This is a genomic window from Sphingopyxis sp. GC21 (genome assembly GCF_025727575.1).
GTDB lineage: Bacteria > Pseudomonadota > Alphaproteobacteria > Sphingomonadales > Sphingomonadaceae > Sphingopyxis > Sphingopyxis terrae_A.
In genome coordinates, this window is record NZ_CP095845.1 from 3,470,048 (window position 1) to 3,584,760 (window position 114,713).

Sequence of the window (114,713 nt, forward strand, 5' to 3'; positions counted from 1 at the left end):
GCCCCAGGCGCCGCCGCCGACGACGCCGAACTTATCAAATGACGTCATGCTGTCGCGTGTCATGCCTTTACTCCGGCGCCGCGAACCGCTTCGGCTGCGGGATCGAGCGGCCAGCGCGGCCGCGCCGCAGTGTCGAGCGGATCGCTGAGCCCCGCGGCGAAGCGCTCGGCGCCCGCCCAGGCGATCATCGCGCCATTGTCGGTGCAGAGCCACAGCGGCGGGGCGACGAAGGACTTGTCGAACGCGGCGGCAAGGCCGGTGAGCGCGGCGCGGATCGCACCATTGGCAGCGACGCCGCCAGCGACGACGAAGGCGGTGGCTTCGGGGCAGGCGGCGAGTGCGATGCGGCTGCGATCGATCAGGCAGTCGACGACAGCCTGCTGGAACGACGCGGCCACGTCTGCGGGTCGGTGCGCGCCCGATGCAACCGCGCGCGCCACCGCGCTCTTGAGACCGGCGAAGGAGAAATGCGGTTCGGCGCTACCGACCAGCGGGCGGGGGAGCGGCACCGCATGCGGATCGCCGTCCGCCGCAAGCCGTTCGACCGCCGGACCGCCCGGATAGCCGAGCCCGAGCAGCTTTGCGGTCTTGTCGAAGGCCTCGCCCGCGGCGTCGTCGATCGTGGTGGCAAGCCGCCGATAATCGTCGACACCGCGCACGAGCAGAAGCTGGCAGTGCCCGCCGGAGACAAGCAGCAGCAGATAGGGAAAGCGAAGGTCGGGGTCGGCGAGCCGCGGGCTGAGCGCATGGCCTTCGAGATGGTTGACCGCGATCAGCGGCTTGCCCGCTGCATGGGCGAGCGCCTTGCCGGTGACCAGCCCGACCATGACGCCGCCGATCAGCCCGGGGCCGGCAGTCGCGGCGATGGCATCGACATCGGCGAGTGTCACCCCGGCATCGGCGAGCACGCCTTCGACGATCGGGGCGAGGCGGTCGACATGCGCGCGCGCCGCGATTTCGGGAACGACGCCGCCGTAGGGCCGGTGCTCGGCCTCCTGTCCCGCCACCCGATGCGCGAGGATGCGCCGGTCGTCGGTGACGAGCGCTGCCGCGGTTTCGTCGCAGCTCGATTCGAGGCCAAGGATGAGAGACATAATGTTGCGCCCCCTTACCCGTGCCAGGGGGGCGGGGGCAAGCGGCGGACAATCGAGTCCCTGCCGAGTCCCTGCGAGACCGTTCGCCACCTTTTCTTTCGCGCGCCGAAGCCCTAGCAGGCGCGCATGGCTTCGATTCCGCTTCCCACGCCCGACCGCCCGCTCCGCCTCGGCACGCGAGCCTCGCCGCTGGCGATGGCGCAGGCCAATATGGCCGCCGCGGCGCTGATCGCCGCCTATGGCATCGCGCCCGAGGCGATCGAGATCGTGCCGATGACCGCTACCGGCGACAAGATCCAGGACCGCGCGCTCGCCGAGGTAGGCGGTAAGGCGCTGTGGACGCGCGAGCTCGACGCGGCGCTCGACGGCGGGCGGATCGACATCGCCGTGCACAGTCTGAAGGATGTCGAGACGCTGCGCGATCCGCGCTTCGCGCTCGGCGCCATGCTCGAGCGCGCCGATCCGCGCGACCGGCTGGTGGTTCGCGACGGGATCGCAGCGGCAGCGATCGCCGACCTGCCGCACGGCGCGCGGCTCGGTACGAGCAGCCCGCGCCGCGCCGCGCAGGTCCGCCGCCTGCGTCCTGACCTCCAAACGACGCTGCTACGCGGCAATGTCGCGACGCGGCTTGGCAAGCTGGCGGCGGGGGAGGTCGATGCGACCCTGCTCGCCGCGGCGGGACTCGAACGCCTTGGCATGCATGCGGTCGGAACGGTGCAGCCGGCGGAGATACTCCTGCCCGCCGCGTCGCAGGGCGCGATCGGTATCGAATGCCGCGCCGACGATGCGGCCACGCGGGCGCTGCTGCGCGCGGCCGATCACGAACCCACCCACCGCGCGGTTGCGGCCGAACGGGCGTTTCTGGCGGCGCTCGGCGGCGATTGTCGGTCGCCGGTCGCGGCCTATGCGCGCTGGCTGGCCGACGGGACGCTGCGCCTCGACGCCGAAATCTATTCCGAAGATGGCGCGGACCATGCGATCGGCGAGACGCTGGTGCCCGATCCGGCCGCGGCCGAAGCGCTGGCGCGGCGTCTGCTGGTCGAGGCGCCCGAATCGGTGCGGCGCCTGTTCGCGGCATGACCGAATCGCTGCCGCTGCTCGTGACGCGCGCCGACCCCGGCGGCGCGGCGACGGTGGTGCGGGCGCGGGCGCTGGGGCTCGATGTGCGCAGCATGCCGCTGTTCGCCGCGCGCGCGATCGACTGGACCCTGCCCGATCCCGCGGGTTTCGACGCATTGCTTGTCACGAGCGCGCAGGCGGTGCGGCTGGCCGGACCCGGTTTGCAGGCGCTTGCCGCACTCCCCGTTCATGCCGTGGGCGGCGCGAGCGCTGCAGCCGCGGAAGCCGCGGGCCTGCGCGTCGTGGAGGTCGGTACGCGCGATGGCCAACAGCTTCTTGATGGCATGACGTCCAGAAATTATCGCCATATCCTGTGGCTTTGCGGCCGCGATCATAGCGCGCTGGCGGCGCGCGATGCCGCGTTGACCCCGCTGCCCTGCTATGCGGTCGATCCCGTCGAGCCGCCCGCCGACTGGGCGGCGCTGATCGCTGCGCCGGCGGTGCTGCTCGCCCATTCGGGGCGCGGTGCGGACCGGATCGCGGCGCTGACCGAGGGCCAGCGCGGGCATTTGACGCTTGTCGCGATAAGCCCCGCTGTGGCAGCAAGGGCCGGGGGGGATTGGAAGGCGATCGCGCTTGCCGACCGGCCCGACGATGCGGCGATGGTGGCACAGGCCCGCGCTTTGTGCCACAAGAGCCCCAGACAGGGTCGTGCGAAAGAATAATATGGCAATCGAAAACGACAAACCCGTGCGTATGGACGATGGCGTCCGCAGCAGGGGGCTATCGTTCCGGACGTTGATAGTTGCGGCGCTCGCGCTGCTCGTGGTCGGGATCGTCGGCGGCGGCTGGGCGATGAGCCGACTGCTGACCGGCAAGGATGTGCCGCCGGTCGCCAAGGTCGCCGATGTCCCCGCGACCGGCACCGCGCCGGGTGCGGCGTCCGCCGGAGCCGGCCCCGATGCGGGGCAGAGCGGGCAGCCAGCGCTGGTCGTCGCGCCTGTCGATGGCGCGAACGCGCTGTCGGCGCGCGTGGCCGAGCTGGAACAGCGGCTGTCGCGCCTCAATCTCGAAGCGGCCTCGGCGTCGGGCAATGCCTCGCGCGCCGAAGGGCTGCTGGTCGCGTTCGCGGTGCGCCGCGCGCTCGATCGCGGGCTGCCGCTCGGCTATCTCGAGGCGCAGCTGCGCCTGCGCTTCGGCGACGACCAGCCCAATGCGGTCAAGACGATCATCGACACGTCGCGCGATCCGGTGACGCTGGAGCAGTTGCGCGCCGAACTCGACGCGCTGGCGCCCGAACTCGTCGGCCGCAGCGACGGCGGCGGCAGCTTCTGGACCGGCCTGCGCCGCGAGGTCAGCGAAATGTTCGTCGTCCGTCCGGCGGGCACCCAGTCGCCGCGTGCATCCGAACGGCTCGACCGCGCGCGCCGCTATCTGGCGGGCGGGCAGGTCGACAAGGCGATCGAGGAGGTGCAGGCGATGCCCGGCGCCGCCGAAGCGAAGGACTGGTTGATCGCGGCGCGGCGCTATCATGAGGCGCGGCGCGCGCTTGACCTGATCGAGACCGCGGCGATATTGGAGCCGCGCGACGGACCGACCGCCGCGATGGCCCGCAAGCCGGGCGATCCGACCTCCTGAGCGGGCCTGTATCGACGGGTCCGCGCTTTTGAAGAAAGCTGACCCATGGCCCTCGCCGATCCGCAGCGCATCGAAGCGCTCGACCCGTTTGATCCTCTCGCGCTCGACGCGCAGCTTTCGGAAGAGGAGCGGATGGTCCGCGATGCGGCGCGCGCCTATGCGACCGGCGAGCTGTTGCCCCGCGTCACTTCGGCCTTTCTCGACGAGCGCTTCGACCGCGAGATCATGTCGGAAATGGGCGCGCTCGGCCTGCTCGGCGCGACGATCGACCCCAAATATGGCGGCGCGGGGCTCAATTATGTGAGCTACGGCCTGATCGCGCGCGAAGTCGAGCGCGTCGATTCGGGCTATCGTTCGGCCTGTTCGGTGCAAAGCTCGCTCGTGATGCACCCGATCAATGCCTATGGCAGCGAAGAGCAGAAGATGCGCTTCCTGCCCGGCCTCGCCTCGGGCGAGCTTGTCGGCTGCTTCGGCCTGACTGAACCCGACGCCGGCAGCGACCCCGCCGGGATGCGCACGCGCGCCGAAAAGATCGCGGGCGGCTACCGGATCAAGGGCGCGAAGATGTGGATCACCAATTCGCCGATCGCCGACGTCTTCGTTGTCTGGGCGAAGTCCGACGCGCACGACGGCGCGATCCGCGGCTTCATCCTCGAAAAGGGCATGAAGGGCCTCTCGGCACCGAAGATCGAGGGCAAGGTCAGCTTGCGCGCGTCGATCACCGGCGAGATCGTGATGGACGGGGTCGAGGTCGGCGAAGACGCGCTGCTGCCGCATGTCTCGGGGCTGAAGGGGCCGTTCGGCTGCCTCAACCGCGCGCGGTACGGCATCGGCTGGGGCGCGATGGGCGCGGCCGAATTCTGCTATGAGGCGGCGCGCAATTATACGCTCGAGCGCAAGCAGTTCGGGCGCCCGCTGGCGGCGAACCAGATCGTCCAGCTCAAGCTTGCCAATATGCTCACCGAAATCGCGCTCGGCACCCAGGCGGCGCTGCGCGTCGGACGGCTGATCGACGAAGGGCATCTCGCGCCCGACATGATCAGCTTCCTCAAGCGCAACAATTGCGGCAAGGCGCTCGATATCGCACGGGTGGCGCGCGACATGCACGGCGGCAACGGCATCTCGGCCGACTATCATGTGATCCGCCACGCGGTGAATCTGGAAACCGTCAACACCTATGAAGGCACGCATGACGTCCATGCGCTGATCCTCGGCCGCGCGATCACCGGCATCAGCGCCTTTGCCTGAGGCATCGTCGCCAGCGCCGGTGGCCAAGCCCCTCGAGGGACTGCGCGTCGTCGAACTGGCGCGCGTCCTCGCGGGGCCGTGGAGCGGGCAGCTGCTCGCTGACCTTGGCGCCGAGGTGGTGAAGGTCGAGCGCCCCGGCGCTGGCGACGATACGCGCCAATGGGGGCCGCCCTTCGTCACCGGCGCGGCGGGCGAAAATCTGGGCGCCGCTTATTATCACAGCTGCAATCGCGGCAAGCGCAGCGTCGCTGTCGACATCGCGACCGCCGAGGGGCAGGCGGCGGTGCGCGCACTGATCGCCGAAGCCGATGTCGTCATCGAAAATTACAAGGTTGGCGGACTCGTCAAATATGGGCTCGACCCTGCGACGCTGCGCGCCGATTTCCCGCGTCTGATCGTCTGTTCGATCACCGGCTTCGGCCAGACAGGCCCTTATGCGCACCGCGCCGGTTATGATTTCATCGTCCAGGCGATGAGCGGCTTCATGTCGCTGACCGGTGAACCCGACGGGCCGCCGCAAAAGGCGGGGATCGCCTATGCCGACATCTTCACCGGCATGTATGCGACCGTCGGCATATTGGCGGCGCTGCGGCGTCGTGACGCCACCGGGGCTGGCGCGCATGTCGATATGGCGCTGCTCGACAGCCAGGTCGCGGTGCTCGCCAATCAGGCCGCCAATTATCTGGCGAGCGGCGTCGCGCCCAAGCGGATGGGCAATGCGCATGTCAATGTCGTGCCCTATCAGCTGTTTGCGACCGCTGACGGCCAGCTCGTAATCGCGGTGGGCAATGACAGCCAGTATCGCAAGCTGTGCGCGATTTTGGGCGCGCCCGAATGGGCAGAAGATCCGCGCTTCGTGACCAATGCGGCGCGGCTCGCCAATCGCGCCGCGCTCATTCCGCTGCTCGCCGCAAGGATCGCGACCTGGGACGCGCAGCCGCTGTCGCTCGCGCTCGAAGCCGAGGGCGTTCCGGCGGGGCCGATCAACGATCTGGCGGCGGTGTTCGCCGATCCGCAGGTCGTGGCGCGCGGCATGCGCATCCGGCCCGACGGCGCCTTTATCGACGGCGTGGCGAGTCCGATCGTGATCGATGGCGAACGCATGGTTGCCGCCGCCGGTGCGCCGCCGCTGCCCTGAACCGCCGAGCCGCGGGGCAGCGACCCAAAGAAAAGGGGCGCCGAAGCGTGCGCCCCTTTCCGTTTTTTTGGCTGTTCGTCGGCAGGTCAGAATTTGACCGTGCCGGTGACGAAGACCTGGCGCGGGTTGCCGTAGAAGGCGGTCAAAATGCCTTCAAGGCCGAGCGTCGAGGCGCCCGCCGCATTCTGATAATTGTAGCCCGAGGTGATATAGCGCTTGTCGGCCAGATTTTTGCCGTGGAGGCCGATCGAATAATTGCCGCTGTCGGCGGTCCAGACGAGGCTGGCATCCCACAGCGTGTAGCCCGGCTGGTCGAGCGCGGGGATCGGCACTTCGAACTGGTGCGTCAGGCTGCGATAGGACAGCGTCGTCGATGCGTCGATATTGCCGCCCATCGCCGGAATGCCCGCGGCGAGCGTGCCCGACACCGTCCATTTCGGCGTGTTCTGGAAGGTGCGGATGTTCGAGACATCGGTGCCGGTGGGGCCGATGAAGCGCTTGTACTTGGCGTCGATATAGCCGAGCGATCCGTTGAAGCGGATGGCCGAACCGGCGCCGGCAAAATCGCGCGCGAGCACTGCATTGGTTTCGGCCTCGACCCCCTGGAGGCGCGCCTTGGCGGCGTTGGTGGTGATGCCGCAGAAGCTCTGCACCCCGCCGACGAGGCAACCGACCGACCCCGGAATCTGCACATCCTTATAGTCCATGTAGAAGCCGGCGAGGCTCAGCGTCAGGCGGCGATCGAGCAGCGATCCCTTGTAGCCGACTTCATAGCTGTCGACCTTTTCGGGGTCGAAGGCGAGGAAGTTGTAGATATCGTCATAGGTGCGGCCCGCCGACGGATTGCTGATCGGTGCCGAGGTGCCCGAACCGCGCGGATCGAAACCACCGCCCTTGAAGCCCTTCGAATAGGAGGCATAGATCATATTGTCCGCATTGGGCTTGAAGCTCAGTGAGGCGCGCGGGGTGAATTCCTTGAAGGTGCGCTCGCCGCGGAAATTGGTCGCCACCGCGATGGCGATCGGGGTCAGCGTGCCGCCGAACTCCGGCGACAGGCCGGTGATGCGGTTCGCCTTGTAGACAAAGGCGTTGCGATTGTCGCTCGTGTAGCGACCGCCGACCGACAGGCTGAGCTGATCGGTGAAGTCATAGGTGAAATCGCCGAACACCGACCAGGTCTTGGTCCGCACGTCGCCCGCCGTATAGCCGTTGAGGCCGGGCAGCGGCCCGCCGAACGCTGGCGGCAGCGCGGCGCCCGTCAGGCCGAGCAACACGTCGAACGACGTCGCGGCCTGCGCATCGAGGTAATAGAAGCCCAGGAGACCTTTCAGCTTGTCGCCTTCATAGAGCAGCTGGAATTCCTGGCTGATTTGCTCGTTGCGGTAGACCGCAGGCACGTCGACGTCGACCGACGGCAGCGAGTCGAAGTCGATCGGGGTGAAGCTGCGGTCCTTGCGCCACGCACTGATCGAACGCAGCGTCAGCGTGTCGGTGAGATTTGCCGTGACATTCATCGCCAAGCCATAGGCCCGGACGTCCTGCTTCGGATCGTTGAGCCCGGCGCGGGTGTCGTAGACATTGTCGAGCACCGGCGCGCCTGAGAAGAGGCCCGGGATCAGGCGATGGCCGTTGCGCGGCGATGATTTGTCGTGGGTATAGTCGCCCGAGATGCGGATAAGCACCGGCGCGCCATTGCCGCCGAATTCCAGCGTGCCGCGGCCGGCCCACACATCCTTGTTGTAGTTTTCGAGGCCGGGAATGTTGAGATTGTCGCCGAAACCGCCGCGCGACAGGCGCGCAACCGAACCGCCGACGCGCAGCATGTCGTTGATCGGCACGCTGGCGGTGACGACCAGATCGGCCTGATTATAGCTGCCATAGGTGCCGCGGATGCGCAGCTCGGGCGAATCGGGGTTGAGCGCGCGCGTCACATATTTGACCGCGCCGCCGATGGTGTTGCGACCGTAGAGCGTGCCCTGCGGGCCGCGCAGCACCTCGATCCGCTCGACGTCGTAGATGTCGAGCACCGCCGCCTGCGGGCGGTTGAGATAGACGTCGTCAAGGTAGATGCCGATACCCGCTTCGAAGCCGGGGACCGGATCCTGCTGGCCGACGCCGCGGATGAAGGCGGTGAGCGTCGAATTGGTCCCGCGCGAATTCTCGAGCGTGGTGTTCGGCGTCATGTTCGCGACATCGGTGATGTCGATCGCGCCGCGGGTTTCAAGCGCTTCGCCCGAAATGGCGGTGACCGCGACGGGAACGTCGATCAGCCGTTCGTCGCGCCGGCGGGCGGTGACGATGATCTCGGCGCTGTCGTCGGCGGAGCTGGCGCCTTCGTCCTGAGCGAAGGCAGCAGGGGTGAAAGCGATCATCGAGAGTGCGGTCGAGGCCAGAACGGCACGACGCAGCGGGCGAGCGAAGGAACGCATGATGTGTCTCCCATGTGACGGGTGACCCCTCGTCACCCTTTGCGTTTTTTTGGGCCGGTCCTTGCCAAGCCGCGCCGCACCCAATAATGAAACATGAACCAAGTTTCAACTTGGAAGTTGTGAAGGCTATATTTTGCCCTCCGGTGATGCAAAAAGGCCACGCAAGGGGGCCGCCGGACTTTCGGGGCGGAGAGGGAAGGCACAAGATGAATCAGCCGCGATCATCGGCACCGCCGAGCGAAGCGGGCGCAGGCCCCGTCGATACTGCGGCGCCGGGCAATCCCGACAAGGCGCCGCGCACCGAACGCGGGCGGCGCACGCTGCGCAAGCTGCTCGACGCTGCGGCGATCGAATTCGGCGAGCGCGGGTTTCACGACGCATCGATCAGCGGCATCACGCGCCGCGCCGGAACCGCGCTGGGCAGTTTCTACACCTATTTCGATTCGAAAGAGGAAATTTTCCAGGCGCTCGTCCGCTATATGAGCGAGCAACTCCGCGACCATGTCACCCCGCTGGTGCAGGCGGCGCCCGACGAAATCGCCGCCGAACGCGTCGGCCTTGAATCCTTCCTGCGCTTCGTGCGCGAGCATAAGGAAATCTATCGCATCATCGACGAGGCCGAATTCGTCGATTATGCCAGCTATCGCCGCCACTATGAAACAACGGTCGAACGCATGCGCCAGCGCCTGGAAAATGGCGCAGCGCGCGGCGAAATCCGCGCCGATGCGGGCGAGGTCCATGCCTGGGCCATCGCCGGCATGAACGTCTTTCTGGGCATGCGCTACGGTCTGTGGGACGAAAGCGCCGACATCGCCGACGTCGCCCGGATCGCCAACGACATGCTGGCGAACGGGCTCAGGAGGAAGGATTGATGCGGACGGCGACGGCGATATTCGTAGAAAACGTTTATATTTCATAGCGTTGTGATTGACGGCTCGCGCCGATGTTCTGCCGTCTGGCACAGTTCGCCATAAAGGATCGTCATGACTTACGCGCAATCCGCCCGGATGACCTTCGCCAATATGCTGGGCACGCTCGATCACCTCGTCAGCAAAGCCATCGATGCCGGAATGACGGATGAGGTGCTCGCGGACAAATTGACTGATGACATGTTTCCGCTCGAACTGCAGTTCCGCGTTGCGCTCAATCAGGTGGTGTTGGCGCTCAATCAAGTCGGCGGACAGGCGCTACCGCTCGAAGAGGTGGCCTACAAGTCGCTCGCCGAGGTGCGCCAGCGAATTTCTGCGATTCGCTTGCTGGTCGAACAGACCGGCCCCGCCGAATGGGCCGACGCCGATGCCCTCGTCGATCTGACCTTGCCCAATGGCGTTCGTTTCCTGATGTCGGCGGAGGAAGACATCCGCGACTGGATCCTGCCGAACTTCTACTTTCATGTCACGATGGCCTATGCCTTGCTGCGCAATGCGGGTTTGCTCATCGGGAAGATGGATTTCATACTCCATATGGCGCGCCACAAGGCATCGACTGCGGAATAGAGCGAATGTTCCGGACTTCTTGACGCCGCGCCTTGCGACTCAGCCGCGCGAAATCAGGAAGATCGCATGTTCGGCGCGCCAGGTTGCGGCGGCGGCGCTGGTCGGCTTGTCGCCCGACAGATACCAGGCCGCCTCGACGCCGATCCCACGCGCGCGCACCAAGTCGCGAAAATCGGCGACAGTGACATGGTGGATGTTCGGCGTTTCATACCATGCAACGGGCAGCAGGCGCGTCACCGGCATCCGCCCGTTCCACAAGAGCGCGAGCCGCACGCGCCAATGCGCGAAATTGGGAAAGCTGACGAAGGCGCGCGGGGCGATGCGCAGCAGCTCGGCAATGACGCGGTCGGGGCGCTCGGTCGTCTGCAGTGTCTGCGACAGGATCGCATAGTCGAACGCATCGTCGGGATAGTCGGCAAGGTCGTGGTTTGCGTCGCCCTGGACCACCGATTGGCCGCGCGCGATCGCCGCGGTGACATTGGCCGCATCGATTTCGAGTCCGCGGGCATCGACGCCCTTGTCGCGGAGCGCCGCGATCAGGTCGCCGTCGCCGCAGCCGACGTCGAGGACGCGGGTGGCCGCGGGGACCGCGCCGGCGATGATCGCAAGGTCGGGACGCAGCGCCATGCTCAGCCGCCGTTCCGCAACGCACCGGCGACGAGGCGGTCGAGCGCCGGGACGTCGAGCAGGAAGCTGTCGTGGCCGAACGGTGCCGACAGTTCGACGAAGCTTGCCGCCGCGCCGACGCTTTGCAGCGCCTGGACGACGCGGCGCGATTCGCTGGTCGGATAGAGCCAGTCGGTATCGAAGCTGACGAGCGTGAAGCGCACGTCGCGCGCCTTGGCAAATGCGCCTGCGAGGCGCCCGTCATGCGGTTCGGCAAGGTCGAAATAGTCCATCGCGCGCGTGATGTAGAGATAGGCATTGGCATCGAAGCGGTCGGTAAAGGCCAGCCCCTGATGGCGCAGATAGGATTCGACCTGGAAATCGGCGTCGAAGCCGAAGCTCTTGGCATCGCGTGCCTGCAGCCGGCGGCCGAATTTTTCGGTCAGCCCGGCTTCGGACAAATAGGTGATGTGCGCCGCCATGCGCGCGACCGACAGCCCTTTGGTCGGGGCGCGGTCGCTGCCGTAATATTGGCCGTCCTGCCAGTCGGGATCGGCCATGATCGCCTGCCGCCCCACCTCGTGAAAGGCGATATTCTGTGCCGAATGGCGCGCGGCGCTTGCGATAACGACCGCCGACGCCAGCCGTTCGGGATAGGCCGCAGCCCAGCCGAGCGTCTGCATTCCGCCCATCGATCCGCCGATGACGGCATGCAGCCGCGCAATCCCCAGATGGTCGAGCAGCATAGCCTGCGCGCGCACCATGTCGGCGATAGTGATGACAGGAAAAGCCATGCCGAGTGGTGCGCCGGTGGCCGCATCGGGCGTCGCCGGACCGCTCGTCCCCATGCAGCTGCCGAGGACGTTGGCGCAGAGGACGAAATAGCGGTCGGTATCGACGGGCTTGCCGGGACCGACCATGCGCGCCCACCAGCCCGGCTTGCCCGTCGCCGGGTGGTCACTCGCGACATATTGGTCGCCGGTCAGTGCGTGGCAGACGAGCACCGCGTTCGACCGGTCGGCATCGAGCGTGCCATAGCTTTGATAGGCGATCGTCACCGACGGCAACGCCTGACCGCTGTCGAGCGGCAGGGGCCGGTCGATCGTCACGCTCTGGTGCCGGATCTGATGGAGGAGGCTCGCCATGCTTTCCGGGGCGCTAGGCCGGTGCGCGAAGGCTGTCAACGTACTGGACTCGGCGCGCACAGCCGCTAAACGGCGCCGCATGACCGGTGACAGCAAAACCCTCGCCCCCAAGCCGTGGATCAGCGGCATCGCTCCCTATGTGCCCGGCAAGTCGGCGGGCGCTGACGGCCGGCCGCTGATCAAGCTTTCGGCGAACGAAAATCCGCTCGGCACCGGCGACAAGGCGCGCGAAGCCTTCCGGGCGTCTCAGACGGCCGCCGACGCGCTCTCGCGCTATCCCGATCCGGGCGCCGACGTGCTGCGCGCGGCGATCGCGGCGAAGTTCGGGCTCGATCCGGCGCGCGTTATCTGCGGCAACGGGTCGGACGAACTGCTTCACCTCGCGGCGGGCGTCTATGCCGGCGAAGGCGACGAAATCCTGTATGTCCGCTACGGCTTTGCAGTCTATGAAATCGCGGCCCGGCGGGTCGGCGCGGTGCCGGTGGAAGCCGAGGACCGCGACTATGCGACCGATGTCGATGCGCTGCTCGCCGCGGTGACCGACAAGACCCGCGTCGTCTATCTCGCCAATCCGAACAATCCGACCGGAACGCTCGCAACGAAGGAAGAGGTTGCGCGCATCCACGCCGGCCTGCCCGGCGACGTGCTGTTCGTGATCGACCAGGCCTATGCCGAATATCTGGATGCCGATCAGGATGATGGCGGCCTCGAACTGGCGAAAAGCGCGCCCAATGTGTTCGTCACGCGCACTTTTTCGAAGATCCACGGGCTGGCGGCCGAGCGGATCGGCTGGGGCTATGCGAGCGCCGAGGTGATTTCGGCGCTGCACCGTATCCGCCTGCCCTTCAATGTCACGCGCGCCGGACAGGCGGCAGCGGTCGCGGCGCTGGCCGATGATGATTTCGTCGCGCGCAGCCGCGTGCATAATGCGAAATGGCGCGCCTGGCTGGCGGGCGAGATCGAAAGCCTGGGTAACCACGGGCTGCGTATCGTCCCGTCGGCGACCAATTTCCTGCTCGTGCTGTTCGAAGGCGCGATCAGTGCCGAGACGGTCTACAACCGGCTGATGGAGGCGGGCTATATCGTCCGCTGGCTGCCTGGACAGGGTATCCCGCAGGCGCTGCGCATGACGATCGGCACCGAAGACGAGACGCGCGGGCTCGCGGCGGCGATCCGCGCCGCGATCGCCGCGGGCTGACTGGCATGGCGCACGCGATCGGGCGGGTGGCGATCGTCGGGCTGGGCCTGATCGGCTCGTCGGTAGCGCGCGCGATCAAGGCGAAGCTTCCCGATGTGGCGGTGACCGGCCATGATGCCGATCCCGATGTCCGCGCCGAGGCGCGCGCACTCGGCTTCTGCGACGCGGTGAGCGACGATGCGGCGGTGGCGGTAGAGGGCGCCGATCTGGTGATTCTGGCGGTACCCGTCGGGCGCATGGCCGCCGCTGCCGCGGCGATCGCGCCGGGCCTGTCCGCGCATGCGATAATTTCGGACGTCGGGTCGTCGAAGGCGGGGGTCGGCGCCGCGCTGCGCGCCGCTCTGCCCGATCATGTCGTGGTGCCCGCCCACCCGGTCGCGGGGACCGAGAACAGCGGCCCGGCCGCGGGCTTTGCGACGCTGTTCGACCGACGCTGGTGCATCGTCACCCCGGCGCCGGACGCGCCCGCCGATGCGGTCGCCGCGGTGACGGGGCTGTGGCAGGCGCTCGGCGCGAAGGTCGAGACGATGGACGCGGCGCATCACGACATGGTGCTGGCGGTGACAAGCCATCTGCCGCACCTGATCGCCTATACGATCGTCGGCACCGCCAGCGAGCTCGAGGAAGTGACCGAGAGCGAGGTCATCAAATATTCGGCGGGCGGTTTTCGCGATTTCACGCGCATCGCGGCGAGCGACCCGGTGATGTGGCGCGACGTGTTCCTTGCCAACCGCGATGCAGTGCTCGCGACGCTGCAGCGCTTCAACGAGGATCTGACGGCGCTCCAGCAGGCGATCCGCCGCGGCGACGGCGACCGGCTCGAAGACTGGTTCACGCGGACGCGGGCGATCCGCCGTTCGATCATCGAGCAGGGTCAGGACGATGCGGCCCCCGATTTCGGGCGCAAACACTGACCGTCGCGCTCGCGAAGGCGGGGCGACGAACGTTATTGCTATTGCTCGGCCGGTTTTTCCAGCAGTGCTTCGGGCGGGTTGAGCGCGTTGATCGCGCGCCAGACGCGTTCTTCGGCTTCCTCGCGCGGCAGGCCGGCGGGGATGGTTTCGCCGATGCGATAGGTGATGCTTCCCGGCCATTTGATCCAGCGGTGCGGCGGATAGGCGATGCCGCTGTTGACGGCGACGGGGATCACGGGGACGCCCAGCATGCGATAGACGCCCGCGAAGCCCGACCGCAGCGGCGGCGCCTTGCCATGCGGCACGCGCGTGCCTTCGGCGAAAAGTACCAGCGGGCGACCGATTGCAAGCGCCGCCTTGGCCGCGTGCAGCATCGCGCGCATCGCCTTGCTGCCGCCGTCGCGGTCGACCGGAATCAGCCCGTAAAAGCGCGCAGCCTGTCCCCAGACGGGGATCGAGAATAATTCCTCCTTGGCGAAGACCGCGGGCCATTTGAACAGCATCGGCTGTTCGATCGTCTCGAACGCGCCCTCATGCTTGAAGACATAGAGGACGGGGATGTCGGGCATCTCGCCCTCGACGATCACGCGGTGCCCCAGGATGAAGCGGCAGATCAGCCGGTGGAACTTCGCCCAAGCGCGCACGAACCCGCGCGTCGCATGGTGCGAGATCGGCAGCGTGACGATCGCGCCGATCGAGCAGATGCTGCTCATCAGGACGAAGGCGATCCAGAACAGGATCGAACGCACGAGGGCGATCGGATAGCTCACAGTCCGAGCAGGCCGCCCGCCAGACCGGCCAGATATTTGTGATATTCGCGAAACAGCGTCGAAAAGCTCGGCTGGCTGCGCACCGCATCGGGAAGGATCGTCACCTTCTTGTCCATCGCGCGGCCGAGTTCATATTCGGCGCGGCGCATGTGCCAGTCGGTGGTGACGAGCCGGATGCTCTTGTAGTTGCGCCGCGCAACCCAGCTTGCGACCTCGGTCGCGTTCGAGCGTGTATCCTCGGCCTCAAAACCCAGCGCGACACAGCAATCGAACAGCTTTTGCGGCCGTTTATATTCGGCGGCGAGTTCCTTCGGCTTCACTTCGCGCGCGACGCCGCTGATCAGGAGCCGCTTGGCGCGTCCCGCCTCGAGCAGTTCCAGCCCGCGGTCGATCCGGCCGGGGCCGCCGGTCAGCACGACGATCGCGTCGGTCGTCTGGTCGCCCGCGGGCAGCGGCAAGAGCAGCGCGAACCACGCGAAGCCCAGCACCCAGGCCAGGAACAGGAGAGAGATCAGCCGTTTGATCATAATATCTTCTTGAGCGCGGCGAGCAGGGTCTGCCGCGCCGTCAGTGCCGCGAGCGCGATAGCCAATAGCGGCAGCGCCAGCAAGAGCGCCCAGCCGATCGGCCCAAGCGACGCGGTCGCGGCAAGTCCCGATGTCACGCGCGACCATTGCCAGCCGATCAGCAGCAGGATGGCGGCGGCCACCGCGGTACCGAGCGCGACACCATAAGCCGTATCGATCGTGATGCGGCGCTGGAACAGGCGGGCGATCTGCTGGTCGGTGGCGCCGATCAGGTGCAGCATCTCGATCGTCGCATAATGGGTGCCCAGCGCGGCACGTGCCGTCATGATGACCACCGCGGCGCTGGCGAGCGTCATCAGGATAACGAGACCGCCCGCGATCCAGGCGAGCGAGCGGATCAACCGCGCGACGGGGCCGAGCCAATCCGCATGCGGGATGACGCGCGCGCCGGGGGCCTCGCGGGCGACGAGCGCGCGCAGCTGGCCCATATGACCCGACCGATCCTCGCCGACGAAATCGACATCGACGAGCGCCGGCATCGGCAGCGAGCGCAGCACCGGATCGTCGCCGTCGGCGGTGCCGAACCATTGGCCGAGCGTCGCCTGCAGCTCGGCCGGATCGACCGCGCGCGCCGATCGCACGAAGGGTTGTGCAGCAGCCGCGCGGCGCAGTGCCGCCGCCTGCTCTGCGCGCAGCACGGGATTGGCGGTAATGATCTGCACCGTGACGCGCCCCGCGATTGCCTCGCCGATCGCATCCGCCGATCGCGCAAGGCCGACGCCGCCCGCGGCGGCCAGCAGGGTGAGCATCATCAGGATCGCGATGACCCACGGTGTCGGGCCCGACAGGCGGCGATCGGGAAGCAGGCGGCGATGCTGGACGGGAACGCGCGCGAAGATCATCGGCCTTCCATCCTAGGCGCGGTTCGGCGGATAGCGCAGCGCGCCGGTGGGATCGGACAGCCGCCCCTTTTCGAGCCGCATCATCTGGGCATTGTCGATGCGGCTGATCAGGTGGATGTCGTGGGTCGCGACGACGACCGTGGTGCCGAGGCGGTTGAGCGCCTCGAACAAGCCCAGCAGGCGCATCGCCATCTCGGGATCGACGTTACCCGTCGGTTCGTCGGCGACGAGCAGTTGCGGGCGGGCGATGACCGCGCGCGCGATCGCGACCCGCTGTTGCTCGCCGCCCGACAGCGTCGGCGGAAAGGCGTGCGCGCGTTCGCTCAGCCCGATCCAGCTCAGCATTTCGCCCACCGGGCCCGACAGATCCTCCTCGCTGACCCCGGCAATGCGCAGCGGCAGCGCGATATTGTCGCGCGCGCTCAAATGCGGGATCAGCCGGAAGTCCTGAAACACGACGCCGATGCGGCGGCGAAAGCCGGGCAGGCGCTGGCGCGGCATCGTCCCCAGATCCTCGCCGAACAGGCGCACGATGCCGCGGCTCGGCCGCTGCGCGAGGTAAAGCATCTTGAGCAGCGAGGTCTTGCCCGCGCCCGACGCGCCGGTCAGGAAATAGAAGCTGCCGGGCTGAAGGTTGAAACTGATGTCGGACAAAGTCTCGGCATCGGGCCCGTAGCGCAGGCCGACGCCGTCGAATTCGACCATTGCGCCGCCGGGTCGGCCGGGGCCGGTCGCCGTCATGACGCCACCATCGCGCGCCGCGATGCGCCTTGGTGCCGGTCGAAAAGGGGAGCCCCGCCGCTCATGTCGCTGCCTGTCGCACGGCTGTTTCGCGAGGACAAGCGCCAAGCGTCGGCTTTTCGACCGGCGCCCGCCATGCCTTGCCGGCACGCCCGGCGCACGCGGCGCTTGCAACACCGCGAATCAGCGTGTTTAGAGAGACGCCATGATCCTGTCCTGCCCGTCCTGCCATACGCGCTATGTCGTCCCCGACACGGCGATCGGACCCAATGGCCGAACGGTGCGCTGTGCCAGTTGCCGCCATAGCTGGTTCCAGGAACCCGCTGCAGCGGCTCCGGCGGCGCCCGCGCCTGCAGCGCCGCCGGCCCCGGAGCCGGTTTCGGCGCCCGAGGCCGCGCCTTCCGCCCCCTCGTCTGTATCCGCACCGCCCGCATTCGATCCCGCACCGGCCGCGCCGCCCGTGGTCGAGGAGTCCGCGCCGCCGCCGCCGCCGCAGGCCTTTGCGGTGCCCGAGGCCGAGCCGCGCGTCATTCCGGCCAGCGAGGCCGAGCCGCCGCTGCCCTTCCGCCGCGCCCGGCGCAATCCCGCCAAGCGCTGGACGATGATCGCCGCTGCCGCCGCGCTGCTGATGATCGGCGCGACCGGGGCGCTCTACTGGTTCGGCCTGCCGGGCTGGGCGCAGGGTCTGGGTATTCCGGGGATGACCGACGAGCCCGATCTGGTGATCGAGCTTCCGCCCAATCAGGATCACCGCGAACTGCCCGACGGCACTATCTATTTCGCGGCGAGTGGGGTCATCATCAACCCGACCGATCGCGAACAGCGCGTGCCGCCGATCCTCGCCGAACTGCGCGATGCGCAGGGGACGATCGTCTATAGCTGGACGATCAAGCCGCCGGTGCGGATGCTGCCGCCCAACGAAAAGGTCAATTTCAGCGAGGCGAAGCTCGATATTCCGCGCCGAGCGACGCAGTTGACCGTCAGCTGGGCGCTCCCGAAAGGCTGAGCCTCAGCTGCGCCGTCGTGACGTCACGGCGTCACAGGCTGACGGCGGCGGCAAGCGCCAGCAGAAAGCTGGTCAGCGTCGCGACGATGATCGGCGCGAAGCTGCGCCACCCCTGATCGAGCAACAGCGCAAGCCGTGCCTTCATCGCCGTCGCGACGATCGCGAGCAATAGCAGCGCCTGCGCCCCGGTCGCCGCCGCGCCCTGCACCGGCTTCGGAACTGCAACGATCGAATTGATCGCGGCGATCAGCAGAAAGCCGGTGATGAACCACGGCAGGCGCAGCGGGATCTTGCGCTTTCCGGCGGGCGCGTCGCCGGCGCGGCCCAGCCACATGGCGACGAGCATCAGCATCGGGGCGAGCAGCGCGACACGGGTCAGCTTGACGATCGTCGCGACCTCGCCCGCCTGCGGCGAAAAGGAAAAGCCGCCGCCGATCGCCTGCGCGACGTCGTGGATCGACGCACCGATCAGAAAGCCGGCCTGCGTGTCGGTCAGGCCGATTTCGGCGGCGAGAATGGGGTAGAGCGACATGGCCAGCGCGCTCGCGACCGTGATGCCGACCAGCGTCAGCGTGAAGCGCGCCTGGTCGACGCGCTTGTCGCCGATCAGCGAATAGAGCGCGAGCGCCGCCGACGCGCCGCAGATTGCGGTCGCGCCGCCCGCGAGCAGCGCGGCGTGACTGTCCTGCCGGAACAGCCGCGCGCTCGCGACGGTGATCAGGATGACTGCGAGCATGATGACGACGAGCAGCGCAAAGGGGAGCGGCCCCAGTTCGACGAGCTGTTCGGCGGTAATCCGGGCGCCGACGAGGACAATGCCGATCCGCAGCGCGGTCTGCGACATCAGGTCGAGCCCGGCGTGGGTGCGCTTGTCCTGCGACAGAAAACTCATCGCGAGGCCGATGAGCAGCCCCATCAGCACAAGCGGGGCGCCATAATGATCGGCGAGCCACGCAGCGGCGAGCGCCGCGATCGCGGTCGCAAAGGCGCCGGGAAAATAATCGTGCCAGCGCCGCGCGGCCGTGGGCGTTGTTTCGAGCTGCAGCTCGCCATAAAGATCGGCGGCCATCGGCCAGCCCTGGTTCGTATCCGCCATCACCGTCCCCGCACCGGCCGCCGCATCGCGGCCCCGACGCCGCTTCGCATATCCGCGCCGCGCGGTCGATAGACCATTGCTGGCAAGCGAAGCTCTTGCTAGAGGCCGCGCTCTACCGGCACCCGTAGCTCAGCTGGATAGAGCGCTGCCCTCCGAAGGCAGAGGTCACAGGTTCGAATCCTGTCGGGTGCGCCAGTTTTCTCCAAGACCATGACCTCGACGGGCGTCCGCGTCGGCGCGCTGGACGCCCGCGCATTTTTTGGTCATGCTGGGCGACATCGGCCAAATGGGAGAGCGATGATGAAATTCCGGGGCATGACGGCAATCGCGCTGGGTGTCGGGCTGCTCTTGGCAACCGCGCCGCTGCAGGGCTTCGCGGCGCTCAAGCCCGGCGTGAAGGCGCCCGATTTCACGCTGGATGCGGCACAGGGCGGGAAGCCTTTCAGCCTGTCGCTGAAACAGGCGTTGAAGCAGGGTCCGGTCGTCCTCTATTTCTTTCCCGCGGCTTTCACGCCCGGCTGCACGATCGAGGCGCATCTTTTTGCCGAATCGACCGACGATTTCAAAAAGTTGGGCGCACGCGTCATCGGCGTCACCGCGGGCAATATCGACCGCGTCGCCGAATTTTCGCGGTCGGAATGCCGCGACAAATTTGCCGTGGCGGCCGATCCGGGCGCGAAGGTCGCCGCCAAATATGACACGACGATGCGCACGGCGGACAACCGGATTCTCTCCGAACGTACATCCTATGTGATCGCGCCGAACGGGACGATCCTGCTCAGCTACACCGACAGCAAGCCGCAGGCGCATATCGAGAAGACAATCGCGGCGGTGCGGGCATGGAAGGCGCGGAAACGCTGATCGCCGCCGCGTGCCCGCGCGATCCACAAGAGATATGTTGACGACAGCGCGGTCATCGTGGCACTCGGACGCCGCATCGCGAGGGCAACTGCAAAACGCGCTTTAAAACAGCACGGCAGGCAGGGGCCAAGTCGTTGAAATGCGGGTGTAGCTCAATGGTAGAGCAGAAGCTTCCCAAGCTTACGACGAGGGTTCGATTCCCTTCACCGCTCCAGCCCTGCCGTAAGAGGCCCGGCGCAGGCCTCCCGCTTCCGACATTCAGGATTTTCTTGTGACGGCAAAGCGCACCATTCCGTTCATTGTGGCGACCATCTTCATCGATGCGATCGGATTCGGCATCATCATGCCGGTGCTGCCGCAGCTCGTGATGGAGGTGGGGCGCATCGACCTCGCGCATGCGATCGAGGTCGGGGCGTGGATCGGACTCGTCATGGCGGTGGCGACCTTCCTCGCTTCGCCGGTGCTCGGCAATCTGTCGGACCGGTTCGGGCCGCGGCGCGTGCTGCTGCTGTCACTTGCCGGGCTTGCCGCCGACTATGCCTTGCTGACAATCGTCGACACGCTGCCCTGGCTATTCGTCGCGCGCGCGCTGTCGGGGATTTTCGGGGGTAGCTATGCCGCCGCGATGGCGGCGATCGCCGATGTCACGCGGCCGCAGGAGCGCGCGCGCAACTTCGGTTTCGTCGGCGCCGCCTTCGGGGTCGGCTTCGTCGTCGGCCCTGCGATCGGCGGCTTTCTGGGCGAGTTGTCGCCGCGCGCGCCCTTTGTGGCGGCGGCGCTGCTCGCGGCGGCGAACATGATCTACGGTGCCTTCATCTTTCCAGAGACGCTGGCCCCCGACAAGCGGCGCGGCTTCGACTGGCGCCGCGCCAATCCGCTCGGCGCGGTTCGAGCGATGCGCGCGCTTCCGGGCATGAGCGGCGCGGCGGCGGTGCTGCTGCTGTGGCAGATCGCCAGCCTCGTCTATCCGATGACGTGGAGCTTTTACTGCACCGCGCAGCTCGGCTGGACGCCGGGGATGATCGGCGCGAGCCTTGCCGCGGTCGGCGTTGCCATCGCGCTCGGGCAAAGCTTCGTCGTCGGGCCGATGGTCGCGCGTTTCGGCGAACGCGATGCGGCGACGATCGGCATCGCCGTCGCGGTCGCGGTGTTCGTCGGCTATGCGTTCGTCACAACGACCTGGGGCGCCTTCCTGTTGATCGTGCCGATCATGTTCCAGGCGCCGGTGCAGCCATCGCTGAGCGCGATCTTGTCGCGCCGCGCCGATGCCGGCGCGCAGGGCGAGGTGCAGGGGATTTCGGCGATGGCGATGGGGCTGGGGCAGATCGTCGCGCCCCTGCTGCTCACCGGCACCATGGCCTGGTTCACGGGCGCGAACGCGCCGGTGCATTTCCCCGGCGCCGCCTTTCTGGTGGCGGCGCTGTTCGGATTGTTCGCGATCGCGATGCTGCGCCGCCTGCCCCGCGCGACGCGGACGAGCGACGCCGACGCGGCCGATCAGATGCCGCCGTCGGTCACCGTATAGCCCGCCGCCTCGAGCGCCGTGCGCACGGCGGCAACGCAGGCGGCGACCCGTTCCGCGTCGGTCGAGCGAAAGACGAAATTGGCGCCGACGCGGCCGTCGCGAAAGAAGGGATAGCTGCCGATCGCGACGCCGGGATGATCCTTTTCGCCCGCGCGAAGCAGGTCGGCGACCTCGCTTTCGGGTGCCCATGCGCCGATCGTGTGCGCGACGAGCGGCGCCCCGCCTTCCAGCGCTCCGGTCAGCGCATCGAGCATGCCCGCGGTGATGTGCGGCACACCCGCCATCACGAACAGATTGCCGATGCGGATGCCGGGCGCGCCCGACATGCGGTTGGGGATCAGCTCGGCGCCCTCGGGGGTGCGCGCCATGCGCAGCCGCGCCTCGGTCAGTTCGCCGCCGCGCGCCGTGTAATAGCGTTCGAGAATCGCGCGCGCATCGGGGTGGACGATGACCCCGACGCCGAGCGCTCTCGCCACCGCATCGACGGTGATGTCGTCGTGGGTCGGGCCGATGCCGCCGGTGGTGAAGACATAGTCGTAACGCGCGCGCAGCGCGTTCAGCGCCGCGACGATCTCGTCCTCGACGTCGGGAACGATGCGCACTTCGCGCAGGCGAATCCCCTGCACGTCGAGCCAGGTCGCGATTTGCGCGACATTCTTGTCCTGCGTGCGGCCCGAGAGAATCTCGTCCCCGATCACCAGCACGGCGGCGGTCCAGATGCGTTCGTCGCTCATCCTCTTGCCTTACCGCGCCCGCATGACAAAACAAGGCTTCTGGATCGCAGACGATGTTCCTGATATGTTCTTTGCGACTCGCAGCAAGGGAGAGCAACCGTGGCCGACGATCTGATTTTCTATACCAACCCCATGTCGCGCGGACAGATCGTCCGCTGGATGCTCGAAGAGGTCGGTGCGCCCTATCAGACGCAAATCCTGGGCTATGACGACAGCATGAAGGGCGCCGACTATCTGGCGATCAACCCGATGGGCAAGGTGCCCGCGATCGTCCACCGGGGCAAGGTCGTCACCGAATGCGCCGCGATCTGCGCCTATCTCGCCGATGCTTTTCCCGATGCGGGGCTCGCGCCGCCGCTGGAGGCGCGCGCCGACTATTACCGCTGGCTGTTCTTTGCCGCCGGGCCGCTCGAAACCGCGGTGACTAACACCCACGCCGGCTGGGTGCCGAGCGCCGAGCAGCAGCGAATGGTGGGATACGGCTCGTTCGAAAAGGCGCTCGACGCGCTCGAAACGGCGGTGGCGGGCAAGGCCTTCGTTGCGGAGGGGCGCTTCAGCGCCGCCGACGTCTATGTCGGCAGCCAGCTCGACTGGGGTCTGCAATTCGGGACGATCCCGACGCGCCCCGCCTTCGAAGCCTATGTCGCGCCGCTGCGCGAGCGCGCGGGATACCGGCGGGCCAAGGAAATCGACAACGGGCTGATCGCCGAGATGCAGGCGGCGAGCCCGGCCTGACGGCATCCGGCCCCAGGGTTGTGGGCCTAGAAAATTCCTGCCGTCAGCCCTTCCGCCAGCGCCGCGCCCAGATCGCGCGCTTCGGCGAGACGGTCCGCCGCAATCGTCTTGGGGGCGAGGATCGCCTCGGGCGTCTGGGCATCGGTGTTGACGATGACCGGGTCGGCGACACGCCGCAGGCGCCAGCCGGTCGCGATGCGATCGAGCTGGCGCTGGGCGTTTTCGCCGTCGGAGCCGGCGCAGATGATCGTCGCATAGGGGCGTCCCTCGATCCGGCCGAGACAGGGATAGTAGCAGCGGTCGAACATCTCCTTCATTGCGCCCGACAGCGCCGCGAGATTTTCGGGGCCGACGAACAGATAGCCCGCCGCCGCTTTAATCATCTCTGGCGTCACATCGTCCGCCGCGACGCGGCGCGCTGCGTCGCCGGCACCTGCCGCCGCCGCCTCGGCGAGCGCGGCGCTGCCGCCGGTGCGGCTGTGCCAAATGATAAGCAATTTGCATTTCATCGCCGCAAGATCCTTTAGCATCGCGCGAAGCCCGCACCGCCGGGCGGCCGCTTGCCAAGCCATGCCACAAGGCGCAAGCAGGACCAAAAGGGGAGGATGCGATGAAGCGTGCGATCTGTCTGATTCCGATCATGCTGTGGGCGAGCGGCGCGGCCGCGCAGGATGCGGCCAGCGAGGCGACCCGCGCCGCGCAGGCCGAACTCGCGCAGCGCCTGCCGCTCGACGACCCGCGCGACGAGGCGAATGTGCTGCGCGGCAAGATCGCCGAGATTCCCGACGGCGTCATCAGGGGCAAGGATGGCCGGATCGTCTGGGATCGCCGACCCTATGACTTTCTGAACAGGGCGAAGGCCCCCGACACGGTCAACCCGTCGCTGTGGCGGCAGGCGCGGCTCAATGCGGTGCACGGGCTGTTCGAGGTTGTGCCGGACAAGATCTGGCAATTGCGCGGCTATGACCTGTCGGTGATGACGATCATTCGTGGCAAGACCGGGTGGATCGTGGTCGATCCCCTGCTGTCCGAGGAAACCGCAGCGGCGGGGTGGAAGCTGTTCGCCGACACGGTCGAGGCAAAGACGGGCGTGCTGCCGATCCGCGCCGTCATCTTCAGCCACAGCCACAGCGATCATTTCGGCGGCGTTGGCGGCATTGTGACCCCCGAACAGGTGAAGAAGGACAAGATCCGCATCATCGCACCGCACGGCTTTTCCGAAGAGGCGACGTCGGAAAATGTCCTTGCCGGCCCGGCGATGGGGCGCCGCGCGCTCTATATGTTCGGGGCGATCCTCGCGCCCGGGCCGACGGGACAGGTCGATACCGGGCTCGGCCCCAAGCTTTCGTCTGGGACGATCGGCTATATGGAGCCGACCGAAACCGTGTCCGCGCGCGGGACGACGCTGACCATCGACGGCCTCCTTTTCGACTTCATGGACGCCGGCGGCACCGAGGCGCCAGCCGAGTTCGTCTTTTACATCCCCGCCTACAAGGCGCTCCACACGACCGAGGTGGTGACCCACAATCTGCACAATGTGCTGACGATGCGCGGCGCGCAGGTCCGCGACGCGCTGCGCTGGTCGAAGGTGATCGACGCGATGCTGCTCAAATGGGGCGGCAGCGCCGAGGTTGCGATGGGATCGCACCATTGGCCGACATGGGGCGCGGGCGAGGTCCGCACGCTGCTCACGAACCAGCGCGACGCCTATCGCTACGTCCACGATCGTACCCTGTTTCTCGCCAACCGGGGCGCGACGCTGCATGAGCTGGCCGACCAGACCCCCGAAGCGGCGGTGCAGGGAAGCGATTTTTCGACGCGCGGCTATTATGGCACCCTCAATCACGACATGAAGGCGACCTATCAGCGCTATTTCGGCTGGTGGGACGGCAATCCGGCCAATTTCAACCCACTGCCGCCCGAAGAGAGCGCGCCCAAATATGTCGCACTTGCGGGCGGCCCCGACAAGCTGCTCGCAGCGGGCAAGGACGCCATCGCCAAGGGCGATTATCGCTGGGCGGCCGAAATGCTGAACAAGCTCGTCTTCGCGGCGCCCGACAATCAGGCGGCGCGCGCGGCGCTCGCCTCGGCCTATGACCAGCTGGGTTATCAGGCCGAATCGGGGGCGTGGCGCAACTATTATCTCGCCGCCGCCGCAACGCTGCGCGGCAATGCGGTCGCTGGCGGCACCAGCAACGGCCAGAGCCGGTCGTTCATCAGCGCGATCCCGACCGCGGTCTTCTTCGATTCGCTTGCTACCCGCTTCGACGCGGTGAAGGGCGCGGCGCAGAAGGGCGTGTTCCAGTTCGTGATGCCCGACAGCAAGGAAAGCGTCGCGGTCGTCGTCGAGGGCGGGGTCGAATTCCCGCGCTATGGCGTCACCGACGCCGCGCCGACCGCGACGATCACGCTCGATCGCAGCACGCTCGACGATGTGATGCTCGGCCAGGCGCAGTTTCCGGCGCTCATGCAATCGGGCGCGATCCGCATCGAGGGCGACCGCATGGCCTTTCTGTCGTGGTTCGCGATGCACCCGCCCGCCGACCCGCGCTTCAATATTGTTGTGCCATAGGGGGCGCTGCGCTTAACGAAGGGCAATGACCGATACCGACGCCGCGCCGCCCATCGACCCTTTCGCACCCGATGCGCTCAACGCGGTGGAGGGGCTCGACCCGGTCGATCCCGCCTATCGCCACGTTCTGCGTATCGCCGCGGCGCTCAACGCCGTCCCGCTGGCGATCGGCGCGAGCGTCGCCGACGCGCTGCTGATCCGCAGCATTGGCGGCCCGTTCGGCCTGCTCACCGCGCTGGCCTGGCTGATCGCGCTCCTCGTCATCGTCATGCTGCCGTCGCGCCGGATGCAGCGGTGGGGCTATCACATCGGCACGGGGCAATTGCGCGTCGCGCGCGGCTGGATGTTCCGCACCGACACCATCGTCCCCTTCGTGCGCGTCCAGCACATCGACGTCGGGCAGGGGCCGATCGAGCGATGGTTCGGCCTGTCGCACCTTGTCGTCCATACCTCGGGGACGCACAACAGCACGGTGACGCTGCCTGGCCTGCGGTCCGATCTCGCCGCCGCGATGCGCGAGACGATCCGCCACCACATCCAGACCGACTTCGCATGAGCGAGGGCGAACCTGCCGCGGCGCCCGCGCGGGCGGCCGATGTCGAACCCGACTGGCAGCGCCTGCACCCGGCGACGCTGGCGCTGGCGATCGTCAAGCTCGGCCCGCGTTCGCTCAATTTTCTGCCCGCGCTGGCGGCGATCGGCTTTGCGGGCAAATGGGCCTATGTCGTTCCCGCGCTGCTCGCCTTTCTGCTGTTGTCGCTGCTCGTCGCGATCGCTGCCTGGCTGCGCTTCCGCTATGCCGTGACCGATGATGCGGTGGTGATCGAAAGCGGCGTGTTCGCGCACCAGCACCGCACCATCCCCTTCGACCGCATCCAGGACGTCAGCATCGAACAGGGGCTGATCGCGCGCGCGCTGGGCATCGCCAAGGTCGATTTCGAAACCGGCGCGGGCGGCGGCAAGGAAGGCGACGGCGATCTCGATGCCATCGGGTTCGACGAAGCGCAGGCGCTGCGCGGCGCGATCCGCGCCTGGCGCAGCGATGCCGCCGACATACAGGTTGCCGATCCCTCGGGCGTCGCAATCGAAGGCGGCTGCGATGCCGCGGAGGACCGGCTGCTCTTCGCAATGGATCCGCGCCGGCTGCTCGTCGCGGGCCTGTTCAACTTCTCGCTCGCCGCGCTCGCGGTTGTCGGCGCGTCGATGCAGCTGTTTGACAATCTGCTGCCGTTCGATTTCAACGTCTTCAACCCCGTCGACTGGGTCGATCTGGCCGAAGGCTATGGCCTCGACAATTGGGTGCTCGCGCATCGCTGGGTCGCCGGTATCGGCGCGCTCCTGTCGCTGCTCGTCATCGGCTTTGCGAGCGGGATCGCGATGATGGTCTTCGCCAACTGGGGCTTTCGTCTCGTGCGCGAACCGCGTGCGCTGCGCCGCACGCGTGGGCTGACGACGCGCACCGACGTGGCGATGCCGGTCAAGCGCGTGCAGGCGGCGATCCTTGTCACCGGCTGGCTGCGACAGCGCTTCGGCTGGCACGAACTGCGCCTGCAAAGCCTGGCGAGCGACGGTGCGAAGGAACCCGACCATCAGGTCGTCCCCTTCGGCCGACTCGCCGAAATCGACCGGGTGCTCGCCGAGGTTGCGATGCCGCGCCCCGGCCCCGGCGAGACGTGGCAACACAGCCACCGCATCATCGCCATCGGTCCGGTGATCGGCGCGGTCGCGGCGGCGACCGGCGGAACCATCGCGCTGATTCTGGGCAATGCGGTCGGCTGGCTCGGCCTGATCGCTGCTCCCCTGCTCGCGGCCGGGGCGCTGTTCGCGACGCGCTTTCATCTGTGGACCGACCTTGGCGAGATGGTGGTGATTCGCCGCGGCTGGTGGAAGCCGAAGACGACGCTGCTGCCGCACGCGTCGGTGCAGAGCGTCGATATCAAGACCGATTTCCTCCTCCGCCCGCTCGGCCTTGCAACCCTCGTTTTCGGCGTGCCCGGCGGCAGCGCGCTCGGCGCGCATGAAATCCCCGCCATCCCGCTCGCCGCCGCGCGGGATTTACGCGCACGCATCCTCCAGGCAGGAACGGCGGCATGACTACGGCCGCCCTCGGTATCACTCGCTCGATCCTCGGCCAGCCGTGGCATTGGCGCCGCACCAGCGCCGAAATGGGCGGCGAAAGCCTTGCACCCGACGATCTCGTCACCCAATTGCTGCTCGCGCGCGGCGTCGCGCGCGACGACCTCGACCGCCAGCGCGTTCCGACCCTGCGCGGTTTCATGCCCGACCCCTCGCTGTTCCGCGACATGGATGCCGCCGCGGCGCGGCTCGCCGATGCGGTCGAGGCGCGCGAGGGGGTAACCATCTTCGGCGATTATGACGTCGATGGCGCGACATCGGCGGCGCTGCTCGTCCGCCTGCTTCGCGCGCTCGATGTGCCGGTGGGCGCTTATATCCCCGACCGGCTGATGGAAGGCTATGGCCCCTCGGGTGCCGCGCTGGTGCGCATCGGCGCGGCGGGGTCGCGGCTCGTCGTCACCGTCGATTGCGGTGCGCAGGCGTTCGACGCGATCGCCGAGGCGAAGGCCGCGGGGGTCGAGGTGATCGTCGTCGACCATCACCAATGCGCGACCACGCTGCCGCAGGCTTTTGCCGTGGTGAATCCCAACCGCCTCGACGAAGCGCCCGATGCGGCCGCGCACGGCAATCTTGCCGCGGTCGGCGTCGCCTTCCTGCTCGGCGCGGCGCTGCTCCGTACGCTGCGCGCGCGCGGTTTCTTCGGCAGCCGCCCCGAACCGCAGCTGATCGAGCTGCTCGACCTCGTCGCGCTCGGCACCGTCGCTGATGTCGCGCGGCTCACCGGTTTCAACCGTGCGCTCGTCACGCAGGGGCTGAAGGTGATGGCGCGGCGCGGCAATATCGGCATGGCGGCGCTGATGGACGCGGCGCGGCTGACCAAGCCCCCGACGGCGAGCGACATGGGCTTTGCGTTGGGGCCGCGCATCAACGCCGGCGGGCGCGTCGGCAAATCCGACCTCGGCGTCCGGCTGCTGACCACCGGCGACCCGCAGGAAGCCGCGGACATCGCGCAGGAGCTGTGCCGGCTCAACGAGGAGCGCCGCGCGATCGAGGCGGCGGTGCTCGACGCCGCGATCGAGGCGAGCGGCGCGACCGCCAACGCGCCGGTGGCGATCGTCGCGGGCGACGGCTGGCATCCCGGCGTCATCGGTATCGTCGCGGGGCGGCTCAAGGAGAAGCTGCACCGCCCGGCGATCGTCATCGCGTTCGACGAGGATGGCGTCGGCAAGGGATCGGGGCGCTCGATCTCGGGCGTCGATCTGGGCGCCGCTATTCTGGCCGCCAAGGAGACGGGGCTGCTCGTCGCGGGCGGCGGACATGCGATGGCCGCGGGGCTGACGGTCGAGCGCGCGCGGGTCGATGCGCTCGGCGCCTTTCTGAACGAGCGGCTGGCCGCCGATGTCGAGCGGGCGAGCGGCGACAGGTCGCTGCTGATTGACGCGGTGCTCGCGCCGCGCGGGATCAATCCCTTGTGGTGCGAAGCGATCGAGAGCGCCGGTCCCTACGGCGCCGGCTGGCCCGCGCCGCGCGTTGCCACGGGGCCGGTGCGAATCGTCGAATCGGGGGTAGTCGGCACTGACCATCTGCGGCTGATCGTCGCCGGCGACGATGGTGCGCGGTTCAAGGCGATCGCTTTTCGCAGCGCCCAAACCGAACTGGGCCAGACGCTGCTCCATGCGCGCGGTGTGCGCAAGCTGTGGCTGGCGGGGCGCGCAAAGCGCGACGATTGGGGCAGCCGCCCTGCCGCTGAACTCCATCTCGAGGACGCCGCCTGGGCAGAATGAAACCGCGCGGCGCAATATTTTTGCGCACGCGCCGCCACCACGGCTTGACCGCACCGACGGGCCCGTCTAAGGCGCCGCTTCACCGAACGACGGCCCCTTCGTCTAGCGGTCTAGGACGTCGCCCTTTCACGGCGAAAACACGGGTTCGAGTCCCGTAGGGGTCACCAAATCGCCGGAAAGGCGCAGAAGTCTCGGTTTTCTGTTCGTTAGTGACTCGGTGGGTACACCAAATGAGTACACAAAGGACGAACGATCATGAATCCGAAGGGACTCTGGCGCGATCCACGCAGCGGCATTTTTTATCTTCGCCGCCGTATCCCGCTGCCGTTGCAAAGCGCCTTCGCTTGCGGCCAACTTTACAAGGTAAGCCTCGGCACCGCCGATCAGCGCCATGCCGAACGCAAGCTGGCGATTGCCAATGGTGAATATGAGCAGAAGTGCGAACAATTTCGCGACGCGCTCGCAAACGACGCTCCAAGATCCTTCACTTCCGACGAGGCGCGTGTCTTGGTTGACCGCCTCCTCACCGCCAGGTCCACTACCGGGTTTGCGAGCGGCGGTATGGATGTCGCCTTCTTGCTCAAGGAGCTCGACGACGCCGTCGCGGACCAATCGGGAGACCATCGGGCCACCGCACAAGACATGAGTCCAACCGAATGGATCGCTTATCGCAAGAGGTTGGCGGGAAGCGACGCCGACGATGAGTTTTCTCCCGAAACACTCGCTCGGATCGAGGCTCACCATGCTTCGGTCCATCGCGACCTTGGCGATCTGTGGTTCAGTTTTCAGAAACGGGTACCGCACCGCCGTTGGCGCCCCCTGCTCAGCTTCGCCGTCGCGAAAATAAAGCGTGAACTAAAACTACCCGAGGAGGCGAATCGCGGGATCGACGAACCGCTCGCCGATGCACTGGCCGATGCGCTGGGTTCGCCGCAAGTCCGCGAACAAGTTCCCGTACTCCCCTCGGCCCGGCGCCGCGCAAATTCGAGCCGGCTCCAACCGGACATGAAGCTCGACGCCCTCGAGGCGAAGTGGATCGCGGCGCGCAAGCCGACGCCGAAGGCGCAGGCCGCGACGAAAACGGCCGTACGCTATTTCAAAAGCTATATCGGCGATGTCGGCATCGGCGAAATCACGCCCAACGATCTGTTCGAATTTCGTGACGCGATAGCGGTGCTGCCAAAAAGTATGCCGCGAGTGCATCGCATGATGGAGTTTGTCGACATTCATGCGCTCTATGCGGACAGATCGGGCGTAGACCGCATATCCCCGCAATCGATCAAAAAATATCTCGGCGCGGTCCAAGCCCTCCTCGGGTTCGCTTTCCAGGAGCGCTTCATCCCTGCGAACACCGGCGCCGGTATCAAAGTCGAAGGATACACAAAAAAGAGCACGCGGCGCCCATTTACCAAGGACGAACTCGCTCAGCTATTTGCGGCCAAGCTGTTCACTGCGGCTTGGTCTCACCCTCTGAGCAAGTCAAAGGTCTCCGATTCGACGCTGCGCTGGTTGTTCCTGCTCGGGCTTTGCACGGGCGCTCGAATTGAGGAACTTGGTCAGATATTGCTCGCGGACATCAAGTCCGAGCAAGGGATCCCTTATATCGACGTCACGGACTACGTCATGGACGAGATTGACGAGCGCAAACGGGTGAAGACCGACGGTTCTATTCGCGTGATACCGCTCCATCCCAAACTGATAGCGCTCGGATTTCTCGACTACGTCCAACGGATGCGGTCAAGCGGAGCAGTACGGCTTTTTCCTGACCTCGAGGCCGATTCACTGGGCGTAAAGACCAAGGAGGCGAGCCGCCGCGCCAACCGCCTGATCGACAATGCCGTCGGCGACGACCCCCGCCTCGTGTTTTATAGTTTCCGACACAGCTTCAAGGATCTCTGCCGCGACGCCAACATTCCCAAGGACGTGCACGACCAGCTTATGGGGCATTCGCCCGCAGATGTTGGCGGAGGCTACGGTTTGGGACGGGCGATCGGCAATCTTGCAGCCCATCTAAAGCGAGTTCGGTTTCTTTTCATCGATTGGGATCCGATTAATGTTGCTGCCAAATAAGCGAACCGCTGCCCGGCTGCTATTCGGCCTGAGCTGGCCGTTGCACGAACCGCTCCGCGGATTGGTGCTAGCCTCGATGTAAAGCGGCCGAGCGAGCGCCGCACCTGATTGAACGTGGGCTGCCGCAGGTGGACCCTCTCGACTCCTTCACCTGAGGAGTCGAACGATGAACGAGCTTATCCAGATTGGCCCGATCAGCCCGCTGCGCCAGCGCCTGATCGACGACATGACCATGCGCCGCTTCTCGAAGGAGACGCAGCGTAATTATCTTCGCGATGTGGGGCGGTTCGCGACCTGGCTCGGACGCTCGCCACACACCGCAGGCGCCGAGGACATTCGGCGGTTCCAGATCGAGCAGCAGCAGGCGGGCGTCCCGGCGCCGACCATGAACAGCATCGTCGGCGCGCTGAGGTTCTTCTTCACGCACACGCTCGACCGCCCCGACCTCGCGCGCAAGCTCGTCCGCACCAGGCAGGTACGCAAGATCCCGGTCGTGCTGACGATGGCCGAGGTAAAGCGCCTGCTCGATGCGACCCGCAGCCTCAAGCACCAGGCTGCGCTGTCGGTCGCCTATGGCGCGGGCCTACGCGTCGCCGAGGTGTCGGCGCTCAAGGTCAGCGATATCGACAGCAAGCGCATGCTGCTTCGGATCGAGCGCGGCAAAGGCGGGCGCTACCGCAACGCCATGCTTCCCGAAGGCCTGCTCCTGCTCCTGCGCGACTGGTGGCGCGCTGGGCGGCAACAGGGCATCCTTGTCCCCGACGGCTGGCTCTTTCCCGGACAGAGCGCCGCGGCGCCGATCAGCACGCGGCAGCTCTACCGCGTCGTCGTCGAAGCCGCGGAGGCGGCGGACATCGACAAGCGCGTCGGACCGCATACCCTGCGCCACAGCTTCGCCACCCACCTGCTTGAGGACGGTGTCGATATCCGCGTCATCCAGGCGCTGCTCGGTCACGCCAAGCTGGGCACCACCGCCTTTTACACCCAGGTGGCGACCAAGACGGTGCGGTCGATCGTCAGTCCGCTCGACAGGCTCGCGCTCGCATCGCCCAGCGAGGAAGCGCCCGACGGCTGAGGCCGATGCGCGCCTCACTCGAGGTCGCCGACGTCTTCCGCGCTGCCGGGCCAACCTACCGCGCCGCCCATGCCGGGCATCTCAGCCTGCACCAGCTCAAGATCATGTCGGCGATCGAGCATTGCCGCACCGCCGCGCTCGGTGGTCATGTCGAGGCCTGTACCGACTGCGGGCACTGGCGGATCGCCTATAACAGCTGCCGCAACCGGCACTGCCCCAGGTGCCAGGGCGCCGCCGCGCGCAGCTGGCTCGAAGCGCGCGAGGCCGACCTGCTCCCGGTCGGTTACTTCCATGTCGTGTTCACCCTGCCTGCCGAGGTCGCCGCCATCGCCTTCCACAACAAGGCGCTGGTCTACGATCTGCTGTTCAAGGCCGCCGCCGATACGATGCTGACCATCGCCGCCGACCCGAAGCACCTCGGCGCCCGGATCGGCATCACCGCCGTCCTCCACACCTGGGGCTCGGCGCTGACCCACCATCCCCACATCCACATGATCGTACCCGGCGGCGGCCTATCGCGCGATGGAACGCGCTGGATATCGGCACGCCCCGCCTTCCTGCTCCCGGTTCGCGTGCTCGGCGCGCTCTTCCGCCGGCTTTTCCTCACCCGGCTGCGCGCCCTCCATGACCGCGGGCAGCTCGCCTTCTTCGGCACCATGTCGCAGCTTGCCGAGCGGCGCGCGTTCCTGCGGCACCTCTCACCCGTCAGGAAGAAGCGCTGGGTCGTCTACGCCAAGCCGCCGTTCGCTGGCCCTGAGGCGGTGCTCGCTTATCTCTCCCGCTACACCCACCGGGTCGCCATATCGAACAGTCGGCTCCTCCGGTTCGACGAGGAAGGCGTCACCTTCCGCTACAAGGATTACCGCAAGGCCGGCGCCGGACGGCAGCAGGTCATGACCCTCGCCGCCGACGAGTTCATCCGCCGCTTTCTTCTCCACGCCCTGCCGCGCGGGTTCCACCGCATCCGCCACTATGGCCTTCTCGCCAGCGCACACCGCAAGGATCATCTCGAACGCGCCCGCCGCCTGCTCGATGTCGCACCTCCGCCGACCGACGAGCCCGTCGTCGATGCAGGGCCCGGGCCAACCTGCCCGTGCTGCGGCGGTACCATGATCATCATCGAGGTCTTCGAGCGCCGCTACCAGCCCCGCGCGCCGCCCCAGCTTGCGGTCTCATCCGGGGCACCTGCGCCGTGACCCGGCACGGCCTGGCACCGACACGATCCAGCGCACACCCGCGCCTGGAAGCGGACCCGCTCAAGCCGACGCTGCCCAAAAGCAGACATCACACCACCAAAATCAGCCCGTCTGCTTTTGCATGTCCGCTTTTGCGACCCATATCCAGACGGTCCGATATCGCGCACGTCTGCTTTTGGGCAGCGCCTGGCTATCCCAACATCAGCGCAAAACAGCTTTCCCCATAGCTCGCACCATGACCACCGCGGTTCGGGCATCGAAGACTTTCCGACGCCTGGCGGCGTCCGAAACTCTCAACGGCAGCAGAAAGGCCGCTTGCGATTAGCGTGGGTGGGAAAGCAGCCGTTCATGGTTAAAGAGAAACGATACGACATTTTTACTCGCGTGAGATTTTTGCTGCTGCCCTAAAGATGCCGAGGGCCCCACAATGCCAAAAAACTACCGCTTCGAGCTGGGTGGTCCGCAGCTTGATGCGGTGGTCGGCATAGAAGCGGGCGCAATTACCCTCTTCCGGCGGCCGTCTATGCCGCCACAATCCCACGCATCATCGAATCTCCTTAGAACGCGGCGCTATTGGTGCCCTCGTCCCTAACCCCGCCTTTACCTGCCAAGTTGTGCACACCGCGCGACGAACGCGCCAGTCTATGGCGCTTTGATGCTATCGGGCCGCGCGGCCAGAGCCTAGCGTCTTCGTCAGGGTTTGCCAAAAAGATCATGCTGCATGGTGCCGTCCCGCCGCCAAGTCGCGCGGGCTTAGTGCACTGGCGCGCCTGCCAAAGTCCCAACCGCTCATACTGCCCGCAGGACCTTTCTGTGGGGGAAGGAGAAGTCATGCCCACGCATCACGGACTCAAAAATTTCACCGGCCTCCATTATTTGTGCACTCACAGCGTCAACCGCAGTGACCGGTTCGGCCGCATGTTCCCCCACGCCCCGCCGCTCTATATCGACCCGCGCGACCTCGCCGCGATCGCCGACAAAGACGGCCCGATGAAATCGACCGGCCCCGCGAAAAAGACCACGAGTGTCCCCGTCGGGCATATATTTTTCGGCCAGTTCGTGGACCATGACATCACCCTCGACCTTACTGATCTGCCCCCTTCTGAGTGGTCCAAAATTGATGATATTTTGGACGACGAAGGAGATATAGAATGCCGAGCAAGAAGCATCGCCCGGAAGAGATTATCGGCAAGCTACGTGAGGCGGAGGTTGTGCTTGCGCAGGGCGCTACGACCGCCGAGGCGTGTCGTCGGATCGCGATCAGCGAGCAGACCTATTATCGGTGGCGCAAGGAATATGGCGGCCTGAAGACCGATCAGGCGCGTCGGATGAAGGATCTGGAGAAGGAGAATGCGCGGCTTCGTCGTGCGATCTCGGACCTGACGCTGGACAAGCTGATCCTGCAGGAGGCTGCCCGGGGAAACTTCTGAGCCCCGCACGCCGCAGGCGCTGTATCGACCACATCAGAATGATGATGCCGGTGTCCGAGCGGCGGCTGTGCCGCGTGCTCGGGCAGCACCGATCGACGCAGCGCAAGGCGCCACGCGGGGCGGATGACGAAGCGGCCCTCACTGAGGATATCATCGCATTGGCGCGGCAATATGGTCGTTATGGCTATCGCCGGGTGACGGCGTTGCTGCGCGATGCAGGGTGGCATGTGAACCGCAAGCGGGTTGAGCGTATCTGGCGCCGCGAAGGGCTGAAGGTGCCACAAAGGCAGCCGAAGCGCGGGCGTCTGTGGCTGAACGACGGATCGTGCATCCGGCTTCGGCCGGAATATCCCGGCCATGTCTGGTCCTACGACTTCGTCGAAGGGCGGACCCACGATGGTCGCAAATACCGGATCCTGTCGATCATCGACGAGGCGAGCCGGGAGTGCCTGGCGTTGCCGGTGGCGCGTAAGCTCAAGAGCGACGACGTGCTCGCGGCACTGGCCGAGCTGTTCGTCACGCGTGGGCCGCCGGCGCATATCCGGTCGGACAACGTCCTATGTTGGGAAGCAGCGGCGGGAACAGGCCAGCAGATCTCGTTGCGCCGAATGTGATCGGCGCTGATGATTTTATGATCCAGATGGCTTCCATCGTCAAGGAAGGCGCTCTCGGCCATAGCAAACATAGGATCCATCGATCATCGGGATCGTGGTCCTCACCGTCCTTAAGATGAGATACGCATGCCAGATGGAAGGCCCGAACATTATCTACAGGGTCGCCGTAGCGCCCTCACGGCACAGCAGAGAGGGGTCCTTCCATCTGGTGTCCGCCCGTTCGACGAACGGGCGGTACTCGGTTCCCGTCTTGATGACGGCGTGCACGACGCGCGCCATCTTGGCGGTGAGAGCGGTCATCGCCTTGCGGCGGCGATCGGGGTCGTCGGCATGGCCATCGACATAGCGGGAGAGCTTGTCACGGAAGCTGTTGTTGGGTTGTCGGATCGCGACCTGCGTTGCCATCCAGAAGGTGCGTCGCAGCCGGGCATTGCCGTACTTTGATAGCTTCGTCCGCCCCCGAAATATCCCTGACTGGTAGGTAGCGAGGTCGAGGCCGCAGAACTTGAGGAACTGGCGATGGTGGCTGAACCGGCGCAGATCGCCGGCCTCGGCCAGGATCGTCAGGGCGTTGATCGGACCGATACCGGGGATCATGCGCAGGAGCTGATAATCGCTGTTCGTCGCCAGCGCGTCATGGGCGATCCGCTCGATCTCGTTACGCTGCTGAATCAGGGTGCGTGCCTGGGCGATGACCATGCGGAACATGGCGACCGCCGTGGAATCTTCGTCGATCGGCAGCGCGATCGATGCACAGGCGGTCTCGTAAATATCGTTGACCACCCGGGCCTTGGAGACCTTGCGACCGATCAGCGGCCAGGCCTGTTCGGTGAACGCCTCGCGTCCGATCGAGGTGATGCTGCCCGGCGTCGGGAAGCGTTCGATCAACGCCAGGAACCAGTCGGACCGGCTGTTGCCGGCGAAACGCTCGATCTCCGGAAAATACAGTGGCAGATAATGCGTGAGGATCCGATGCCAGGTCTGGGTCTTCGCCTTCGATATGGCTTCATGCGTCTTCGACATCTCCTGCAGATCGTTGATCCCTGCCGCCAGCGGATCGACATAGCGCTGGGTCGCGCCGACCTTCAGCATGTGCAGGATGACTTGCGCGTCCTTGGAATCATTCTTGTCCCAGCCATTGTGCAGCGCTTCGCGTGTCCGGGCCAAGGCGACCGACGAAATCAGGCGCAGTTCGCACCCGGCGGACAGCAATCGATGCGCCAACGTGCGGTGATAGTTGCCGGTTGCTTCAAAGCCGACGATCACGGGCCTACCGATGGTCGTCAGATCGTCCGCCAGCCGGTCATAGTCCGCCTTCGTTGCCATGACGGTCATACGGCGTCGGCGGCCACCCTCCGGTCGTTCGAGGAGAACCTCCTGGCGGTGCTTCGACATATCGATGGCTACCAGGACGGCGTCGGGTGGCGTAGAATACAGCTTGGTCATGATCGGTCAGCCTCCAAAGGGTTGTGTCGACAACTTCTCTTTAGAGACCTGCTGGCAGGTCATGACTGCCTTGATGAAGCCGGCGGGCGCTACGCGCCCTTGTCCTCATCAAGGCATTGCGGCCCTCCAATAGGCAGCTTCCCAATGTGCTACGGCCCCGAGTTTATCGCGACGGCGGTGCAGCAATGGCTCGCCCAGATCGGCGTGAAGACGCTGTATATCACGCCCGGATCGCCATGGGAGAATGGCTATTGTGAAAGCTTCAACGGATCCCTGCGCGATGAGCTGCTCAACGGCGAGATCTTCTACTCGCTCGCGGAGGCCCGGATCCTGATCGAGGCTTGGCGGCGGCATTACAACACCGTCCGGCCGCACAGCTCGCTGGGATATCGACCACCGGCGCCGGAGGCCGTTCCATCGCCAGTGTCGCCCGCCGGTTCCGCTTCGCTCCACCTGCGGCCAACACTGGCGATGGACGCGTCAATGCACTAACAATCCCAGCGGACCACTCGGTGGGGGCCGGTAACTTGTTGGTCGAGTGGCGCGGGAACCCCCAGATCATCTGCTGCAGGATACGTTGCCCCTTATCATCGCGCACGACGATGCCGGGATATTGCGGATAGACGTCGGCGGGGGCGTTGAAGCGGTAGGTCGCTGGCGTCCCGAACAGCTTCGCCATCTCCTGGACCGTGCTCTTGTTGGTGTAGAGATTGCACACGCCTGCGATCATGGCGCACCGGCGCGGCCTGTCAATCGGCAACCCGCACGGCGCCTGCGCGTTCGCGATGCGAAGGAGACGCCCCATGACCGCCGATTATGATGCCGCCCGTACCGCGCCCGTCGAGCGGGTCGCGCGCGTGCTCGCAGGGCATGCGCTGAGCCGCAACGCCGAGGGCGAGCTGGCGTCGGCGGGCCGCGCGGTCGACGACCTGTGGCCCGATTATGCACCGGCGGCGCTTGCCGTGTTGCGGGGCTTGCGCGAACCGAGCGGCCGCATGCTTGCGGTTGGCGACGCCGATATCTGGGATCGGATGATCACCGCCGCGATCGAGGACGAAAGCCTGTCCGACTAGGCCGCGTTGACAAAAGGGATTCCCATTTAGCCTGACTTCTGATTCAGAGCTTCTTTTTGAGGAGCAGTCATGGATCGCGGAGATTTGTCGGATGCGGAATGGGCGCTGATCGGGCCGCTGTTGCCGTCTGAGCGGGGGCGCTGGGCGCGTCCGGCGGGCGATAATCGGCGGTTCCTGAACGGGATGCTTCATGTTTTGCGGGTCGGCTGTCCCTGGCGCGACATGCACGAGCGCTATGGCAAGTGGAACTCCGTCTATGTCCGGTTCCTGCGCTGGGCCGAACAGGGGGTCTGGGATGGGCTTCTGCAAACGCTGGTCGATCTGGGGCCCACCGACGACTGGCAGCACATGATCGACAGCACCACGGTTCGCGGCCATGTCTCGGCCGTGGGCGGAAAAGGGGGGATGCTGCGAACGCTTTTGGTCGATCACGCGGCGGCTTTACGTGCAAGATCCACGCCCGCTCGGACAATCAGGGACGCCCTCTTGGCTTCCTCCTGACCGGCGGCGAAGCATCGGATTACACCGCCGCCGAGCCACTGATGCAAATCCCGGTCGCCAAGCCCAAGGCGCTGCTCGCCGATAAGGGCTATGATGGCGATCGCTTCCGCGAAAGCCTGCTGATCCAAGGCATTCTGCCGATCATCCCGCCACGATCAAACCGCAAGGCGCCCGAGCATCCCGACTATCGGCGCTACAAGGATCGCAACCGCATCGAGCGCATGTTCGGCAAGCTGAAGCAGTAATGCCGCATCGCCACCCGGTACGACAAATCCGTCCTCTCCTTTGAGAGCTTCCTCAACCTCGCCGCCGTCCGACTATGGCTGAAGTCTTTTGTCAACGCAGCCTAGGCCATGGGGGCTCCGGCATCGTCGTTGAAGTCGGGAGCTCCGTGACCAAAGTGGCACCCGGCGATCATGTCGTAATGAGCTTCGCCAGCTGCGGCCAATGCGAGAATTGCCGACGCGGGCTCGGTGGGTATTGCCCCGATCTGTACGGACGCAACTTCTCGGGAGCGCGGCCGGACGGTTCAAGCCCTTGTTGCGGCACGAATGGCGAACGGTTGAGTGGCTATTTCTTCGCGCAATCCTCGTTCGGCGATCATGCGCTGGCGAATGAGCGCAATGTGATCAAGATCCGCAAGGACGTCCCAATCGAGCTGATGGGGCCGCTTGGCTGCGGCATCCAGACCGGCGCGGGCGCGGTCATCAATGCTTTGAAGCCGGGCGCCGGCACGAGCATCGCCGTGTTCGGCGCAGGATCGGTCGGCCTCGCGGCAATCATGGCGGCGCGCGTGGTCGGCTGCGCGACCATCATCGCGGTCGATCTTAACCAGAAGCGGCTCGATCTGGCGAAGGAGCTCGGCGCGACCGATGCAGTGCAGGCGGGAGAAGGCACCGGGGACGCGATCCGCGCCCTCACCGGTGGCGAAGGCGTGCAATATTCGCTCGAGTGCACTGGCCTTCCCCAGGTGGTGCGGCAGGCAGTCGATGCCCTGCGCTTGACCGGCGTATGCGGCACGATCGGTGTCGCGCCAATCGGTACTGAGTTCACCCTCGACATGAACGCCATCCTGTTCGGGCGAAGCGTTCGTGGGATCATCGAAGGCGATAGCATTCCCGATATCTTCATTCCGCAACTTGTCGAGCTGTGGCGGCAGGGCCGCTTCCCCTTCGACAGGCTTGTCACGCGTTTTCCGCTTTCGCGGATCGAGGAAGCGGCTCAGGCATCGGAACGGGGAGAGGTGCTCAAAGCCATTCTGCTGCCGGAGCAATGACGAAGATGGCAACCATGGCGACGATGGCCTCGCTCGCATACGACGCCGCGCAGCGTTTTGGAGAGCGGCCGGCCTTGACCATGCTGGGCAGCGAGACGCTCACCTTCGCCGACATCGACGCGCGCGCCGGCCGCTACGCCGGAGGATTGGCGCACGCCGGCATCCGCCCGGGAGACCGGGTGGTGGTATATCTGCCCAACAGCCCTGACTGGCTCATCGCCTATCATGCGATTGCACGGATGGGTGCCGTTTTCGTGCCGGCGAACATCCTGCTGTCAGCAGACGAGGTCGCCTACATCGTTGCGGACTGCGGCGCGCGCGCGGTTATCCTGACAGCCGAAGCCATGCAAATGCCCCAGACGAGGGCGAACGCCGGAGCGGACGGACCTCTGTGGATCGTGCACGGGGACGCGCTAGGTAGCGATGGCATTCCAGCATCGGCAATCCTCGATGGAGAGTGGTTGCCGCCAGTGGCAGCGCGCCCCGAGGACCTGTTCACGATCGGCTACACCTCGGGCACGACGGGCCGGCCCAAGGGAGCGATGCAGTCGCACCGGGCGGTGTTCGACAGCATTGCGACCACCGCCACGATCCACGTCCGCAGCGCGGCAGATAGGGTCCTGACGGCACTGCCGTTCCCCCATGTTTACGGTAACGTCGTGGTCAACACGGCTTTCGTCGCCGGCTTGCATGTCATTGCCATGGCCCGGTTCGATGCCGGGCAGGCCCTCACGGCTATTGGACGAGAAGCGATTACCCTCTTCGAGGGCGTGCCGACGATGTACTACCAGATGTTGGCGGATCCGGCGATCGAAAGGACGGACTTCTCCTCCCTTCGTTGCTGCACGGCAGGCGGGCAGACGATGCCGATAGCCAGTCTCGAGGAAGTGGCGCGGCGTTTCGACTGCCCGGTTCTCGAACTGTGGGGTATGACGGAGCTGTCCGGCCCCGCCACCTCGCATTCGCCTTATTGGCCGACGCGCTATGGATCGATCGGCCTGCCCTTCCCTGGCCTCGACGTCCGCATCGCTGACCTCGATGATCCTGCGCGCGATGTGGCAGACGGCGCCCCGGGCGAACTCTGCGTTCGCGGGCCGCTCGTCACTTTGGGCTACTGGAACAATCCCGAGGCCACGGCCGCGAGCATCGATCCGCGGGGCTGGCTCGCGACCGGGGACATAGCCGTGCGGCAAACGGACGGCTATCTCTCGATCGTAGATCGGCGCAAGGACATGATCATCACGGGGGGATATAATATCTACCCCGCCGAGCTCGAGCAGGTGATCGCGGCCCACCCAGCCGTGTCGATGGTGGCGGTCGCATCCCTGCCCGACGCCGAGAAGGGTGAGCTGGCCAAGGCCTTCGTTGTGCTTCGCCCCGGCGCCTCCTGCGATGCCGAGACCTTGCGGCAGCACTGCCGCGAACGCCTGGCCGCCTACAAGGTGCCGAGGGCCTTCGCCTTTGTCGACGACCTTCCGAAGACCAGCACGGGCAAGATCATGCGACGCGCCCTGCGCGAGGCACCGACCGATCTAAACGAGGAGTCCTGAAATGGCTGTCGATCTATTTTCCGATTACACGATGACGATCAATGGGCGCGCGGTGGATTCCGACCGCCGTTTTGACGCAATCAACCCGGCGACCGAGGAGGTCATCGCGAGCGTTCCAGACGCCAGCCGGGCCGATCTCGATGCGGCGGTGGCCGCTGCCAAGGCCGCGTTCGGGCCGTGGTCCGCCCGGCCGCTCGCCGAGAGGCAGGCGATGGTCGCGCGGCTGGGCCAGATCATCCGCGATCATGCGGAGGACTTTATGCGGCTGCTCACGCTCGAACAAGGTAAGGCCCGCCAGGGCGCCGAGTGGGAGATCGGCGGTTCCGCGATCTGGTGCGACGAGATCGCAAAGCAGCAGCTAGAACTTCACGTAGCTGAAAAGAGCGAGACGCGGACCGTCGAGACGCGGCGGGTACCCGTCGGCGTGGTGGGCGCGATCACGCCGTGGAATTTCCCCCTGCTGCTAGCGATCTGGAAAATCGCGCCCGCACTCGTCGCCGGGAACACCATGGTGCTCAAGCCTTCGCCCTATACGCCGTTGTGCACGCTTAAGTTCGGCGAACTCGCCCGCGAGCTCCTGCCTCCCGGCGTACTCAATATCGTCTCGGGCGGTAACGAACCTGGGGCATGGCTCGTCCAGCATCCCGACGTCAACAAGATCAGCTTCACCGGATCTACCGCCACCGGCCGCAAGATCATGGAATCGGCGTCCGGCAATCTCAAGCGTATTACGCTCGAACTCGGGGGCAACGATCCTGCCATAGTCATGCCCGATGTCGATGTGAAGGAAACGGCAAAGCAGCTTTTCTGGGGCGCCTTCCAGAACAGTGCGCAGTTCTGCGTCGCGGCCAAGCGGCTCTACGTGCACGAGGATATCTATGACAGCTTCGCCGAGGAACTTGTGAGCTATGCACGCACCGTGCAGGTCGGTGACGGATCCGAGCAAGGCGTCGAACTCGGCCCAATCCAGAACAAGATGCAGTTCGAAAAGCTCAAGAATTTGCTCGCCGATGCCCGGGAGCAGGGACTGAAGTTCCGGTTGGGCGGAGAGATTCCGGCAGGCAAGGGATATTTCGTTCCCATTACCATCATCGACAATCCCCCCGAAAACAGCCGCGTCGTTGTAGAGGAGGCGTTCGGGCCGGTGTTGCCGCTGTTGAAGTTCCGCGACCTCGACGATGTCATCGCGCGGGCGAACGACACCGAATATGGGCTTGCGGCATCGGTCTGGTCGCGCGACGTCGAGCAGGCGCGCGCGATCGCGGAGCGGATCGAGGCTGGGACTGTCTGGATTAACGAGATCCACAGCTTTTCGCCGCACGTCGCCTTTGGCGGCCACAAGCAATCTGGCATTGGCATCGAGAACGCGCTTGAGGGCCTAGCCGAATATACCAATGCGCAGACCATCGTACTGAGCAGAGCGGAATGACACGGCGGCATTGCAGACTGATCCCCCGGCTGCTCCAGCGGCACGTTTGATGGCCCCGCTTGTGACCGCCAAGCGAACAGACGGGCGGATTGCCGCGTCGCCAACAACCTGTTCGGGGGGGCGTGTTGGTGTGGGCAGACACTGCCTGGATATGGGTGCCTGTTTCACCGCCAGCGCAGTCGGCCTGTGGCTTGACGGCGCACGCGCCATGCTAGCGATGCAAGCAGCATGCGGCGCCCCGTCGGTCACTCAGCTTGTCGGATACCATATGCTGATTATGCCGATGACTTGCATGGGGATGCTGATAGCCTCGGTTGCCTGCTGTCGGCCGGCTCCCATGTGCTGGTCCTCGCTCCGCACGCCCTTGGCTCTTATGCAATGGGCAGGCCGCGCCCTGATCGGCTTCGCCGCCATGATGTTCGCGATGACGATCGGAATGATGATGGCACAAAGGCTGCTCGGAGGTATAGAAAACGCCGGTCTCGCCCTCGCTGCCACCTGCGCCCTGTCGAGCGCCGCCGTCCTCTGCCTGACCGCTACGATGTATAGGCCGGCTCGCAAAAAACGCCTTTCGTCTTATGGGATTTAAGTCTGGCCGGCGCTGAACAGCGAGCGTGACGCGCCAGAGGACGAAAGCCCCTCTGAGGCTTTGTATGGCAGGGTAGGAAGCAGGAGCAATCGATGAACGGGATGTCCGGGAGCAGGAACTACAATCGCAAGCCGATCCCAAAGAGCATTCTCATCTTCGGAGCGGCAGATCATATAGGAGATCCGCTTGCGGCGTTCCTCACGCGCGACGCGCCGTCAATTCGCCTGAGACTGGCCACTCGCAACGCAGATAAGGCCAAAGGCCTGCGTCTCAAATATCCCGCTGCCGAAGTGGTGCTCGCCGATTACACGGACTTGTCCACTTTGGTCAAAGCCGTAGAGGGCATGGAGGGGATATTCGTCGTCACGCCAGGCGGCCTGGACGAGCGCGCCTGCATGACCAACCTTATCGCTGCCGTCAAAGCGTCGGGCAGTCTAATTCATATGCTGCGCATCACGGGCCTGCACCCCGACGAGAGCCTAAATCGCGTGCCGCGCGCGATGCGACTGAGCGGCGACGGTATCGAAATCCAGCACGTCTGGGCTCGACAAATTCTGGATGAAAGCGGTCTTCCGGTTACCTTCCTCAACTGCGGCGCCACATTTATGGATAACTTCATACGGCTTGGCCTAGGCGATAGTCTTCGGCGGCAACGCAAGCTCATCTGGCCCGAACACCTCGTCCCTTGGATTGATCCCCGCGATATCGCCGAAGTGGCCGCGTGCCTGTTTCTTTCCGACAACCACCGCCACATCGGCCATGTCCACACGATGAATAATGGTCACGATCTGATGCGCTACCACGAAGTGGCGAAGTTGATGAGCGAAACATGGAATGAGCCGATCGCGTACGATGGCTCCAAGGAAGCCTTCTTTGCCACCTATTCGCATCTCGGGCCGCTTTGCCAACATCTCTGGGATTATATGCAGTACGAGCAAGACAACGAGGTGGTCTGGGCTCGCAACGATTTCGTCGAACGCACCATCGGTCGTAAACCGACCACCTTGCTGGAATGGCTGGTCGAGCATCGCGACATGGTGCTCAACGCCGCCGTGTTGCCTGACGCATAGGAATGCGACCGACTCGAGCCATCGGAAATACTGACCACAACCAAGCCCGTCGACTCCCAAAAGCTTAAGAGGGAGCTAGCCGTCAGGGACTGGCTCGCCTGGTTCAAGCCTTCGCTTCTAAAGAATTTTATCAGCGCGCGCCCTTCATGGAGATTGAATTGCCCGAGACGGTGGGTGTGCCGAATAGCCGATTCCAACGGCGCGTGAAAACGAAGGCCGCCCGTCTGCACGGCATGACTGCCATTCACTCTCACCTGTCGAGCGGCAGGGCGGCCTATTCGAAGTTGACGACACGCCCGACGCTGGCGGATTGCTATGCGTGCCGCAGCTGGACAGCGCCGAGCGATACAAGGCGATTTGGGGCCTTCCAAACGACTGCGAGCCGCACGAGCCTCGCCGTCCATCGCCGCGGCACACCCTGCGCCGCAGGAAGGCGCGCCGCACGAACAATGGTCCGAGCCAGCGCCCGCTGCCCATTGGGACGCCCGCCGCATCAGTAGGTGCGGGCGCTCCGACGGAAAGGGAGCGACGCGAATGCGACGCGCTCGATGTTCGCGGCCGAGCCCATGAGATAGCGCGAAGCTGGTCGCCCGCGCGCCACGTCGCGGTGCGTCGCCGAGCGCTCGATCGAATTGACTGTTCGATCGAGCGCCTGGAATCGCCATTCAGGAACAATGGCAATCGCGTTTCGGCGGGACTATGGCGCTATGATGCAGACGCGCCTTGTCGAATATTTCCTCGCGCTCCATCGCGAACGGCATTTCGGCCGTGCCGCGGCAAGCTGCAACGTATCGCAGCCGACGCTGTCGGCGGGGATCGTGACGCTGGAAGCGCAGCTCGGCAAAAGGCTGATCGTGCGCGACCGCAAATATGCCGGACTGACACCCGAGGGCGAAGCGATCCTGCCGTGGGCGCGGCAGCTCATCGCCGCCGCCGACGCACTCGAACAGGTCGCGGGCACGGCGCATGGGCCGCTGAAGGGCGAACTCCGGCTCGGCGCGATTCCGGCGTCGATGCCCGCAACCGGCTATCTGGTGGAGGCGATCCGTGCGCGCTTTCCCGATCTCAATGTTCAGGTCCGGGCCCTCACCTCGCGCCAGATCGAGCGCGAACTCGCGGCGTTCGAGCTCGACGCGGGCATCACCTATCTCGATTTCGAGCCCCCCGCGCACGCGCTCGCCGTGCCGCTCTACAGCGAACGCAGCCGATTGGTGAGCGCGAAGGACGGCATCGCGGTTCCCGAACGCCCCGACTGGCGCGATCTCGCTGACGTGCCGCTGTGCCTGCTGCACCAAGGGATGCAGAACCGCCGCATCCTCGACGCGCGGCTCGCAGCGCTCGGGCTGGCGCTGCGCCCGATCGTCACTGCCGACAGCTATATCGCGCTGCTCGCGATCGTGCGGCAGGGGCATCTCTGCTCGATCATGCCCGACAATCATGCGCTACTGCTCCAGGGACTCGACTGGGCCCGGATCACGCCGCTACCTGAAACCGGCGAAGTGAACCGCATCGGCGTCATCGTCTCCGACCGCACCCCGATGAGCCCGCTCGCGCAAAGCGTGCTCGGCGTCGCGCGCGACCTGCGCCTGCCCGAGGGCTATCATCTCGATTGATAGAGACTGCCTATCAAACATCGGACAGATCGATTTGACCTGCCCGCCGTTGCACGCCACTGCTTTCCCGGAAAAGGATGGCGTTGATGGGATTGGAAGAAGCAAAGGCCCTGATCAAAGGCTGGGTCTGCCACGAGGGCGCCGGGCGCGACCGGCTGCTGCCGCTGCTGCATGCACTGCAGGACGAGATAGGATATATCGATGACGCGCTCGTCCCGGCGATCGCTGCCGCGCTGAACCTCAGCCGCGCCGATGTCCATGGCGTGCTGACCTTCTACCACGATTATCGCCGCCAGCCCGCGGGACGCCATATCGTCAAACTGTGCCGCGCCGAAAGCTGCCAGTCGCGCGGCGGGGCGGCGATCGAGGCCGCTGCCAGTGCGCGATGGGGCGTCGCGATGGGCGAGACGCGCCGCGACGGGCAGGTCACGCTCGAGCCCGTCTATTGCCTCGGCCTGTGCGCGATCGGCCCCAATGCGCTCGTCGACGGTCGCCCCGTGGCCCGGATCGACGCGGCGGCGCTCGACCGCATCGCCGCCGAGATCGCGGCATGACGCGCGTCTTCATCAGCCGCGACATGGCGTCGGTGGCGCTCGGCGCCGACGATGTTGCGCGCGCCTTTGCCGATGCGGGCTGCGAAGTCGTCCGGACCGGATCGCGCGGGCTGTTTTCGATCGAGCCGCTGGTCGAGGTAGAAACCGCCGGCGGCCGTGTCGGCTTTGGCCCGGTTGCGCCCGGCGATGTGGCCGCTGTGCTGGACGGAACGCACGCGAGCCGGATCGGCGATGTCGCCGCCCTGTCCTTCTTCGCCGCACAGCAACGCTTCACCTTCGCGCGCTGCGGGATAGTCGATCCGCTGAGCCTTGCCGACTATGCCGCGCACCGCGGCTGGATCGGCCTCGACATCGCGCGTTCCTCCGAGCCGCAAGCGGTCGTCGATGCGGTGACGGCGAGCGGCCTGCGCGGACGCGGCGGCGCGGGTTTCCCCACCGGCATCAAGTGGCAGACGGTGCTCGATGCTCCCGGCGGCCCCAAATATATCGTGTGCAACGCCGACGAGGGCGACAGCGGCACCTTCGCCGACCGCATGCTGATGGAAGGCGATCCCTTTTGCCTGATCGAAGGCATGGCGATCGCCGCGCATGCCGTCGGCGCGAGCCACGGCTATATCTATATTCGCAGCGAATATCCGTTCGCGATTGCTACGATGCGCGAAGCCATCGCACTGTCCGCAGGCCGGACCGCGCCCTTCACGCTCGAAGTCCGCGCCGGCGCCGGCGCCTATGTGTGCGGCGAGGAAACCGCGCTGCTCGACAGCATCGAGGGCAAGCGCGGACAGGTCCGCGCCAAGCCGCCGCTCCCAGCGCTCGCCGGGCTGTTCGGCAAGCCGACGGTGATCAACAATGTGCTCAGCCTCGCCGCCGTCCCCTTCATCCTCGCTGAAGGGGCGGACGCCTATGCGCACGTCGGCTTCGGCCGTTCGCGCGGGACGATGCCGGTCCAGCTTGCCGGCAATGTGAAGCATGGCGGGCTGTTCGAGATCGGCTTCGGCATCACGCTCGGCGAACTGGTGAACGACATCGGCGGCGGCACGGCAAGCGGCCGGCCGGTGCGCGCGGTGCAGGTCGGCGGGCCATTGGGCGCCTATTTTCCGCCGTCGAAGTTCGACCTGCCCTTCGATTACGAAGCCTTCACGGCAGCCGGCGGGCTGATCGGCCATGCCGGGATCACCATCTTCGACGACAGCGTCGACATGGCGCATATGGCGCGCTTCGCGATGGAATTCTGTGCCGCCGAAAGCTGCGGCAAATGTACTCCGTGCCGGATCGGGTCGACGCGCGGGGTCGAGATCGTCGACCGGATCATCGCCGCGCGTGAAACCGAACCCGCTCGTGCCGCCGCCAACGACGACGCGCTCGGCAAGGCACTCTATTCGCGCGCGCCCGACCGCATCGACGTGAGTGTCGAGGCGCAAACCACGCTGCTCCGCGACCTCTGCGACACGATGAAATATGGATCGCTCTGCGCGCTCGGCGGTTTCACTCCCTATCCGGTGTTGAGCGCGCTCGATCATTTTCCCGAAGATTTCGGTGCGCCCGCGCCGGCTCTCGAAGCAGCGGAGTAACGACATGGGCTTCACCCGCGAAACCGACCATGGCACCCCACCCGCGATCGCAACGGGCACGACCGTCACGCTGACCATCGACGGCGAACAGGTCACCCTGCCCGAGGGCACGTCGATCATGCGCGCCGCGTCGCTGACCGGAACCGCGATTCCCAAATTGTGTGCGACCGACAACCTCGAAAGCTTCGGCTCGTGCCGCCTCTGCCTCGTCGAAATCGAAGGCCGGAACGGCTATCCCGCATCGTGCACGACCCCGATCGCCGAGGGCATGGTCGTGCGCACCCAGACCGAGCGGCTGAAACAGCTGCGCCGCGGGGTGATGGAGCTGTATATCTCCGACCATCCGCTCGATTGCCTGACCTGCGCCGCGAACGGCGACTGCGAGTTGCAGGACCAGGCGGGCGCGGTCGGGCTGCGCGACGTGCGCTATGGCTATGACGGCGCCACCAACATGGGCCAGCCCAAGGACCAGTCGAACCCCTATTTCGATTTCGACCCCTCGAAATGCATCGTCTGCTCGCGCTGCGTGCGCGCGTGCGACGAAGTTCAAGGCACCTTCGCGCTCACGATGGAGGGCATGGGTTTCGGATCGAAGGTCTCCGCGTCGCAGGACGACGCCTTCCTTTCGTCCGAATGTGTCTCGTGCGGCGCCTGCGTGCAGGCGTGCCCGACCGCGAGCCTGATCGAGAAGAAGGTCGTCGAGACCGGCACCCCCGACCGTGCGGTCGTCACCACTTGTGCGTACTGTGGTGTCGGCTGCACCTTCCGCGCCGAGATGCGCGGCGAGGAGCTGGTCCGCATGGTACCGTGGAAGGACGGCAAGGCGAACCGTGGCCACAGCTGCGTCAAGGGGCGCTTCGCGTGGGGCTATGCCCAGCACCAGGACCGCATCCTCAACCCGATGATCCGCGCGAGCGTCACCGAGCCGTGGCGCGAGGTGAGCTGGGACGAGGCGATCGCGCACACCGCGAGCGAGTTCCGCCGCATCCAGGCACAATATGGCACACGCGCGATCGGCGGCATCACCTCGAGCCGCTGCACCAACGAGGAAACCTTCCTCGTCCAGAAGCTGATCCGCCAGGGCTTCGGCAACAACAATGTCGATACCTGCGCGCGCGTCTGCCATTCGCCGACCGGTTATGGGCTGAAGACCACGTTCGGAACCTCGGCGGGGACGCAGGATTTCGACAGCGTGATGCAGTCGGACGTCATCCTCGTCATCGGCGCCAACCCGACCGATGGGCACCCGGTGTTCGCAAGCCGCATGAAGCGGCGTTTGCGACAGGGCGCGCAGTTGATCGTCATCGACCCGCGCCGCATCGACCTCGTCAAATCGCCACATGTCGAGGCGGCGCATCATTTGCCGCTGCGCCCCGGCACCAATGTCGCGGTGCTGACCGCGATCGCGCATGTCGTGGTGTCCGAGAAACTCTTTGACGAGGCGTTCATTCGCGAACGCTGCGACTGGGACGAATTCCAGGATTGGGCCGATTTCGTCTCGGACGCCGCACGCTCGCCCGAAGCGATCGAGCCGCTGACCGGCGTGCCGGCCGCGGACCTGCGCGCTGCCGCGCGCCTTTATGCCACCGGCGGCAATGCAGCGATCTATTACGGCCTCGGCGTCACCGAGCATAGCCAGGGATCGTCGACCGTGATGGCGATCGCAAACCTTGCGATGGCGACAGGCAATATCGGGCGCGAAGGCGTCGGGGTGAATCCGCTGCGCGGCCAGAACAATGTCCAGGGCGCGTGCGACATGGGCAGCTTCCCGCACGAATTTTCCGGCTATCGTCACGTGTCGGACACCGCGGCGCGCGAGATGTTCGAGGCCGCTTGGGGCGTGACACTCGACAGCGAGCCGGGGCTCCGCATCCCGAATATGCTCGATGCCGCGACCGACGGGACGTTCAAGGCGCTGTTCATCCAGGGCGAGGATATCCTCCAATCCGACCCCAACACCCATCATGTCGCCGCCGGCCTCGCGGCGATGGAATGCGTCATCGTCCAGGACCTGTTCCTCAACGAAACCGCGAATTACGCGCACATCTTCCTGCCCGGATCGACTTTCCTCGAAAAGGACGGCACCTTCACCAACGCCGAACGCCGCATCCAGATGGTTCGCAAGGTTATGGCGCCCTTGAATGGCTATGCCGACTGGGAGATCGTCCAGCTCGTCGCCAATGCGATGGGACTCGGCTGGAGCTATCGCCATCCGTCGGAGATCATGGACGAGATCGCGGCGCTGACCCCGACCTTCGCGGGCGTTCATTACGATCGGCTCGACGCCGAAGGCTCGTTGCAATGGCCCGCGAACGACGCCGCGCCGCACGGCACCCCGACGATGCACATCGACGGCTTCGTGCGCGGCAAGGGCAAGTTCGTCGTCACCGACTATGTCCCGACTGACGAAAAAACCGGGCCGCGCTTCCCGTTGCTGCTGACGACGGGCCGCATCCTCAGCCACTACAACGTCGGCGCACAGACGCGGCGCACCGCGAACACCGCCTGGCATCCCGAGGACCGTCTGGAGATCCACCCGTCCGATGCCGAAAATCGCGGGATCAAGGACGGCGACTGGGTGAGCCTGAAGAGCCGCGCCGGCGAGACGACGCTGCGCGCGCTGATCACCGAGCGCGTCGCGCCGGGTGTGGTCTACACCACCTTCCACCACCCCGACACGCAGGCCAACGTCATAACCACCGACTATTCGGACTGGGCGACGAACTGTCCCGAATATAAGGTCACCGCGGTGCAGATCGGCCTGTCGAACGGGCCGTCGGACTGGCAGGAGGATTATGCCGACCATGCCCGGCAGAGCCGGCGCATCGCACCGCTCGAGGGGGCCGAATAATGACGGCTTTCGACGACGAGGGCGGTGTCATGTCGACGCAGGACCGGCTGATCTATATGGCGAACCAGATCGCGCGCAACCTGGCGATCGAGGGCACCGACCGCTCGGTGGAGATGGTCGCCGACCATATTCGCCAATTTTGGGATCCATCGATGCGACAGCGCATCGCCGAGCTTTTCAAGGATCGCCCCGACGCACTGTCGCCGATTGCCGCCGCCGCGATCGCCCGGATCGCGGCGTCTTGAGCCGCGCGCCGTCGGCCGAACAGGCGTTCGAGCGCCTGACACCCGACGGCGGCAAAAGCGCCATCACGCGCGAACTTGCCGAAGAGACGCCGATCGCACTCGAGTTCAACGGCATCGGCTATGCCGTGCTGATGGCAACACCCGCCGATCTCGAAGATCTGGTAGCGGGTTTCCTGCTCGCCGAGCGGCTCCAGTTTTCCGGCGACCCCGTGCTGCCTGTTGCGCTTCACCGGACCGACCAGGGAGTCGTCGCGCGCGCCAGCCTGCCGGCCGATCGCGCGCCAGCCCTGCTCGACCGTATCCGTCACCGTGCTTCGGACTCGTCCTGCGGACTATGCGGGATCGAGAATATCGAACAGGCGATGCGGCCCCTGCCTTCTGTCTCCGACAACTGTAGGGCGAGCGACGATGCCGTGTTCCGCGCGCTAGGCGAGCTCGACAGCTTCCAGCCGCTGAACGCGCGTACCGGCGCGGTCCATGTGGCAGCGTGGGTCGATGCAAACGGCGCGGTGCAGTTGGCTCGTGAGGATATTGGTCGCCACAATGCCTTCGACAAATTGATCGGTGCAATGCGCCGAGCCGGGGCGCAGTGGGACGGCGGCTTTGCCCTGCTGTCCTCGCGTTGCTCGTTCGAACTCGTCGAAAAAGCTGTGCTCGCCGATTGTCCAATGCTCGTAACCATCTCGGCGCCATCTCGCCTTGCGGTCGACCGCGCCGCCGTCGCCGGTCTTGCGCTGCGCGTGCTCGCGCGGCACGATGCGCTGCTCGCGGTGGTGACCTGACGATGCGGATCGGCGGGGTAGTTCTGGCCGGCGGGCAATCGCACCGATTCGGCTCGGACAAGGCGGCGGCGCTGTTTCGGGGGCGCACCCTTCTCGATTTCTCGATCATGGGCCTGCGGCCCCATTGCGATCTCGTCCTCGTCTCGGGCCGCTTCCATCCCGCCCACCCGCTTTCGGCCGATCGTCCGGGCCGAGGCTTCGGTCCGCTCGGCGGCCTTGCCGGCGCGATGCAGCGCGCGAACGCGCTGGGCTTCTCGCACCTTCTGTCGCTTCCCTGCGATACGCCGCATCTCCCTGACGGCCTCCTGGCAGCGCTTCTTTTGCGCGCCGAGGGTGCCTATGCCGCCGCCTGCCCGGTGATCGGCTTCTGGCCCACCCGCCTCGGAGGAGGTCTCGAGCGCTATCTTGCACGCGGTGGCAGCAAGGCGGTTCGGTCTTGGGCCGAGAGCGAAAATATCGCGCCGCTGACCGGATTCGGCGACATCCCCAACATCAACAGCGTTTCCGACTTCGCCCGCATCGTCCGCCGACATGGATGACAAGATATCCGTTGCCGAAGCGCTCGACAGGATCGATCGTCACCTTCTGCTGTCACCACCGGAGCGGCTCGCGGTCGATGCCGACGCCCAAGGCCATATTCTCTCGGCCCCCGTTGCGGCTGCGGCCGACACGCCACGTTTCGATTGTTCTGCCATGGACGGCTTTGCCATATCGAGTGGAGCGACGCGGGATGCGAGGGCGGCGGCACCGGCAATCTTCGCTCTTGCCGAAGACATTCCGGCTGCCGCGACGGCGAGAAGGCTGCAGCCCGGTAGTGCCGCGCCGATCAGTACCGGCGCTCCGATCCCGGCGGATGCCGATGGCGTGGCGGCGAAAGAGCGATGCCTTGTCATCGATGGCGCGTTGCACCTGTCGGAGCCGATCACACCATGGTGCAACGTGCGGCGGCGCGGCGAAGATGCTCCGGCTGGAAAAAGGGTCGCCGAGGCCGGCCACGTCCTGTCGCCCGAGCTCATAGGCGCGCTGCTCGGCTATGGTGTAACCCACGTCGAAGCACGGCGTCCGGCACGCATCGACGTCCTCGCAACGGGTTCCGAACTGGTCTCGCCTGCCGACGCCGTCGGTTCGGCGCGAATGGACAGCAATGGCCCCATGATCGGTGCCATGTGCCGGTCGCTGGGCCTGGAGTGCCGCGTCTCCGCCCCGATGCCGGATGACCTCACGCTGCTTTGCCGCCAGATTGCGTCGCGGGAGGAATTTCCGCCTGCCGACATGCTCGTATCGACAGGGGGCGTGTCCGTGGGGAAGCATGACCTTGTGCGCGAAGCCCTCGACCGGATCGGAGCTCGGATCATCTTCCACGGCATCGCCATGCGCCCCGGCAAGCCCATTCTCTTCGCCTTGCTTCCCGATGGCCGGCCATTCTTCGGACTGCCTGGAAATCCCGTTGCGGCGCTGGTCGGCTTCCGCTTCTTTGTGCTCGCCGCTGTGCGGCGCATGATTGGCCTTCCGCGCGAAGAAGGTTGCCTTATTGCAACGCCGACAGCGGCCAGAGGCGGGACAACGCTTTTTCTTCGTGCACGGCGGGGGCGCACGAATAGAGGCAGCATCAAACTGCTCGACGATCAACGATCGCATGTCATGGGATCTGTCGTCGCGGCGGATTGCTGGCTTAGAATCGACGACACGCAAAACGGACCCGTCGCCGCGCTGTTCGAACAGGCTCCCAAACTGAGGTGATACGCTACACGGGATGCCGAAAATGCTGATCGGCCATCAACCTAACCCGTCATCAATAAAGGGGCTCGGCGTGTCTCCGGCACGGGTATTTCGGCCACAATACCCGAAGAATTCCGGTGGGCCGCAGAGCTTGCATGGGCTGCAAAATACTGTATTTAAATACGAATCGTAGCGTATTTATAGAGGTAGGATCGAGATTTTAACGCACGGGGCAGGAAGGATCGGGTCAGAGTGCGGTTCTGAACCGGGCAGAACGGATCGACCGCGCGGCGATGCCTGGCTTCATGCAGCGAGGATTTGAAATATTTAGGATCCACATGTGGGCTCGTGAACCTCGACGGAAGGAAGCCAACCGGGAGCGGATGAGGGCCGCCCCGGAGATTCAGACTTACTGGCAAGCGGTACGCCCTCTTATTTTGTCATAACGGACGCGGATCATGAAGCCGGCACCATTCTTCAGCAAAACCCTGAAAAATATCGTCGAGATCGCCAAAGCGCGAGGTGTGTGAGAAACTCGGACCACCCAGAAAGATGGGGTTCCGGTATCGGAATCATTGAAATGGGGAGGTTCAGCATGCCGGGGTTCGAAAGATATGTCCGCACCGAAACAATTTTCAGCACGATCGGGACTCTCGTCGTGACCGCCTTTCTCTATAGCCTTATGTTCGGATTTGCTGGCCCGGTTCCTGTTCGCGGCGTCGGAGCTTATGCGTTCGACTTCGTTCCGCAAGCGTTTATGACCGCTTTGATCTGTATCTGGGTGCCCGGGGCTATGACCCGCAAGCGGCTCGCGCGCGGCGCGATTGCCGCGCTTCCCGCAATGAAGCTTCCAGCCTCCCCGCTTGTTCTGCGAGGCTTCACCTATGGAGTGTTGGCGCTCCTGATCGGCAGCGGCAGCGTCATCACGGCGCTGTTACTCGGGGAATATCATGAAATAGACTGGCTCGTCGGTCTGACCGGAAAACTGGCATTCGGCGGAATGGTCGCCGCAATCGCTACACCCATGGGGCTGCGCGCTTTGTTCCGGCAAGCCAGCAACCGTCGATAACTCGCCCGATCCTCCTAGGCGGGCTGAAGTTCCTTCAGCGGGCGGTTCGCATCAGCTAGAATGTCGGGGAGAATTTGCGCGCCGGAAACAACAAGCGCCTTACCTTGGGTATAGTCCTTCGTTGCGTTGACACAATCGAGTGCGATGACACGTCCATCCTTGAGATAGACGACGGAAAAGGAGCCAGTCGCCGGATCGCCCCGAAGAACTGCGGCATCATGGCCCATCGAGAGCCCGACCGTCTGGATTCGCAAGTCGAACTGGTGCGACCAGAACCAGGGGACGGCCTCATAGGCAGCTGCATTCCCCAATATGGTCGCGGACACCGTCTTCGCCATGTCGACAGCATTCTGGACGGACTCAAGGCGAATGACGGCCGAGCCGGCATAGACATTCGCATGGGCCGCACAGTCACCGACCGCAAATATATCAGGGAGACTGGTTCGGCAGAACCGATCGACCAGCACGCCGTTCGGGCAAGCCGCACCGGCTGCTTCGAGCGGCTCGATCGCGGGAACGATCCCGATGCCGACAATCAAGAGGTCGCACGCGATGCGTTCGCCATCGGAGAGCCGGACAGCCTCGATCGCACCCTCGCCTTCGAGGGCCGATACCCCGGTGCCGAGACGTACGTCCACGCCGCGATCACGGTGATAATTTTCGACGAAATGCGCCAGCTCGGCGCCCGCCGCCCGCGCGAGCACCCGATCGAGAACTTCGAGCAGGACCACCTGCTTGCCAGCCTTGCGGAGCACCGCCGCTGCCTCGAGACCGATGTAACCGCCTCCGATCACGACAACCCGCGCCGCCTTCTCGGCCAGCGCTTTTAACCGGTCGGCGTCGGCCAGCGTGCGGATACAGAGGACATTGTCCCGGCCCGACCCGACAAGCGGCAAGCAGCGCGGCGATCCGCCCGCGGCCCAGACCAGCTTACCATATCGCAGACGGCTGCCAGTCCGCGTCGTCACCTGCCTCGCGGCGGGATCGATTTCGATGACGCGCTCGCCCAGGATGAGGCTGATGCGCTTGTCGTCCCAGAAGGCAGGCGGGCGCAGGCGGATACGTTCGACGCTCTTCTCGCCGGCGAAATATTCCTTCGACAGCGGCGGTCTTTCATAAGGAAATTCGGTTTCGTCGCTGACGATTGCGATCGAACCGGTAAAGCCGCCCTGCCTGAGGTTGATCGCAACCTGCGCGCCGCCATGCCCGCCGCCCACGACGAGAATATCGAACAGCGGCTGCTTCATGACGCGGGTCCCACAGCGATCACAGCGCCGGCAGCAAGGCTTGCGAGGCTCATTGCCGATCTCCGTTCAGACGCGCGGCGTGCCATGCGACATGGTCGGCCATGAAGGTCGAAACGAAGTAGAAGCTATGGTCGTAACCGGGCTGCATGCGCAGCGTCAGCGGCTGGCCCGACCGCTCGCATGCTTCGGCGAGCAAATGCGGCTTGAGCTGCTCTTCGAGAAATATGTCGGCATCGCCCTGGTCGACAAGAAGGTCGGGAAGGCGCGCCCCCGCGTCGATGAGCGCGCAACTGTCATAGTCGCACCAAGCCGTCCGGTCGGCGCCGAGATAGCCCGACAACGCCTTTTCGCCCCAAGGGCAGTTCAACGGACTGACGATCGGCGCAAAGGCACTTACTGACCGGAAGCGCGCCGGATCGCGCAGGGCAATCGTTAGGGCGCCATGCCCGCCCATCGAATGGCCGGTAATTCCCTGGCGCGCCATATCGACCGGAAACTCGCGCGCGATCAGCGTCGGCAACTCCTGCTCAAGATAGGTCCGCATCCGAAAGTGCTGCGACCAGGGCTGCTCGGTCGCATCGAGGTAAAAGCCCGCGCTCTTGCCGAAATCATATTCCTCATCGTCGGGAACATCATCGCCTCTCGGGCTCGTGTCGGGGGCCACCAGGATGATTCCATGCTCAGCGCAGGCCTCCCGGAACTCGCCCTTCTCAGTCACATTCGCCGGCGTGCAGGTCAGGCCCGACAGAAACCAGAGCACGGGAAGCCGTTCGTCTGGGCGATGGCCAGGCAGGAAAATCGAAAAGCTCATTGCCGTGCCGGTCGCATCGCTCTGATGGGTGTAGGAACGCTGGACGCCGCCGTGACACTTGTTGCTGCTGGCCAGTTCCATCGTCACGCGGCTCCATGTCCCAAGCCCAAGGCGGCGACCACCCCGCCCTGCGGAGCGCGATCGGCAGCCGAAGGCACACAGCGAAGTTCGAAGCTCCTCATTTCTCTTTCTCCATAGACTGAAAACGGATCGCCAAGCGCAACATGCCGCTCCGACAGCTTTGTCATAGACAAAACGATACGCGGCGTATTATAATGTGTCAACCATGAGACGGGCGGCGATGGAGAGCGCGATACCACTGCTGGAGGAAATGTTGAAATTCCAGCGTGTCTGCTGCTCTGCGCAGTAGAATCGGCCGTTGTTCCGCAGCCCGCCAAGAAAAACTTATCACATTAAGTATCTTGAGGTGCCCATGATGTTAAGATACAGTCCGTTCAGCATCAGGCCGATCTGCCCCGATTCTAAGGGCGGCGACAACGTGCGTGAGCCCGGCAAGGGGCGCGGTAATCGGGAGATTTTCAGATGAGCAACATGCGCAACCTCGCGCTCGAATCGGTGGGGACCCTCAACGCCTTGCATGGCGACGGGGCACTGGGCCATTTTGTCGCGGGCCAGGCGGCTAGCGGAAACGGCCCCCTGTTCGACGTCGTCGATCCCTCGACCGGCGCGGTGCTCGGCCAGTGCCATGATGCGACCGAGGCCGAACTCGACGCTGCGGTTGCCGCCGCGCGCGACGCCTTTGCAAGCTGGAGCGCGACCCCGCCCGAGGCGCGGCGCAAGATTCTCCACCGCATGGCCGACCTGATCGTCGCGCGCGCCGACGAGATCGCCGCCGTCGAATGCCTCGACGCCGGCCAATGCTGGCGCTTCATGTCGAAGGCCGCCATTCGCGGCGCGGAGAATTTCCGTTTCTTCGCCGACCGCGCACCTGGAGCCGCCGACGGGCTCGCGCTTCCGAGCGCGGACCATGTCAATATCACGTCGCGCAAAGCGATCGGTCCCGTCGCAGTGATCACCCCGTGGAACACGCCGTTCATGCTGTCGACGTGGAAGATCGCACCGGCACTCGCGGCTGGCTGCACGGTGGTGCACAAGCCCGCCGAATGGTCGCCCTATTCGGCGCGGCTGCTAGCCGAGATCGGCAAGGAAGCCGGCCTGCCCGACGGCGTTTTCAACTCGGTCAACGGCCTTGGAGAAAGCACGGGCCGGCGCCTTACCGAACATCCCGACATCAAGGCCGTCGCTTTCGTGGGCGAATCGTCGACCGGTTCGGCAATCATGCGTCAGGGCGCGGCGACGCTGAAGCGCGTCCATTTCGAACTCGGGGGCAAGAACCCCGTCATCGTGTTCGACGACGCCGATCTCGATCTCGCGCTCGATGCCGCCGTGTTCATGATCTACTCGCTCAACGGTCAGCGCTGCACCTCCTCGTCGCGTTTGCTCGTGCAGCGCTCAATCTACGACAGCTTCGTCGAGAAGGTCGCCGAGCGGGTGCGCAAGCTGAAGGTCGGCGACCCCTTCGATCCGGCGACCGAAGTCGGACCGCTCATCCATCCGCGGCATTTCGCGAAAGTCGCAAGCTATATGGAGATTGCGACCGGCGAAGGCGCGCGTATCGCAGCCGGCGGCGCACCGGTCCAGGGAACCGAAGGCTTTTTCTTCCAGCCAACGCTGTTCGCGAACGCCGAGCAGTCGATGCGCATCGCGCGCGAAGAGATTTTCGGTCCGGTGCTGACGGCGATTCCGTTCGATGACGAGGCCGATGCGATCGCGAAAGCGAACGACGTCGAATATGGTCTTGCAGGTTATCTGTGGACGAACGACGTGGGCCGGGCGCTGCGCGTGTCCGATGCGCTGGACGTCGGCATGGTCTGGGTGAACAGCGAGAATGTACGCCATCTTCCCACCCCCTTCGGCGGCACCAAGGCCAGCGGAATCGGGCGCGACGGCGGCGACTGGAGCTTCGACTTCTACATGGAAACGAAAAATGTCGCGCTCGCACGCGGTACGCACAAAATCCAGCAACTCGGTATCTGAGCATGCCGGCGCGCCCTTCCCCCGGGTCAGCGATGATCCTGCACGCGATCGGCCTCCGGCGGTGCGAAGCTTTCGAGCGTGTGGACGAGAGCAGCGGCCTCGGCGATGAAACGCTCCAGCCGGTCGGCGCCGAAGGCATCGCGGTAGCGCGCGAGAATATGCGCCGTACGCGCGGCGGTGTTGCGTACCAGCGCGATGCCGGCAGGGGTGATCTTAATGACCGAGCGACGCCGGTCGGCGTCGTCGATCGCGCGGCTCAGAAAGTCGCGATCCACGAGTTCACGAAGTATCCGCGTCACGCTCGGTGGGTAGAGCAGCGCGCGTTCGGCGATACCGCTCGCGTCGAGCGGCCCCGCATCGGCGAGCACGCGCAAGACGCGCCATTGCTGGTCGGTAACGCCGGCATCGCGCAGCAAGGGCCGGATCGGCGCCATCACCGCCTCGCGCGCGGCAAGCAGCGTTCCGGCGAGCGAACGGGGATAGGGCGCGAGAGTCTCGGAGTTGGGCATCGCCCGCTGATGGCACAGAAGTGGGCGGGAAACAAACTTAACGTGTTAAGCATACGGGAGGGTCACCGGTCGTGACGATTGCGGGAAACATCTATGGCGTCGTGCTGAACGACAGTGCCGAGCGCGCGCAGCTGGCGGGGCAGTTCGAGGACAAGCCCTATGGCGCGCCGCCGGTCGCGCCGGTTGTCTATATGAAACCGCTCGCGAGTATCGTGCACGGCCCGATCGGGGTGCCGGCCGACACCGGCCTCGTCGCCGCGGCGACGCTGGCGCTTCTCTTCGCCCGCGATACCGGACGGGTCGACGAGCAAGGCGTCGATGCCTGCCTCGGCGCCGCAGCACTCGCGCTTGACCTGTCGATCCCCGCCGCCAGCTATTACCGGCCCGCGATCGCGCAAAAGAACGGCGACGGCCGTATCGCGCTCGGCGACTTCGTCGCGTCCCGCCAGCCGGCGCAGATCCGCCTGTTCGCAGACGGCGAGCTGCTCCACGAATGGCCGCTCGACCGGCTGGTGCGACCGCTCGAGACACTGGTCGCCGACCTCGGCGCATTTCTCACCCTGAAGGCGGGCGACGTGCTGCTGGTCGGCCTGCCCGGCGATGCCCCCCGCATCCGCCCCGGTCAGACCTTGCGCGTGGAGGCCGATGGCTTCCCGCCGCTCGAAGTCGCAACCAAGGGAGACGCAGCGTGAAGCGCGCGCGAATTTACCATCGCGGCCGCGATGTCTGGGCTGAGGTCGGCGAGGACGGCGCGACGCTTCGCCTTCCCTGCGGCCAGACACTGCCTACGGGCGACGCGCAGTGGCTACCCCCGGTCCAGCGCGGAGCGGCAGTCTATGCGCTCGGCCTCAACTATGCCGATCACAACAAGGAATTGGGCTTTGCGCCCAAGCTCGAAACACCTTTGGTCTTCATGAAGGGTGACAATTGTTTCGTCGGCCATCGCGGTGACACGCCGCGCCCCGCCGACGCGAACCAGATGCATCCCGAATGCGAACTCGTCGCCATCATCGGAAGCCCCGCACGGGGCGTCTCCGCGGAGACGGCGCTGGACCATGTCGCCGGCTATACGATCGCCAACGACTATGCGATCCGCGAGTATCTGGAAAATTATTACCGCCCCAACGCGCGCGTCAAGAATCGCGACGCCACGACGCCGATCGGTCCCTGGATCGTCGACGCCGCCGATGTTCCCGATCCGCAGGCATTGCGCCTGTCGACAAGGGTCAACGGACAACTGGTGCAGCAGGGCAGCACCGCCGACATGGTCATGAGCGTGGCTGACCTCGTCGCCCATCTGTCGTCGGCAACGACGTTGATGCCCGGCGACATGATCCTGACCGGTACCCCGCAGGGCGTGCATTTCTGCGCGGCGGGCGACGAAGTCGTCTGTGAGATCGAGGGTATCGGCCGCTTGACCAATCATCTGGTGGCATCATGAGCCTCTATCAGCTCTCCAAGCTCCTCTACGTGTTGAACCGCGAGGATGCTGCCAAGGCGCAGTGGCGCGAGGATCCCGTCCCGCTCGTCGACCGGTTCGAGCTTACGGAGGAGGAACGCCAGGCGATCCTCGGCCATGACATCGGGCTGCTCTATGTCTTGGGCGTCAACGGCCAGATCCTCATGCATTTTGCCGCGCTCTGTGGGATCGCCTGGGCGGACTATCTTCGCCTGATGCGCGAGGGCGTCCAGACCTATGGACCGGTCCGCGCCGGGCTTTACGCGATGACGACGCAATTCGACGAGAAGGTGGCAGGACTATGACGCTGGTCTATACCGGAATTTGCAGCCACGCGCCGGGCATTACCGCCCGCGCGGAACTGGCAGACCCCGCGCTGCGCGATCCTTTCTATGCTGCCCTCGAGACGATGCGGCAGGAAATCAGTGCGACGAAACCCGACGCGCTCATGATCATCGCAGCCGAGCATTTCGCCAATTTCTTCATGAACGCGATGCCCGCCTATGCGGTGGGCATGGGCGAGACGTATCGCGGACCGATCGAAGATCCCGACTGGCTGAAAATCCCGCTGCGCACGGCGCGCGGGAATCCCGACCTCGGGCGGAGGCTCGTAGGCGAAATGCTCCAGACGGTCGATGTGACCTATTGCGAGGAATGGCAGTTCGATCATGGCATCATGGTGCCCCTGCACTTCCTCGATCCCGCGAATGAAATGACCATCATCCCGGTCAACATCAATTGCCAGGGACCACCGCTGACCCCGCTCCACCGCGCCTGGGCCTTTGGCGAGGCGATCCGGCGCGCCGCCGACGCGGCTCCCGAGCGCATCGCGCTCGTTGCGACCGGCGGCATCTCGCACTGGCCCGCGACGCCCGACAGCGGGAAGATCAACGAAGCCTGGGACCGCGACTTTCTCGAGCGCTGGGAGGCCAACGACCGCGACCGGCTGCTCGACTACAGCGATGCCGACACCTACCGCGATGCCGGACAGGGCGGATTCGAAATCCGCACCTTCATCGCCGCCGCCGCCGCGGCGCGCGGCAAGGGCAACGTCCAGTTCTTCGCGCCGATCCCGATCTTCGCGGTCGGCTGCACCGTCGGACGGATGGAGATCGCCTGATGGCCCATGTGATTATCGAATGGAGTGCGAATCTCGAAGAAGTGCTCGATCGCCCGGGGCTCATGCGCCTCATCGCCGAGGATATGCGCGAGCGCTCCGACGGCACGTTTCCGGTCGGCGGCATTCGCGTGCGCGCTTATCGCGCCGACGATTATGTCATCGCCGACGGCAACGGCCCCGACGATGCCTTCGTCAATATCGAGGTGCGCATGGGGGTCGGCCGGAGCGAGGCGTTCCGCAAACAATATTTCGATGCGCTCTTCACGCGCGTCCGCGACTTCCTCGCCGACCTCTTCGACCAGCGCCCGTTCGCCCTCTCGCTCTATGTGGCCGAAGTCGAGGGCTGGAAGCACAACAGCATTCACAAGCGCCTGAAAGGCTGACCCGCCCATGTCCCTGAGCCCCGATATCATCGAGACCTTGGCCACCCGCCTCGACGAGGCCGAACGTACCCGCACGCAGGTCGGCCAATTTTCGCTCGCGCATCCCGAGATGACGCTGGAAGACGGTTATGCCGTGAGCCGCGCCTGGACACAAAAAAAGCTCGCCGCCGGCCGCAAGGTCATCGGCCACAAGATCGGCCTCACCAGCCGCGCGATGCAGCGCTCCTCCAATGTGACCGAACCCGATTTCGGGACGCTGCTCGATGACATGCTGTTTCCCGACGGGCAGGACATACCGATCGACCGTTTTATCGAGCCGCGGGTCGAAGTTGAACTGGCCTTCATCCTGCGTGAGCCGCTGAAAGGACCGGGGTGCACACTTTACGACGTGCTGAACGCAACCGACTATGTCACGCCGGCGATCGAGATCATCGATGCGCGCATCGAGCGCATCGACCAAGCGACCGGCACGACGCGCAAGGTCTATGACACGATTTCGGACAATGCCGCCAACGCTGGCATCGTCCTGGGTGGACGGCCGGTCAAGCCCGACGCCGTGGACCTGCGCTGGGTCTCCGCGCTGCTCTTCCGCAACGGGGTGATCGAGGAATCGGGCGTGGCCGCGGCCGTCCTCAACCACCCCGCCAACGGTCCGGCCTGGCTGGCGAACAAGCTCGCGCCGCATGGCGAGTGGCTCGAACCGGGCCAGATCGTGCTCGGCGGCAGTTTCACAGCCCCCGTCTTCGCGCGGCCGGGCGACAGTTTTCACGTCGATTATGGCCCGCTCGGCGCCATTTCGGTGCGCTTCATATGAACGGCTTCCTCAAGCGGCTGGCAAGCGGCACACCGCAGCTTGGGCTGTGGCAGGCACTGGCGACGCCTTACACCGCCGAAATCTGCGCGCGGGCGGGTTTCGACTGGCTGCTGTTCGACGGTGAGCATGCGCCGAATACGCTGCAGACGCTCCTTGCCCAGCTTCAGGCCGTCGCCCCCTTCCCTGTCGAGGCGGTGGCGCGGGTGCCAATAGGCGAACCCGTCGCGATCAAACATTATCTCGATCTCGGCTTCGGGACGCTGCTCGTGCCGATGGTCGATAGCGCCGAACAGGCGCGCGCCATCGTCGCGGCAAGCCGCTTCCCGCCGCTCGGGAACCGCGGCGTCGCCAGCGCGACGAGCCGGGCGTCAGGGTTCGGCGCCCAGCCCGGCTATCTTTCGCGCGCGCACGAGCGCACGGCGATCATCGCCCAGATCGAAAGCCGAGCGGCGCTCGACCAGATCGATGTCATTGCCGCCGTTGACGGCATCGACGCGCTCTTCGTTGGCCCGGCCGATCTCGCTGCCTCGCTCGGTCATCTCGGTAATCCGGGCCATGACGAGGTGCAGGCGGCGATCGCGCATGCCAAGACGCGGATCGATGCCGCTGGAAAGCCGGCGGGGATTTTCGCGCTGTCGCCAGGTGATGCGCAGCGGCGCATGGCGGACGGCTTCGCCTTCATCTCGGTCGGAACCGACATCGGCCTGCTGGCGCGCGGCGCCGCCGGACTGCTGGACTCGATCCGCGGCTGATCGACGCGATCTACCGCGCACCGCCGCGCGGCGCGTCCTATAGCTTTGCGACGTCGATCTCGTTGTTGCGGCCTTGGGCGAGATAAGGGAAGCGCTCGACGGTCGCGCGGATTTCCTTGATCGGCCCGCCGTGATCGCCCCACTTCACCGTCACTTCATTGCCGATCTCGGCCTCGGAAATGTCGATGCAGCCGTGCGAGAGGAACTCGCGATAATGCGGGCTGTAGATCGTGCCCGAAGACCATCCGACGGGACGGCCACCCTTCTCGACATGATCGGCATAGGCCATCGGCCAACGCTGGGGCGAATAAGGGAAATCGAACGGCTTGTAGGGCTCGCCCTCGCGCAGGAGCGAGGCGAACACGTCGAGGACGTCGTCCTTGTTCCACCGCAAGGTCGTCGTCGTTCGGCGCGGATTGGCGATTTCGGCCTCGACCGCGTCGCGCCCGATGAAGTCGTGGTCGAATTTCGCCATATTGTCCCATCGCACTTCGGCGGGGGTGCGGCAGCGCGCCCTGATATCCATGGGGTCGACCGACCCGCCCACTTCCCACCGCTTCATCGCGCGCGGCCATTTTTCTGGAGGCGGCGCCGAGACGAAGGTCCAAGTGTGCTGGGGAAAGCCGCCCTCGATATGGTTGACGAGATAGGATCCCCAGCCGAGCCGCTCGATCCCGAACTCCTGCCCTGCCTTGTACACCGCGTCATAGATCGCCGGGGCGTCGCTCATCGGGCCGTGCAGTTCATAGGCGAGGCTGCCGGTCATGCCGAGGCGCGCGATCTCGCATTCGATGCCGTTGATCCTGGTCTGTCGGAAGCGGAGGAACTTCAGGTCGCGCAGATCCTCGCCGGTGACTTTTTCCAGCACGTCGAGCGAGGTCGGCCCGGCGATCTGGAAAAGATACCAGTTGCGAATCTCGATCTCGACGTCGAGGCCTTCGACACTCCGCGCCGTCGGGCCCGGAGGACCACCGGCGAAGGAGAGGAAATGATCCTCGGCCAGCCGCTCGACGACGCCATGCGCTGTGATCAACCCATCCTCGTTGCACATCACGGCATGCTTCATGCTGCCGACGGGAAATTTCGCGAAGCTGTTGATGCATAGCCCCTGGAGATATTCGAGCGCCTGCGATCCCTTGATCGAGACCGGCCCGATGCCCGAAAGGCCAGCGTGAATGTAGCAACCCTTGCGCCATGACAGCGCTTCGGCCCGCCAGCCATCGAACGCCCAGGCGCGAACTGGCGTAATCGCCAACCCCTTGGTGTTGGCGTGATAGAGAACATGATCGCCGTAAAAGGGATGCGGCAAGTCGGCGGTGAACGCGTTGCTCATGGGATTCCTTGGGATTGTCAGCCATGGGTGCGGGTAAGGCCCCTACCATGCCGTGGCATAAAACCAGATACAATACGCATCGTTTAAATAAATATGTCCTGCGGCACGGCCTCCAACCCCAAGCAGATTCCTACCATGCCCGGCTAGGTCGCTCCCCTCGCGCGGGCCTCCGCCGAAATCCGCTCGGCGCGCCACGAGCGCGGCGACTGGCCCGTCATTGACCGGAAACTCCGCGCGAAATGTGCCGGATCCTCATACCCCAGCAATTGCCCGATCTCGCTGACGCCCAGCGCAGTGAACATCAGCAGCCGCTTCGCCTCCTGCATATGACGGCGCCGGACGACGTCGGAGGCCCGCAGTCCAAGGCCGTTCCGACAGGCGCGGTTGAGCAAGTAGGGTGTCGTCCCGAGCTCGCTGGCCAGCGTATCGACATGCGGCCTTTCGCCGAGCCTCGTCTCCACGAGCGCCATGAAGCGGGTGAGCAACGAAGAGTCGGCTCCGCCGTCGTTGCCGCCCGTGCCCCTGCCCCCGCTCCCCAGTTCCGGCCGCTGTATTTCCGCGAGCGCCAGCCGAGCAAGCGCGCCGATACATTCAAGCTGTGCCGGCCGTGCAAGGCCATATTCATGCTCCATCCGATCGAACAGGGTGCGAATCCACGCCTGCTCGCCGGCCTCAAGCCGGAGAATGGCGCTCTCGCGCAACGGTCCGACGCCATAGGTACCCTCGAGAAGCCCAAGTTGCTCGCGCGCAAAGTCGTCGGACATCGACAGCACGATCGCATTGCTGCCCGGTGCGACGCGGAACCCGTGGACGACACCTGCCGGGATCCAGCAGAATGTGCCCGCCGAAATGGCTGACTGGGCGTCATCGGCGATATAATGGCCACTACCCGACACCCAATAGGTCAGTTGGTGAAGGTGCGGATGGCTATGCTCGACGACATGGCCAGAGTGCAATTTCCAGCGGTCACCGATGCGCTCGACGTGGCAGAAGCGCGGCTCTACCCGCACATCGGTCTGTCCGAACAGCGAAAAGGCGGGAATGGGCGTCGCGGGGTTCATCTTCTCCAGCATAGGCGCATTTTTGAGAAAATGGCCAAACAATTTGAACGATGCGTATCGTATATCATCGCAAGAGATGCTAAAAGGGGACAATCGATCAAGGGAGAAGAGACAATGTTCATCCGCAATGCCTGGTATGCCAGCGCCTGGGGTCACGAGCTGACCGACAACGGCATGCTGCCGCGCAAAATTCTCGGCACCTCGCTGCTGTTCTTCCGCAAGTCAGACGGTGAGGTAAAGGTCCTGCGCGACCGCTGCAGCCACCGCTTTGCGCCGCTCTCGCTCGGCCGCCGCGAAGGCGATTGCGTGCGCTGCATGTATCATGGCCTGGTGTTCGACGGCGACGGCAAATGCGTCGAGGAACCTGGCCGCAAAGGCGTCAGCCCCAACACCGACGTGCCGAGCTACCCGGCGGTCGAACGCCACAAGCTTGTCTGGGTGTGGATGGGCGACGCCGACAAGGCCGATCCCGATCTGATCCCCGATTGCCATCAGCATGAGAGCCCCGAATGGGCGAGCATCCCGCGCACCGCCCACTTCAAGGCGAATTATCTGCTTGTTCTCGACAATCTGCTCGACTTCTCGCACCTGTCCTACGTTCACGAGAATTCGCTCGGCGGATCAAAAACGATCGCCGAGACCCGCCCCAAGGTCGAACAGACTAACAAGGGCGTGAAACTGACGCGCTGGTATCTGGGCGAACCCGGCTTCGCACCCTACCTCAAGGGTTATGAGCGCTTCACCGGTCCGGTCGATCGCTGGAACATTTACGACCTTTCGACGCGGAGCAATCATTTCTCGATGTCGTCAGGCAGCGCGCCCGCCAACACCGGCGCGCCCGAGGGCAAGCTGGCGCCGGAAACGATGGTATTCCACTCGAACCAGCTCATCACGCCCGAGGACGAGAACAACACCCATTATTTCTGGACCTACGCGCATAATTTCGCGCTCGAGAATTCGGAGTTGACGCAGGCCCTAGCCGAGCGAATCTCGGCAGGCTTCCAAGAAGATCGCGACATGATCGAGGCGCAGCAGTTGGTCGTCAACGAGAGCGGCGACGACAAGATGGCGTTTATCCTCGCCGACAACGGCCTCACCTTGGGCCGCCGCCTGATCGAGGCGGAACTCGCCGCCGAAGCCGCCGAACAGGGCAGGTGAGGCCGGCAAATGCCTACAAGGTTGCGCTTTTTCTGACACGCAATCCGGAATGCACAGCCGCCGAGTTCACCGAAGCGTGGATCGGCGGCGGCAACCCCGGGCCTGCCCCGGGATTGGGCACGCATGTCTACAACGCTCCGGGTCTGTCGGCGGTGCCGATCGAAAATGCGCCGCCGGCGCCCTTCGACGGCGTAGATGAATATAGCTTCGATTCCGCCGCAAGCGCGGCGATGTTTTTCGCGTCGGACCGCTTCGCTGCGGACTGGATCGCACCGCGCGCGCAGCTTCTCGCGGCGCCGATCCTCGCTATCTCGGGTCCCGCACATGTCCTGTGGGACCGGGCAGGGCCTCCTCCCGCCAACCCCGTTAAAATACTCACTCTGCCCGTTCGGCGCGCGGGCATGAGCCAAGCCGATTTTGGCGACTACTGGATTCATAGCCATTTTTCGCTCGCGATCGGCGGCCCGGGGACCTCCGAAAGGCTGAGGCAGGCGGTTACATGCCCCGCGGACGGATGTGTCCTCGTTCCCTTCGGAGCGGCACCGTTCGACGGCATCGGCACAATCGTCTTCGACAACATGGCCGACCTGGAGGCGGAGTTTTCATCGGCTCATTATCGCGACCGGCTCGCGCCCGACGAGCCGAAGTTCACTGATCCGGCGAAGTCTCGCGCGATGATGGTCCGCGAAACAATCCTGTTCAGCAACGCCTGACGATCAGTCAGGATGCCATGCTCCCCCGAGGAGACAACGACGCATTCTGCTCGACAGAGGCCGATGGTTCTCCCTCACAGCCAGTTGTCCAGGACGAGCAGGGCTGCGGGCTTTTCCGAGAAAAGCCGATCGGTGAATGCATCAACTTGTGCATGGGATATTTTCCTCGACTGCAACTGGCGTTCATTCCCCGGGCGTGAGGGGCCTCGAGGATCGATCGCCGGTAGTCGTGATCGCATAAAACTGGTTCCTGGCACCCCTTCGGTTCCGGCAAGCGGCGATAGGTTTTGTGATTGGCTGCGAGCGGTGGCTACTGCAGGCCAAAGCGGCGCGTGGCGGCGCTTCTCATTGTGGCGCCCCCTACTCAAGGACCTCCGCCAAAGACCGAAAATGCCTCTGCGGAAGTGCCTTGGACAGCTAAGGCGCCCAAACTTCCGCGCTCCGCGCGCGCTGGAACAGATAGCGACGCATCGCGACCGATGGCCCGTCGGTCGCGACCGAAATCTCGTACATGTCCTCGGGCGCGGTCTCGGCGAGCATATGCTCCAGTTTTCCCAGCGCCTCGACATCCTCCTCGAACGCCTGGAACAGCCGATCGTGCATCACGCCCGTTGCGTCGGGATCGCCGAGGGCGAAATCTCGGCCGTGCACGATGAAATAATGGGTCGACGAATGCGTCTCGGGCGTCGGCAGATGCGCCGTGCGGATCGTGCCCACTTGGCGCTTTGCCTCAGGAACCGCTGAATCATAGAAGCTCACCGTCACGCGGTGGAACCCCGGAGACATGAACTCCGACGTCGCGATGCGCGCCGCCGTCGTCACGCCCGCAAGGCCCATGGGGTCGGCCCAAACAGGGGGCAGCAGGGTTGGGATTACCTCGCGATGCACGAGGAAATGGCCGTCGCCGATTTCGGTCCTGAATGGCGCCCTGGCATATTCAGGAGTGCCGAAGCTGCGGGCGTGAATATAGCTGAGATGAGTGAGGTCGAGCAAATTCTCGTGGAGGCTCACATAATTGCCCGCCAGGTGCAAATAGCCCTTCGAGCAAACCCATTCGGCGCTCGTCTGGAAGGCGGTCTCGGGGAGCTTCGCTAGATCTGCGGTTTCAGCATCGCCCATCCAAATCCAAATAAGATTGCCGGTCTCGACAAGCGCATAGCGCTTCACGCCGATCGAGCGCGGGCATTTGGCCATTGCCGGCACTTCGATGCAATCCCCATGTGCATCATAGCGAAAGCCATGATAGCCGCAGACCACGGTGTCGCCTTCGAGCGTGCCTTCGGACAAGGGATAGGAACGGTGCGCACAGCGATCGCTCATCGCGACCGCGGTGCCGTCCTCGGTCCTATAGAAGAGTATCTTCTTGCCGAGCAGGGTCCGGGCGAACAGCGTGCGACCGACCTCATCGGCAAAGGCCGCAACATACCAGTCGTCGAAGATGAAAGGCGTGTCGCGATCGGCCATTCTGGCCGACGCACGCCGGGCGGCCGCGACGATAGCGGTTGCCGGTTCAACCATAATCCTCTCCTCGACGTCGAACCCATTTGCCCGGCGGGATGGGCTAGAAGCCCGCCCGTGCATCTTCCCAGGCCAGATATTTAAGTTCGAGATATTCGTCCAAACCGTAAATCGAACCCTCGCGGCCGAGCCCCGATTGTTTGATTCCGCCGAACGGGGCGACCTCGTTCGAGATGAGCCCCGTGTTGATGCCGACCATGCCGGCTTCGAGCGCCGCCGACACCCGCCAGATCCGTGCCGCGTCAGTCGCAAAGAGATAGGAAGCGAGACCATATTCGGTATCGTTCGCCATGGCGATCGCCTCTTCCTCGGTGGAAAAGCGAATCACCGGGGCGATCGGACCGAAGGTCTCCTCGCGGCAGACCAGCATGTCCTGCGTGACGCCGGCGAGCACCGTCGGCTCGAAAAACAGCCCGCCGCGCGCATGGCGCCGGCCGCCCTGCACCACCGATGCTCCGCTCGAAACGGCATCGGCGATATGCGCCTCGACCTTCTCGATCGCAGCGGCATCGATGAGCGGCCCCTGCTGGACGCCGGGCTCGAACCCGTCGCCGACCTTGAGCGCACCGACCGCCGCTGCAAGCGCCGCGGTGAAGGCATCATAAATACCATCCTGCACATAGACGCGATTGGCGCTGATGCACGCCTGGCCGGTGTTGCGATATTTGGTCGCGATCAGCCCCGCCACGGCCTTATCGACATCGGCGTCGTCGAACACGAGGAACGGCGCATTGCCACCGAGTTCCATAGACAGCTTCTTCACCGTCGCGGCCGACTGCTCGATCAGGATCCGACCCACTTCGGTCGACCCGGTAAAGGTGATCTTCCGGACCAGCGGATTGCCCGTGAGTTCGGCGCCCAGCACGCGTGCCTTGCCGGTGATGACGTTCAGCACGCCCGCCGGGATACCGGCGCGCACCGCGAGTTCCATCAGCGCGAGGGCGGTGAGCGGCGTCTGCTCGGCGGGTTTCACCACCATCGTGCATCCGGCCGCCAGCGCCGGCGCCGCCTTTCGCGTGATCATTGCCGCGGGAAAGTTCCACGGGGTAATCGCCGCACAGACACCGACCGGTTCCTTCGTCGTGACGATGCGGCGCGTCCGTTCGGTCGCGGCCATTACGTCGCCGCGGACACGCTTGGCCTCCTCGGCGAACCATTCGACGAAGGAGGCGGCATAGGCGATCTCGCCCTTGGCCTCAGCAAAGGGCTTGCCTTCCTCCATCACCATCAGGCGCGCCAGATCGTCGGCATGCTTCACGATAAGATCAAACCAGTGGCGCAGGATGATCGATCGCTCCTTGCCGGTCTGCGCGCGCCAAGCTGGAAGCGCGGCATGCGCCCCCTCGATCGCCCGCCGCGCTTCCTCGACGCCGAGCTGCGGAATCTGCGCCAGCACTTCGCCGGTGGACGGATTGCGCAGCTCGCGTGCTGGGAATGCCGCGCCATCGATCCACATGCCATCGATATAGGGCGTCGTACGCAGCAGCCCCTTGTCCTCAAGTTGGTTCGTCACTTCATGCATCCCGACTGGGGTTGATCATTCCGGATTGCGCCCGATGAAGAAAGCTTCGTCGGGATCGCTGGTGGGATTCAGGCCGGCGGCGTCGAGGCCGCGGCGCAGCACCGCCATATCGCGGTCGAAGATGCGCTGCGTCGGGTGGGGAATCGGCCCGCCATTATAGCCCTGAAGCCAGCCTTCATATTTCCACATCAGGCGGTTGATCAGGCCGTTGGAGGCGATCGGCAGGCTTCCGAAAGCCTTGCGCGCGGGATCGACCTTGTACCAGATTTCGGTCGCCTCGTCGAACTTGCCTTCGTTGATCAGCTTGTGGATGCGCGGCAGCGTCGGGCCAAAATAGGCTGAATAATTGGTACCGCAGAACGGGATCGGCATGACCTGCGCCAACGGCGCATATTCGAACTCGAGCGGCGACGAGATGACCACATCCTTGTGGAAGTGGCGGTGCATTTCGATCGCGCTCATGATGTACGGCACGCCGCCCTCGGTCTTGATGGCTGCGACGTTCGGACAGTCGTCGATCAGGCGGCGCAGGACGGGCACGGGAATATCGGCTGGGTGAAGGCGGCCGAAGCCCCAGGCGGGCAGCGGGAACAGCATGACGGCAAGGTTGGTCGAATCGCAGATCGCCTTGGAATAGGCGTAAACCTCGTCATAGGATTGCGGATAGAAAAAGGGCGGATAGCCGAGGAGCACAAGCTCGGCGCCAGCAGCCTCGGCCATTTTCGTCGCTTCGATGCTTTCTTCGAGCGTGTTCGAGACGGCGTGGTGTACGACGAACATCCGGTCCCTGGCTTGGTCGACCATGATCTCGCAGAAGCGGCCATATTGCTCCGCGGTGATGGCGACTTCCGAGCAGGAGAGCGAACCGACGAACCCATGCTCGATCGCGAGCTCGACATCGTGGCGGATCGCCTTTTCGTTCAGCCGCTTGAAATCCGAGGTCATCGTCGGAATCGTCACATTGGCGACACCGAACATATGCTCGCGCGCCCACTCACGCGCTTCGCTTTTCTTGTATCTGGCCACGAAAAAGCTCCTCTTACAAAATCTTGGAATCGAACTGGATCGGCAGCGGCTGGGCGAGCCCAGCGCCCAAGGCCTTGTCGAGGATCATCTCGGCTATCACGATATCCTGCATGCCCCCGCCAACGGACTTGAACATCGGCATGCGTGCCGCCGCGACCTGTGCATCGATGGCGCCCGTCATAAGCGCGTTGAGCGAAAAGGACTTTGCATGCACGTCGATCCCGACCTCGACGGCGGCGAGCATGTCGCCGGTTTCCTCGAGCACTTCCTCGAGCATGTCGCAGACCACCAGATCGACCCGCTGCACCACCGAGACGTCGATCTCGCGCTGCTGCGGAACCGTGGAGCCGATGGAAACGACGACAGCCCCGGGCTTGAGCCAGTCGCCGTAGAGGATCGGCACCTCACCATGCGAGCGCGCTGCGGCAAGCACGATGTCGGCTTCGCTGACAGCTTCCTCGGGCGATGCCGCGGCCCGCGCAGCTACCCCAAGGTCGCGAACGATTGCATCGGCGAAAGCCTGGCGGCGTTCGGGGTTCGGGCTGAAGACCACCACTTCGCTGAGCCCGCGAATGGCGCCAAAGGCGCGCGCGTGCATCGATGCCTCAAGGCCGCTACCGATCACGCCGAGGCGCGCGGCACCTTTTGGCGCGATACGATCGAGCGCCGCGGCCGATGTCGCCGCGGTCCGGAAGCCGGTCAGGAGATTGGCATCGAGAAAGGCCGCGATACGGCTCGTCTGACGATCGAACAGCACGATCACATATTCGACGCCGGGCGTCGCCGAGGCCATCGCCATGCCCATCAGCTTCGCGCCGAAATAGCGGCCGCCCGGCGGCGCCGCGGGCAAGGTGCGAAGCCAGGCGTTGCCCGATTGGGCAATCGTCCGCGCGGGCGCAGCCGCCGGTTCGGCGGGCCGAGAATAGGCGGCCTGAAGCGCGCGGATCGCATCTTCCCAGCGAAAGACAGTGCGCGCGGTCTCGGCGGAAACAAAAACGGGGCCATCGATGGAAATGGTCACTGGCTTCTCCGGTTGGCAGGCAGGTTTTCGGGTCGCGCCGGGCGCCCCCCGAATCCAATTACTGGACCCTACGTATCGTTTTATGACTGCGTGTCAATCAGGCTTTTAATACCGTATCAATTTGCGTATTGATTGTTCCATCTACGCAAATTCGAGGGATAAGATGGTCCAGCACACTGACGACGACAGCGTCCGGCTGCATGCGCTTATCGAGGAACGCGGGCGCGGCGGCGTCGCCCGGCTACCGGCCGAACCCAAGCTGTGCGAAATACTCGGCGTGTCGCGCAGCCGCCTGCGCACGCTCCTCAAGCGCGCGGAGGCCGAAGGATTAATCTGGCGGCATGTCGGCAAGGGTACATTCGCAGGAGCGCGGCCACCGATCGGGACCGAGGCGATGCGCGACCTTCCGGTGAGCGTGGGCGACCTGTTCGACGCACGCGCCCTGATCGAGCCCCAGCTGGCGGCCCAGGCGGCGCTCCACGCGAACCCTTCGGACATTGCAGCCATGGAAGTAGTCCTCGCCGACATGGCCGCGACCCGATCTTTCGCCGAATGGAAGCGTCTCGACGCCAAGCTGCACCGGCTGATTGCGCACGCGACCCACAATGCGCTTCTCCTGCTGCTGTACGACACGCTGCACGCGCCGATGCGCTGGGGCCTGGACGCGCGGCTCGAAGAAGTCTTCGGCGCCCCCCCCGGCCCGCGCACAGCCGCGAACGCCGACCACAGCGCGGTCGTCGCAGCGATTTCCGCACACCATCCTGGCAAGGCCGAAGAGCTGATGCGCGATCATATTGTCTCGGTGCGCAGCTTTCTCTTCGGCCGTTCGTAGCGTAGCGGCGCGTCGCGTGCTTCCGCTCAGTTGATATCCCACACCGCGAGCGACGACGAAGCGGTCGCGAGCGGCATGCGATCCTCGCTGAGCAACTGGGCATGGGCGAAGGCCACCCGGCCACCGAGCTTCTCGACACCGGCACGGACATAAAGGCGGCCGATCTTGCCCGCCCGCAGCATGTTGACGTTCAGCGAGATCGTCGCGCAGGTCTGTCCCGGACGGAGCGCCGACAGAACCGCGACCGCCATCGCGGTATCGAGCATCGCCGCCATGGTGCCGCCATTCACGACGCCATTGCCCTGTGCCGTCCCCTCGTCCGCGACGAAGGACAAAAGCACGTCGCCCGCCTGCCCATCGACGAGGATCGCGCCCATCGATATGAACGCGGGGTTGCAGGTCAGCGGAACATCGCGCTTCTCGGCGGCGATGGCGTCAGCGACGAAACGGCGGGTTTCATTGTCCTTCGCAGACGCCTCGGCAGTCTTCTCATCCATTGGCGGTGACACAGCGGATCTGCTGTGCTCCCAAGCCGTCGATTTCGCCGATCATCAGGTCGCCGTCGGTCAGATAGCGATTATAATGGGTGCCGTTGCCGGCCGGCGATCCGGTGCAGATGATGTCGCCTGGCAGAAGGCGCGCGTAGCGCGAAATATATTCAATCTGGCGGACGATATCGAACATCATGTCGCCCGTCGTCTCGTTCTGCATCAACTGCCCCTCGACACTTAGCCGGATCCGAAGATCGTATGGATCGGGGATGAATCGCGCGGGAACGAGATAGGGTCCGAACGGCAAAAAACCGACCTGGCCCTTCGAGCGCAGCCAGTCGGTGCCGAGCAATTTATAGTCGGTGCGCGGGATAAGATCGCGCGCGCTGATATCGTTGACGATGGCATAGCCCGCGACATGCTCCATCGCCGTCTCGCGGCCGATCTGATAGCCACCTTTGCCGATCACCACGGCCAGCTCGAGTTCCCAGTCGGGCTTGGCCGTGTTCGCGGGCAGGACCAGCGTGTCATTGGGGCCAGCGACGGTCGAAATCGGCTTGGTGAAAACATAGGGTTCGCCGTGCGCGAGGCGATCGTCCATCATCTTCTCGGCCCAGAGCCGTAATTCGTCACCCGACAAGCCTTCGGGGCCAGCATTGGTATCGACCGTAAGGTGAACGACGTGGGTGCGATAATTTGCGCCCGTGCAGAAGATCTGCCGCGGGAGGTCGACCGGCGGATGGAAGTGGACCGCTGCGCAATCGTGCCATGTCACGCTCTTGAGCCCCTCGGCTGCCCCGGCGAGGTGGCCAAGGGCCGCCTCGGCAGCCCCCCAATTCTCGAGCAGGGCAAGAAGCGAGGCCCCGGGGGGTATCGCGCTGTCGGGGTACGCCGCGACCAGATCGCCCAGCAGCGCAACCCTTTCCCCAATAACCATCGCGGCGCCTTTAGGACCGCCTGCCACCGCTATCGTCGCCAGCGCGAATTTCTTCATTGGTAGCATCCTTCAATTCAATGGATCGGGCCGCCCGGGGGCGCCAAGCTGATCGAGCAGGGCGGTATCGACGAGCGCATCATAGGTCGCATCACCGCCATCCAAGCCGAGGCGCCGCCGCTGTTCGACAAGCAGCGCAATCCCGTCCCGCGACGGCCACAGCGTCGAGGCGACGAACCCCGCCAGCCGCGCCGCGATGGGAGGCGGCAGCCCCGTCGTCTGTAGTGCTGCGGCGGTCGCAGCAGGATCGCGAACGGACGCGGCTCGCGCGGATTCCATGGCCGCGAGCCAACGGACAAGCTCGCTCGCGCGGGTCTCGGGTAGCGGCGAGCGAACGACGACACCTTGTCCTGGAAAGCCCGGATAGGCGGCATCGGCGTCGGCAATTCGCCGGAGACCATGTTGTTCGGCCAGTTCCACGAACGGGGGCCCGAGAAGGGTCGCGTCGCCTTCACCCTCAAGAAGGCGGTCGAACCGCTCCTTCACGCCGCCGGCCTCAACCACATCGCAACGATCGAAATCGGTGCCGGCATCGGCGAGCATCGCGCGCAATGCGACCACGAAACCGTTGACCGCGGAATCGACGAGAAGACGTCTGCCGGCGAGCGCGGCGACCGTTTCGAATTCGGGCCGCGCCACGAGGCTGATGCCCGTCTTTGCCTCGACCTGGGCGACAATGCGGAAGGCCCCGCCGCCGGGTCGGCGATTCCACATGATCACATTGTCCATCGCGGTGACGGCGGCCTCGACCCGGCCGTCGCGCAGGGCCTCGAACTGTTCGTCGGACGACCGTGTCGCGGTGGCCTCGACGCTCACCCCCTCGCGGCCGAAAAAGCCCCGCTGCTCAGCGACGACGCTGATCGCCGGCGGAACGAACCAGATAATCTTCACCATCATTCTATGCCCTTGAAAAGCGGTTACCAAATTCCCGCACTAGTAGGGCGAGTCGAGAAAAGTGAAGCTGTCGATCATCAGCTGGGTCGCTTCGGCCCCGCTCGCGCTCTTCTGCTTTTCGAGTTCGCAAATGCGGTAGCTATTCTCATAGATGAGCGTGACCCGGCGCTCGCGCCGTTCGCTATATGCTGCGAGTGCGGCGTCCAGCGCCGCGTGCGTTTCGAGCTCCTCGGCCAGAACCACCGCATCCTCGATCGCCATGCCGCCGCCAGACGTCAGCTGCGGCGTCAGCGAATGCGCCGCGTCGCCGAGCAGCACCACGCGGCCGCGGTGCCAGGGCGCGGGCATCAGCAGGATATCGAACGACCGGTAGCTGATGTGCCAACCATCCTTCATCCGTCCGACCGCATCGCGAACTTCGGTAGCGTCGAACGGGGCAAGCCGACTGACCAGCTCACCGGCGAGCTTGTCGCGCTCGACCCGCAGGGGCTCGATCGACGTCTCGAGATAGAAATAATAGGCGGTTTCTTCCGACAGAGGCAGGAAACCAACAGAATTGCCCTCGGCGGTACGGAACATCGTGAACCCGTCGAGCGACTTTGGCCGAGGCACCGTATAGCGCCACACGCCCTGCCCTGCATAAAATGGCTGGTGCTCCTCACCGAAAACCATGCCGCGAATCTGCGAATAAACGCCATCGGCCGCCACGAGAAGATCGGTGTCCTCGGTCATCCCGTTCGAGAGTTCGACTTCGACACCGTCGCCATCCTGCGCGAGCCGGACAATTTTCGTCTGATACGAAATGCGCACGCCCGCCGCGAGCGCGTTGCGCGACAAGATGTCGGCGAAGGTCGTCCGCATGATGCCAAGCGCCCCTGGGCGGCCGGGATGCTTCGCCCACGGCAGCCCGAAACTGTTGATCACATTGCCGTCCTTGTCCCGGTTGGTGATCGTCTCCCAGCCGAAACCCTCGGCAACGCATTCTTGCAGAAGACCCAATTGCTCCAGCGCGCGCAGCGCATTGTTCTGCAAGTTGATACCGGTGCCGAGCTGATCCTCGCGCCGCGCCGCTTCGACGACATGCACGTCGATCCCCTGCCGCTGCAGGGCGATCGCGGCGACCATTCCCCCGATGCCGCCGCCGACAATCACAGCGTTCTTGATGCAAGCCATTCCAGGTCAACCTCTCATATATCAATTCTCACCGAGTCCTGGCCGCCGCAAAGCGGCAGCGGACCATGACGGCCGGCGATGTCGGGGTATAATGCACGGCGCGTATCGTAAATGTCAATCGTCCACCCGCTATATCCACCCGATGCCCTGCTGCGGCGGCGGGCACGATCTCACCAGGAAGCGCCTCCCCGCGGGCGCGGCGAGGCTGGCGACGACGCGCTCACTATCCGGGCAATGCCTGCGGGCCGGAAGCGGCACCATAGACGTAGCGGTCAGGCCGGACGATGATGGCCACGGCGTCATTGCGCGCCAGCCAGTCGGCGAAACAGTCGCTGACACCGCGCATCCCGGATCGCGCGTCGTCCCCAGCCTCGCCTTCGCCGATCAGCACCAATTGCCCGCCAATCACGGCTCAATCCCGCGCAATTACAGGATCGAAATCGAGCACCGCAGGGTCGCGCGCCACGATAGGAACTCGGGCTCGACGAGGTCGCCCATGCGTGCCGTGCTGCCGTTGGCGCGCGCGATCTCGGGCTGGACGAAAAGCGCGCCCGCAGCAGGAGAACGCGAATCGACCAGCCCCCTGCCAAGCCACGGAACGAATGCCTGGCGATCGGTGGACACCGATCCGCTGCGCAATTGTTCGGCCAGCAACGTGTCGCGCTCGGCCGCCCGGAGCGGGTCGAATTCGCAGATGATCACGCCGAACTGCTTGGCGTGCGCGATGATTTCCGTGACATGCCGCCGGCGTCAGCCTCTTAGTCATCGAGCAGCCTCGGGTCGGTGCCCCTTGCCAGAACTTGCACCAACTTCCACGTGAGATTGTCGGCATCGCGAAGCCCGGCGCACGGGCCTTGCGCGAGGAACGGCGGCATGGTGTGGGCCGCATCGCCCTCGATCAGGAGCCGGTTGCTGCGCCAATGACGCGACCGCGGCGCGAAAGCGATCGACCGCGGTGCGCCAGAGCGACAAGGCATCGACATCGACATAATCAGCGGGCAAATCGCGAACAGCCGCCTCGCTGCGGACTGCCTCGGGCGTCTCGCCGGGAAGCAGCTTGATTTCCCGGCGCCGCAGCTTGTGGGGCCGACAACGAAGGTCGCCGGTCACTTCGGCTGGCAATATTGCGCCGCTTTGAGTGAAAGCGGGGTGTCGGCGGTGAGCCATGGATCGACGACGACCCAGCATTCGGCAAAGTCCAGGTCTTCCACCGGCAACCCGGCCGCCCCGTGCGCGAGTCTATTGCGATCCTTTGTGTTCACTATTTAGCACGAATGAACAACAAGGAGCGAGCGATCAAGCCGACGCGCCCAGCTCCAGACATCACAGAAACCCAGGCATCATGTTATCTGGACGCAATATTATCTGGACGCACAGATGCGGTTTTCGAGCATTGTTTTAAAACGGGACGTATACTATATGAATTAGCAATAAAATCAGATGGACCGGTGCATCGGCCGCGGCATTGCCGACGCAAAACGATCCTGCAGGGAGAAGAATATGGCGGCCGAAGCGGGCGAGTTCAGAAGAGGGTGGCGATTTGTGCTCGGCGCGTTCATCGGCATCGGCGGCGGCTTTGCGTCGCTGTATTTCTACACTGCGGGCCTGTTCATAAAGCCGCTCGCCGAGGAATTCCAGTGGACACGCGGCGAAGCCTCGTTGAGCGCCCTCTCTTTCATGATCGGGAACACGATCGCACTCCCGATCGCCGGCCGGCTCGTTGACCGTTTTGGCGAAGTACGCGTCGCGCTGACATCGGGAACGGCACTCGCGGCCGCATTCGCGATGCTTGGCAGCCTGACGGGAGGGCTGACCAGCTTCCTGCTCCTCGTCCTGCTCCTGACCATGGCATCGGCAGGGTCGACGGCCGTCAGCTATAATCGCGTGATCGTACGCCATTTCAAGGCGCAGCGCGGTCTGGCATTGGGCCTCGCGCTCACCGGCTCAGCCATCGGCGCCGCGATTGTGCCGCCGCTCCTTGCCCCCTTCATCGCCGAGCATGGCTGGCGACCGGCCTATTATGTGCTCGCCGTTCTGGCATTCGTGCTTACCGGCTGCGCCGCCCTGCTGCTCAGAGAGACAGGTCCCCGGGCCGATCTGCAGGCACAGTCGGCATCGCTGCCTTGGCGCGTCATCTGCAGCCATCCGGCCTTTTTCTCGATCAGTGCTATGATCTTCCTGTCGGCGACCGCGGTGCTCGGGACCACGCTCCACATCGTTCCGATGCTCACCGACGGCGGTCTCGATCTCGCCGCTGCCGGTTCGACGGCCTCGGCACTCGGCATTTCGGTGATCGGAGGACGAGTGATTGCCGGTCGCCTTCTCGACCGTTGGGATGCGGGCTGGGTCACCTGGATCCTGCTCACACTCGCTGCCTTCGGCATGCTGCTGCTCTGGACCGGCTATCCGGCGCTCGTCATTCCGGGCGCGATGCTCGTGGGCTTCGGAGTGGGAACCGAGGGCGATCTTCTCGCCTATCTGCTGGGCCGCCGCTTCCCCATTCGCAGCTTCGGGAGCGTCTACGGAGCGATTTTCGCAGTCCACGCCTTTGGCGCCGGCATCGGCGGCATGCTTGCGGGCGCGCTTTACGATGTTTCGGGCAATTATGGGAGTTGGCTGCTCGCCGCCGCCGCGGCGCTCGTCGTTGCCGGGTTGATCGCGCTCGCGACCGAACGCGGCATCAAGGCGCTCGCTGAAGAGTGATTGGTCGTTTCGTAATTTTCTCAGATGCCGGCAGACGGAACTGTCATGCCCCCTGCTCGTCGTCGAGCGCCAGCAGAATGAAAATCATCCGGCAGGGCTTTGCCGAGCGGTTGGACCAGCTATGGTTAAGTCGCGCGCTGGATCAGCACGCGCCGGAAGACCCTCAGACAGTCGATCAGGGAAGGACGATCTTTGTGTTCTCGTCAAACTCGATACCGATCAGCCGGAAGACCGCCAGCGGATAGGAATGGATAAACTCGTCATCGAGCGGCGCATGTCCCCAAAGCAACCGCATGTAGATCACGGCATAGAGCATATCCATCAACAACTCCGGACCAAGACCCTCGGGCAGCTTGTGGACCTCGTTGAGCTTTTCGACGACTTCGCGAACAACGGCGCGGCGCCCATAGTGAAACCGCTGACGAAACTCGCGAAGGACCGTCTCGTCGGACTGCCCTTCGGCCAATATCTGCGATACGATTCGGCCGGACCGTCCCGTATATTGTTCGGCAAGCGCGCGCCAGTGACGCACGAGCGCCTCGGCTGGATGCATGTCATAATGCATCGGCGTGTTGATTATGTGATTCTCGATGAAGGCATCGATGACAACCGAGGCCTTAGACGGCCACCAGCGATAAATGGTCGCCTTGCTGACCCCGGAATCGCGCGCGATCGCTTCGATGGTGAGCGACTGCACCGAACCGGTTTGGAGGAGCGACATCGTCGCTGCGAGGATCGAGCGACGGGTGGCTTCGCTTCGCGGCCGGCCTCCTCCTCGCGTTTTCGTTTCGATCTGAGCCGTTGCGTTCATTCATTCACCCTAGTTTGTACGACTTACCCGGTCAACGACCTAATTTCCACTCGAGAAATAGAAAAATTTGGCAGTTTACCAACGCTTTCGACGCGGACTCCGATGGAAAACAATTGGTGTGCGCCGTGCAAATATAATTTCGATGCGTATCGTTTACTTACTTACTTTGAAGCAGCGCGCACCGCCGTAGCAATGTGCGCAACCGCGGCTCATGCCGCCTCGGGGGGCAAACCTGCCGGCGGGTTGGCAGGAGGAATTGTACAAATTCGATCGTTCACAGTCCCGGTCACGCCCGACTATTTCAAATACGAGTTCCTAGGTCCCAAATCGCTCGAGATTCTCGAGTCCCTGGTCGGCGCGCCGCTGCGCGATCTCAAATTCAATCATTAGCACCGTGGTCGGCTCGCAGGAGCCGCGATATCGACCGGCGTGTTCTGTCTCGCGCGGTTCACTACCACCTCGAACAGCGGGTACTCGTCAACGGCTCAGCGACAATCGTGTTCAAAAACTAGGCGCGCACGCGCCTTCGCAAGACTTGCGTCCGAAGTTAAACAATCCTTGACGTATCGTTTTGAAAATAGAAGGCTCGTCGCAATTCGCCTTGCGCGCCCATTCGAGTGGCGATCGCCAGGCAGTGCGACAGCCCGCTACGGGCGTCGAAAGGATCGCGAGGAGATCTCAAAACATGCTGCCCGAGAAGATTGCCGACATTCTTTCCGCCCCGTTCAAGATCAACAAGCTGACGCTGGCCAACCGGCTCGTCATGGGTCCGATGGCCGTGGGCGCGCCGACCGCCGAAGGCGCACCGAGCGAGCAGACGATCGCCTTCTTCGAGCGGCGCGCGCGCGGCGGCATTGGCATGATTATCGCGGGCGGGGTTGTCGCGACGGCCCGGTCGTTCGAGGAAACGCCCTTCAAACCCGTGCTCCGTTTCGACGTCGAAAGTCTGATTCCGCAATTTCGCCGGGTTGCCGACACCGTGCATGCCCATGGGGTCCCGATCATCGCCGAGATCATGCCCGGCTTTGGGCGGATGGGCGTACCCGGCCCCGGACGACCGATCATTTCGGCAAGTCCCATCAATGTTGTCATTCCCGAGCAGAATTTTCCCAAAGGCGTGCTCGTTCCGGGCGGGCGGACAACGCCTGAGCCGGACGAAGCGACGGTCGAAGAAATCGAGCAGTACCGGCGCGAAATGGTCGATACCGCCAGTAATGTGCAGCGTGCCGGTTGGGACGGCGTCGAAGTCGCGGCGCATATGAGCTATTTTGCTTCCTCTTTCCTGTCGCCCAGGACCAACTGGCGTACCGATCAATATGGCGGATCGGTCGAAAACCGGGCGCGCATGCTGACTAACATCGTGCGCAACATTCGCGAGCGCCTCGGCCCCGATTTTGTCATCGGCCTCCGCATCACGGCGAACGACTATATGCCGGACGGGCAGGGAGCCGCCGGATTTTCTGCCATCGCAAAGGAGGTCGAGAAAGCCGGCCTCGACTATGTCGCGCTGTCGACCGGCTGCTATGAAACGATGGACAGGAGCGCGCCATCGGTCGATGGCGGCCTTGTCGACACCGGCGACGCGCGCCTGTTTCGGAACGCTCTTTCGGTGCCGCTGCTGCTGCAAGGTCTCCACGATCCCGCCCGAGCGGCAGAGGCGATAGCGGACGGGCATGGCGACATGGTGATGTTGGCACGGCCGATGCTGGCTGACCCCGACTATGCGCGCAAGGCGTGCTCGGGACGCACCGACGATATCGTACATTGCACGCGCGATAATCTGTGCATGCGCCGGCTGGTCTTCAATATGCCTGTGCGCTGCTCGGTCAATCCGGCCATGGGTCGCGAGAGCCGCAAGTCCGGCAGTCTGCCTCCTGCGAGGCGCTTCATTGAGGCGCCCGTCGAGAAGGCCATATTGGCGCTGACCGGATCGCGGCGATTCATGGGCCTGGTCGGCGCGGTCATTAAACGCCGCAGTTAACCTTCTCCGAGGAAAAACTATTGCCCGTGTCGCGGCCTTGCAGGCCCTCTCGCCGGCTTCTCCGGCGCGCAAAATCTGCGCGCCGGCTCCTCCAAAAATTAGGAAAGCTTGCCGGGCTGCGCCGTCGGCCACCACAGGCCTTCCTGCGGCGTGCCGAGGACATTGCGCAGGATACCGACACCCTTCGCCTCGAGTTCGATAACGTCGCCGGGATTCAGAATGATGTCATGCTCGAGCGCCGAACCGCCCTCGAGCGTCCCTGACCCGATGACGTCGCCAGGCTGGAGATATTCGCCGAGCGAAATGAACGAAAGAACTTCCTCGACTCTCCACAGGATATCCTTGCTGACGCCCTTGCCCTTGGTCTCGCCGTTCAACCGGACTTCCATCTCGATCGAATAGACGTCCTTAAACTCGTCGAGGGTCGTGATCCAGGGACCGATGCCGTGGGCGAAATTTTTTGCCTTCGTTCCGCCCATACCGATCGCGACCTCGTCCTGCTGCAGGTCTCGGCCGCTGAAATCATTGTAGAGCGTGACGCCGAAGACCGAGTCGAGTGCATTGTCCGGCGTGACATTGGTGCTGCGCCGGCCGATCACCCAGCCGAGTTCGAGCTCGTAATCCATACGCTTGATATAGCCCGGCCACGGCACGATCGCATTGTTGCCGATGACCATCGACGGCGAGTTCTGACAATAGGGTATGATACGTTCCATGGCGTCGGGAACGGTACGCCCCATTTTGGCGCTCCAGTTCTTGATGTGACCGAGGAAATTCAGTCCATCGCGAAGCACGGGGGGATCGGAAGCCGGAAGCCAGTCGACCCCATCGATCTCGATCGAGGCGTCATCGCCCCGCGCGGCAACGATGTCATTGGACTGATCGGCGAGATAGTCGCCCATCGCGAGTGCCTCCGCCATGCTCCCGGGAAAGGCCGCATTGGCGAAGCGGCGCGCCGCGTCCGGAGTGGCATGCAGCTTGGCGGCATAATGAAGCGCGGCGGCGCGCGCGAGGTCAATCACCCGGCCCTTTTCCGGCTCGACAACGACCAACCGGGCAATCTTGCCGTCGGGGCTGTCGCGAAGAATGCGTCCGAACTTCATAATCCCTCCTGATTTTAAATTGGTGTACGCTGCGTACCGTTAATAGCAAAATCATGCCCGCGCAACCGCCGAGGGAGCAGCCGAATAGCGGGCCACAAACGGCGGCGCGTCCGAAAATCTCAGCGAGACGGAATGGCTAAATTTCGTTGATTATTGCCATGCTTCGGCGAGAGCCAAGAATGTCTGAGCTTCTGGAACTTCGCGTCCGGATCGTTTCGAGTCGCTCCTCGATCGCCGAGAAACCAGTTCGCAGATGGTCGATCCACGAAAAAAATCTTCGGACAACGATCCGTTGCGTTCAGATTCTTCGGCGCTCCGAACGCCGATCGATCAGGCGCGCGCGGCGGCGGCGAGCAATTGGCTGACCGCCTTTTCCAGCATGGCGGCGTTGCGTTCGTCGATGATATTGCCGTCGTCGTCGAAGCCCGCATAGGCGGACATGACCGATGCCATCGCGGGCATGACCGTTGCACCGAGGCCAAGCTCAAGCTTGTGGCGCAACGCGATGAGGCCACGATATCCACCAAGCGGAGCGGGCGACGCCGAACTTATGGCGAAGGCGGGGCGCTCGAACGCTTCCACCATGCCGCCCTCATAATGACGAACACGCGACAGCCAGTCGAGCATGTTGAGCAGCAGCGGAGGCGGAAAACTATTATATTCCGGGCTGGCGATGAAAACCCCGTCATGGCTGGCGAACAGCGCGTGCAGCGCGAGGACTTCATCAGGAATTCCGGCAGCTTCCAATTCCGCGTCATAGATCGGCAGCGGATATTGTCCAAGGTCGAGGCGAGTCGCGTCGCCACCCTGAGCCTCGATCGATCGCACGGCGCGTTCAGCAAGCCTGGCGTTGAAAGAGCCGGGGCGGATAGAGCCGGCCAGAACGAGAATCTTCGTGGTCATTTTATCACTTTCCATGTCGGGGAGAATATCTTGCTCACTTGCTATGCCGAAGCGGATCGTCGCATTTCGCGCCGGCGGCGATACCGGATGGGCCGGGAACGCCCGTCGTTTCCGCTCTGAGCCAACTACGCGTCACATCGGCTCGGCAAGGAGTTGGAAGCCGCGGCCCATGAGTTCCATGCTCTTCTTGTGCCCCTCGAACGACGGCGACTGCTCGAGCTCGCAAATGCCGAGCGACGTTTCAAAGATGCCGCGTACGCGCGGTTCCCGGCGCTCGCCGAAGGCAGTAAGCGCTGCCTCGACATCGGTGGCGTTCGCAAGGATTTCAGCAAGCACAACGGCATCCTCGATCGCCATGCCGCCGCCCGATGTGAGCTGGGGCGACATGCTGTGCAACGCATCGCCGAGGAGAACGACACGGCCGCGATGCCAAGGAAGCGGCATCATGAGAACATCGAACGGACGATAGCTGATTGGCGAATCGGCGCTGACCATCTCGGCGGTTTCGACGAGTTCGGGCGCCGAAAAGGGCTTCATCCGGTTCCGCCATATTTCCGCGATCCGCGCCGGCTCGAGGTAATTTTGCCGTTCGCCGGTTTCGAGCACGAAATAATAGCAGCGCTCCCGGGACAGCGGGATCGCGCCGACAACATCGCCTTCCGGAGCTCGATAGAAAGTCACGCCATCCATCGACGCAGGACGGGCGGCGGTCAGGCGAATTCCGCTCTGACCGCAATAGGCTGGCGCGAACGCATCGCCGAACACGGCGGACCGCGTTGCGGAATAGGCTCCATCGGCACCGACAACGAGGTCGGCGCTGACCCGTTCACCGGTCGACAGGGTGACGTCAATGCCGTCGGACCGTTGTTCAAAAGCCGTAACGGTCGCCTCGAATTCGATGCTCGCACCGGCGCTCGTCGCCGCATTTTCGAGAATGTCGGCGAGCACGGGGCGCATGATCCCGAATGCTCCCGGACGATCGGCGCGAAATGTCCTGGGCGGACGCATTTCATCGATGAGCCGCCCCGTGGCGTCGCGCGTCTTGACGCTGTCATAACCATGACCCGCGGCCACGCAGATGTCGGCCAGCCCGAGCGCGTCAAGCGCCCGCAGCGTGTTGCCGAGCAGCGAAATGCCCGTGCCCAGGCGATTTGCCCTGCTCCCTTTCTCGACAATTCGCGCACCCACTCCCACGCGCCGGAGCGCGACGGCTAGGCTAAGTCCACCTATCCCGCCGCCCACAATTACCACATCTCGCACCGCGCCCATCGCTCATCTCCCGCTGGGGCCGCTTTCGCCTTCGCGCTTCCTGGCCCTGTAAATTGCTATAAACTTTACGGTCCGTATCGTATTAGTCAATTGCGCAGTTGGCGATTGGAGGCGACTTCGCGTCTCTCAGGCATCGCGATCAAGATCGGCGGAAGGATTTCCTACCTCTTTCGCGCCTCGATGCTCGCCGCTTCAGCTCGGCATGGCGCTCCCCGTCCTCAATCCGGAGCATTACGCGTGGGCGTGAGCAAAACGAGCCGTTTGCCCTATGGTGCATCGATGACGAACGCCACGCTGTTGCACCCCTGCCGTCCCGTTTTCGCAGAGATGGAAAAACCGCCGTGACGAGGTCGCAAGGCAGTCGATCTTCGGCAAGCTTTTTGGCTGAACGTCGGTGATTGACAACAAAACGGGCCGTACCGTATATAGGCCTTACAACAATGAAGACCTATGGGAGGGTGCCGTGAAGTTCTTTACGATTCTGAATGTGTCAACCGCTTTGGCGACCGGATTGGCCGCCTTGCCGGCGACGGCGAGCGCTCAAGAGACTCAAGTCCCGGCTGAAACGGCGCAAGCCGAATCGAATGAGGGGCTTCAGGACATCATCGTCACGGCGCAGCGCCGTGAAGAAAATCTGCAAAAGGCGGCGATCGCCATCACGGCCGTTGACGGCGAGAGCCTCACGCGTGCGTCGATCACCGACGCGACGGGGCTCTCCCGAGTGGCCCCCTCGTTGCAAGTGTCCACTATTGGCGGTTCGGCAACGCAGTTCTACCTGCGCGGCGTCGGCAATTTCACCACCAATTCGAACACCGATGCCGCTGTTGCGGTTGCGGTCAACGGCGTCAGCATCGCTCGCAGTTCGGCCGTCCAGGGCATGTTCTACGACCTTGAGCGCGTGGAAGTGCTGAAGGGACCGCAAGGTACACTTTACGGTCGCAATGCGACCGGCGGGCAGATCAACGTCATCACCCGCGCTCCCGATCTTGGAGAGTTCGGCGGCTACATGTCGGGCGAGTACGGCAATTTTGACGCCATCAAAATCGAAGGCGCAGTGAACGCGCCTATGGGTGACAACGGTGCGATCCGCGTCTCGGGCATGGTGTCGAATCGTGACGGGTATCTGTCGGACGACACCAGCGACGAGAGTATGAGCGCGGTCCGCCTGCAGATGGCCAGCGAGCTGACCGACACGATCAGGATCAGGGTCGGCGGCGACTATGCGCATGTTGGAGGCAACGGCCCCGGCGTCACCGTGCAGGGGCTGGATCGCAGCGACCGTATCGGCAGCCTCGATCCACGAGCCCAGCCATTGATCCAGAGCACACTCTCTTTTCCTGCAGGTTCGTTCCTGGGTTCACGCACCGGAATGGACGTCTATCAGGACAATGATTATTTCGGCTTCTTCGCGCAGGCGGATATCGAGACTTCGATCGGTACGCTGACCATCCTGCCGGCCTATCGCCGCGCGCAGGTCGATTTTCTGACCTGCACGGCCCAATGCTTCCAGTCCAAACTGAAGAATGATCAGTTCTCGTTCGAAGCGCGCCTCGCCTCGGACAGCGATGGCCCGCTCAACTATATCGCCGGCCTTTTCTATCTCAGCGAGACCTCGCACGAACGCGCGAACTATAACCAGGATTTCGGCTCCTTCTATTCCAATTTCAACAGTTGGACAAAGAGCTATGCGGGCTTTGCTCGCTTGACTTACGACGTCAGCGAAAGCTTCCGCCTGACCGCGGCGGGCCGCTACACCATCGATGACAAGAAGGCGGACATTTCCGCATATAATACGCGCGTTGTTTGTCCAACGCTGGCGGGCGGACCGCCCTTCTGCATCGGCACCCCCCCGATCCGGCCGGTGCAGCTCCAGGCGCCTGCCAATCTGTTCGATGCGAACGGCAATCTGATCCCGGCGCAGCCCTATGGCAATGGCGCGCTTCTCCTCGGCGCGCTGGCTCGCAATACACCGGACAATCGGTTCGAGAAGTTCACATATCGCCTTGGCTTCGAATATGACGTCGGTCCGCAATCGCTGCTCTATGGCAGTTTCGAAACGGGCTACAAATCGGGCGGCTATTTCAATTCGATCGACAATCCGATTTTCCAGCCCGAAACCATCAACGCCTGGACTTTGGGTTCGAAAAACCGGTTCCTGGACAATCGCTTGCAAGTGAATCTCGAGCTGTTCTGGTGGAACTACAAGAACCAGCAGATTTCCCGATTTGCTACCAACAGCGCCGGCGGCATCGAGTTTATCACCGACAATGTAGGCAAGACGCGCATTCGCGGTGTCGAACTGGAGCTTCTTGGAAAGATCACGTCGACGACGACGCTGACCGGCCTCGTGCAATATCTCGACACGAAACGTCAGAACTACACCTATTCGACCCCTGCGGCTGTCGGAGCGCCCGTAACGGGCTGCGCCGTGACCCCCAATGGCGCGGTATTCGATGTGAACTGTAGCGGCTTGCCCGCGATCAATGCGCCGAAATGGTCCCTGAGCGGTGGTATCGAACAAGTGATCGACCTCAGCAGCAACAGCCAGATCCTGATCAACGCGGACGGTCGCTACAAATCGAAGTCGTTTGTCGGCAACGAACAATTGGCGTCGCAGGTTCAGAAGGGGTTTTTCACGGCCGATCTGCAAGTGAAGGTGCAATTCGACAAGCCGGATTTCTATATTGCGGGTTTCGTCAATAACATCACGGACGAGAATGTTTCCGTTTTCACCTCTTTTCATCCGGCAGGTCCGGCCACCAGCTTCGACCTGCTCGCTCCGCCGCGCACCTACGGCGTCCGCGTGGGCTTCAATTTCTAGCCGACGGTTATACGACTGACTATCAGGGAGCGCGCCAGTTCATGACCGGCGCGCTCTTTTCTTGCCGGGCAAGTTTCGCCGGCCCGGGCGACGCGATGACTGACAAGGTTGGCGACATGGTCCAGTCCAAGAAGCGACAGCATCCGGGCCGGAAGCGCAACCATGATTTCCGGGATGAAGGGCGCCGGTTGCCCATTTCTATTCTCGGCGACCGTCTCATCCATCCACGCGCGATGCCGGCGCCGGCCGCTTGCCCGTGCAAAGGGGGGTGGCCGGACCCCGCACGGGGCGGCGGCAGGGAAAGCGCATATTAAGTTCGGCGCTTTCCATGCGCCGCGGCCGGCTCAGCCTGATTCACGATCGATACGTCGGTCGGCGAATAAATGAATCGCGACACCGGCAGCCGGCAACACTCAAGCAGGTCCACTAGCCGGCGACTCGCCATGATCCAGGCAGACGAAGACGTCTGGCGGAGCGGCCCTTTCGCAATGCCTGCCCGCGAGTCCGGAGCCGCTCCTGCCTCAGCGCGGCTTTATCATCTCGCTCGGCTCGGCCCGGTACCGATCGGGAAGATATTCGGATATGCTGTGTGTCGCGCTGTCGGCTGGATAGGCAAGCATGGTTGCGTTCCATTCGGCGAATTTCGCCTTGAGCATCTCGAAACGCTTTCGGTCCCGCTCGGCATAGTTGGCGCGTTCATGCTGATCCTCCGCCAAGTTGAACAGCCACTCGCGATCCATGACTTTGAGATATTTCCAGCTTCCCTGCCGGACGGCCGCCTGATCGGCGGCCTTATACCGCCAAAACAGGGTTCGCTCCCTGGGCGGAGCGTGGCCAGTCAGCACGTCCAGCAGATCCTCGCCGTCAAACCCGGCAATCGAGTCCGGACCCGCACCCGCGGCAGCCAGGAGTGTCGGGACGAAATCCATCGAGATCATGACTTGCGAACAAGTTTTCCCGGCAGCGATGCGAGCCGGCCAGCGCATGATGACCGGCACGCGGATCCCACCTTCCAGCAACTCCGTTTTCTTGCCGGTAAAGGGCCAGGTGTCGGAAAAGCGTTCGCCACCATTGTCGCTTGTAAAAATGACGATGCTGTTGTCGGCGATCCCAAGGCGATCCAGTTCTTTCAGCAATCGTCCGATATTGGCGTCCATGCTCTCCACCATTTTTGCATAAGTGGCGAGACTCCCCCCGTCGAGATGAACGGGATTGGCAATCTGCTTCGAAAGCTGCTCATCCTCGGGTCCCTCCCATGGCCAATGCGGCGCGGTGAAATGCAGGCTGAGCATGATCGGCCGCCGCTGTTCCACCGCATATGCGACCTCCTCAATGGCCTTGGCGCCTAGAAGATCGGTCAGATAGCCGTGACGTTCGACCGGTGTATCCCCTTCGATCAGCCCGGAGGACGTGACCGAACCGAAAGTCAGTCGATGGGTAAAATAATCCGCGCCTCCTTCCTGGATGCCAAAAAACCTGTCGTATCCGCTCTTAAGCGGTCCATATTCGGGCATGTTCCCCAAATGCCATTTGCCGACGAGCGACGTCATATAGCCCATGGCCCGCAACCGTGAAGGCAAGGTCGGCGTATCGGCGGGCAGACCGAAATTGCGCAGCGAAATCGGCTCCTCCAACCCGCAGCGGAAGCGATATTGATAGCAACCTGTGATAAGGCCCGTTCGGGTAGCCGAGCAAACGGGAGAGTTGGAATAACCGTCTGTTAGACGCAATCCTTGCTCCGCCAAATGATCGAGGTGCGGCGTCTTGATCGAACGAGCGCCATAGCAACTCAGATCGGCATAGCCGAGATCGTCCGCCATGATAAAGATGATGTTGGGTGGAGGCGCCTTTTCGGGCGACGCGTAAACCAGATCTGGCGTCAACGCTGTTGCGGCGCCCAGGCCCGCAAGTATGTTTCTTCGCGAGACGTCAGTCATTCCCGTCCTCCCTTTGACTATGCTGTCGGTGCCTCTTTTAATCGTTCGGCTCCCGCCGAGAACCGATTGAGGGTTGCTCTTCTCCTGACGCCCGGAGTGGCATAAATCAATACCCATCGTATCGTTTCTCGCTGGAACGGCAACTGCATCGGTGGCTGCGAGCGGCCAGCTGGCCTCGTTTCCAGCCCGCTGGAGCTGAGATGCGGGTCCGGCAGGCCGCCATCCCTTTCAGCCGGCCATCTAATTAAGGGGCGCCGACACCCGCACCGGCCTCGGTCACCTCGACATCGGAGACACAAAGCCTTCGAGTGATGGAACGCGGCCCTGCGTGCTCCTCCAAGCTTGACCAGCCGACCGATTGCTGCCACAAATGCCTATAAATACGGGGCGGCCCGTATCTATTATGAGAGATGGCCTAAATGACAGCGACGAAAATTTCCCCGGCGAGCGACAGATCACCAGCAGAGAGACCGGTTCGCCATGTCCGTCGAGTCGTGACGGGTGAGAATGAAGCGGGGCGGTCCCTGATCCAGTCCGACGGTCCGGCGCCCAACGTCGTGCTGCCGGACCATTCGCCGATGGTCGCGCAGGTTTTGTGGGCGACCGGCAAAGGCGCCGCACCCGGCGACGAACCGGCCCCCGCCAGCCACCAGTTCGGCTTCCATTCCGAAGGCGGCACGATCCTGCGCATCGTCGATTTTCCGCCCGACGAGAACTGCGATCCCGGCAAGGTGACGACCTTCCTCGACGAGAATGAGGTTCGCGATGCGGACGCGCCGCGGCACTTCTGGTTCCACAAGACTCCCTCGCTCGACTATGCAATCGTGCTCGAGGGCGAGATTTACGCGATGATGGACGAAGGCGAGACTCTCCTGCGCCAGGGAGACGTGCTGATCCAGCGAGCGACCAATCACAGCTGGTCCAACCGGTCCGACAAGATGTGCCGGATGGCATTTGTCCTCGTCGCCCTCGGTGAAGGAGAAGCCGCATGAGCAAGGTCATCATCACCTGCGCCGTCACCGGGGGCGCGCATACGCCGTCGATGTCGCCTTACCTTCCCGTCACGCCGGAAGAAATTGCAGACCAGTCGATCGAAGCGGCGGCGGCAGGTGCCTCGATCATTCATCTTCATGCCCGCGATCCCGAAACCGGCAAACCGACGGGCGATCCCGCGATTTTCCAACGCTTCCTGCAGCGGATCAAGGGCGCAACCGACGCGGTCGTAAACATCTCCACCGGCGGTGGTGGTCCTGCGATGGCGATCGAAGAGCGAACGCTGGCCGCGCAGGAACTGCGGCCGGAAATGTGTTCGCTCAACATGGGGTCGATCAACCTCAACCTTAGCGAACTGGCGCAGCGCAAGCGCGAGTGGAAGCATGACTGGGAACAGCCCTTCCTCGAATCGACCAAGGACCTCGTCTTCCGCAACACCTTCGCCGACATCGAATGGATCATGACGAATATCGGCAATGCGGGCACACGGTTCGAGTTCGAATGTTATGACACGAGCCATCTCTACACGCTCGCCTATTTTCTCGAGCGCGGCCTGGTGAAGCCGCCGCTGTTCGTCCAGACGGTCTTCGGCTTGCGCGGCTCGATCGGCGCGCACCCCGAAGATCTCATGCATCAGAAGCGCACCGCGGACAGGCTTTTTGGAAGCGATTATAAATGGTCTGTGCTCGCGGCGGGCGTCCATCAGATGCGGCTCGCGGCGATGAGTTCGCTGATGGGCGCCAATGTCCGTGTCGGTCTCGAGGACAGCCTGTATATCGGACGCGGCGAGCTGGCTATTTCCAACGCGCAGCAGGTCAGCAAAATCCGGCACATTCTCGAGGAACTTGGGATGGAGATCGCCTCGCCCGACGAAGCACGCCAGATGCTCGACTTGAAGGGCGGCGGCGACGTGGGCTTCTGATCCGCCGAGCGGACTGAGCCCCTGACGGGCGCTGACAAGCCATGGGCGGCGGACCGGATCCGGGCCCGCCCGCCCATTTTCCTATCAGGCGGGCACCTGTCCGGCGTCCGCTTCCTGCGGCCGGCGCGCCGTCTGCTCCGCGGCAATGTGCGCCGCCAGAATCCGCCGCGCGCGCACAGCGCCCTCATCCATTGGCAAAAGCGCCGGCGACAATTCGAAAAGCGGACGGTTGCGCATTCGTTCCTGAACGGCGTGGATCATCGGCTCGTCCTCATACTCGAAAGCGTGACTGATGCCGGCGCGCAGCATCTCCTCAAGCTCTGGGTTGTCGAGACAACGATCGCGCGACAAGCCCCAGAAATAATGGGTGGAGATCTCGGTCTCGGGCGTCAGCAAGTGCGCCTGCGGCATGGTGGCCTTGCGGCCATCGCCCGAATCGAGAGCGACGGCGCATGTCTCGAGAAGCATGTTGGCCGGCGCTTCCCAGTGCGTGTTGGCGGCGCCATCGATGCGCTTCACGTCAGAGCCGAGAACGATCTCGAACAACGGAGTATTCGGCTGATCGCGCATATCGTTGAACACCGACACGCGCTCGCCGCGCTGCTCGGCGCGATAAGCGATGCTCGATGCCGTGCCTTCAGGCGCGATAAACGGATGCAGGAATTCGGCATGACTGAGATCCATCAGATTGTCGGTGACCAGCTCATAGTTGGCGTTGACGTGCAGATAACCCTGGATCGTCGCCCAGCCTTGCGCGATCAGAAATGGATAAGAAGGCGGCGCGGTGCCCGCGACGGCCGCTTCGTCGCCCATCCATATCCAGATCATGCCGTCCTGGACGCGTAGCGGATAATGTCGGACACCGAGCGACGCCGGCAGGGCACCGCGGCCATGCGGATTGTGAACGCAGGCTCCGCCCTTGTCGAAGACGAGCCCATGATAGGGGCAGCGGATCGTATCTCCGCTGACCCGGCCCATGCTGAGCGGGGCGAAGCGGTGCGGACATTGGTCGGCCAGCGCCGCCGGCTCGCCCGAGGCGGTCCGAAAAAGCACCACGGGTTCACCAAGGAACACACGTGCAAGCGGCGCATCGCCAAGCTCGCTCGACCAACCTGCCGCGTACCAGGCATTGCGCAAAAACGACATCTGCTTCTCCCGCCATTCACTTGCTGTGATGGCGAAGAAATAATACTATTCGTTTCGTATGGTCAACCTTCCGATTTTCCCTTTGTAAATTGTCGGATGCCTCGCATCGGTCGATAGGCACATGAACAGTGCAAGCCTTGGCGTCAGAGCGTTCCCGCGCCTGAGGCAACGCGAAAGAGAGCTTGAAACGCGCCTGTTGGCAAGGCGTGGCAAAGGCGCTGTGCCCCAAGGTCGACCGGCGGCTGGCATCGCCTTCTCTGAACTTGACCTAAACGTTGCGTATTGTATTTAAGCTTGATAAGATTCGCTGGAGAGGATCGAGGATGCAACAAGAAGCGAGCTTGCCAGCCAAGCCTTCATGTAACCTATGCAAGGACAGCGGCATCATCATTATCGGGCAGGGTGACGCCACTTTCGTCCAGAAATGCGGCTGCGGCTGCATGAACGGACGCGATTATATGGCCGAAATGGGACTCTTTGCCGCGGCGATCATTTTCATGGGGCTGCTTGCCATACTCCTGGCGCTCTGAACCCAGTCCTTTCCATCCCCATTGCTTTGGAGACTTTCCGAGATGAAGACCCGCGCCGCCGTTGCGTTCGAAGCGAAGAAGCCGCTCGAAATCGTCGAGCTTGACCTCGAAGGCCCGAAGGCGGGCGAAGTGCTGGTCGAGATTATGGCGACGGGCATCTGCCACACCGATGCTTACACGCTCGACGGCTTCGACAGCGAGGGCATCTTTCCGAGCGTGCTCGGCCATGAAGGCGCGGGCGTCGTGCGCGAGGTCGGCGCAGGCGTCACCAGCGTCGTCCCCGGCGACCATGTCATCCCGCTCTACACCCCCGAATGCCGCCAGTGCAAAAGCTGCCTTTCGGGCAAGACCAACCTCTGCACCGCGATCCGCGCGACGCAGGGCAAGGGGCTGATGCCCGACGGCACGACGCGCTTTTCGTACAAGGGCCAGCCGATCTATCATTATATGGGCTGCTCGACCTTCTCGAACTTCACCGTGCTGCCCGAGATCGCGGTCGCGAAGATCCGCGAAGACGCGCCGTTTCAGTCGAGCTGCTACATCGGCTGCGGCGTCACCACCGGGGTCGGCGCGGTGATCAATACCGCCAAGGTGCAGGTCGGCGACAATGTCGTCGTCTTCGGCCTCGGCGGCATCGGATTGAACGTGATCCAGGGCGCGCGGCTTGCGGGGGCAAAGCAGATCATCGGCGTTGACATCAACGCAACCCGAGAGGAATGGGGCCGCAAGTTCGGCATGACCGATTTCCTCAATTCGAAAGGCATGAGCTGCGAGGATGTCGTTGCCGCGATCGTCGCGATGACCGACGGCGGCGCCGACTATACGTTCGACGCGACGGGCAACACCGAAGTTATGCGGATCGCGCTCGAGGCCTGCCACCGCGGCTGGGGCACTTCGATCATCATCGGCGTCGCCGAGGCGGGCAAGGAAATCGCGACGCGTCCGTTCCAGCTCGTCACCGGGCGCAACTGGCGCGGCACCGCGTTCGGCGGCGCCAAGGGCCGCACCGACGTGCCCAAGATCGTCGACATGTACATGACCGGCAAGATCGAGATCGACCCGATGATCACCCACGTCATGGGCCTCGAAGAGATCAACAAGGGGTTCGACCTGATGCATGCGGGTGAGAGTATCCGGTCCGTCGTCGTCTTCTAAAGAGTCCGACAGCGCGCTGCGGGCCGCCACGCTGCCGCGGCATGGCACGCCTCCCCCCTTCCCCCGGTGGTGCCGTAGAAACAGGATAATGGAATATGCCCAGACTCACCGTAATCGACCGAGGCGGCAACGCGACCGAAGTAGAAGCCAGCCCCGGCATAAGCGTCATGGAAGCCATTCGCGACGCGGGGATTGACGAGTTGCTCGCGCTCTGCGGCGGCTGTTGCTCCTGCGCGACTTGCCATGTTTATGTCGATTCCACCGCCTTCGAACTGCCGCCGCTTGGCGACGACGAAAGCGACCTTCTCGACAGCTCGGATCATCGGACCGAGCGGTCCCGCCTCTCCTGCCAGATCCCGTTCGACCATGCGCTTGACGGACTGACAGTTATTTTGGCGCCGGAGGATTGAGTTGGGGCCGCGCGGCAAAGATTGTCGCGGCGGGCGCCTTCCTCGTGCGTTCGCGTGGCTTCGCCCCTTGTTTTGCGCGCCCAGAACGGCTATTTACAATACGGAGCGTTTCGGTTGTCCCGCAGACGTATCGGCAAGAGCCGAATTGATGGAGAAGAGAGATGCCCATAGGTGGTGTTGAAAGCGTTGTTTACGGAGTCGATGACCTTGAGGCTTCAGCGCGATTCTATGACGATTTCGGATTGAAATCCATTCGCCGTACCCCCGACGAGGTCGTCTATCGCCTTGAAGAAGGCTCGCGCGTCATCCTGCGTAAGTTCGACGATCCCTCGCTGCCGGCCCATCATTATGAAGGCAATGGCGTGCGCGAAACCTTTTACGGCGTCGACACGCGCGAGGAGCTTGACGAATATGCCGAACGCATCGGGATCGACCGCGAGGTTCGCCGCTCCGAAGACGGCAACCGCATCCATTTCGTCGCTGACGGCGGCATTCCTCTCGGTCTGCGCGTATGGACGCGCTCCAAGGTGCTTTATTCTCCCGATCCGGTGAACGCGCCCGACAATGTCAAGCGCCTGAACCAGCATCGCCGCTGGCGGGTACGCGCCGCGCCCAAGACGATCAACCATGTCGTGTGGCGGGCGCAGGATATTCACGAGAGCTTTGCCTTCTTCCGCGACCGGCTCGATTTCCGGATGACCGACTATCAGGTCGATGCGGGCATTTTTGCTCGCCCTGCCGGCGTTCATCAGCATCATGTGGTGTACTTCCAGCGCTGGGACATGCTGCCGCCCTTCAACGTCGGCTTCGACCATGTCTGTTTCGGGGTCGAGGATATCGACGAAGTCTATGCCGGCTGGAATTATCTCGAGCGCCGCGGCTATCGCAATCCGCTGGGCGGCGTCGGACGCCATCGTGTCGGATCGGCTCTCTTCTGCTATTTCGACGCACCCTGCGGCGGCATGGCTGAATATGGCGCCGATACCGACTATCTCGACGACAGCTGGATTCCGCGGATCTGGGAGGCTCGCTTTGGGGCTTTTACCTGGACGAGCAAGGTCCTGCCCTTCCTTCCCGAAGAGCTGCCCTGGGAAGTAAAGCTCGACCAGACCACGCTGCCACAGGGCGCCATTCCCGAAAAAATTACCTATGCCGACGAAGCGCGCCACGACTGAGCGCATGTTCATCGACAGCCCCGCAGCCTGAAGCCGCCAGCAGCATATCTCTTTGTCCTAAAACTCGACCGGCGACCCACCAAGGATCGCCGGTCGATTTGCGTTGCCCGGCAACGAAAGCCGCCCACAAGCATGAGATCAAGGCCGGGCGTGCTTCGAGGGAGCCCGGCCGACCCGACCTAATCCGTGATCGTCTCGCGCGCCATCCAGCCTTCGATGATGCGGCGCGCCTCGATGCCAGCAGCATCGGCCTTCACGCTCCGCTCGCCTTGCGAGCCGCGGCGCGGCTTGCGGCTCATGATCGATTGCACCTGCTCGAGGACGAACTCATCTTCCTTGAACCCTTCGATGACCATCTTTTCGAACATATCCATCGCCGCCTCCTCGCGCGCGAAATCCCGCCCGAAAACATAAAAATAATGCATATTCTTCTGGTCGATCGGGGTCGTCAAATGCGCAAAGCGCACGCGTCCGGCCGGTGGTTCGGACCGATCGGGATTGCAGAAGTCGCTGCGGCCCTCCTGAGCTGCCGGCGAAAGCAGCGAGCCCGAATTAATCCTATTCCACAGCGCACCCGGCTCGAGCCCTAGCGGAATCGCCATCCCTGGAATGAGTGGCGTCCGGATGAACTCCTGCCGGTACGTCACGGTGTTCCCGTCCTTCGCCACCTTGGGAGCGTCGACCCAGTCGGTGATCTGAAAGGTCGCCGCATGGACATAGCCAAAATGCGTGAGGTCGAGGACATTTTCCTTGAGAAGCAGGTAATTGGCGGCAATCTCGATCCGTCCCTTGCGGATCTCGAACCCGGGATCTAGCATCCAGGCGAGCTCAGGCGGCGGCGGAACGTCATCGAGCCGCGATTGATCGCCGAGATATATCCAGACCAGCGGCCCGATTTCACGGACCGGATAGGCCTCGACGCCGATGGGGGGCGGGCTGCTCATAGACGGCACGTGCACACAGCGGCCGCTGGGTCCGAACTGAAACCCATGATAGCCGCATTCGATCGCGTCGCCGCGTAGCTTGCCGATCGAAAGCGGCGCCTGCCGGTGCGGACAGCGGTCCTCGAGGGCGACGACGGCGCCCTCCTCGGTCCGGTAAAGCACGACCGGCGTGTCCAGCAGCCAGCGTGCCAACGGCATCCGGCCTACTTCGTCGGCATAGGCTGCCACCCACCAGCAATTATAAGGATAGTTGCGCTGGCCATATAAGGTATCGACGCTTGCAGTCGCCATTTCGGTCTCTCCTCTTGCCCATCGGCGGCGGCGGGCCGCGCGACAAATCCATCACTCCTCACCCGCGGACAATCGCCATCCGGCGTCGGAAACGCTCGCTCGGCATCAAGCATGGCCTGCAGCATCGGGCGGCCCTCGGCCGTGTTGCGGTCGGACCGGAGCAACAGGTCGCGCGGCATCTTCGCAGAATGGGTACATACCGACCTCCCCATTGCTAACATTGTTAGTCTTGCTTCTAGTAATTGGCGACGATTTGATCAATAGGGGGAATCGTGGCAGCCCCGGCAAAACTGAATCTCGATCTGATCCTCGACGAAGCAATCGCCTTGCTTCAGGAAGACGGACTTGACGACATCACGCTTCGCAAGCTTGCGACGCGGCTCGACGTCGAAGCCCCGTCCCTCTATCGCCACGTCGCCGGCAAGCAGCAATTGCTTGCGCTCATGGCGGTGCGCCTGTTCCATGACCAGATCGAAGCGATCGGCGACTGTGCGTCTTGGCAGCAATGGCTCAGCCAGTTCGGCCGGACATTATGGGCGACGCAGCACCGGATCGGCGACGTTGCACGGCTTGTTCTCACCACCGAATTCGACCCGGACCAGTTGATCGCCATGACCGAATGGCCCCGCGATATCCTCGCCCGACACGGGATCGACGCACCGACCGCGCTGGAGATGCAGATCGCGGTCCAGTCGATGGTTCTCGGTCTGAGCGGTCTTGCCGGTGCCGCAAGCGGCGGCTCGCTCCAGAAGCTTGTGCCGTTCGACGCGATCCTCGAGCAGGCGCTGGCCTCGCTGGTCACCGGGTGGGAGACGCGACTGAACGCCGCGCGAGCGGATCGCGGCAGGCGGCCGAAGGCTGAACCGGCCGCGGTGAAGGAGCACCCGCCGACTGAGAGGTTGATCCCTTAATTACGGAACGCTACGATCCGTTTGCTTATTGGAGCGAGATCGAGCCTCGCACACGAAGATGGGGACAGGGGATGAACAGCGCTTTCGAAACAGTGATGGCCCGATATGAAGCGCGGGCGCGGGAAGAAGAAGCAGCGCTCGCGGCGCTGTCAACGGGCGAAGCTCCAGCGGTTCTCGACGATCTCTTGCTGAGCATCGGACCGGTCGTCGGCTCCTTCCTCGCGGAACTGGTCCGCGGCGCCCGCCCGCGTCACATCGTCGAACTCGGCACGTCTTATGGCTATTCGACCCTCTGGCTGGCGCGCGCGGCGGCAGAGGTCGATGCACGGATCGTCAGCGTCGATGTGGCCGCGCAGAAGCAGGACTATGCCCGCGAGCAATTGCGGGAAGCAGGCCTGGAATCGGTCGTCGAGTTCCGCACTGGCGATGCGGTCGAACTGGTTTCGCGGCTCGATTTTGCTGTCGACCTTGCGCTTCTCGACATTTGGAAAGAGCTTTACATTCCCTGCTTCGAAACTTTGCGGCCGAAGCTGTCGCAGGATTCGATTGTGGTTGCTGACAATATGCTCGAGCCGGTTGCGCATCGCGAGTCGGCTGAGAAATACCAGAAGCATGTTCGCGCGCTCAAAGGCGTCTCAAGCATTGCGCTGCCGCTAGGTCAGGGCCTCGAAGTCACGCGCTTCCTCGCCTAGCTGCGCCCCTTTCCCGCATTGGCCGAGACGGTGTTGCCGCGCTCACGTCGCTTCCCGCGCCTTTGTCACGATAGATCGATGACGCGCTCGGGACACCGACCGGTGGAGATCGATAAGGATCGTTGCCCGCGGCACCGCCGGTTGATGTCCTGGTTGGACAACCGGGCAAGTGCCGGCGGCGATCCGTCAACCCCGAATCAGCATGTCGCAACAGTCCGCCAGTGAGGTGGGGCGTGCGGCGACAGCCCCCCGCGCCGCGCCGCGCAGCGCGCTGCGCTGATCCGTGTCGAGATATTCGACCGGCGATTTGCCATCGACACGCGCCAGCGCCAGAACCGCCAGCAGGTCCGCCGCGCGTGTGTCGACGGCCTTGACGGGCTCCCAAGCGACATGCGCAAGATAGGCGGCGATCAGCCGGTCGATCGCCGTGCGAAGCGACGCTTCCTTCCCCGCGACGACACGGGCCTTGATGACAAGATGATTGACGCAAAAGGCGAGGTCGAACGCGGGATCGCCGAACCATGCGCATTCAGCATCGAGCAGCACAGGACCCTCGGGGCCGCAAAGAATGTTCTTGGGACTGACGTCGCCATGGACCAACGCTCTGCGGGTGTCGGCCGTGGTGCGCGCGATCGCGTTGATCATCGGCGCAAGATCGGGGTGGGCAGCGGCGGTCGTGCGCAGATAGGGCGCGATCCGGAGCATCTCGAAATTCGCATCGGTGGCGAAGCGCGCCCCAAGCAGGGGATTGTCGGCCGTGGCGGAATGGATACGGCCGATCAGGGCTCCCACGTCAGCGGCAACGCCTGGCTCAATGCGGCCGGCGAGAAGTTCGGTCTTCCACAGCGGATAGCGCCCGGGCTCCAGCCACGCCATCGCGAAGAGACCACGCACCGGATCGTGCGCAAGCGGCTCGGGTACCGATCCCGGCGCCACCTGGGCGATCACTTCCATATAGGCCCACTCGAACGCATTGCGTTCGAGTGGGGCCTTCCACTCGGCGGCAACCTTCAGCTCGGCCAGCGCGCGCTTGACGCAAAAACTGCCGACTGAGGTATCGACCCGCCAGATGTCGGAGGATACGCCGCCCGCAAGCGGAATCCACTGCCCTTCTTCATCCCCCGAGCATAGGCCTTGGTCGCGTAGAAACGCGACCAAGCCAGGCTCGACCGAATTCATAGCGGCGCTAGTCCGCTTCGTGCGGACCAGGGAAGCCCGGCCTCCTCGATACGAAGCAACTGGTTGTATTTCGCCTGGCGCTCCGAATTGCGCACCGAGCCGATCTTGATCTGGCCACCCGCCACTCCGACCGCAAGATCCGCAAGGAAATCGTCTTCGGTCTCGCCCGATCGCGCCGATATCACGGTGGTATAACCGGCCTCGCGTGCGGTCCGGATCGCCTCGAGCGTGCCCGTCAGCGTCCCGTTCTGATTAACCTTGATGAGCGCGCTGTTGGCGATGTTCGACCCGATCCCCCGCCGGATGCGCTCGGGCTGGGTCGCGAACAGGTCGTCGCCGACAAGCTGGATATGCGAAAGGCGACGCGTCATTTCGGGCCAGTTGTCCCAGTCATCCTCGCCGAGCCCATCCTCGATCGACACGATCGGGTAGCGGGAGACCCAATCGGCCTGCAACGCGATCATCTGCTCCGCGTCATAGATGGCGCCCTGCCGGACGAACGGGTAGCGCCCTTCGGCATCGATCAGCGAGGATGAAGCGATGTCGAGCGCGATGGCGACCTGGGATCCCGCTTTCAGTCCGGCACGCCCGAACGCCGCAACCATGAGATCGAGCGCCTCTTCCGAGCTTGCGAAGCCAGGCGAAAGCCCCCCTTCGTCGGCAAGCAGGATGGGAAGGCCGCGCTCGGTGCTAAGCTCGGTTGCCGCCAGCCGAACCCGGCAAACCCAGTCGAGCGCTTCGGTATAGGATGACGCGCCCACGGGAATGACGAGAAAATCCTGAACATCCATCCCGCGGCCGGCATGGAGACCCCCCGACAGGATGTTGACCATCGGCATGGGCATGGTGGGGTCGACGCCGGCTAGGTCGGCGAAGCGGCGCCAAAGCGGCTGGCGCCGCGCCGCCGCACTGGCGCGCGCCACGGCCAGGCTCACCGAAAGGACCGCATTCCCGCCGAGCCGGGCAAAATTCGGCGTACCGTCGGCCTCGCGCATCGCTTCATCGATGCCCATCTGGTCGTATGCGTCGTGGCCGAGGAGCAGCACCGCAATTTCGCCGCTGACATGCGCGACGGCGTTCCGGACGCCCCGCCCCCCCCACGCCGTGCCGCCGTCCCGTAGCTCGACCGCTTCGGCCTTGCCGGTCGAGGCGCCCGACGGCGCCGAGGCGCGCGCGATCGTCCCGTCGGCGAGTTCGACCTCAGCCTCGACCGTCGGACGGCCGCGGCTGTCGAGAATTTGGCGCCCGCGAAGGGCCGTGATCGCCGTCATGCTTATGCTCCCGGGTTGTTGCAGGGATTTTGGGGCCGACCGCCTCCCAAGACACGCACAACCTCCTCGGCCGAGCGCCGGCGAAGCTCGGCAAGCGAGGCTTCGGACGAAAAGGCCACATGTGGCGTCACCACGACGTCAGCCCGTTCGACCAGAGCGCGCGGCGGGTCGGGCTCGCCTTCGACTACGTCGAGACCTGCGCCCGACAAGCGCCCTTGCTCGAGCGCTGCGAGCAACGCGTCATTGTCGACAAGCGGCCCGCGACTGACGTTGATGAGAAAAGCGCCGGGGCGCATCTGCGCCAGACGGGCCGCGTCCATCAGATGATGAGTGCCGGCGGTGAGTGGGACATGAAGGATCACGACGTCGCTTGCTTCAAGCAACGCATCCAGCGCGACCAGTCGTGCGGCACCGCTCTCTCGTGCGTAAGGGTCATGGGCAAGCAGCGCGCATCCGAAACCCTCGAGCCGGGTAACGGTCGCGCGACCGATACGGCCCAGCCCGACCACACCGACCGTCAGGTCCGCGACCCGGCGGAGCTTCGCCGCCGCCGGGTCCCATCGGCCCGCCTTCACTTCGCGATCGAAGGCGACCGTCCCGCGCGCCCAATCGAGGAGCAGGGCAATGGCGTGGTCCGACACCTCGCCGACGCAATAATCGGGAACGTTCGTCACCCACGCGCCGAAATCGGTTGCCGCCTCGACGTCGATGTTATCGAGACCGACCCCGATGCGCTGCACGACAAGCAAATTTTCCGCAGCCGCGATAGCGCGCCCGGATACCTGAGCCCAGCACGTCATGATTGCCTGCGGACGATATCGCTCGACGAGGGAGACAATTTCCTCGGCACTCGCCGGCACTGCAGGCCCGGTAAAAAGCTTGTGGCCTGCACCCTCAATGACCGCGCGCTCGATGGAATCGTCGGGCCACGCATAATCGGTCTGAAACACGATCGCCATTTTCTCTCCCATCTTCATCGTTCCGGACGGCAGACAAGCCGCGGATTCCGCCTCTCTTCGCCATCGAAACGGCGCGCGGCACCGAGGCTCAGACGCCGATCACAGCCATCATTGCGGTACTTCGCGGCCCACCGCTTCCATGATTGTCGCGCCCGCCTCGATATGAGCCATGATCCGCTCCTCGATCCGCGCATGCTCCCGTGCGGTCGCGACAACGGCTTCGACCTCGTCCGGCGCCACGACGACGGCACCGTCGTCGTCCGCGATGATCCAGTCGCCGGGACGGATGGTCACGCCGCCAATTTCGATCGGGATCATCGACAAGCCCGGCTCGCGCCCGCGCCGGGCAACGGGCGTAACGCCGCGTGCCAACACGGTGATCGGCAGATCCGCGATCGCGGCACGGTCGCGGATCAGACCGTCGACGATGATCCCCGCCATATCCCGTCGCACCAGGTCCGCAGCGAGAAGATCGCCGAGATAGGCCGATGCGCCGGGCGCGCTGATACAGAGAAAATCGCCGGGCCGGGCCGCGTCGAGCGCGCTGAATATCGCAACGAGCGACCCCTCGGCGCATGCCGCGGTGACCGCGCGGCCGACGGCTGTCCCTTTTCCGGCAAAGCGCTGAAGGCCGGGTGCGACGACGCCGCGCCCGGCCGCCGCGTCGGCAACGATCGACGAGGACAATGACGCCAGTGCGCGCGCGGCGTCTTCGATTGCGGGTTCAGTCTGAGACATTCATATCATTCCCACTCTCGATGCACCGGCCCCAAAATGAGGCCGGTGCCGATTCCTTTATGGCTGCCAGGCCGCTTAGGCCGGCACAGCCTCCGGAGAGACGACCGCAGACTCGCCCGCGGTCTTGTGGGGATATTTCTTCTGGATCTCACGATCCTTTGCAGCGAGACGCTTCGCGGTCTCGACCCGCTCTTGCGGGGCGATATGATAGGGCGGAAGCGGCGGCCCGGCCTTGATGTAGCCCGCATAATGGATACGCGTCTTGAGCGCCGTAATCTTGTTCATGTGCCAGTTTTCCGACCCGCCGGCGGGCGAGAATTCGTCGCCAGGCCAGGCATTTTCTGCCAGCAGCGACATGGTCTTCGCTTCGTCGCCGCCCAGAATCGCGTCGCGCAGCGCCATCACATAGCCAGGGGCGCAGTTGATATAGCTCGACCAGCAGGAATCGACCCCGAACGCCTTGTTGACGAGCGGCCAGTCGGTTTCCTGCGTCAGCAGCTTGATATTCTTGCCGACCGCATCGAGGTCGGCGTTGTAGGTATTCGAGGGGATCATGTTGCTGATCATCAACTGGGTGCGATATTTGCAAGCAACGATCTGGGGAAGCTTTGCCAGTTCACGATATACCGAGGTGTTGATCGGACGCTTGAAGGCCTGCGCGTCGTCGTAGAGGAATACCGCCATGTCGGGCAGCTCTTCGACGATGTCCTGGTACCATTTCACGATGGCGACATCGTCCATCGCCGAAAGCATCGGGCGGCCGAGGTTGAGACCTTGGGCGCCAAGATCGCGAAAGATGCGCGCCCGCGCGATCGTATCGCGCGTGTTGAGCGTCGTTGCCCCCGCGAAGACGGGAACGCGGCCCGCCGCCGATTCAACGACGGCGCGGGTGAAATCGGTGATCTCGTCGAGCGTCAGCGACGACAGTTCGCCAAAGGTGCCGTTGAGCACGATCGCGGTCGCGCCGTCGCGGATCAGCACGTCGGCAGCCCGTGCGGCTTCCTCCAGATCGACCGCGTTCTTGGTGTTGCGATCGATCTCGACGTCGGTGCGCGTGGTGGTGGGCATATAAGCCACAACACCCGAAATATCGGCGGCGGACAATTGGGGCAAACGGGACATGGCGCTCTCCTCTCTTCGATTCACTCTTCGACGAATTCAACGTTACGCACACGTGTACGTAAACTCTGAAACGGGATCAAGTGGAATCTGCCATGTGGCGCGCGCTACGTGCGTCCGTTTGCGAAAGGAACGGTGGAGCCGCGCTGTATCAGTTGGAATGACAGCTCGGTATGCTGTTGCGCCATAGCTTCGGGATTTGTCAGCATCGTCGATGCTGCGTCGGCAAGATCGGTCATGGGCAAGGTAATCGAGGTCAGCCCGCCGGGCCAAACGGCATACCAGTTGGCGCTGCCCGCGACGACAACGGATATGTCACCCGGGATGGCCACGCGGCGCTCGCCAAGCATATGCATGCCGCCGAGACTGAGGGGCGCGCTCGACAGGTAAAGTGCGGTTGGCGGCTTCGGCAGCGCCAGCAGTGCGGCAACGGCGGATGCCCCGAATTCAGCAGTCGATGGCCCGAGCCGGATAAGGTCGCTGTCCAGCTGGTGCCCGGCTGTCTTCAGCGCCACATTCAAACCGCGCAACCGCGCCTCGCCGATCCGTTCGCTCGGAAGCGGTCCGACAAAGCCGATCCGCCGATGGCCAAGGTCGAGAAGATGCTGCACGGCGAGGGTAGCCCCCCCGCTGTCGGTAACCGAGACGCTCGGTCCCTGAAGGCCGGGAGCGATATTCATGAACTGGACGCAGTGTACGCCGCGGAGATATTCGAGCGTCTCGGGACGAGGCGCTTCCGTCAGGGCGACGACCAGCCCGATCGGCCGCGCCTCGATCAACGCTCGCACCAAGGCCAGTTCGCGTTCCGGGTCGCCGCCGGAAATTGACAGGAGAAGCCGCTGATTCCGCGCGCTGCAGTCATCGGCAAGCCGCTGCGCCGCCGCGGCATAAAATTCATTGGTCATGTCGGGAAGCAATACGCCAACGACATTGCCTGTCCCGACCCGCAGCATGCGCGCGCTCGAATTCGCGACATAGCCGAGCCGGTCGGCAACCGCGCGAATTCTTTCCTTGGTGTCCCGGCTGATGCTGTCATGATCCGCAAGCGCACGTGAAACGGTGGGATGCGAGAGATTCAGCTCGGCGGCGATGTCCTTCAATGTCGGCCGCGATTTTCGCACTCATTCCTCCGCATCCAAGCCAATCGCTAATTAGCGCGACATCGCCGCAAGTGAAAGCGCGCTACCGCGACGGCGCGCCATCGTCGACACGAATGGAAAGCGAAAGGGTTCGCGGGACATGGAGAAAGTGAAGCAGCAGTGGGCTGCGGGCGTGGTTACGCCGTGCCGGTCCGAAGGGCCGACACAAGCGCCGTCCCGGCCGAACGGATCATCAGAAGTTCACGCGTGCCCGCACGCCATAGGTGCGCGGCTGATTGATGGTCGGACGGTTGATCGTTCCCGATTGCAGCCCGCCGACGAGAAAGGCTTCCTTGGTCAGATTCTGTCCAAACAGACTGACCGACCAGCGGTCGTCAGGCGCATGATAGCCGACCTCGGCGTTGAAAACGGCATAGCCCTTGTCTCGCGTTACTGGGCTGAAGTCGATCGACGTCCACCGCGATGACGCGAAGTTCACGTCGCCGCCGACTTTTACCTCAGCCCCGCTTGCAAGGTCGAACTTGTGCTCATAGCCCGCTGAACCGGCCCATTTCGGTGTCCGCATCATTGGGAATCCCGAACAATCGATCGCGATGCGCGCCGGTGGTCCCGCCGACAGCGTGGTCGTGGCGCAGGTCGTCCCGATCGGCGTCGCCGGCTGGATGCGGACGAAGTCGGCATATTTCGATTTCACATGCTCGACGCCGAAGTGGAACCGGTCGTTGGGCGTCATAAGCCAGTCCACATCAACACTGACGCCATAGGCTTCGGAATTTGCCGCATTTACGGTTTGGAATTTAGGCTGGTTGAGCGCGTTGAACCCGACGAACGCAATCTGCTGGTCCTTGATCTTCCAGTAGAACAGTTCGAGATTCAACTGCAGCGTGTTGCCGAAGAAGCGGTTTCGCGAGCCGAATTCATAGGCGGTCACATATTCGGGACCAAATTGGGAGTCGACACTCGGAATATCCACATATGAGCCGCCACCTTTGAAACCGCGGCTAACGGTTGCGAAAATCATGGAGTCCGGTGCGATGTCATATTGCGCACCGAATTTCCAGGTGACCGCATTATCGGTGACCCGCTCATCAATGAAGTGGTCGCCGGGTTCAACCCCGGGCAGAAAGGCAGCGGTCGCGAGCGGGGCCGGGAAAAGCTGGTTCTGGAAACCTCCCGAGACCGACCGCTCCCACGTGTAGCGCAGGCCGCCGATCAGGCGCAGGCCCTCGGTCAGGTTGAATGCGCCTTCGCCGAACGCTGCCCAGGACTCGACCTTGTTGGGGTTGTTGAGGAAATTGACCGCGGGTCGGCCCACCGGGGGATTGGGGTTGTTGATTTGAAAAGTCTGCGTGATATCGACATCAAGATAATAGGCGCCGACCACCCAACGCAAACGGTCGGATTGATTGGCGAGCCGTGCCTCGAACGAGGTCTGCCGGATTTTGGCATCTTCATCGATGCCATAGCCAGGCACATAGCTGATGCTGTCAATCTTCTCGTGGCGATAGGCCGGCAGCACAGTGAGTGTCGCAAAGCCCATGTCCCAGTCGAGTTGCGCGTTGACGCTCCATTGGTCGAGCGCGTTGCGGGGCTGCGCAAGTGGCCGGAACCCGCTGACCGTGCTTACGCCCGTGTCGGACCCAGGATCGAGCGCGCCGACCCAAGGATCGCCGGCGACGCGGAACGGAAAGACGACCGATCCTGGACCGGTGCCGCGAACGCGCGCGATATCAAAGTTCAGCTTGATACTGACATCCGGCGAAGGCTCCCAAAGCGCACGAATGCGGCCTGCGGTGGTGTCGTCATCGCTCGTGCCGTCGCTTAGATACCCGTCGTGCTCGACGTGCTGGCCGGCCAAGCGCACAGCAAATGTCTCGGACACAGGTAGATTGACCGCTCCGACGATGCGACGAGCATCATAATTGCCGATCTCCGCCGACACAAAACCCTCGATCCCGCTCAGCTTCGCGCCTTGCGTGATCAGGTTGATCGCGCCGCCGCTGGCATTGCGCCCGTAAAGCGTGCCCTGAGGTCCTTTCAGCACTTCGACACGAGCGAGGTCGTACATCGCCGGCGAAACCTGGGTGGTGGTGAACAAGTACACGCCGTCGAGGCTGTAGGCGACCGCTGACTCCTGCACTGACTTGGCGTTGAATGACCCGATGCCACGGACATAGGTCTGGATCACATTGCCGGCATTGGCGAACTGGACGCCGGGAACCGCATTCTGGAGCTGGCGAACGTCCGAAATTCCGCGCAATTGTTCGGGCGTAACCGTGTCGATGATGACCGGCGCGCGCTGGGCCGATTCCTCAAGCCGCTGCGCTGTAACGATGATGTCGTCCAAACCCTCAGCCTGGGCGCTGCGATCCTGGGCCTCTGCGGCGGGCGTCAGACAAACCGCGACGGAGCCCAACAAAAATGCCCGAAGATATTGCTGTCCCACGCTAATGCCCCCTCCCAATATGCCTTTGCGGCATTTCAAAACGGTTCGTATCGTTGTGTTTTTAAAAAGTCAATGGTTCGGCGGGTGAACGCATATGGGTGGTGCCGAAGCCGAAGAAGGTCCAAGCCGAAACGACGCGCCAGGATCGCGCTTCAGTTCGCAGTTGCGAGGAAGAAGCGCCGCCGCTGCTCGTAGATCCTGCGCGAGGCGAGGCAGACGGCAAAGCCTGCCACGATCACGGGCACCAGCACCACCAGCATCGATTTGCCGAGCGCTGCAGGATCGGCGAAGAGATAATCGTTCACCAACGCGACAAGGGTGGCGGCAGAGCCGAGCGCCAGCAGTCCGGCGAGCACGAAATGGAGAGAGGTCGCGCGGCCGCGGAACTGCGCGGGCGTGATGTCATGGATCGTCGGCACAACGCTCGCCAGCCCGAAACCGCTGCCCACCATGAACAATCCGATTCCGATCAGCGCGCGGTGCTCATTCGGCGCCGTGACCATCAGCGTCAAACCGGCGAATGCCGCCGGCCACCAGATGAGCGGCAACAGGAAGCGTCCGCCAACGCGTCCCTTCGCCACGGCCCAGTCGCTGCATATGCCGCTGAGAATGCAGCCCGTCATGCCGCAGAGGGCGGCCACCGGTCCCACCATCAAACCGGCTTCGGAAGGCGTGAGACCGAAGGTACGGATGAAATAGCTCGGCGACCAGGATGCTACTGCAAAGCCCGTGAAGGCCGTCATAGCCGACACAAAATGCACCGCCACATAAACTTTGGGAGCGCTACGCATATGCTCGAGAAAGCCCTCGGCGGTCCCCTGTTCCGACGAGACACGCGATCCTTGGCGCGCCGGCTCACGCACGGTCAGCATCAGAAGGGACAAGAGGAGTCCCGGCAGTCCCACGATGATGAAGGTGGCTTTCCAGCTGGCGATGGGCCCGATGGTCGGCAAAGAGGCCACGCCAACGCCTCCCAGCATGCCAAGGACAAGACCGCCAATCAGGAGCGATGAGCCGCCGCCGAGATAATTGGCCATATTGTATATGCTCATCGCCTTGCCCCGCCGGACGGGCGGAAAATAATCTGCGATGAGCGAAAAGGCTGCCGGCGCCAGACAGGCCTCGCCAATGCCCACCCCAGCCCGCGACAAGAACAATTCCCAGAAATTGTCCGCAAGCCCGCCAGCCGCGGTCATCACGCTCCACAAGGCAATTCCAATCGCCAAAATGGTTCGCCGACTGACCCGGTCAACCAAGGCGCCGCAAGGCAGGCTGAACGCCACGAAGAAGACGGCAAAAGCCGTGCCTTGCAACAGGCTGACCTGCGTGTCGGACAATCCGAGATCCGCCTTGATGGGCTCGACAAGAAGCGACACGATATATCGGTCGAGATAGGATGTGATCCCGACAATCAGCAGCACGCCGACGACATACCAGGCATAGGCCGGACGCGGATAAATTGAATGCGAGACTGCCGTCGCTGCTGGTGCCGTGTCCATGCCTTGCTCCCCCCGGCGCCGCCGCTGTCGAGCGATCACCAAAATACACGACCGGTGCAGATAACGACAAAGGCTTGTCGTTCCCGCGATCACGCCGGATCCGCCCAGCGGAACCGCGCCGCCGATCTCAGTCAACGAAATGAGCGACAACCGACAGCGACCATATCGCAATCATTTATCGAACGGCTCGTTTCGTTTCGTATAGATGCCTCGCCAATCGTGCGCAAGGGATCAAACTCATCTCGGTATTGCGCGTTCGATCGTCTCAATGTACACGTGTGCGCAACCAAGTATCGAGGGAGAGAAAATGTGTCCGTGACCATATCATCGCATGACGCAAAAACCGCCATTCGCGGCCTGTTTATCGACGGCAAGGAAATCGCCGCTCCCGGCTGCGACACGCTGCCGATCATTTCCCCACGCGATGGCAAGGTCATCGGCCATACGATCAATTGCGGGGAGACCGAGGTTGATGCAGCGGTGGCCAGCGCCCGCCAGGCTTTCACCGATTCGGATTGGTCGCGCATGCCGGATCGCACACGCGCCAAGCTGGTATTGAAGCTGGCCGACGTTCTCGAGAAACACCTCGATGAACTCTACGAACTGGAAACGATCAACAACGGCCGCCCTTTCCGCGAAACGCGGGCGCAGTTGGGCAAGCTGGCTGACATGTTCCGCTATAATGCCGCGCTGTCGCTCGCCAAGCGCGATGCAGTTATCCCGGTCGAAGGCAATTATCTGGCCTATACGTTGCGCCGCCCCGTAGGCGTTGTAGCCAATATTTCGCCTTTCAATCATCCCATTCTGATCGCGTCGCGCAATCTCGCGCCAACATTCGCCTCGGGTTGTACCACGGTGCTCAAACCATCCGAATATACGCCGCTTACGGCCATCCGGCTCTGGGAAATCATGAATGAAGCCGGCCTTCCCCCGGGCGTTTTCAATCTGGTGACCGGTCATGGGGCCACGACAGGCAAGGCGCTGACCAACCATCCCGATATCAACAAGCTCGCGCTCACTGGCGGCACCGAGGCCGGCCGCATTGCCGGTCAAGCCGCGGCGAAGAACTTCGCGCAGCAAACCCTCGAACTCGGCGGCAAGACACCCGTGCTCGTGTTCGACGACTTCGACCTCAACCAGGCTGTCGACTACGCCGCCTTCGGCTCATTCATCGGCGCAGGCCAGACCTGTGTCTGCTCGTCGCGTCACATCGTCCAGCGCACCATCTATGACGAGTTTGTGAAGCGCTTCGCCGCGAAGGCAAAAGCCATTCGTGTCGGCGATCCGATCGACCAGTCGACGCAGATGGGACCGGTCATCTCGGAGCGCCAGCGCCAACGCGTTCTCGATTTTGTCGAGATCGGCCTTGGCGAAGGCGCGGAGCTCGTTGCTGGCGGGCGTATTCCAGAACATATGGAAGACAGCGGTGGCTTCTATATCGAGCCCACGGTTTTCGCCAATGTCACGCCAGATATGCGCATCGCGCGCGAGGAAGTATTCGGTCCCTTCACCGTCGTCATCCCCTTCGATACAGAAGAAGATGCCCTGCGGATCGCAAATGATTCCTGCTACGGCTTGGCGTCGGCGGTCCGCACGAACGATGTCGCCCGCGCACACCGAATCGCCGATCGACTGGAAGCTGGGATCGTCTGGATTAACGATCACCATCGGGCGGACACGGCTTTCCCTTGGGGCGGCGTCAAAGATTCGGGCATCGGCCGCGAAGGCGGTCAGGAGTCCTTCGATCATTATTTCTTCACGAAGGCGGTGATGGTCAACAAGAGCAGCGAGCCGTTCGACTGGTTCGAGCCCGAGATGCGCGACCTGCGAATGAACTGATTCCCGATACAGCAGCTCCGCGCCTCATGTCGGTCCTCGGGTAAGCGTGAGCTGGAGACCGCAGATCAGGCGGCTGCGGCGATCGGTTGCTGATCGGGCCGCCAGTTCCACGGCATGAGTTCATCCCAGCGGGCAGCAGGCCAGTTGCCAGCGATCTTGGTGATGACGTCGGCGATATAGGCCTGGGGTTCAAGGCCATTGAGTTTGGCGCTCTCGATGACGGAATAGACGGCAGCGGCGCGATCACCGCCTGCCTTTGATCCGGCAAACAGCCAGTTTTTACGGCCCAAAGCCACACACCGCATGGCGCGCTCCGCAATGTTGTTATCGATCTCCAGGCGGCCATCATCAAGGAAGCGCGTAAGCGCGACCCAGCGCTTGCGGCCATAGGCGATCGCCTTGGCCATCTCGGACTTGGGCGAGAGACGGCGCAGGGCTTCGTCGAGTGCCTGGCGCAACTCGTCGATCAATGGCTGAGTGCGGTCCTGCCGACTTCGTCGCCGGATCTCGGGCTGATGGCCTCGAACCTCTGCCTCAATCTCATAGAGCTGACCTATACGCTCCAACAGATCGGTGGTGAGCGGCGTCGGCTTGGTGGCGTGGATGTCGAATATCTTCCGCCGGAAGTGCGCCCAGCAAGCAACCTGGGTGACACGGTTAGTGTCGTAGAGCTTGTCATAACCGGCATAGCCGTCGGCCTGGAGATAGCCGGTGAAGTTGGCCAGCTGCCGTTGGGGATGCGCGCCTGTGCGATCGGTGGTGAACTCATACCAGACCAGCGAGGGGGTCGTGGCGCCGGAGCCGCGATCATCGACGGCGTAAGCCCAGAGCCTGCCAGTCGCCGTCTTGCCCCGGCCCGGATCAAGCATGGGAACCGGCGTATCGTCGGTATGGATCTTCGAGGCGGTCAGGCCGACCTCGCGAATGCGACTGACGATCGGGTCGAGCAGCACGGATGCCTGCCCGACCCAGCCTGCCAGCGTTGAGCGGTCGATCTCGATGCCCTGCGCCGCCATGATCTCGGCTTGGCGGTAAAGTGGCAGATGATGGTCGAACTTGGAGACGACAACGTGGGCCAGCGTGCCAAAGGTCGCTTTGCCTCGGGCAATGGCTTTTACCGGCGCGGGCGCCTGGACGATCTTCTCGCAGGACCGGCAGCTATACTTGGGCCGGATCGTCCGAACGACACGCCATTGCACCGGCACGGCATCGAGCATCTCGTCGCTATCCTGCCCCAGCGGCCGCAACGCCCCGCCGCAGCCGGGACAGGTGCAGGTGCCTTGCACAGGCTCGATCCGCTGTTCCTCGCGCGGCAGATGGGCAGGCAGCGACCGAACAGGCGACGGCCGATCAACCTCTGCCGGATCGGCCCGACGGGCGGCGGCGACGATGGCCTCGCCTTCGAGCTCTTCGAGGGCCAGCTCAAGCTGTGCGATCTGGGTATCGAGCTTCTCGGATGACTTGCCGAACTGCATCCGCTTGAGGCGCGCGATCTGCACACGCAGCGTGTCGATCAGGATGTCGCGAGCCGAAATATCGGCGTGGGCCGCCGCCAAAGCAGCTTCGAGCTCGGCGATCCGAGCGTCTTTGTCAGCGGTGGAAAGGCCTGCGTCCGACACCGCGATCCTATAGCGGAACAGCGGTTATAATGCCAGAAAAAGCGCCGAAAAATGGGCATTTATCCCGCTAATGAAGGGGTGAAAATGCGCTCGGGCCGCCGCCAATCTATGCCTTCCAACAGCATGGAAAGCTGGGCTGCGGTCATCACCACCGATCCAGTCTTGGTCGATGGCCACACGAACCGGCCACGATCCATCCGCTTGGAGAAAAGGCACATGCCCTGACCGTCATACCAGAGCAGCTTCACCAGATCGCCTCGCTTCCCGCGAAAGGCGAACAGCGCGCCGGAATGCGGGCTTTGCTCCAGAACCTGCTGCGTCATCACGGCAAGGCCGTCGAA

Annotated in this window: 105 protein-coding genes, 3 tRNA genes and 5 pseudogenes (2 of these 113 running past the window's edge); 64 read left to right on the top strand and 49 right to left on the bottom strand. The window is 64.0% G+C overall.

From position 1 onward, the window contains the following. Positions 1-48: the beginning of an NAD(P)H-dependent glycerol-3-phosphate dehydrogenase gene (locus tag MU856_RS16780; protein ID WP_263587980.1), read on the bottom strand. Its footprint begins 945 nt before the window's first position; 48 of the gene's 993 nt are visible here — the first part of the coding sequence; its start codon is at positions 46-48; the stop codon falls past the left edge of the window. 11 nt (positions 49-59) lie between these two features. After that, a complete protein-coding gene (gene tsaD, locus MU856_RS16785; RefSeq protein ID WP_263587981.1) occupies positions 60-1,094 on the bottom strand; it encodes a tRNA (adenosine(37)-N6)-threonylcarbamoyltransferase complex transferase subunit TsaD in 1,035 nt (344 codons plus the stop codon). A gap of 126 nt (positions 1,095-1,220) precedes the next feature. Here tsaD and hemC point away from each other — a divergent pair, with 126 nt between their 5' ends. The 5 genes from hemC to MU856_RS16810 are packed head-to-tail and all read left to right on the top strand — an operon-like array spanning position 1,221 to position 6,177. After that, on the top strand, positions 1,221-2,174 hold the full coding sequence (hemC, locus tag MU856_RS16790; protein WP_062901351.1) for a hydroxymethylbilane synthase: 954 nt from the start codon (positions 1,221-1,223) through the stop codon (positions 2,172-2,174). Further along, positions 2,171-2,878 (top strand): uroporphyrinogen-III synthase, encoded by a 708-nt coding sequence (locus MU856_RS16795; protein WP_263587982.1) that lies wholly within the window; start codon positions 2,171-2,173, stop codon positions 2,876-2,878. Before hemC ends, MU856_RS16795 begins: the two co-directional genes overlap by 4 nt. Position 2,879: 1 nt before the next feature. Further along, entirely contained in the window at positions 2,880-3,791 is a 912-nt protein-coding gene (locus tag MU856_RS16800) for an MICOS complex subunit MIC60 (RefSeq protein ID WP_263587983.1), read from the top strand. A 45-nt stretch (positions 3,792-3,836) separates the two neighbouring features. Further along, positions 3,837-5,039, top strand: a complete 1,203-nt coding sequence (locus MU856_RS16805; protein ID WP_062901348.1) for an acyl-CoA dehydrogenase — start codon at positions 3,837-3,839, stop codon at positions 5,037-5,039. 19 nt (positions 5,040-5,058) lie between these two features. Continuing rightward, positions 5,059-6,177, top strand: coding sequence for a CaiB/BaiF CoA transferase family protein (locus tag MU856_RS16810; protein ID WP_263587984.1), 1,119 nt, complete (start codon positions 5,059-5,061; stop codon positions 6,175-6,177). Between the two features lie 86 nt (positions 6,178-6,263). Here MU856_RS16810 and MU856_RS16815 read toward each other — a convergent pair whose 3' ends face one another. Continuing rightward, positions 6,264-8,606, bottom strand: coding sequence for a TonB-dependent receptor (locus tag MU856_RS16815; protein WP_263587985.1), 2,343 nt, complete (start codon positions 8,604-8,606; stop codon positions 6,264-6,266). A 206-nt stretch (positions 8,607-8,812) separates the two neighbouring features. Here MU856_RS16815 and MU856_RS16820 point away from each other — a divergent pair, with 206 nt between their 5' ends. Together MU856_RS16820 and MU856_RS16825 are read left to right on the top strand one after the other, a co-directional pair. Next, a complete protein-coding gene (locus tag MU856_RS16820) occupies positions 8,813-9,478 on the top strand; it encodes a TetR/AcrR family transcriptional regulator (protein WP_263587986.1) in 666 nt (221 codons plus the stop codon). A gap of 135 nt (positions 9,479-9,613) precedes the next feature. Then, positions 9,614-10,102, top strand: a complete 489-nt coding sequence (locus MU856_RS16825) for a DUF1993 domain-containing protein (RefSeq protein ID WP_263588991.1) — start codon at positions 9,614-9,616, stop codon at positions 10,100-10,102. Positions 10,103-10,141: 39 nt separating this feature from the next. On the opposite strand, the gene metW is transcribed toward MU856_RS16825, so the two are convergent. Continuing rightward, on the bottom strand, positions 10,142-10,729 hold the full coding sequence (metW, locus tag MU856_RS16830; RefSeq protein WP_086457899.1) for a methionine biosynthesis protein MetW: 588 nt from the start codon (positions 10,727-10,729) through the stop codon (positions 10,142-10,144). Between the two features lie 2 nt (positions 10,730-10,731). Then, positions 10,732-11,853 (bottom strand): homoserine O-acetyltransferase MetX, encoded by a 1,122-nt coding sequence (gene metX / locus MU856_RS16835; protein ID WP_062901342.1) that lies wholly within the window; start codon positions 11,851-11,853, stop codon positions 10,732-10,734. Positions 11,854-11,932: 79 nt separating this feature from the next. Between metX and hisC the strand changes: the two genes are divergently transcribed. Together hisC and MU856_RS16845 are read left to right on the top strand one after the other, a co-directional pair. Further along, the gene (hisC, locus tag MU856_RS16840; protein WP_263587987.1) at positions 11,933-13,051 is read left to right on the top strand and encodes a histidinol-phosphate transaminase; all 1,119 of its coding nucleotides are present in this window, start codon (positions 11,933-11,935) and stop codon (positions 13,049-13,051) included. Between the two features lie 5 nt (positions 13,052-13,056). After that, positions 13,057-13,965, top strand: a complete 909-nt coding sequence (locus MU856_RS16845; RefSeq protein ID WP_062901340.1) for a prephenate/arogenate dehydrogenase family protein — start codon at positions 13,057-13,059, stop codon at positions 13,963-13,965. A gap of 38 nt (positions 13,966-14,003) precedes the next feature. Here MU856_RS16845 and MU856_RS16850 read toward each other — a convergent pair whose 3' ends face one another. Genes MU856_RS16850 through ftsE form a run of 4 tightly spaced genes read right to left on the bottom strand, consistent with a single transcriptional unit; the run spans position 14,004 to position 16,905 of the window. Further along, complete coding sequence (locus MU856_RS16850; protein ID WP_263587988.1) at positions 14,004-14,735, bottom strand: lysophospholipid acyltransferase family protein; 732 nt, start codon at positions 14,733-14,735, stop codon at positions 14,004-14,006. Continuing rightward, positions 14,732-15,262 (bottom strand): YdcF family protein, encoded by a 531-nt coding sequence (locus MU856_RS16855; protein ID WP_003042416.1) that lies wholly within the window; start codon positions 15,260-15,262, stop codon positions 14,732-14,734. The genes MU856_RS16850 and MU856_RS16855 overlap by 4 nt, the downstream gene beginning before the upstream one ends. Beyond that, entirely contained in the window at positions 15,259-16,164 is a 906-nt protein-coding gene (locus MU856_RS16860; RefSeq protein WP_234180400.1) for a cell division protein FtsX, read from the bottom strand. Before MU856_RS16860 ends, MU856_RS16855 begins: the two co-directional genes overlap by 4 nt. 12 nt (positions 16,165-16,176) lie before the next feature. After that, positions 16,177-16,905, bottom strand: coding sequence for a cell division ATP-binding protein FtsE (gene ftsE / locus MU856_RS16865; protein WP_263587989.1), 729 nt, complete (start codon positions 16,903-16,905; stop codon positions 16,177-16,179). Positions 16,906-17,110: 205 nt separating this feature from the next. Here ftsE and MU856_RS16870 point away from each other — a divergent pair, with 205 nt between their 5' ends. Next, positions 17,111-17,911 carry a zinc-ribbon domain-containing protein gene (locus MU856_RS16870; protein ID WP_263587990.1) on the top strand — a complete coding sequence of 267 codons (801 nt, stop codon included), beginning with the start codon at positions 17,111-17,113 and terminating at the stop codon, positions 17,909-17,911. Positions 17,912-17,942: 31 nt separating this feature from the next. Here MU856_RS16870 and MU856_RS16875 read toward each other — a convergent pair whose 3' ends face one another. Then, positions 17,943-19,007, bottom strand: a complete 1,065-nt coding sequence (locus MU856_RS16875; RefSeq protein WP_263587991.1) for a YeiH family protein — start codon at positions 19,005-19,007, stop codon at positions 17,943-17,945. A gap of 118 nt (positions 19,008-19,125) precedes the next feature. On the opposite strand from MU856_RS16875, the gene MU856_RS16880 reads away from it, so the two are divergent. The 4 genes from MU856_RS16880 to MU856_RS16895 all read left to right on the top strand — a co-directional run bounded on the left by MU856_RS16880 (position 19,126) and on the right by MU856_RS16895 (position 21,393). After that, positions 19,126-19,202, top strand: a tRNA-Arg gene (locus tag MU856_RS16880). Between the two features lie 102 nt (positions 19,203-19,304). Further along, the gene (locus MU856_RS16885; RefSeq protein ID WP_263587992.1) at positions 19,305-19,868 is read left to right on the top strand and encodes a peroxiredoxin; all 564 of its coding nucleotides are present in this window, start codon (positions 19,305-19,307) and stop codon (positions 19,866-19,868) included. 141 nt (positions 19,869-20,009) lie between these two features. Then, positions 20,010-20,082: transfer RNA gene (locus tag MU856_RS16890), tRNA-Gly, on the top strand. Positions 20,083-20,139: 57 nt separating this feature from the next. Further along, positions 20,140-21,393, top strand: coding sequence for an MFS transporter (locus MU856_RS16895; RefSeq protein ID WP_263587993.1), 1,254 nt, complete (start codon positions 20,140-20,142; stop codon positions 21,391-21,393). Here MU856_RS16895 and MU856_RS16900 read toward each other — a convergent pair. Beyond that, the gene (locus MU856_RS16900; protein ID WP_062901333.1) at positions 21,366-22,127 is read right to left on the bottom strand and encodes a competence/damage-inducible protein A; all 762 of its coding nucleotides are present in this window, start codon (positions 22,125-22,127) and stop codon (positions 21,366-21,368) included. The two genes, MU856_RS16895 and MU856_RS16900, sit on opposite strands and share 28 nt — an antisense overlap. 99 nt (positions 22,128-22,226) lie before the next feature. Here MU856_RS16900 and MU856_RS16905 point away from each other — a divergent pair, with 99 nt between their 5' ends. Beyond that, positions 22,227-22,862 (top strand): glutathione S-transferase family protein, encoded by a 636-nt coding sequence (locus tag MU856_RS16905; protein ID WP_062901332.1) that lies wholly within the window; start codon positions 22,227-22,229, stop codon positions 22,860-22,862. Positions 22,863-22,888: 26 nt separating this feature from the next. Here the strand turns inward: MU856_RS16905 and MU856_RS16910 are convergent, their stop codons facing one another. Next, positions 22,889-23,371 (bottom strand): flavodoxin family protein, encoded by a 483-nt coding sequence (locus tag MU856_RS16910; RefSeq protein ID WP_062903060.1) that lies wholly within the window; start codon positions 23,369-23,371, stop codon positions 22,889-22,891. A gap of 101 nt (positions 23,372-23,472) precedes the next feature. Here MU856_RS16910 and MU856_RS16915 point away from each other — a divergent pair, with 101 nt between their 5' ends. The 8 genes from MU856_RS16915 to MU856_RS16950 all read left to right on the top strand — a co-directional run bounded on the left by MU856_RS16915 (position 23,473) and on the right by MU856_RS16950 (position 33,635). After that, positions 23,473-25,434: an alkyl/aryl-sulfatase gene (locus tag MU856_RS16915; RefSeq protein WP_263587994.1), complete on the top strand. Its 1,962-nt coding sequence runs from the start codon at positions 23,473-23,475 to the stop codon at positions 25,432-25,434. 25 nt (positions 25,435-25,459) lie between these two features. After that, the gene (locus MU856_RS16920; RefSeq protein WP_234180374.1) at positions 25,460-25,990 is read left to right on the top strand and encodes a PH domain-containing protein; all 531 of its coding nucleotides are present in this window, start codon (positions 25,460-25,462) and stop codon (positions 25,988-25,990) included. After that, positions 25,987-27,528 (top strand): PH domain-containing protein, encoded by a 1,542-nt coding sequence (locus MU856_RS16925; RefSeq protein ID WP_263587995.1) that lies wholly within the window; start codon positions 25,987-25,989, stop codon positions 27,526-27,528. Before MU856_RS16920 ends, MU856_RS16925 begins: the two co-directional genes overlap by 4 nt. Further along, positions 27,525-29,294, top strand: a complete 1,770-nt coding sequence (gene recJ / locus MU856_RS16930; RefSeq protein WP_263587996.1) for a single-stranded-DNA-specific exonuclease RecJ — start codon at positions 27,525-27,527, stop codon at positions 29,292-29,294. Before MU856_RS16925 ends, recJ begins: the two co-directional genes overlap by 4 nt. Before the next feature lie 91 nt (positions 29,295-29,385). Continuing rightward, a tRNA-Glu gene (locus MU856_RS16935) sits at positions 29,386-29,461 on the top strand. Between the two features lie 88 nt (positions 29,462-29,549). Beyond that, positions 29,550-31,364, top strand: coding sequence for a site-specific integrase (locus tag MU856_RS16940; protein WP_003047150.1), 1,815 nt, complete (start codon positions 29,550-29,552; stop codon positions 31,362-31,364). 166 nt (positions 31,365-31,530) lie between these two features. Then, on the top strand, positions 31,531-32,439 hold the full coding sequence (locus MU856_RS16945; RefSeq protein WP_263587997.1) for a tyrosine-type recombinase/integrase: 909 nt from the start codon (positions 31,531-31,533) through the stop codon (positions 32,437-32,439). 5 nt (positions 32,440-32,444) lie between these two features. Further along, entirely contained in the window at positions 32,445-33,635 is a 1,191-nt protein-coding gene (locus tag MU856_RS16950) for an IS91 family transposase (RefSeq protein ID WP_263587998.1), read from the top strand. A gap of 789 nt (positions 33,636-34,424) precedes the next feature. On the opposite strand, the gene MU856_RS16955 is transcribed toward MU856_RS16950, so the two are convergent. Then, the gene (locus MU856_RS16955; RefSeq protein ID WP_263587999.1) at positions 34,425-34,703 is read right to left on the bottom strand and encodes a hypothetical protein; all 279 of its coding nucleotides are present in this window, start codon (positions 34,701-34,703) and stop codon (positions 34,425-34,427) included. Positions 34,704-34,786: 83 nt separating this feature from the next. Between MU856_RS16955 and MU856_RS16960 the strand changes: the two are divergent. After that, a pseudogene (locus tag MU856_RS16960) lies at positions 34,787-35,619 on the top strand (IS3 family transposase); the annotation flags it as partial. Between the two features lie 209 nt (positions 35,620-35,828). On the opposite strand, the pseudogene MU856_RS16965 reads toward MU856_RS16960, so the two are convergent. After that, positions 35,829-37,125, bottom strand: a pseudogene (locus tag MU856_RS16965) (IS110 family transposase). 153 nt (positions 37,126-37,278) lie between these two features. Between MU856_RS16965 and MU856_RS16970 the strand changes: the two are divergent. The 16 genes and pseudogenes from MU856_RS16970 to MU856_RS17045 all read left to right on the top strand — a co-directional run. Beyond that, positions 37,279-37,617: pseudogene (locus MU856_RS16970) on the top strand (integrase core domain-containing protein); the annotation flags it as partial. Positions 37,618-37,928: 311 nt separating this feature from the next. Continuing rightward, a complete protein-coding gene (locus tag MU856_RS16975) occupies positions 37,929-38,198 on the top strand; it encodes a hypothetical protein (RefSeq protein ID WP_263588000.1) in 270 nt (89 codons plus the stop codon). A 69-nt stretch (positions 38,199-38,267) separates the two neighbouring features. Beyond that, positions 38,268-38,944 (top strand): annotated as a pseudogene (locus tag MU856_RS16980) (IS5 family transposase). Between the two features lie 74 nt (positions 38,945-39,018). Next, the gene (locus tag MU856_RS16985) at positions 39,019-39,975 is read left to right on the top strand and encodes an NAD(P)-dependent alcohol dehydrogenase (protein ID WP_263588001.1); all 957 of its coding nucleotides are present in this window, start codon (positions 39,019-39,021) and stop codon (positions 39,973-39,975) included. After that, positions 39,972-41,525: an AMP-binding protein gene (locus tag MU856_RS16990; RefSeq protein WP_263588002.1), complete on the top strand. Its 1,554-nt coding sequence runs from the start codon at positions 39,972-39,974 to the stop codon at positions 41,523-41,525. Before MU856_RS16985 ends, MU856_RS16990 begins: the two co-directional genes overlap by 4 nt. A 1-nt stretch (position 41,526) precedes the next feature. Continuing rightward, positions 41,527-42,954, top strand: coding sequence for an aldehyde dehydrogenase family protein (locus MU856_RS16995; protein WP_263588003.1), 1,428 nt, complete (start codon positions 41,527-41,529; stop codon positions 42,952-42,954). Positions 42,955-43,635: 681 nt separating this feature from the next. Beyond that, the gene (locus MU856_RS17000) at positions 43,636-44,613 is read left to right on the top strand and encodes an NmrA family NAD(P)-binding protein (RefSeq protein ID WP_263588004.1); all 978 of its coding nucleotides are present in this window, start codon (positions 43,636-43,638) and stop codon (positions 44,611-44,613) included. A 710-nt stretch (positions 44,614-45,323) separates the two neighbouring features. Next, complete coding sequence (locus tag MU856_RS17005; RefSeq protein WP_263588992.1) at positions 45,324-46,226, top strand: LysR family transcriptional regulator; 903 nt, start codon at positions 45,324-45,326, stop codon at positions 46,224-46,226. 86 nt (positions 46,227-46,312) lie between these two features. Further along, positions 46,313-46,780 (top strand): NAD(P)H-dependent oxidoreductase subunit E, encoded by a 468-nt coding sequence (locus tag MU856_RS17010; protein WP_263588005.1) that lies wholly within the window; start codon positions 46,313-46,315, stop codon positions 46,778-46,780. Beyond that, complete coding sequence (locus MU856_RS17015) at positions 46,777-48,351, top strand: formate dehydrogenase beta subunit (protein ID WP_263588006.1); 1,575 nt, start codon at positions 46,777-46,779, stop codon at positions 48,349-48,351. The genes MU856_RS17010 and MU856_RS17015 overlap by 4 nt, the downstream gene beginning before the upstream one ends. 4 nt (positions 48,352-48,355) lie before the next feature. Then, complete coding sequence (fdhF, locus tag MU856_RS17020) at positions 48,356-51,202, top strand: formate dehydrogenase subunit alpha (protein ID WP_263588007.1); 2,847 nt, start codon at positions 48,356-48,358, stop codon at positions 51,200-51,202. Continuing rightward, on the top strand, positions 51,202-51,447 hold the full coding sequence (locus tag MU856_RS17025; RefSeq protein WP_263588008.1) for a formate dehydrogenase subunit delta: 246 nt from the start codon (positions 51,202-51,204) through the stop codon (positions 51,445-51,447). The genes fdhF and MU856_RS17025 overlap by 1 nt, the downstream gene beginning before the upstream one ends. Beyond that, positions 51,444-52,229: a formate dehydrogenase accessory sulfurtransferase FdhD gene (locus tag MU856_RS17030; RefSeq protein WP_263588009.1), complete on the top strand. Its 786-nt coding sequence runs from the start codon at positions 51,444-51,446 to the stop codon at positions 52,227-52,229. The genes MU856_RS17025 and MU856_RS17030 overlap by 4 nt, the downstream gene beginning before the upstream one ends. 2 nt (positions 52,230-52,231) lie before the next feature. Further along, positions 52,232-52,768, top strand: coding sequence for a molybdenum cofactor guanylyltransferase (locus MU856_RS17035; RefSeq protein ID WP_263588010.1), 537 nt, complete (start codon positions 52,232-52,234; stop codon positions 52,766-52,768). Then, positions 52,761-53,969, top strand: a complete 1,209-nt coding sequence (locus MU856_RS17040) for a molybdopterin molybdotransferase MoeA (protein ID WP_263588011.1) — start codon at positions 52,761-52,763, stop codon at positions 53,967-53,969. The genes MU856_RS17035 and MU856_RS17040 overlap by 8 nt, the downstream gene beginning before the upstream one ends. A 574-nt stretch (positions 53,970-54,543) precedes the next feature. Next, positions 54,544-55,017 carry a hypothetical protein gene (locus MU856_RS17045; RefSeq protein ID WP_263588012.1) on the top strand — a complete coding sequence of 158 codons (474 nt, stop codon included), beginning with the start codon at positions 54,544-54,546 and terminating at the stop codon, positions 55,015-55,017. Between the two features lie 14 nt (positions 55,018-55,031). Here MU856_RS17045 and MU856_RS17050 read toward each other — a convergent pair whose 3' ends face one another. Both MU856_RS17050 and fghA read right to left on the bottom strand, forming a co-directional pair. Then, on the bottom strand, positions 55,032-56,264 hold the full coding sequence (locus MU856_RS17050; protein WP_263588013.1) for an NAD(P)/FAD-dependent oxidoreductase: 1,233 nt from the start codon (positions 56,262-56,264) through the stop codon (positions 55,032-55,034). A 49-nt stretch (positions 56,265-56,313) separates the two neighbouring features. Next, a complete protein-coding gene (gene fghA / locus MU856_RS17055; RefSeq protein ID WP_263588993.1) occupies positions 56,314-57,156 on the bottom strand; it encodes an S-formylglutathione hydrolase in 843 nt (280 codons plus the stop codon). 462 nt (positions 57,157-57,618) lie between these two features. Here fghA and hpaE point away from each other — a divergent pair, with 462 nt between their 5' ends. Further along, the gene (gene hpaE / locus MU856_RS17060) at positions 57,619-59,133 is read left to right on the top strand and encodes a 5-carboxymethyl-2-hydroxymuconate semialdehyde dehydrogenase (RefSeq protein ID WP_263588014.1); all 1,515 of its coding nucleotides are present in this window, start codon (positions 57,619-57,621) and stop codon (positions 59,131-59,133) included. A 26-nt stretch (positions 59,134-59,159) separates the two neighbouring features. Here the strand turns inward: hpaE and MU856_RS17065 are convergent, their stop codons facing one another. Next, entirely contained in the window at positions 59,160-59,642 is a 483-nt protein-coding gene (locus tag MU856_RS17065; protein WP_263588015.1) for a MarR family transcriptional regulator, read from the bottom strand. A 71-nt stretch (positions 59,643-59,713) separates the two neighbouring features. On the opposite strand from MU856_RS17065, the gene MU856_RS17070 reads away from it, so the two are divergent. The 7 genes from MU856_RS17070 to MU856_RS17100 are packed head-to-tail and all read left to right on the top strand — an operon-like array spanning position 59,714 to position 64,170. Further along, a complete protein-coding gene (locus tag MU856_RS17070) occupies positions 59,714-60,334 on the top strand; it encodes a fumarylacetoacetate hydrolase family protein (protein ID WP_263588016.1) in 621 nt (206 codons plus the stop codon). Then, positions 60,331-61,083 (top strand): fumarylacetoacetate hydrolase family protein, encoded by a 753-nt coding sequence (locus MU856_RS17075; protein WP_263588017.1) that lies wholly within the window; start codon positions 60,331-60,333, stop codon positions 61,081-61,083. Before MU856_RS17070 ends, MU856_RS17075 begins: the two co-directional genes overlap by 4 nt. Continuing rightward, on the top strand, positions 61,080-61,406 hold the full coding sequence (locus MU856_RS17080; protein ID WP_263588018.1) for an aromatic ring-opening dioxygenase subunit LigA: 327 nt from the start codon (positions 61,080-61,082) through the stop codon (positions 61,404-61,406). Before MU856_RS17075 ends, MU856_RS17080 begins: the two co-directional genes overlap by 4 nt. Further along, on the top strand, positions 61,403-62,221 hold the full coding sequence (locus MU856_RS17085) for an extradiol ring-cleavage dioxygenase (protein WP_263588019.1): 819 nt from the start codon (positions 61,403-61,405) through the stop codon (positions 62,219-62,221). The genes MU856_RS17080 and MU856_RS17085 overlap by 4 nt, the downstream gene beginning before the upstream one ends. Continuing rightward, the gene (locus MU856_RS17090; protein WP_263588020.1) at positions 62,221-62,604 is read left to right on the top strand and encodes a 5-carboxymethyl-2-hydroxymuconate Delta-isomerase; all 384 of its coding nucleotides are present in this window, start codon (positions 62,221-62,223) and stop codon (positions 62,602-62,604) included. Before MU856_RS17085 ends, MU856_RS17090 begins: the two co-directional genes overlap by 1 nt. 7 nt (positions 62,605-62,611) lie before the next feature. Beyond that, on the top strand, positions 62,612-63,418 hold the full coding sequence (hpaH, locus tag MU856_RS17095) for a 2-oxo-hept-4-ene-1,7-dioate hydratase (protein ID WP_263588021.1): 807 nt from the start codon (positions 62,612-62,614) through the stop codon (positions 63,416-63,418). Then, complete coding sequence (locus MU856_RS17100; RefSeq protein ID WP_263588022.1) at positions 63,415-64,170, top strand: HpcH/HpaI aldolase family protein; 756 nt, start codon at positions 63,415-63,417, stop codon at positions 64,168-64,170. The genes hpaH and MU856_RS17100 overlap by 4 nt, the downstream gene beginning before the upstream one ends. A gap of 37 nt (positions 64,171-64,207) precedes the next feature. Here the strand turns inward: MU856_RS17100 and MU856_RS17105 are convergent, their stop codons facing one another. Both MU856_RS17105 and MU856_RS17110 read right to left on the bottom strand, forming a co-directional pair. Beyond that, positions 64,208-65,503, bottom strand: a complete 1,296-nt coding sequence (locus tag MU856_RS17105; RefSeq protein WP_263588023.1) for a hypothetical protein — start codon at positions 65,501-65,503, stop codon at positions 64,208-64,210. Between the two features lie 143 nt (positions 65,504-65,646). Continuing rightward, positions 65,647-66,576 (bottom strand): AraC family transcriptional regulator, encoded by a 930-nt coding sequence (locus tag MU856_RS17110; RefSeq protein WP_263588024.1) that lies wholly within the window; start codon positions 66,574-66,576, stop codon positions 65,647-65,649. A 102-nt stretch (positions 66,577-66,678) separates the two neighbouring features. Between MU856_RS17110 and MU856_RS17115 the strand changes: the two genes are divergently transcribed. Together MU856_RS17115 and MU856_RS17120 are read left to right on the top strand one after the other, a co-directional pair. Next, a complete protein-coding gene (locus MU856_RS17115) occupies positions 66,679-67,722 on the top strand; it encodes an aromatic ring-hydroxylating dioxygenase subunit alpha (RefSeq protein ID WP_263588025.1) in 1,044 nt (347 codons plus the stop codon). Then, a complete protein-coding gene (locus MU856_RS17120; protein ID WP_263588026.1) occupies positions 67,719-68,435 on the top strand; it encodes an EthD domain-containing protein in 717 nt (238 codons plus the stop codon). The genes MU856_RS17115 and MU856_RS17120 overlap by 4 nt, the downstream gene beginning before the upstream one ends. 417 nt (positions 68,436-68,852) lie before the next feature. Here the strand turns inward: MU856_RS17120 and MU856_RS17125 are convergent, their stop codons facing one another. From MU856_RS17125 to MU856_RS17140, 4 genes are read right to left on the bottom strand one after another with little or no spacing between them, the layout of a single operon-like run. Beyond that, complete coding sequence (locus tag MU856_RS17125; RefSeq protein WP_263588027.1) at positions 68,853-69,953, bottom strand: aromatic ring-hydroxylating dioxygenase subunit alpha; 1,101 nt, start codon at positions 69,951-69,953, stop codon at positions 68,853-68,855. A 43-nt stretch (positions 69,954-69,996) separates the two neighbouring features. Then, complete coding sequence (locus MU856_RS17130) at positions 69,997-71,466, bottom strand: NAD-dependent succinate-semialdehyde dehydrogenase (protein ID WP_412072797.1); 1,470 nt, start codon at positions 71,464-71,466, stop codon at positions 69,997-69,999. A 24-nt stretch (positions 71,467-71,490) separates the two neighbouring features. Further along, the gene (locus MU856_RS17135) at positions 71,491-72,501 is read right to left on the bottom strand and encodes a dihydrodipicolinate synthase family protein (protein ID WP_263588028.1); all 1,011 of its coding nucleotides are present in this window, start codon (positions 72,499-72,501) and stop codon (positions 71,491-71,493) included. Positions 72,502-72,514: 13 nt separating this feature from the next. After that, positions 72,515-73,522: an ornithine cyclodeaminase family protein gene (locus tag MU856_RS17140; RefSeq protein WP_263588029.1), complete on the bottom strand. Its 1,008-nt coding sequence runs from the start codon at positions 73,520-73,522 to the stop codon at positions 72,515-72,517. Positions 73,523-73,685: 163 nt separating this feature from the next. On the opposite strand from MU856_RS17140, the gene MU856_RS17145 reads away from it, so the two are divergent. Then, positions 73,686-74,354: a FadR/GntR family transcriptional regulator gene (locus MU856_RS17145; protein ID WP_263588030.1), complete on the top strand. Its 669-nt coding sequence runs from the start codon at positions 73,686-73,688 to the stop codon at positions 74,352-74,354. A gap of 26 nt (positions 74,355-74,380) precedes the next feature. Here the strand turns inward: MU856_RS17145 and MU856_RS17150 are convergent, their stop codons facing one another. The 7 genes from MU856_RS17150 to MU856_RS18780 form a co-directional block, all read right to left on the bottom strand. Next, positions 74,381-74,851, bottom strand: coding sequence for a PaaI family thioesterase (locus MU856_RS17150; RefSeq protein ID WP_263588031.1), 471 nt, complete (start codon positions 74,849-74,851; stop codon positions 74,381-74,383). Beyond that, positions 74,844-75,839 (bottom strand): fumarylacetoacetate hydrolase family protein, encoded by a 996-nt coding sequence (locus tag MU856_RS17155; RefSeq protein ID WP_263588032.1) that lies wholly within the window; start codon positions 75,837-75,839, stop codon positions 74,844-74,846. The genes MU856_RS17150 and MU856_RS17155 overlap by 8 nt, the downstream gene beginning before the upstream one ends. 12 nt (positions 75,840-75,851) lie before the next feature. Further along, positions 75,852-76,736 carry an ABC transporter substrate-binding protein gene (locus tag MU856_RS17160; protein WP_263588033.1) on the bottom strand — a complete coding sequence of 295 codons (885 nt, stop codon included), beginning with the start codon at positions 76,734-76,736 and terminating at the stop codon, positions 75,852-75,854. A gap of 36 nt (positions 76,737-76,772) precedes the next feature. Next, complete coding sequence (locus MU856_RS17165; protein ID WP_263588034.1) at positions 76,773-77,906, bottom strand: FAD-dependent monooxygenase; 1,134 nt, start codon at positions 77,904-77,906, stop codon at positions 76,773-76,775. Between the two features lie 223 nt (positions 77,907-78,129). Further along, a complete protein-coding gene (locus tag MU856_RS17170) occupies positions 78,130-78,300 on the bottom strand; it encodes a hypothetical protein (RefSeq protein ID WP_263588035.1) in 171 nt (56 codons plus the stop codon). Positions 78,301-78,332: 32 nt separating this feature from the next. Further along, positions 78,333-78,608 (bottom strand): hypothetical protein, encoded by a 276-nt coding sequence (locus tag MU856_RS17175; protein WP_263588036.1) that lies wholly within the window; start codon positions 78,606-78,608, stop codon positions 78,333-78,335. Positions 78,609-78,664: 56 nt separating this feature from the next. Then, on the bottom strand, positions 78,665-78,895 hold the full coding sequence (locus MU856_RS18780; protein ID WP_412072798.1) for an FAD-dependent monooxygenase: 231 nt from the start codon (positions 78,893-78,895) through the stop codon (positions 78,665-78,667). A gap of 511 nt (positions 78,896-79,406) precedes the next feature. Between MU856_RS18780 and MU856_RS17180 the strand changes: the two genes are divergently transcribed. Then, positions 79,407-80,609, top strand: a complete 1,203-nt coding sequence (locus tag MU856_RS17180) for an MFS transporter (protein WP_263588037.1) — start codon at positions 79,407-79,409, stop codon at positions 80,607-80,609. 175 nt (positions 80,610-80,784) lie between these two features. On the opposite strand, the gene MU856_RS17185 is transcribed toward MU856_RS17180, so the two are convergent. Then, positions 80,785-81,420, bottom strand: coding sequence for a TetR/AcrR family transcriptional regulator (locus MU856_RS17185; protein WP_263588038.1), 636 nt, complete (start codon positions 81,418-81,420; stop codon positions 80,785-80,787). A 102-nt stretch (positions 81,421-81,522) separates the two neighbouring features. Here MU856_RS17185 and MU856_RS17190 point away from each other — a divergent pair, with 102 nt between their 5' ends. Together MU856_RS17190 and MU856_RS17200 are read left to right on the top strand one after the other, a co-directional pair. Then, positions 81,523-81,810, top strand: a complete 288-nt coding sequence (locus tag MU856_RS17190; protein ID WP_263589013.1) for a hypothetical protein — start codon at positions 81,523-81,525, stop codon at positions 81,808-81,810. A 295-nt stretch (positions 81,811-82,105) separates the two neighbouring features. Continuing rightward, positions 82,106-83,401: an NADH:flavin oxidoreductase gene (locus MU856_RS17200; RefSeq protein WP_263588039.1), complete on the top strand. Its 1,296-nt coding sequence runs from the start codon at positions 82,106-82,108 to the stop codon at positions 83,399-83,401. A gap of 98 nt (positions 83,402-83,499) precedes the next feature. Here MU856_RS17200 and MU856_RS17205 read toward each other — a convergent pair whose 3' ends face one another. The 3 genes from MU856_RS17205 to MU856_RS17215 all read right to left on the bottom strand — a co-directional run bounded on the left by MU856_RS17205 (position 83,500) and on the right by MU856_RS17215 (position 86,676). Continuing rightward, a complete protein-coding gene (locus MU856_RS17205; RefSeq protein ID WP_263588040.1) occupies positions 83,500-84,504 on the bottom strand; it encodes a fumarylacetoacetate hydrolase family protein in 1,005 nt (334 codons plus the stop codon). Positions 84,505-84,834: 330 nt separating this feature from the next. Next, positions 84,835-85,407 carry an NADPH-dependent FMN reductase gene (locus MU856_RS17210; protein ID WP_263588041.1) on the bottom strand — a complete coding sequence of 191 codons (573 nt, stop codon included), beginning with the start codon at positions 85,405-85,407 and terminating at the stop codon, positions 84,835-84,837. 132 nt (positions 85,408-85,539) lie between these two features. After that, a complete protein-coding gene (locus MU856_RS17215) occupies positions 85,540-86,676 on the bottom strand; it encodes an FAD-dependent monooxygenase (protein WP_263588042.1) in 1,137 nt (378 codons plus the stop codon). A 463-nt stretch (positions 86,677-87,139) separates the two neighbouring features. Here MU856_RS17215 and MU856_RS17220 point away from each other — a divergent pair, with 463 nt between their 5' ends. Then, positions 87,140-89,497, top strand: a complete 2,358-nt coding sequence (locus MU856_RS17220; protein ID WP_263588043.1) for a TonB-dependent receptor — start codon at positions 87,140-87,142, stop codon at positions 89,495-89,497. Here MU856_RS17220 and MU856_RS17225 read toward each other — a convergent pair. Both MU856_RS17225 and MU856_RS17230 read right to left on the bottom strand, forming a co-directional pair. Then, the gene (locus MU856_RS17225; RefSeq protein WP_263588044.1) at positions 89,494-89,721 is read right to left on the bottom strand and encodes a hypothetical protein; all 228 of its coding nucleotides are present in this window, start codon (positions 89,719-89,721) and stop codon (positions 89,494-89,496) included. The genes MU856_RS17220 and MU856_RS17225 overlap by 4 nt on opposite strands. 297 nt (positions 89,722-90,018) lie before the next feature. Continuing rightward, on the bottom strand, positions 90,019-91,434 hold the full coding sequence (locus MU856_RS17230; protein WP_263588045.1) for a sulfatase: 1,416 nt from the start codon (positions 91,432-91,434) through the stop codon (positions 90,019-90,021). A 494-nt stretch (positions 91,435-91,928) separates the two neighbouring features. On the opposite strand from MU856_RS17230, the gene MU856_RS17235 reads away from it, so the two are divergent. Beyond that, complete coding sequence (locus tag MU856_RS17235; RefSeq protein ID WP_263588046.1) at positions 91,929-92,426, top strand: cupin domain-containing protein; 498 nt, start codon at positions 91,929-91,931, stop codon at positions 92,424-92,426. Continuing rightward, positions 92,423-93,349 carry a 3-keto-5-aminohexanoate cleavage protein gene (locus MU856_RS17240; protein WP_263588047.1) on the top strand — a complete coding sequence of 309 codons (927 nt, stop codon included), beginning with the start codon at positions 92,423-92,425 and terminating at the stop codon, positions 93,347-93,349. The genes MU856_RS17235 and MU856_RS17240 overlap by 4 nt, the downstream gene beginning before the upstream one ends. Positions 93,350-93,433: 84 nt before the next feature. Here the strand turns inward: MU856_RS17240 and MU856_RS17245 are convergent, their stop codons facing one another. Further along, positions 93,434-94,162, bottom strand: a complete 729-nt coding sequence (locus MU856_RS17245; protein ID WP_263588995.1) for a hypothetical protein — start codon at positions 94,160-94,162, stop codon at positions 93,434-93,436. Positions 94,163-94,249: 87 nt separating this feature from the next. Continuing rightward, positions 94,250-94,495 (bottom strand): annotated as a pseudogene (locus MU856_RS17250) (Rieske 2Fe-2S domain-containing protein); the annotation flags it as partial. Between the two features lie 323 nt (positions 94,496-94,818). Between MU856_RS17250 and MU856_RS17255 the strand changes: the two are divergent. The 4 genes from MU856_RS17255 (at position 94,819) to MU856_RS17270 (ending at position 97,765) form a co-directional block, all read left to right on the top strand. Beyond that, entirely contained in the window at positions 94,819-95,025 is a 207-nt protein-coding gene (locus MU856_RS17255; protein WP_263588048.1) for a hypothetical protein, read from the top strand. A 42-nt stretch (positions 95,026-95,067) separates the two neighbouring features. Beyond that, positions 95,068-96,180 carry an S-(hydroxymethyl)glutathione dehydrogenase/class III alcohol dehydrogenase gene (locus tag MU856_RS17260; protein WP_263588049.1) on the top strand — a complete coding sequence of 371 codons (1,113 nt, stop codon included), beginning with the start codon at positions 95,068-95,070 and terminating at the stop codon, positions 96,178-96,180. A 95-nt stretch (positions 96,181-96,275) separates the two neighbouring features. Then, a complete protein-coding gene (locus MU856_RS17265; protein ID WP_263588050.1) occupies positions 96,276-96,590 on the top strand; it encodes a 2Fe-2S iron-sulfur cluster-binding protein in 315 nt (104 codons plus the stop codon). 161 nt (positions 96,591-96,751) lie between these two features. Further along, a complete protein-coding gene (locus MU856_RS17270) occupies positions 96,752-97,765 on the top strand; it encodes a VOC family protein (protein ID WP_412072799.1) in 1,014 nt (337 codons plus the stop codon). A 179-nt stretch (positions 97,766-97,944) separates the two neighbouring features. Here the strand turns inward: MU856_RS17270 and MU856_RS17275 are convergent, their stop codons facing one another. Then, positions 97,945-99,000, bottom strand: coding sequence for an aromatic ring-hydroxylating dioxygenase subunit alpha (locus MU856_RS17275; RefSeq protein ID WP_263588052.1), 1,056 nt, complete (start codon positions 98,998-99,000; stop codon positions 97,945-97,947). Positions 99,001-99,272: 272 nt separating this feature from the next. Here MU856_RS17275 and MU856_RS17280 point away from each other — a divergent pair, with 272 nt between their 5' ends. Further along, positions 99,273-99,911 carry a TetR family transcriptional regulator gene (locus MU856_RS17280; RefSeq protein WP_263588053.1) on the top strand — a complete coding sequence of 213 codons (639 nt, stop codon included), beginning with the start codon at positions 99,273-99,275 and terminating at the stop codon, positions 99,909-99,911. 71 nt (positions 99,912-99,982) lie between these two features. Then, positions 99,983-100,603, top strand: coding sequence for an O-methyltransferase (locus MU856_RS17285; RefSeq protein WP_263588054.1), 621 nt, complete (start codon positions 99,983-99,985; stop codon positions 100,601-100,603). A gap of 186 nt (positions 100,604-100,789) precedes the next feature. Here the strand turns inward: MU856_RS17285 and MU856_RS17290 are convergent, their stop codons facing one another. The 8 genes from MU856_RS17290 to MU856_RS17325 all read right to left on the bottom strand — a co-directional run bounded on the left by MU856_RS17290 (position 100,790) and on the right by MU856_RS17325 (position 111,049). Continuing rightward, positions 100,790-101,782: a phosphotransferase family protein gene (locus MU856_RS17290; protein WP_263588055.1), complete on the bottom strand. Its 993-nt coding sequence runs from the start codon at positions 101,780-101,782 to the stop codon at positions 100,790-100,792. Further along, on the bottom strand, positions 101,779-103,053 hold the full coding sequence (eno, locus tag MU856_RS17295; protein WP_263588056.1) for a phosphopyruvate hydratase: 1,275 nt from the start codon (positions 103,051-103,053) through the stop codon (positions 101,779-101,781). The genes MU856_RS17290 and eno overlap by 4 nt, the downstream gene beginning before the upstream one ends. A 2-nt stretch (positions 103,054-103,055) precedes the next feature. Further along, entirely contained in the window at positions 103,056-104,012 is a 957-nt protein-coding gene (locus MU856_RS17300) for a C-terminal binding protein (RefSeq protein ID WP_263588057.1), read from the bottom strand. Between the two features lie 108 nt (positions 104,013-104,120). Further along, entirely contained in the window at positions 104,121-104,750 is a 630-nt protein-coding gene (locus tag MU856_RS17305) for an RraA family protein (RefSeq protein ID WP_263588058.1), read from the bottom strand. Positions 104,751-104,825: 75 nt separating this feature from the next. After that, positions 104,826-105,872 carry a dihydrodipicolinate synthase family protein gene (locus MU856_RS17310; RefSeq protein ID WP_263588059.1) on the bottom strand — a complete coding sequence of 349 codons (1,047 nt, stop codon included), beginning with the start codon at positions 105,870-105,872 and terminating at the stop codon, positions 104,826-104,828. A gap of 104 nt (positions 105,873-105,976) precedes the next feature. Then, positions 105,977-106,990: a LacI family DNA-binding transcriptional regulator gene (locus MU856_RS17315; protein WP_263588060.1), complete on the bottom strand. Its 1,014-nt coding sequence runs from the start codon at positions 106,988-106,990 to the stop codon at positions 105,977-105,979. 211 nt (positions 106,991-107,201) lie between these two features. Continuing rightward, positions 107,202-109,415 (bottom strand): TonB-dependent receptor, encoded by a 2,214-nt coding sequence (locus tag MU856_RS17320; RefSeq protein ID WP_263588061.1) that lies wholly within the window; start codon positions 109,413-109,415, stop codon positions 107,202-107,204. Positions 109,416-109,567: 152 nt separating this feature from the next. Further along, positions 109,568-111,049 carry an MFS transporter gene (locus MU856_RS17325; RefSeq protein WP_263588062.1) on the bottom strand — a complete coding sequence of 494 codons (1,482 nt, stop codon included), beginning with the start codon at positions 111,047-111,049 and terminating at the stop codon, positions 109,568-109,570. Positions 111,050-111,223: 174 nt separating this feature from the next. Between MU856_RS17325 and MU856_RS17330 the strand changes: the two genes are divergently transcribed. Further along, positions 111,224-112,753, top strand: a complete 1,530-nt coding sequence (locus MU856_RS17330) for an aldehyde dehydrogenase (RefSeq protein WP_263588063.1) — start codon at positions 111,224-111,226, stop codon at positions 112,751-112,753. Positions 112,754-112,818: 65 nt separating this feature from the next. Here MU856_RS17330 and tnpC read toward each other — a convergent pair whose 3' ends face one another. Both tnpC and tnpB read right to left on the bottom strand, forming a co-directional pair. Then, entirely contained in the window at positions 112,819-114,330 is a 1,512-nt protein-coding gene (gene tnpC / locus MU856_RS17335) for an IS66 family transposase (RefSeq protein WP_263588996.1), read from the bottom strand. A 101-nt stretch (positions 114,331-114,431) separates the two neighbouring features. Then, positions 114,432-114,713, bottom strand: the 3' portion of a protein-coding gene (tnpB, locus tag MU856_RS17340; RefSeq protein ID WP_263588064.1) for an IS66 family insertion sequence element accessory protein TnpB. The gene runs 66 nt beyond the window's last position; only the last 282 of its 348 coding nucleotides appear in the window; its start codon lies beyond the right edge, outside the window; the stop codon is at positions 114,432-114,434.

Coding starts and splice junctions, on each gene's coding strand:
- tsaD (WP_263587981.1), bottom strand. CDS start 1,094: ATGTCTCTCATCCTTGGCCTCGAATCGAGCTGCGACGAAACCGCGGCA.
- hemC (WP_062901351.1), top strand. CDS start 1,221: ATGGCTTCGATTCCGCTTCCCACGCCCGACCGCCCGCTCCGCCTCGGC.
- MU856_RS16795 (WP_263587982.1), top strand. CDS start 2,171: ATGACCGAATCGCTGCCGCTGCTCGTGACGCGCGCCGACCCCGGCGGC.
- MU856_RS16800 (WP_263587983.1), top strand. CDS start 2,880: ATGGCAATCGAAAACGACAAACCCGTGCGTATGGACGATGGCGTCCGC.
- MU856_RS16805 (WP_062901348.1), top strand. CDS start 3,837: ATGGCCCTCGCCGATCCGCAGCGCATCGAAGCGCTCGACCCGTTTGAT.
- MU856_RS16815 (WP_263587985.1), bottom strand. CDS start 8,606: ATGCGTTCCTTCGCTCGCCCGCTGCGTCGTGCCGTTCTGGCCTCGACC.
- MU856_RS16820 (WP_263587986.1), top strand. CDS start 8,813: ATGAATCAGCCGCGATCATCGGCACCGCCGAGCGAAGCGGGCGCAGGC.
- MU856_RS16825 (WP_263588991.1), top strand. CDS start 9,614: ATGACCTTCGCCAATATGCTGGGCACGCTCGATCACCTCGTCAGCAAA.
- metW (WP_086457899.1), bottom strand. CDS start 10,729: ATGGCGCTGCGTCCCGACCTTGCGATCATCGCCGGCGCGGTCCCCGCG.
- metX (WP_062901342.1), bottom strand. CDS start 11,853: ATGGCGAGCCTCCTCCATCAGATCCGGCACCAGAGCGTGACGATCGAC.
- hisC (WP_263587987.1), top strand. CDS start 11,933: ATGACCGGTGACAGCAAAACCCTCGCCCCCAAGCCGTGGATCAGCGGC.
- MU856_RS16845 (WP_062901340.1), top strand. CDS start 13,057: ATGGCGCACGCGATCGGGCGGGTGGCGATCGTCGGGCTGGGCCTGATC.
- MU856_RS16855 (WP_003042416.1), bottom strand. CDS start 15,262: ATGATCAAACGGCTGATCTCTCTCCTGTTCCTGGCCTGGGTGCTGGGC.
- MU856_RS16860 (WP_234180400.1), bottom strand. CDS start 16,164: ATGATCTTCGCGCGCGTTCCCGTCCAGCATCGCCGCCTGCTTCCCGAT.
- ftsE (WP_263587989.1), bottom strand. CDS start 16,905: ATGACGGCGACCGGCCCCGGCCGACCCGGCGGCGCAATGGTCGAATTC.
- MU856_RS16870 (WP_263587990.1), top strand. CDS start 17,111: ATGATCCTGTCCTGCCCGTCCTGCCATACGCGCTATGTCGTCCCCGAC.
- MU856_RS16875 (WP_263587991.1), bottom strand. CDS start 19,007: ATGGCGGATACGAACCAGGGCTGGCCGATGGCCGCCGATCTTTATGGC.
- MU856_RS16885 (WP_263587992.1), top strand. CDS start 19,305: ATGATGAAATTCCGGGGCATGACGGCAATCGCGCTGGGTGTCGGGCTG.
- MU856_RS16900 (WP_062901333.1), bottom strand. CDS start 22,127: ATGAGCGACGAACGCATCTGGACCGCCGCCGTGCTGGTGATCGGGGAC.
- MU856_RS16910 (WP_062903060.1), bottom strand. CDS start 23,371: ATGAAATGCAAATTGCTTATCATTTGGCACAGCCGCACCGGCGGCAGC.
- MU856_RS16915 (WP_263587994.1), top strand. CDS start 23,473: ATGAAGCGTGCGATCTGTCTGATTCCGATCATGCTGTGGGCGAGCGGC.
- MU856_RS16920 (WP_234180374.1), top strand. CDS start 25,460: ATGACCGATACCGACGCCGCGCCGCCCATCGACCCTTTCGCACCCGAT.
- MU856_RS16925 (WP_263587995.1), top strand. CDS start 25,987: ATGAGCGAGGGCGAACCTGCCGCGGCGCCCGCGCGGGCGGCCGATGTC.
- recJ (WP_263587996.1), top strand. CDS start 27,525: ATGACTACGGCCGCCCTCGGTATCACTCGCTCGATCCTCGGCCAGCCG.
- MU856_RS16940 (WP_003047150.1), top strand. CDS start 29,550: ATGAATCCGAAGGGACTCTGGCGCGATCCACGCAGCGGCATTTTTTAT.
- MU856_RS16945 (WP_263587997.1), top strand. CDS start 31,531: ATGAACGAGCTTATCCAGATTGGCCCGATCAGCCCGCTGCGCCAGCGC.
- MU856_RS16950 (WP_263587998.1), top strand. CDS start 32,445: ATGCGCGCCTCACTCGAGGTCGCCGACGTCTTCCGCGCTGCCGGGCCA.
- MU856_RS16955 (WP_263587999.1), bottom strand. CDS start 34,703: ATGGTCCACGAACTGGCCGAAAAATATATGCCCGACGGGGACACTCGT.
- MU856_RS16975 (WP_263588000.1), top strand. CDS start 37,929: ATGACCGCCGATTATGATGCCGCCCGTACCGCGCCCGTCGAGCGGGTC.
- MU856_RS16985 (WP_263588001.1), top strand. CDS start 39,019: ATGGCTGAAGTCTTTTGTCAACGCAGCCTAGGCCATGGGGGCTCCGGC.
- MU856_RS16990 (WP_263588002.1), top strand. CDS start 39,972: ATGACGAAGATGGCAACCATGGCGACGATGGCCTCGCTCGCATACGAC.
- MU856_RS16995 (WP_263588003.1), top strand. CDS start 41,527: ATGGCTGTCGATCTATTTTCCGATTACACGATGACGATCAATGGGCGC.
- MU856_RS17000 (WP_263588004.1), top strand. CDS start 43,636: ATGAACGGGATGTCCGGGAGCAGGAACTACAATCGCAAGCCGATCCCA.
- MU856_RS17005 (WP_263588992.1), top strand. CDS start 45,324: ATGCAGACGCGCCTTGTCGAATATTTCCTCGCGCTCCATCGCGAACGG.
- MU856_RS17010 (WP_263588005.1), top strand. CDS start 46,313: ATGGGATTGGAAGAAGCAAAGGCCCTGATCAAAGGCTGGGTCTGCCAC.
- MU856_RS17015 (WP_263588006.1), top strand. CDS start 46,777: ATGACGCGCGTCTTCATCAGCCGCGACATGGCGTCGGTGGCGCTCGGC.
- fdhF (WP_263588007.1), top strand. CDS start 48,356: ATGGGCTTCACCCGCGAAACCGACCATGGCACCCCACCCGCGATCGCA.
- MU856_RS17025 (WP_263588008.1), top strand. CDS start 51,202: ATGACGGCTTTCGACGACGAGGGCGGTGTCATGTCGACGCAGGACCGG.
- MU856_RS17035 (WP_263588010.1), top strand. CDS start 52,232: ATGCGGATCGGCGGGGTAGTTCTGGCCGGCGGGCAATCGCACCGATTC.
- MU856_RS17040 (WP_263588011.1), top strand. CDS start 52,761: ATGGATGACAAGATATCCGTTGCCGAAGCGCTCGACAGGATCGATCGT.
- MU856_RS17045 (WP_263588012.1), top strand. CDS start 54,544: ATGCCGGGGTTCGAAAGATATGTCCGCACCGAAACAATTTTCAGCACG.
- MU856_RS17050 (WP_263588013.1), bottom strand. CDS start 56,264: ATGAAGCAGCCGCTGTTCGATATTCTCGTCGTGGGCGGCGGGCATGGC.
- fghA (WP_263588993.1), bottom strand. CDS start 57,156: ATGGAACTGGCCAGCAGCAACAAGTGTCACGGCGGCGTCCAGCGTTCC.
- hpaE (WP_263588014.1), top strand. CDS start 57,619: ATGAGCAACATGCGCAACCTCGCGCTCGAATCGGTGGGGACCCTCAAC.
- MU856_RS17065 (WP_263588015.1), bottom strand. CDS start 59,642: ATGCCCAACTCCGAGACTCTCGCGCCCTATCCCCGTTCGCTCGCCGGA.
- MU856_RS17080 (WP_263588018.1), top strand. CDS start 61,080: ATGAGCCTCTATCAGCTCTCCAAGCTCCTCTACGTGTTGAACCGCGAG.
- MU856_RS17085 (WP_263588019.1), top strand. CDS start 61,403: ATGACGCTGGTCTATACCGGAATTTGCAGCCACGCGCCGGGCATTACC.
- MU856_RS17090 (WP_263588020.1), top strand. CDS start 62,221: ATGGCCCATGTGATTATCGAATGGAGTGCGAATCTCGAAGAAGTGCTC.
- hpaH (WP_263588021.1), top strand. CDS start 62,612: ATGTCCCTGAGCCCCGATATCATCGAGACCTTGGCCACCCGCCTCGAC.
- MU856_RS17100 (WP_263588022.1), top strand. CDS start 63,415: ATGAACGGCTTCCTCAAGCGGCTGGCAAGCGGCACACCGCAGCTTGGG.
- MU856_RS17105 (WP_263588023.1), bottom strand. CDS start 65,503: ATGAGCAACGCGTTCACCGCCGACTTGCCGCATCCCTTTTACGGCGAT.
- MU856_RS17110 (WP_263588024.1), bottom strand. CDS start 66,576: ATGCTGGAGAAGATGAACCCCGCGACGCCCATTCCCGCCTTTTCGCTG.
- MU856_RS17115 (WP_263588025.1), top strand. CDS start 66,679: ATGTTCATCCGCAATGCCTGGTATGCCAGCGCCTGGGGTCACGAGCTG.
- MU856_RS17125 (WP_263588027.1), bottom strand. CDS start 69,953: ATGGTTGAACCGGCAACCGCTATCGTCGCGGCCGCCCGGCGTGCGTCG.
- MU856_RS17145 (WP_263588030.1), top strand. CDS start 73,686: ATGGTCCAGCACACTGACGACGACAGCGTCCGGCTGCATGCGCTTATC.
- MU856_RS17150 (WP_263588031.1), bottom strand. CDS start 74,851: ATGGATGAGAAGACTGCCGAGGCGTCTGCGAAGGACAATGAAACCCGC.
- MU856_RS17155 (WP_263588032.1), bottom strand. CDS start 75,839: ATGAAGAAATTCGCGCTGGCGACGATAGCGGTGGCAGGCGGTCCTAAA.
- MU856_RS17160 (WP_263588033.1), bottom strand. CDS start 76,736: ATGATGGTGAAGATTATCTGGTTCGTTCCGCCGGCGATCAGCGTCGTC.
- MU856_RS17165 (WP_263588034.1), bottom strand. CDS start 77,906: ATGGCTTGCATCAAGAACGCTGTGATTGTCGGCGGCGGCATCGGGGGA.
- MU856_RS18780 (WP_412072798.1), bottom strand. CDS start 78,895: ATGTCGATGTCGATGCCTTGTCGCTCTGGCGCACCGCGGTCGATCGCT.
- MU856_RS17180 (WP_263588037.1), top strand. CDS start 79,407: ATGGCGGCCGAAGCGGGCGAGTTCAGAAGAGGGTGGCGATTTGTGCTC.
- MU856_RS17185 (WP_263588038.1), bottom strand. CDS start 81,420: ATGAACGCAACGGCTCAGATCGAAACGAAAACGCGAGGAGGAGGCCGG.
- MU856_RS17190 (WP_263589013.1), top strand. CDS start 81,523: ATGGAAAACAATTGGTGTGCGCCGTGCAAATATAATTTCGATGCGTAT.
- MU856_RS17200 (WP_263588039.1), top strand. CDS start 82,106: ATGCTGCCCGAGAAGATTGCCGACATTCTTTCCGCCCCGTTCAAGATC.
- MU856_RS17205 (WP_263588040.1), bottom strand. CDS start 84,504: ATGAAGTTCGGACGCATTCTTCGCGACAGCCCCGACGGCAAGATTGCC.
- MU856_RS17210 (WP_263588041.1), bottom strand. CDS start 85,407: ATGACCACGAAGATTCTCGTTCTGGCCGGCTCTATCCGCCCCGGCTCT.
- MU856_RS17215 (WP_263588042.1), bottom strand. CDS start 86,676: ATGGGCGCGGTGCGAGATGTGGTAATTGTGGGCGGCGGGATAGGTGGA.
- MU856_RS17225 (WP_263588044.1), bottom strand. CDS start 89,721: ATGGATGAGACGGTCGCCGAGAATAGAAATGGGCAACCGGCGCCCTTC.
- MU856_RS17230 (WP_263588045.1), bottom strand. CDS start 91,434: ATGACTGACGTCTCGCGAAGAAACATACTTGCGGGCCTGGGCGCCGCA.
- MU856_RS17240 (WP_263588047.1), top strand. CDS start 92,423: ATGAGCAAGGTCATCATCACCTGCGCCGTCACCGGGGGCGCGCATACG.
- MU856_RS17245 (WP_263588995.1), bottom strand. CDS start 94,162: ATGGGCGACGAAGCGGCCGTCGCGGGCACCGCGCCGCCTTCTTATCCA.
- MU856_RS17255 (WP_263588048.1), top strand. CDS start 94,819: ATGCAACAAGAAGCGAGCTTGCCAGCCAAGCCTTCATGTAACCTATGC.
- MU856_RS17260 (WP_263588049.1), top strand. CDS start 95,068: ATGAAGACCCGCGCCGCCGTTGCGTTCGAAGCGAAGAAGCCGCTCGAA.
- MU856_RS17265 (WP_263588050.1), top strand. CDS start 96,276: ATGCCCAGACTCACCGTAATCGACCGAGGCGGCAACGCGACCGAAGTA.
- MU856_RS17270 (WP_412072799.1), top strand. CDS start 96,752: ATGCCCATAGGTGGTGTTGAAAGCGTTGTTTACGGAGTCGATGACCTT.
- MU856_RS17275 (WP_263588052.1), bottom strand. CDS start 99,000: ATGGCGACTGCAAGCGTCGATACCTTATATGGCCAGCGCAACTATCCT.
- MU856_RS17285 (WP_263588054.1), top strand. CDS start 99,983: ATGAACAGCGCTTTCGAAACAGTGATGGCCCGATATGAAGCGCGGGCG.
- MU856_RS17290 (WP_263588055.1), bottom strand. CDS start 101,782: ATGAATTCGGTCGAGCCTGGCTTGGTCGCGTTTCTACGCGACCAAGGC.
- eno (WP_263588056.1), bottom strand. CDS start 103,053: ATGACGGCGATCACGGCCCTTCGCGGGCGCCAAATTCTCGACAGCCGC.
- MU856_RS17300 (WP_263588057.1), bottom strand. CDS start 104,012: ATGGCGATCGTGTTTCAGACCGATTATGCGTGGCCCGACGATTCCATC.
- MU856_RS17305 (WP_263588058.1), bottom strand. CDS start 104,750: ATGTCTCAGACTGAACCCGCAATCGAAGACGCCGCGCGCGCACTGGCG.
- MU856_RS17310 (WP_263588059.1), bottom strand. CDS start 105,872: ATGTCCCGTTTGCCCCAATTGTCCGCCGCCGATATTTCGGGTGTTGTG.